The 115343-nt window shown below is 64.5% G+C and carries 98 protein-coding genes and 6 pseudogenes (1 of these 104 running past the window's edge); 55 read left to right on the top strand and 49 right to left on the bottom strand.

Annotated elements, in window-relative coordinates:
* From L6D75_RS15145 to L6D75_RS15135, 3 genes are all read right to left on the bottom strand, one after another.
* Nucleotides 1-951, bottom strand: partial view of a 5-oxoprolinase subunit C family protein gene (locus tag L6D75_RS15145; RefSeq protein ID WP_176516552.1) — the 5' portion only. It extends 21 nt beyond the left edge of the window; the window shows 951 of its 972 coding nt (coding positions 1-951); its start codon is at nt 949-951; the stop codon falls past the left edge of the window.
* Entirely contained in the window at nt 948-1835 is an 888-nt protein-coding gene (locus L6D75_RS15140; protein WP_176516554.1) for a 5-oxoprolinase subunit B family protein, read from the bottom strand. Before L6D75_RS15140 ends, L6D75_RS15145 begins: the two co-directional genes overlap by 4 nt.
* 68 nt (nt 1836-1903) lie before the next feature.
* On the bottom strand, nt 1904-2662 hold the full coding sequence (locus L6D75_RS15135) for a 5-oxoprolinase subunit PxpA (RefSeq protein WP_176516556.1): 759 nt from the start codon (nt 2660-2662) through the stop codon (nt 1904-1906).
* Nucleotides 2663-2782: 120 nt separating this feature from the next.
* Between L6D75_RS15135 and L6D75_RS15130 the strand changes: the two genes are divergently transcribed.
* On the top strand, nt 2783-3700 hold the full coding sequence (locus tag L6D75_RS15130) for a LysR family transcriptional regulator (RefSeq protein ID WP_176516558.1): 918 nt from the start codon (nt 2783-2785) through the stop codon (nt 3698-3700).
* Between the two features lie 64 nt (nt 3701-3764).
* Nucleotides 3765-4649 carry an aromatic amino acid DMT transporter YddG gene (gene yddG / locus L6D75_RS15125; RefSeq protein ID WP_176516560.1) on the top strand — a complete coding sequence of 295 codons (885 nt, stop codon included), beginning with the start codon at nt 3765-3767 and terminating at the stop codon, nt 4647-4649.
* A 217-nt stretch (nt 4650-4866) separates the two neighbouring features.
* Here yddG and L6D75_RS15120 read toward each other — a convergent pair whose 3' ends face one another.
* From L6D75_RS15120 to tssI (L6D75_RS15055), 14 genes and pseudogenes are all read right to left on the bottom strand, one after another.
* A complete protein-coding gene (locus L6D75_RS15120; protein ID WP_176517992.1) occupies nt 4867-5346 on the bottom strand; it encodes a YrhA family protein in 480 nt (159 codons plus the stop codon).
* A 144-nt stretch (nt 5347-5490) separates the two neighbouring features.
* A complete protein-coding gene (locus tag L6D75_RS15115) occupies nt 5491-5910 on the bottom strand; it encodes a hypothetical protein (RefSeq protein ID WP_176517993.1) in 420 nt (139 codons plus the stop codon).
* A 43-nt stretch (nt 5911-5953) separates the two neighbouring features.
* Nucleotides 5954-6418, bottom strand: a complete 465-nt coding sequence (locus tag L6D75_RS15110; protein WP_236193670.1) for an SMI1/KNR4 family protein — start codon at nt 6416-6418, stop codon at nt 5954-5956.
* Between the two features lie 14 nt (nt 6419-6432).
* On the bottom strand, nt 6433-7140 hold the full coding sequence (locus L6D75_RS15105) for an HNH/ENDO VII family nuclease (protein WP_236193675.1): 708 nt from the start codon (nt 7138-7140) through the stop codon (nt 6433-6435).
* A gap of 63 nt (nt 7141-7203) precedes the next feature.
* Nucleotides 7204-7503, bottom strand: a pseudogene (locus L6D75_RS15100) (PAAR domain-containing protein); the annotation flags it as partial.
* 146 nt (nt 7504-7649) lie between these two features.
* Nucleotides 7650-8240 carry a DcrB-related protein gene (locus tag L6D75_RS15095; protein ID WP_176517995.1) on the bottom strand — a complete coding sequence of 197 codons (591 nt, stop codon included), beginning with the start codon at nt 8238-8240 and terminating at the stop codon, nt 7650-7652.
* 175 nt (nt 8241-8415) lie between these two features.
* Nucleotides 8416-9952: pseudogene (tssI, locus tag L6D75_RS15090) on the bottom strand (type VI secretion system tip protein TssI/VgrG); the annotation flags it as partial.
* 972 nt (nt 9953-10924) lie between these two features.
* Nucleotides 10925-11404: a YrhA family protein gene (locus tag L6D75_RS15085; protein ID WP_176517992.1), complete on the bottom strand. Its 480-nt coding sequence runs from the start codon at nt 11402-11404 to the stop codon at nt 10925-10927.
* Between the two features lie 144 nt (nt 11405-11548).
* On the bottom strand, nt 11549-11968 hold the full coding sequence (locus L6D75_RS15080) for a hypothetical protein (protein WP_176517993.1): 420 nt from the start codon (nt 11966-11968) through the stop codon (nt 11549-11551).
* 43 nt (nt 11969-12011) lie between these two features.
* Complete coding sequence (locus L6D75_RS15075) at nt 12012-12476, bottom strand: SMI1/KNR4 family protein (RefSeq protein ID WP_236193670.1); 465 nt, start codon at nt 12474-12476, stop codon at nt 12012-12014.
* 14 nt (nt 12477-12490) lie between these two features.
* On the bottom strand, nt 12491-13198 hold the full coding sequence (locus tag L6D75_RS15070) for an HNH/ENDO VII family nuclease (protein ID WP_236193675.1): 708 nt from the start codon (nt 13196-13198) through the stop codon (nt 12491-12493).
* A gap of 63 nt (nt 13199-13261) precedes the next feature.
* Nucleotides 13262-13561 (bottom strand): annotated as a pseudogene (locus L6D75_RS15065) (PAAR domain-containing protein); the annotation flags it as partial.
* Between the two features lie 146 nt (nt 13562-13707).
* Nucleotides 13708-14298, bottom strand: coding sequence for a DcrB-related protein (locus L6D75_RS15060; protein WP_176517995.1), 591 nt, complete (start codon nt 14296-14298; stop codon nt 13708-13710).
* 175 nt (nt 14299-14473) lie between these two features.
* A pseudogene (tssI, locus tag L6D75_RS15055) lies at nt 14474-16010 on the bottom strand (type VI secretion system tip protein TssI/VgrG); the annotation flags it as partial.
* A gap of 869 nt (nt 16011-16879) precedes the next feature.
* On the opposite strand from tssI (L6D75_RS15055), the gene treS reads away from it, so the two are divergent.
* Both treS and L6D75_RS15045 read left to right on the top strand, forming a co-directional pair.
* Nucleotides 16880-18946 (top strand): maltose alpha-D-glucosyltransferase, encoded by a 2067-nt coding sequence (gene treS, locus L6D75_RS15050; protein WP_176513007.1) that lies wholly within the window; start codon nt 16880-16882, stop codon nt 18944-18946.
* A 161-nt stretch (nt 18947-19107) separates the two neighbouring features.
* Nucleotides 19108-19737: a riboflavin synthase subunit alpha gene (locus tag L6D75_RS15045; RefSeq protein WP_176513009.1), complete on the top strand. Its 630-nt coding sequence runs from the start codon at nt 19108-19110 to the stop codon at nt 19735-19737.
* 95 nt (nt 19738-19832) lie between these two features.
* Here the strand turns inward: L6D75_RS15045 and L6D75_RS15040 are convergent, their stop codons facing one another.
* The 6 genes from L6D75_RS15040 to L6D75_RS15015 all read right to left on the bottom strand — a co-directional run bounded on the left by L6D75_RS15040 (nt 19833) and on the right by L6D75_RS15015 (nt 27100).
* Nucleotides 19833-20537 carry an SDR family oxidoreductase gene (locus tag L6D75_RS15040; protein ID WP_176513011.1) on the bottom strand — a complete coding sequence of 235 codons (705 nt, stop codon included), beginning with the start codon at nt 20535-20537 and terminating at the stop codon, nt 19833-19835.
* An 84-nt stretch (nt 20538-20621) separates the two neighbouring features.
* On the bottom strand, nt 20622-21527 hold the full coding sequence (locus L6D75_RS15035; protein WP_176513013.1) for a LysR substrate-binding domain-containing protein: 906 nt from the start codon (nt 21525-21527) through the stop codon (nt 20622-20624).
* 33 nt (nt 21528-21560) lie between these two features.
* Complete coding sequence (gene proP / locus L6D75_RS15030) at nt 21561-23063, bottom strand: glycine betaine/L-proline transporter ProP (protein ID WP_176513015.1); 1503 nt, start codon at nt 23061-23063, stop codon at nt 21561-21563.
* 88 nt (nt 23064-23151) lie between these two features.
* Nucleotides 23152-24126 carry a porphobilinogen synthase gene (gene hemB, locus L6D75_RS15025; protein ID WP_176513017.1) on the bottom strand — a complete coding sequence of 325 codons (975 nt, stop codon included), beginning with the start codon at nt 24124-24126 and terminating at the stop codon, nt 23152-23154.
* Nucleotides 24127-24276: 150 nt separating this feature from the next.
* Nucleotides 24277-24798: a GNAT family N-acetyltransferase gene (locus L6D75_RS15020; RefSeq protein ID WP_176513019.1), complete on the bottom strand. Its 522-nt coding sequence runs from the start codon at nt 24796-24798 to the stop codon at nt 24277-24279.
* Between the two features lie 190 nt (nt 24799-24988).
* Entirely contained in the window at nt 24989-27100 is a 2112-nt protein-coding gene (locus L6D75_RS15015) for a TonB-dependent receptor (RefSeq protein ID WP_371871943.1), read from the bottom strand.
* 237 nt (nt 27101-27337) lie between these two features.
* Between L6D75_RS15015 and L6D75_RS15010 the strand changes: the two genes are divergently transcribed.
* The 5 genes from L6D75_RS15010 to L6D75_RS14990 all read left to right on the top strand — a co-directional run bounded on the left by L6D75_RS15010 (nt 27338) and on the right by L6D75_RS14990 (nt 32791).
* Nucleotides 27338-27853: a sigma-70 family RNA polymerase sigma factor gene (locus L6D75_RS15010; protein ID WP_176513023.1), complete on the top strand. Its 516-nt coding sequence runs from the start codon at nt 27338-27340 to the stop codon at nt 27851-27853.
* The gene (locus L6D75_RS15005) at nt 27854-28831 is read left to right on the top strand and encodes a FecR domain-containing protein (RefSeq protein ID WP_176513025.1); all 978 of its coding nucleotides are present in this window, start codon (nt 27854-27856) and stop codon (nt 28829-28831) included.
* Nucleotides 28832-28924: 93 nt separating this feature from the next.
* Nucleotides 28925-31345 (top strand): TonB-dependent receptor, encoded by a 2421-nt coding sequence (locus L6D75_RS15000; RefSeq protein WP_176513027.1) that lies wholly within the window; start codon nt 28925-28927, stop codon nt 31343-31345.
* A gap of 41 nt (nt 31346-31386) precedes the next feature.
* Entirely contained in the window at nt 31387-31959 is a 573-nt protein-coding gene (locus tag L6D75_RS14995; protein WP_176513029.1) for a helix-turn-helix domain-containing protein, read from the top strand.
* A 289-nt stretch (nt 31960-32248) separates the two neighbouring features.
* On the top strand, nt 32249-32791 hold the full coding sequence (locus L6D75_RS14990) for an NMCC_0638 family (lipo)protein (RefSeq protein WP_176513031.1): 543 nt from the start codon (nt 32249-32251) through the stop codon (nt 32789-32791).
* 137 nt (nt 32792-32928) lie between these two features.
* Here the strand turns inward: L6D75_RS14990 and L6D75_RS14985 are convergent, their stop codons facing one another.
* The 3 genes from L6D75_RS14985 to L6D75_RS14975 all read right to left on the bottom strand — a co-directional run bounded on the left by L6D75_RS14985 (nt 32929) and on the right by L6D75_RS14975 (nt 35364).
* Nucleotides 32929-33822 (bottom strand): PA4780 family RIO1-like protein kinase, encoded by an 894-nt coding sequence (locus L6D75_RS14985; protein ID WP_176513033.1) that lies wholly within the window; start codon nt 33820-33822, stop codon nt 32929-32931.
* An 88-nt stretch (nt 33823-33910) separates the two neighbouring features.
* A complete protein-coding gene (locus L6D75_RS14980; RefSeq protein ID WP_176513035.1) occupies nt 33911-34342 on the bottom strand; it encodes a multidrug/biocide efflux PACE transporter in 432 nt (143 codons plus the stop codon).
* A 92-nt stretch (nt 34343-34434) separates the two neighbouring features.
* Nucleotides 34435-35364 carry an alpha/beta hydrolase gene (locus L6D75_RS14975; protein WP_176513037.1) on the bottom strand — a complete coding sequence of 310 codons (930 nt, stop codon included), beginning with the start codon at nt 35362-35364 and terminating at the stop codon, nt 34435-34437.
* A gap of 173 nt (nt 35365-35537) precedes the next feature.
* On the opposite strand from L6D75_RS14975, the gene capB reads away from it, so the two are divergent.
* From capB to L6D75_RS14960, 3 genes are all read left to right on the top strand, one after another.
* Nucleotides 35538-37283: a caprolactamase subunit beta gene (gene capB, locus L6D75_RS14970; protein WP_176513039.1), complete on the top strand. Its 1746-nt coding sequence runs from the start codon at nt 35538-35540 to the stop codon at nt 37281-37283.
* Nucleotides 37284-37296: 13 nt separating this feature from the next.
* Nucleotides 37297-39381 (top strand): caprolactamase subunit alpha, encoded by a 2085-nt coding sequence (capA, locus tag L6D75_RS14965; RefSeq protein WP_176513041.1) that lies wholly within the window; start codon nt 37297-37299, stop codon nt 39379-39381.
* A gap of 132 nt (nt 39382-39513) precedes the next feature.
* A complete protein-coding gene (locus L6D75_RS14960; protein ID WP_176513042.1) occupies nt 39514-40470 on the top strand; it encodes an AraC family transcriptional regulator in 957 nt (318 codons plus the stop codon).
* Nucleotides 40471-40496: 26 nt separating this feature from the next.
* Here L6D75_RS14960 and L6D75_RS14955 read toward each other — a convergent pair whose 3' ends face one another.
* From L6D75_RS14955 to L6D75_RS14945, 3 genes are all read right to left on the bottom strand, one after another.
* Nucleotides 40497-40889: a YMGG-like glycine zipper-containing protein gene (locus L6D75_RS14955; protein ID WP_176513044.1), complete on the bottom strand. Its 393-nt coding sequence runs from the start codon at nt 40887-40889 to the stop codon at nt 40497-40499.
* Nucleotides 40890-41050: 161 nt separating this feature from the next.
* The gene (locus L6D75_RS14950; RefSeq protein ID WP_176513052.1) at nt 41051-42880 is read right to left on the bottom strand and encodes a diguanylate cyclase domain-containing protein; all 1830 of its coding nucleotides are present in this window, start codon (nt 42878-42880) and stop codon (nt 41051-41053) included.
* A 200-nt stretch (nt 42881-43080) separates the two neighbouring features.
* On the bottom strand, nt 43081-44130 hold the full coding sequence (locus L6D75_RS14945) for an AraC family transcriptional regulator (RefSeq protein ID WP_176513054.1): 1050 nt from the start codon (nt 44128-44130) through the stop codon (nt 43081-43083).
* Between the two features lie 137 nt (nt 44131-44267).
* On the opposite strand from L6D75_RS14945, the gene L6D75_RS14940 reads away from it, so the two are divergent.
* Genes L6D75_RS14940 through L6D75_RS14930 form a run of 3 tightly spaced genes read left to right on the top strand, consistent with a single transcriptional unit; the run spans nt 44268 to nt 48051 of the window.
* Complete coding sequence (locus L6D75_RS14940; protein ID WP_176513056.1) at nt 44268-44957, top strand: OmpW/AlkL family protein; 690 nt, start codon at nt 44268-44270, stop codon at nt 44955-44957.
* Nucleotides 44958-44986: 29 nt separating this feature from the next.
* The gene (locus tag L6D75_RS14935) at nt 44987-46612 is read left to right on the top strand and encodes a GMC family oxidoreductase (RefSeq protein WP_176513058.1); all 1626 of its coding nucleotides are present in this window, start codon (nt 44987-44989) and stop codon (nt 46610-46612) included.
* Complete coding sequence (locus tag L6D75_RS14930; RefSeq protein WP_176513060.1) at nt 46609-48051, top strand: coniferyl aldehyde dehydrogenase; 1443 nt, start codon at nt 46609-46611, stop codon at nt 48049-48051. The genes L6D75_RS14935 and L6D75_RS14930 overlap by 4 nt, the downstream gene beginning before the upstream one ends.
* Before the next feature lie 62 nt (nt 48052-48113).
* Here L6D75_RS14930 and L6D75_RS14925 read toward each other — a convergent pair whose 3' ends face one another.
* The gene (locus L6D75_RS14925; RefSeq protein WP_236193668.1) at nt 48114-49085 is read right to left on the bottom strand and encodes an IclR family transcriptional regulator; all 972 of its coding nucleotides are present in this window, start codon (nt 49083-49085) and stop codon (nt 48114-48116) included.
* Between the two features lie 29 nt (nt 49086-49114).
* Between L6D75_RS14925 and L6D75_RS14920 the strand changes: the two genes are divergently transcribed.
* The 6 genes from L6D75_RS14920 to L6D75_RS14895 all read left to right on the top strand — a co-directional run bounded on the left by L6D75_RS14920 (nt 49115) and on the right by L6D75_RS14895 (nt 55524).
* Nucleotides 49115-50269, top strand: coding sequence for an acyl-CoA dehydrogenase family protein (locus L6D75_RS14920; protein WP_176513062.1), 1155 nt, complete (start codon nt 49115-49117; stop codon nt 50267-50269).
* Nucleotides 50270-50310: 41 nt separating this feature from the next.
* Nucleotides 50311-52473 (top strand): acetate--CoA ligase family protein, encoded by a 2163-nt coding sequence (locus L6D75_RS14915; protein ID WP_176513064.1) that lies wholly within the window; start codon nt 50311-50313, stop codon nt 52471-52473.
* A gap of 84 nt (nt 52474-52557) precedes the next feature.
* The gene (locus L6D75_RS14910) at nt 52558-53874 is read left to right on the top strand and encodes an MFS transporter (protein ID WP_176513066.1); all 1317 of its coding nucleotides are present in this window, start codon (nt 52558-52560) and stop codon (nt 53872-53874) included.
* Between the two features lie 54 nt (nt 53875-53928).
* Complete coding sequence (locus tag L6D75_RS14905; RefSeq protein WP_176513068.1) at nt 53929-54282, top strand: YidH family protein; 354 nt, start codon at nt 53929-53931, stop codon at nt 54280-54282.
* Nucleotides 54282-54581: a DUF202 domain-containing protein gene (locus L6D75_RS14900; protein ID WP_176513069.1), complete on the top strand. Its 300-nt coding sequence runs from the start codon at nt 54282-54284 to the stop codon at nt 54579-54581. The genes L6D75_RS14905 and L6D75_RS14900 overlap by 1 nt, the downstream gene beginning before the upstream one ends.
* A gap of 88 nt (nt 54582-54669) precedes the next feature.
* Nucleotides 54670-55524 (top strand): LysR family transcriptional regulator, encoded by an 855-nt coding sequence (locus tag L6D75_RS14895; RefSeq protein ID WP_176513071.1) that lies wholly within the window; start codon nt 54670-54672, stop codon nt 55522-55524.
* A gap of 6 nt (nt 55525-55530) precedes the next feature.
* On the opposite strand, the gene L6D75_RS14890 is transcribed toward L6D75_RS14895, so the two are convergent.
* Together L6D75_RS14890 and L6D75_RS14885 are read right to left on the bottom strand one after the other, a co-directional pair.
* A complete protein-coding gene (locus L6D75_RS14890) occupies nt 55531-56427 on the bottom strand; it encodes a DUF2950 domain-containing protein (protein ID WP_176513073.1) in 897 nt (298 codons plus the stop codon).
* The gene (locus L6D75_RS14885) at nt 56424-57980 is read right to left on the bottom strand and encodes a DUF3300 domain-containing protein (RefSeq protein ID WP_236193664.1); all 1557 of its coding nucleotides are present in this window, start codon (nt 57978-57980) and stop codon (nt 56424-56426) included. The genes L6D75_RS14890 and L6D75_RS14885 overlap by 4 nt, the downstream gene beginning before the upstream one ends.
* Nucleotides 57981-58130: 150 nt before the next feature.
* Here L6D75_RS14885 and L6D75_RS14880 point away from each other — a divergent pair, with 150 nt between their 5' ends.
* Together L6D75_RS14880 and L6D75_RS14875 are read left to right on the top strand one after the other, a co-directional pair.
* A complete protein-coding gene (locus L6D75_RS14880) occupies nt 58131-58508 on the top strand; it encodes a VOC family protein (protein WP_176513206.1) in 378 nt (125 codons plus the stop codon).
* Between the two features lie 79 nt (nt 58509-58587).
* Nucleotides 58588-59307, top strand: coding sequence for a TorF family putative porin (locus tag L6D75_RS14875; RefSeq protein WP_176513208.1), 720 nt, complete (start codon nt 58588-58590; stop codon nt 59305-59307).
* Nucleotides 59308-59313: 6 nt separating this feature from the next.
* Here L6D75_RS14875 and L6D75_RS14870 read toward each other — a convergent pair whose 3' ends face one another.
* The gene (locus tag L6D75_RS14870; RefSeq protein WP_176513210.1) at nt 59314-60213 is read right to left on the bottom strand and encodes a LysR family transcriptional regulator; all 900 of its coding nucleotides are present in this window, start codon (nt 60211-60213) and stop codon (nt 59314-59316) included.
* A 191-nt stretch (nt 60214-60404) separates the two neighbouring features.
* Between L6D75_RS14870 and L6D75_RS14865 the strand changes: the two genes are divergently transcribed.
* From L6D75_RS14865 to dctM, 8 genes are all read left to right on the top strand, one after another.
* Nucleotides 60405-61244: an HTD2 family dehydratase gene (locus tag L6D75_RS14865; protein ID WP_176513212.1), complete on the top strand. Its 840-nt coding sequence runs from the start codon at nt 60405-60407 to the stop codon at nt 61242-61244.
* Between the two features lie 21 nt (nt 61245-61265).
* Entirely contained in the window at nt 61266-62429 is a 1164-nt protein-coding gene (locus tag L6D75_RS14860; protein ID WP_176513214.1) for an acyl-CoA dehydrogenase family protein, read from the top strand.
* A 10-nt stretch (nt 62430-62439) separates the two neighbouring features.
* Nucleotides 62440-63789: an MmgE/PrpD family protein gene (locus tag L6D75_RS14855; RefSeq protein WP_176513216.1), complete on the top strand. Its 1350-nt coding sequence runs from the start codon at nt 62440-62442 to the stop codon at nt 63787-63789.
* Nucleotides 63790-63798: 9 nt separating this feature from the next.
* Nucleotides 63799-64998: a CaiB/BaiF CoA transferase family protein gene (locus L6D75_RS14850; protein WP_176513218.1), complete on the top strand. Its 1200-nt coding sequence runs from the start codon at nt 63799-63801 to the stop codon at nt 64996-64998.
* Nucleotides 64995-65813 (top strand): HpcH/HpaI aldolase/citrate lyase family protein, encoded by an 819-nt coding sequence (locus L6D75_RS14845; protein ID WP_176513220.1) that lies wholly within the window; start codon nt 64995-64997, stop codon nt 65811-65813. The genes L6D75_RS14850 and L6D75_RS14845 overlap by 4 nt, the downstream gene beginning before the upstream one ends.
* Nucleotides 65814-66023: 210 nt before the next feature.
* A complete protein-coding gene (locus L6D75_RS14840; RefSeq protein ID WP_176513222.1) occupies nt 66024-67022 on the top strand; it encodes a TRAP transporter substrate-binding protein in 999 nt (332 codons plus the stop codon).
* A 69-nt stretch (nt 67023-67091) separates the two neighbouring features.
* Nucleotides 67092-67727, top strand: coding sequence for a TRAP transporter small permease (locus L6D75_RS14835; RefSeq protein ID WP_176513223.1), 636 nt, complete (start codon nt 67092-67094; stop codon nt 67725-67727).
* Entirely contained in the window at nt 67724-69007 is a 1284-nt protein-coding gene (gene dctM, locus L6D75_RS14830) for a C4-dicarboxylate TRAP transporter large permease protein DctM (RefSeq protein WP_176513224.1), read from the top strand. The genes L6D75_RS14835 and dctM overlap by 4 nt, the downstream gene beginning before the upstream one ends.
* Before the next feature lie 32 nt (nt 69008-69039).
* Here dctM and L6D75_RS14825 read toward each other — a convergent pair whose 3' ends face one another.
* Together L6D75_RS14825 and ggt are read right to left on the bottom strand one after the other, a co-directional pair.
* Nucleotides 69040-69921 carry a LysR substrate-binding domain-containing protein gene (locus L6D75_RS14825; protein WP_176513226.1) on the bottom strand — a complete coding sequence of 294 codons (882 nt, stop codon included), beginning with the start codon at nt 69919-69921 and terminating at the stop codon, nt 69040-69042.
* Nucleotides 69922-69965: 44 nt separating this feature from the next.
* Nucleotides 69966-71756: a gamma-glutamyltransferase gene (gene ggt / locus L6D75_RS14820; protein ID WP_176513228.1), complete on the bottom strand. Its 1791-nt coding sequence runs from the start codon at nt 71754-71756 to the stop codon at nt 69966-69968.
* Between the two features lie 116 nt (nt 71757-71872).
* Between ggt and L6D75_RS14815 the strand changes: the two genes are divergently transcribed.
* Nucleotides 71873-72508: an ankyrin repeat domain-containing protein gene (locus L6D75_RS14815; protein ID WP_176513230.1), complete on the top strand. Its 636-nt coding sequence runs from the start codon at nt 71873-71875 to the stop codon at nt 72506-72508.
* 128 nt (nt 72509-72636) lie between these two features.
* On the opposite strand, the gene pobA is transcribed toward L6D75_RS14815, so the two are convergent.
* Entirely contained in the window at nt 72637-73824 is a 1188-nt protein-coding gene (gene pobA, locus L6D75_RS14810) for a 4-hydroxybenzoate 3-monooxygenase (RefSeq protein WP_176517250.1), read from the bottom strand.
* A gap of 133 nt (nt 73825-73957) precedes the next feature.
* Here pobA and L6D75_RS14805 point away from each other — a divergent pair, with 133 nt between their 5' ends.
* The 3 genes from L6D75_RS14805 to L6D75_RS14795 all read left to right on the top strand — a co-directional run bounded on the left by L6D75_RS14805 (nt 73958) and on the right by L6D75_RS14795 (nt 76328).
* Nucleotides 73958-74836, top strand: coding sequence for a helix-turn-helix domain-containing protein (locus L6D75_RS14805; RefSeq protein ID WP_176517249.1), 879 nt, complete (start codon nt 73958-73960; stop codon nt 74834-74836).
* Nucleotides 74837-75009: 173 nt separating this feature from the next.
* The gene (locus L6D75_RS14800) at nt 75010-75408 is read left to right on the top strand and encodes a MerR family transcriptional regulator (RefSeq protein WP_176517248.1); all 399 of its coding nucleotides are present in this window, start codon (nt 75010-75012) and stop codon (nt 75406-75408) included.
* A 20-nt stretch (nt 75409-75428) separates the two neighbouring features.
* Complete coding sequence (locus L6D75_RS14795) at nt 75429-76328, top strand: hydroxymethylglutaryl-CoA lyase (RefSeq protein ID WP_176517247.1); 900 nt, start codon at nt 75429-75431, stop codon at nt 76326-76328.
* A 532-nt stretch (nt 76329-76860) separates the two neighbouring features.
* On the opposite strand, the gene L6D75_RS14790 is transcribed toward L6D75_RS14795, so the two are convergent.
* Nucleotides 76861-77379, bottom strand: a complete 519-nt coding sequence (locus L6D75_RS14790) for an MgtC/SapB family protein (RefSeq protein WP_176517246.1) — start codon at nt 77377-77379, stop codon at nt 76861-76863.
* A 137-nt stretch (nt 77380-77516) separates the two neighbouring features.
* On the opposite strand from L6D75_RS14790, the gene L6D75_RS14785 reads away from it, so the two are divergent.
* The 5 genes from L6D75_RS14785 to L6D75_RS14765 all read left to right on the top strand — a co-directional run bounded on the left by L6D75_RS14785 (nt 77517) and on the right by L6D75_RS14765 (nt 84579).
* A complete protein-coding gene (locus L6D75_RS14785; RefSeq protein ID WP_176517245.1) occupies nt 77517-77756 on the top strand; it encodes a DUF3203 family protein in 240 nt (79 codons plus the stop codon).
* Between the two features lie 122 nt (nt 77757-77878).
* Complete coding sequence (ccoG, locus tag L6D75_RS14780; protein ID WP_176517251.1) at nt 77879-79264, top strand: cytochrome c oxidase accessory protein CcoG; 1386 nt, start codon at nt 77879-77881, stop codon at nt 79262-79264.
* Between the two features lie 39 nt (nt 79265-79303).
* Nucleotides 79304-80713 carry a GntR family transcriptional regulator MpaR gene (mapR, locus tag L6D75_RS14775; protein WP_176517244.1) on the top strand — a complete coding sequence of 470 codons (1410 nt, stop codon included), beginning with the start codon at nt 79304-79306 and terminating at the stop codon, nt 80711-80713.
* Nucleotides 80714-80770: 57 nt separating this feature from the next.
* Nucleotides 80771-82423 (top strand): PAS domain-containing sensor histidine kinase, encoded by a 1653-nt coding sequence (locus tag L6D75_RS14770; protein WP_176517243.1) that lies wholly within the window; start codon nt 80771-80773, stop codon nt 82421-82423.
* Between the two features lie 71 nt (nt 82424-82494).
* A complete protein-coding gene (locus L6D75_RS14765; RefSeq protein ID WP_176517242.1) occupies nt 82495-84579 on the top strand; it encodes a PAS domain-containing protein in 2085 nt (694 codons plus the stop codon).
* Nucleotides 84580-84589: 10 nt separating this feature from the next.
* On the opposite strand, the gene L6D75_RS14760 is transcribed toward L6D75_RS14765, so the two are convergent.
* From L6D75_RS14760 to L6D75_RS14735, 6 genes are all read right to left on the bottom strand, one after another.
* Nucleotides 84590-85336 (bottom strand): SDR family oxidoreductase, encoded by a 747-nt coding sequence (locus L6D75_RS14760; RefSeq protein ID WP_176517241.1) that lies wholly within the window; start codon nt 85334-85336, stop codon nt 84590-84592.
* Between the two features lie 172 nt (nt 85337-85508).
* Nucleotides 85509-87044, bottom strand: coding sequence for a DHA2 family efflux MFS transporter permease subunit (locus L6D75_RS14755; RefSeq protein WP_176517314.1), 1536 nt, complete (start codon nt 87042-87044; stop codon nt 85509-85511).
* Nucleotides 87041-88234: an HlyD/EmrA/EmrK family protein gene (locus L6D75_RS14750; protein ID WP_176517315.1), complete on the bottom strand. Its 1194-nt coding sequence runs from the start codon at nt 88232-88234 to the stop codon at nt 87041-87043. The genes L6D75_RS14755 and L6D75_RS14750 overlap by 4 nt, the downstream gene beginning before the upstream one ends.
* A 32-nt stretch (nt 88235-88266) precedes the next feature.
* The gene (locus tag L6D75_RS14745) at nt 88267-88740 is read right to left on the bottom strand and encodes a MarR family winged helix-turn-helix transcriptional regulator (protein WP_176517316.1); all 474 of its coding nucleotides are present in this window, start codon (nt 88738-88740) and stop codon (nt 88267-88269) included.
* A 290-nt stretch (nt 88741-89030) separates the two neighbouring features.
* Entirely contained in the window at nt 89031-89804 is a 774-nt protein-coding gene (locus L6D75_RS14740) for a hypothetical protein (protein WP_176517317.1), read from the bottom strand.
* Nucleotides 89805-89821: 17 nt separating this feature from the next.
* Nucleotides 89822-91858 carry a lipase family protein gene (locus L6D75_RS14735; RefSeq protein WP_176517318.1) on the bottom strand — a complete coding sequence of 679 codons (2037 nt, stop codon included), beginning with the start codon at nt 91856-91858 and terminating at the stop codon, nt 89822-89824.
* On the opposite strand from L6D75_RS14735, the gene L6D75_RS14730 reads away from it, so the two are divergent.
* Nucleotides 91857-92069, top strand: coding sequence for a hypothetical protein (locus tag L6D75_RS14730; protein ID WP_176517319.1), 213 nt, complete (start codon nt 91857-91859; stop codon nt 92067-92069). The two genes, L6D75_RS14735 and L6D75_RS14730, sit on opposite strands and share 2 nt — an antisense overlap.
* A gap of 279 nt (nt 92070-92348) precedes the next feature.
* Here L6D75_RS14730 and L6D75_RS14725 read toward each other — a convergent pair whose 3' ends face one another.
* Both L6D75_RS14725 and L6D75_RS14720 read right to left on the bottom strand, forming a co-directional pair.
* Nucleotides 92349-92969, bottom strand: coding sequence for a response regulator transcription factor (locus L6D75_RS14725; protein WP_176517320.1), 621 nt, complete (start codon nt 92967-92969; stop codon nt 92349-92351).
* Nucleotides 92970-92981: 12 nt separating this feature from the next.
* Nucleotides 92982-94388: a sensor histidine kinase gene (locus L6D75_RS14720; RefSeq protein WP_176517321.1), complete on the bottom strand. Its 1407-nt coding sequence runs from the start codon at nt 94386-94388 to the stop codon at nt 92982-92984.
* A 193-nt stretch (nt 94389-94581) separates the two neighbouring features.
* Between L6D75_RS14720 and L6D75_RS14715 the strand changes: the two genes are divergently transcribed.
* The 3 genes from L6D75_RS14715 (at nt 94582) to L6D75_RS14705 (ending at nt 99299) form a co-directional block, all read left to right on the top strand.
* Nucleotides 94582-96204: an acyl-CoA synthetase gene (locus tag L6D75_RS14715; RefSeq protein ID WP_176517322.1), complete on the top strand. Its 1623-nt coding sequence runs from the start codon at nt 94582-94584 to the stop codon at nt 96202-96204.
* 96 nt (nt 96205-96300) lie between these two features.
* Nucleotides 96301-98070, top strand: a complete 1770-nt coding sequence (locus L6D75_RS14710; protein WP_176517323.1) for an acyl-CoA dehydrogenase C-terminal domain-containing protein — start codon at nt 96301-96303, stop codon at nt 98068-98070.
* A gap of 221 nt (nt 98071-98291) precedes the next feature.
* A complete protein-coding gene (locus tag L6D75_RS14705; RefSeq protein WP_176517324.1) occupies nt 98292-99299 on the top strand; it encodes a FecR family protein in 1008 nt (335 codons plus the stop codon).
* Nucleotides 99300-99303: 4 nt separating this feature from the next.
* Here the strand turns inward: L6D75_RS14705 and L6D75_RS14700 are convergent, their stop codons facing one another.
* Nucleotides 99304-100623, bottom strand: coding sequence for a Na+/H+ antiporter family protein (locus L6D75_RS14700; protein ID WP_176517325.1), 1320 nt, complete (start codon nt 100621-100623; stop codon nt 99304-99306).
* Nucleotides 100624-101114: 491 nt separating this feature from the next.
* Here L6D75_RS14700 and L6D75_RS27630 point away from each other — a divergent pair.
* The 3 genes and pseudogenes from L6D75_RS27630 to L6D75_RS14690 form a co-directional block, all read left to right on the top strand.
* A pseudogene (locus L6D75_RS27630) lies at nt 101115-102401 on the top strand (methyl-accepting chemotaxis protein); the annotation flags it as partial.
* 102 nt (nt 102402-102503) lie between these two features.
* Nucleotides 102504-103259, top strand: coding sequence for a methyl-accepting chemotaxis protein (locus L6D75_RS27625; protein WP_409521158.1), 756 nt, complete (start codon nt 102504-102506; stop codon nt 103257-103259).
* A 98-nt stretch (nt 103260-103357) separates the two neighbouring features.
* A complete protein-coding gene (locus L6D75_RS14690) occupies nt 103358-104374 on the top strand; it encodes an ABC transporter substrate-binding protein (protein ID WP_176516923.1) in 1017 nt (338 codons plus the stop codon).
* A gap of 12 nt (nt 104375-104386) precedes the next feature.
* On the opposite strand, the gene L6D75_RS14685 is transcribed toward L6D75_RS14690, so the two are convergent.
* On the bottom strand, nt 104387-105874 hold the full coding sequence (locus L6D75_RS14685) for an aldehyde dehydrogenase family protein (protein ID WP_176516921.1): 1488 nt from the start codon (nt 105872-105874) through the stop codon (nt 104387-104389).
* Between the two features lie 201 nt (nt 105875-106075).
* Between L6D75_RS14685 and L6D75_RS14680 the strand changes: the two genes are divergently transcribed.
* The 8 genes and pseudogenes from L6D75_RS14680 to sfnR all read left to right on the top strand — a co-directional run bounded on the left by L6D75_RS14680 (nt 106076) and on the right by sfnR (nt 112742).
* Nucleotides 106076-107227: an amine dehydrogenase large subunit gene (locus L6D75_RS14680; RefSeq protein ID WP_176516919.1), complete on the top strand. Its 1152-nt coding sequence runs from the start codon at nt 106076-106078 to the stop codon at nt 107225-107227.
* 15 nt (nt 107228-107242) lie between these two features.
* On the top strand, nt 107243-107779 hold the full coding sequence (locus tag L6D75_RS14675) for a MauE/DoxX family redox-associated membrane protein (protein ID WP_176516917.1): 537 nt from the start codon (nt 107243-107245) through the stop codon (nt 107777-107779).
* Between the two features lie 4 nt (nt 107780-107783).
* Nucleotides 107784-108419: a methylamine dehydrogenase accessory protein MauD gene (gene mauD, locus L6D75_RS14670; protein ID WP_176516915.1), complete on the top strand. Its 636-nt coding sequence runs from the start codon at nt 107784-107786 to the stop codon at nt 108417-108419.
* Nucleotides 108420-108433: 14 nt separating this feature from the next.
* Entirely contained in the window at nt 108434-108955 is a 522-nt protein-coding gene (locus tag L6D75_RS14665) for a methylamine dehydrogenase light chain (protein ID WP_176516913.1), read from the top strand.
* 4 nt (nt 108956-108959) lie between these two features.
* Nucleotides 108960-109478, top strand: a pseudogene (locus tag L6D75_RS14660) (cytochrome C).
* A 396-nt stretch (nt 109479-109874) separates the two neighbouring features.
* Nucleotides 109875-110435 (top strand): FMN reductase, encoded by a 561-nt coding sequence (msuE, locus tag L6D75_RS14655; protein WP_176516911.1) that lies wholly within the window; start codon nt 109875-109877, stop codon nt 110433-110435.
* A gap of 9 nt (nt 110436-110444) precedes the next feature.
* Nucleotides 110445-111632 carry an acyl-CoA dehydrogenase family protein gene (locus tag L6D75_RS14650; RefSeq protein WP_176516909.1) on the top strand — a complete coding sequence of 396 codons (1188 nt, stop codon included), beginning with the start codon at nt 110445-110447 and terminating at the stop codon, nt 111630-111632.
* A 9-nt stretch (nt 111633-111641) separates the two neighbouring features.
* Entirely contained in the window at nt 111642-112742 is a 1101-nt protein-coding gene (gene sfnR / locus L6D75_RS14645; protein WP_176516907.1) for a sigma54-dependent transcriptional activator SfnR, read from the top strand.
* 52 nt (nt 112743-112794) lie between these two features.
* Here sfnR and L6D75_RS14640 read toward each other — a convergent pair whose 3' ends face one another.
* Both L6D75_RS14640 and L6D75_RS14635 read right to left on the bottom strand, forming a co-directional pair.
* A complete protein-coding gene (locus tag L6D75_RS14640) occupies nt 112795-114177 on the bottom strand; it encodes an MFS transporter (RefSeq protein ID WP_176516905.1) in 1383 nt (460 codons plus the stop codon).
* On the bottom strand, nt 114174-115343 hold a 1170-nt coding region (locus L6D75_RS14635; RefSeq protein ID WP_236193661.1), incomplete at its 5' end, for an acyl-CoA dehydrogenase family protein. The genes L6D75_RS14640 and L6D75_RS14635, both read right to left, overlap by 4 nt.

Here is a 115343-nt window from a genome sequence, read left to right as displayed (position 1 = left end):
GCACCCCAGCTTCTTCTTGTACGACCGCCGCGCCTCCAGCGCTTCGTCCATGCTCACCGGCAAGAACCGCGCTTGCTGGTTGGGCTGCATCTGCCCCACCAGGTCCAGGTCGGCGCTGATCACCGTGCCGATCATGGCGTAGCCCCCACCCGACACCGCATCGCGGTGCAGGATGATCGGTTCGAGCCCTGCCGGCACCTGGATCGAGCCGATCGGGTAGCAGCTGTCGACGATGTTCGAAGGGTCCGAGCCCGCCCCGAACGGCTGCTCGCGGGGCTGGAAGCTCAACGCGCCCCCGCCCTTGTAGCGGTAGCCGATGCGGTCCGCCTCCGACCCCACGGTCCAGGCATCGGTGAAGAAGCTCTGCGCCGCGGCCTCGCTCAGGCGATGGAAATACAACCCCGGCACCACCCGCAACACCACCTCGCCACCCAGCGCCTGGCGCAGCGCCATGGGCAGGCTGGCCCCGGCGCGGGTCTTGCCGCTGGCCTGGCCAACCGGCAGCACGTCACCCGCCATCAGCTTGCGCCCCTGATGGCCGCCAAGGGCGCCCAGGGCGTAGGTCGAGCGACTGCCCAGCACTTCAGGCACATCGATGCCCCCGGCCACGGCCAGGTAAGCCCGCGCCCCTGCCGTGGGGAAGCCCAAACGCAGCACCTGCCCGGCCCGGACGGCAAAGGCGGTGTACGGGTGCTGCTCACGGCCATCGAGCAGCACCGGCATCTGTGCGCCACACACCGCCACCAGGGCATCGTGCTGGAACTCGAGCTCCGGCCCCACCAGCGCGCATTCGATGCCGGCAGCGCCCGCCGGGTTGCCGACCAGGTGGTTGGCCGCACGCAGCGCGTACTGGTCGAGCGCGCCCGAGGGTGGGATGCCCAGGTGATAGAAGCCTTCGCGGCCAAGGTCCTGCACCGAGGTGGCCAGGCCAGGTTTGAGTACCTTGATCATGCCAGCGCCTCCTGCAGCGTCTTGGGGTAACCGACGGGGTCGGCGAGAAATGCATCCAGGGAGAACTCCACCGGGCGGATGCGCAGGTCGAAGCGCCCGTCCTCGACGTCGGCCACGGCCTGGTCGTAGCTGCGCCGGTCGATGGGCTTGAACTGCACGATGTCGCCCGGGCGGAAGAACACCATGTGCTCCTTCAGGTAGGCCAGGCTCTGCTGCGGGTCGTAGATCGGCGCCGGGGTGACGCCGAACATCTGGTAGCCGCCGGCGCCACGCACCGAATAGATGCAGCCGAAACAGCCGCCATGGCCGAGGGTGAGCTTGGGCGTGTCGGTGCGCGGGCGCAGGTACTTGGGCACCTGCAACTGGCGCTGCTGCTCGACCATCTGGAACATGAACGGCAAGCCGGCGACGAAGCCGACCATCGACACGAACCACGGCGCCCCACTGTGCGCGGCAACGAACGCCTCGACGTCGGCCAGGCCGTTGATCCGCGCGGCGTATTCCAGGTCGGTGCTCTGCGGGTCCTGGTGGCGGTCACGAAAACGCATCAGGGTTTCATGGGTCCAGGGGTCGTTGTACAGCACCGGGATCTCGATGATGCGCGTGCTCAACGAGCGCTCCGCCACGGCCTCGGCCTCGGCGCCGCGCACCGCTTCGAGCAGCGCCTCGGGCGCGATGCGGTCGGGGTCGAAGCGGATCTGGAACGAGGCGTTGGCCAGGCACACGTCGAGCACGCCCTCCAGCGCCAGGCGCTCGACGGCGCGGGTCACCGCCAGCCCTTTGAAGAAGGCCTCCAGCGACATGCTCTCGCTGACCTCGGCGAACAGGTGCTCGTCGGCACCGAAGCTGTAGCGGATGGGGGTGGTGGCAAGCGGCTCGGCCATGTCTGCTCCTTTTCTTGGAATCTTTATCGGTAAGGCAGGCAAAAACAATGCGGTGCGGCAAATGGCGCTTAACGCGGGGCGCGCACCTGGATACCGGCGCCATCCAGGGCCGCGCGCGTGGCCTCGACCAGGCCCAGGGCGCCGGGCGTGTCGCTGTGCAGGCAGATGGAGTCGAACTCGATGGCCAGGTCCTGGCCTTCGACGGTGCGCACCACGCCTTCCTGGCAGGCGCGCAGCACGCGCTCGGCAACCCGCTGCGGCTCGTAGCCGCGCACGTTGCGGGTGAACACGATCGAGCCACTGAGGTCGTATTCGCGGTCGGCGTAGAACTCACGCACCACCGGCTGGCCAAGCGCCTGGGCGATCCGGCAGATCACCGAACCCGGCATGCAGTACAGCAGCAGCGTGGGCTCGATCACTTGCAGGTTTTCCACCAGCAGCCGCGCCGCCTCTTCATCACGGGCCAGGTGCATGTACAGCGCACCATGCGGCTTGATGTGCTGCAGGCTGACGCCCTGGGCGCGGGCGATTTCACGCAGCGCGCCGAGCTGGTAGAGCATGTCGTCGACCAGCTCCTGGGCCGGCGCGTTGATGTGCCGGCGGCCAAAGCCGACCAGGTCACGAAAGCCCGGGTGCGCCCCCACGGCTACGCCCAGCTCCTTGGCCCGCTCGACCGTGCGGCGCATGGTGCCAGGGTCGCCGGCGTGGAAGCCGGTGGCGACGTTGGCCGAGCTGATGAACGCCATCAGCTCGTTGTCGACGCCATCACCGATGGTCCACGGGCCGAAACCCTCACCCATGTCCGAATTGAAATCCACCGCCTGCATGCTGGTTCTCCTGGTGCTTGTGGCTGCATGCAGGCCACGTTAGATTCTCCCCACCCCCTTGGGAAGATCTATAAACAGATAGGGTGTCTTCTGAAAAACAGATACCCAGGAGCCGTCATCGTGTCACTGACCCTGCGCCAGGTTCGCTACTTCGTCGCCACCGCCGAGATTGGCCAGATCTCCCAGGCCGCGATCCACCTGAACATCTCCCAATCGGCGGTGACCACCGCGATCAAGGAGCTCGAAGCGATGCTCGGCGTGCTGCTGTTCCAGCGCTCGCCCCAGGGCATGAACCTGACCGATGCCGGCCGGCACTTTCTCAACCGCGCCTACGTGATCTTGCGCAGCGTCGACGATGCGCTGAACAGCCCCCTGCCCGACGTGCGCGCCAGCGGCCTGCTGCGCCTGGCGGCCAGCTACACGGTGATTGGCTACTTCCTGCCCCACCACCTGCAGCGCCTGGCGCACTGGCACCCGGATGTGTCGCTGGAGGTGCACGAACAGGAGCGCAGCGCCATCGAGCAAGGCCTGCTGGACGGGCGTTTCGACATGGCCGTGGTGCTCACCGCCAACCTCACCCACCCGGACATCGTCTCCGAAACCCTGTTCAACTCCGAGCGCCGCCTGTGGCTACCCGGCCATCACCCGCTGTGCGAGCGCTCGGCGGTGAGCCTTGCCGACGTGGCCTGCGAGCCGTACATCCTGCTCACGGTCGATGAAGCCGAGCAGAGCGCCATGCGCTACTGGGAGCAGGCCGGCCAGCGGCCCACGGTGCGGGTGCGCACCAGTTCGGTGGAGGCGGTGCGCAGCATGGTCGCCAACGGCAGCGGCGTGGCGATCCTTTCGGACCTGGTGCACCGGCCCTGGTCGCTGGAGGGCAAGCGCATCGAGACCGTGACCATCAGCGACCCGGTGACGCCGATGAGCGTGGGCCTGGCCTGGCACCGCGAACGCGCCTTCAGCCCGGCGATGCAGGCGCTGCGCAATTACTTCCATGATGCCTTCCTGGCGCCGCAGCAGCTTTCGGCGCGGCGCTGACCCCGTGACCCGTGGCAGCCGAGCCTTTAGACTTGGCGCTTTTTCACCCAAGAGAGCCCGCCCCATGCGCATCACCAGCCCTTCAGCCGCGACCGCCTGCGGCCTGGCGGCGATCCTGCTGTGGAGCACGGCCAGCGGCCTGATCCGCAGTGTCAGCGAACACTTCGGCCCCATCGGCGGCGCCGCGCTGATCTACACCCTCGGCGCCGCGCTGCTGCTGATGCTGCTCGGCCGCCCGCGCCTGCGCAACGCCTCGCGGCTGTACCTGGTCAGCGGCTCGGCGCTGTTCGTGGCCTACGAGATCTGCCTGTGCCTGGCACTGGGGTATGCCGTCAGCCGTACCCAGGCGATCCAGTTGGTGGTGGTCAATTACCTGTGGCCGAGCCTGACGGTGTTGCTGGCGATCTTCATGAACCGCCAGCCGGCGCGCTGGTTGATCGTGCCCGGCACCGCCATTGCCCTGCTGGGAATTCTCTGGGTGGTGAGCAGCGACGGGCTGTCGCTGGCCAGCATCGCCAGCAACATTGCGTCCAACCCCTTGAGCTACAGCCTGGCGGCGGCCTGTGCGGTGACCTTTGCCTTGTACTGCAACGTGACCCGGCGCTATGCCAATGGGCAGAGTCATGTGGCGCTGTTCTTTGTGCTGACGGCTGGGGTGCTGTGGGTGAAGTACCTGTTCAGCAGCGAGGCGCTGCCGGCTTTTTCGCTGGTGCACAGCCTGGAGCTGCTGGCGGCGGCGGTGGGTATGGCCGGGGGTTATGCGCTTTGGAACATCGGCATCTTGCGCGGCAACCTGACGTTGCTGGCGACGGCTTCGTATGCGGCGCCGGTGTTGTCATCGGCGTTTGCTGCGGCTTGGCTTGGGGCGCAGCTGGGGTTGCAGTTCTGGCAAGGGGCGGTGTTGGTGACGGTGGGGTCGTTGTTGTGTTGGCAGGCGACGCGGGGGTGAGGGGCTAGTCACGGCTTTTTTGCTGGCCGTGAGATCGAGCGCCGCCCGCGCGGCGCTTGATCTGAAGATATCCAAACACGCTTACCGTGCGATCCTAAAATGTTCGCTACTGTCGAGTCATTCATAGCGCCCCCTGAACCAGGGTAGATTTCCACATCAATCATCCCCACTCGACCCTCCTACTTTCACCCTCCCTCATTCCTATCTGTCGGTATTTTTAATTCTTCGACCAATGAACAATCAAATCAACCATATGCCCCAACAGACCTTCAAAAGTGTCAAATTCTTCATACACGTTATCAAAAGCGACTCTGTCGCGCACCTGATACTTACCTCGCACCAAGTCCAACACATACTCATCTAAGTCACTGCCTCCGAAAACCAAAAAATCATCCATGCAGCCCGATTCACGCCCAAGCCTATTCATTCCAAGAAAATCATGTCGCGCTAATTTTCCATCAGCTTTCGTGCGCGTGCGACTTGAATAAATAAAAACACCACACGCAACTAGGCCGTCGAAATTCTGGAGAAAATCCAAATACTCAGGAGGTAGCGCAGCGGCCATTTCGCCCCACACAGCATTGGTTAAATTTGCTATATCACTCATCGTTGCAGGCGGCCCCAGATATATTTCGCCTTCATTCAACCGAGCGCGCAAATCTGCAATTTTTGCGTAAGTTGCATTCTTAAAACCCATGCACTCAACACCCCCGACCCTATATCCTATCTTTGAGCCTTGCTTGAAGCCTCACTTGGCCCAGCGCTAGACAAGGGGAACAGTGTGAATCTCTAGCCATTTAATCTCTCACAACGTCATGCCTGCCTTGACCTCCAACTCAAGCTATGGATACAGCTCAACATCTGCATAATTCAGTCCGTAGCCTCGAAGAATAACCAGTGCTGTCTCAGACACAACGAGCCGACGATCCTGAGCTATGCCAAAGTCAGAGGAACCTACAACTCCATGTACCTTCAACCATAGGAAGTCAGGAAGCACGATCAATGGATGCATTATCTTGAATTCTTCAGTTTTCTTTACCGCTGCAACATCTAACGTGAAGCCTGTGAGTTGATGCTGCGTCAGCGCCCTAGCCAAACGCTGCGTAATCACAAAGCAGGGAAATGCCTCAAGCAATTCATCGCCCAACCATCCAGAAAACTCATATTCCAAGAAACTTACATAGGGTGGTGTAATTGCAGTGTCGATGACCGCCCCTTCACCCAATCCTCCAGCGACCTCAGGCTCTATAAAGTAGAACATTTAACACCACATATAGCTTGTTGCAGGAGCGATCCTGAAGCTTTCAACTTCCTTCCCCACCTCGCTCCAACCTCTCCTGTTCAAGCAGATACTGAAAAAAAAGTTCATAGCTATCCCACGCCTCAATAAAATTCGAAAAATCCACAACTTCCAACCCATCAATATCTAATGCATCACACCAAACAACCCCGGGACCCTGCGAGACATTTAGCAAAATCAAGCTCCCAGCAGGCTCCGCAAGTGCAACATATTTGCTATTTAACCCCACTGCACGACGTAATCTCAGCGTTTCGCTAACCACGTTAAATTCCTCATCACCGCTGGCAATAGAGAAATGGCTAATACCACCTAAAAGCCCACCACTATAAAACCTTGAAATTTCTTTAAAATCCGTGGGCAATGTCACATTCAGCTTCTTCTCAATTTCCAGCACCTCGCCAGGTGGGCAAGCTTCAACCCCATAGAACGACACATACTTTTCTTTCAGAATCGAATTTTCAACCATCATAACTCCCTCCTAACTCAATTATTCAACCGCCACTGCCAGTACTCGCGGCAATCGACGTCAAATTTTTTCCTGTCGATCTTAAGGTCAGGATGAGGTTTACTCCTTCCATACTGACTGTGCAAAACGTTCTGCCCATAACGCCCTACACCGTGATAACGAGTACTGGCCTCTACCAGCGGCCCAGGTGCTTTCTGCCCTAAGTGGTGAAGGGTTACGAAGCTTCCATCGGAAAGCTGTGGAGACAACCCTCTTTCAGCAGCTTCCCTGTTGGTCTTTCCAACGAACCGCTTATCCCCTCCCGATCGCACCTGCTGCCAATCTATATCTCTCCGCTGATAAACTTTATAAGTATAATCCGTACCTGCCGAGCGTGTCGCTCTCCATTCAACTGCCTGATTACTAAAATACTTCAGTTTGCGCTGATAGCTTCGCCCTTGCCCAGCATCCGCCTTTGACAAGACCTTTACGTTACTGAGATTAGAACCCAGCCCTTGAACCTTAAATTCATAGCGAGCTTCGAAGGCTTTCCCTCCCTTTGCCCCAATCCCCCCTCCAAGTAAGGTGCCTCCGAGGGCCATCAACTTCTGGCCATCAGATCCTTCACCATAAAGTTCTCCACCCGCCCAATGCCCCGCCATCCCTCCTACAATGCCGCCGGCCATACCTGCGACTACCAGTATTGGACTTGCCAGCACTAAGGCACTGGCAAGGCCGGTTGCCATCAAGGCGCGCTCTAGCACAACAGGCACTTCAGGTTCTATCTCATCCGTGGTCGCAGTTCCGCCGCCGATGCATACGTTTGCGGAACCCACGCAGATCTTCGCGTCGCATACGCTTCGGTCCCCCACGCGTGCAGCAGACTGACCGTTGATGTAAACCGAAGTACTTCCTTGAGCCACTCTCCCCATAGCGCCGGGATGATCATCACATTGAACAGTGTCCAAATGCGCCCTGGCCGCAGGACGGCCGTTTATATGGACGTTGTCCGATCCCGAAACAATCTGCCCGGTCTCCCTGCATGCAAATGACAGTCTGCCTATGAGCTGGCCAATGCCGGCACCTGTCGTAGCCCCCGCACCTACCATAGCTGCCAGCGCCGCCGCACCTATGCCGCCGGTTCCGACGATAGCGATACCGATAAGGGCTGCCCCCGCTCCGACCGCCAGCCCCGAGAGCAGGCCACCAAACGCACTAGAGTGCTCAATCGCATCCCCCTGCCTCGCTGCGGCACTCATGCCTCATTAGGCTTTTGTGGTGCCTCGTCTTGAACCGGGAGCGAGCGAAGCTCCAAGCTCTGAACCACAGCATCGAACGCACCCCGCTCTTCGGGCGTCATACCCTTCGGATGGTTACTGGTTCCCGTCAACTGAACGAGTAAAGGGCGATTGTGCTCATCGTGGTGCATAAACATGACCTGCACCTGATGAACTAGCTGGCCTTGTTGCCGCCACCGAAACTCGACGCAACGCGCATCAACTCCTGCCACCTGCGTCGGTGAAATAGGCTGTATCCACTGCACATGCGAAAGCGATTTTTTCAATTCACCCAGTAACTGCTGGGCGAGGGTTTCCAGATCATCTTCTGAATGCACAGGTGAGCGCCCGACCACTAATGAAAAAGGGCTCGGCCCTATGTCTGTCAGTGTAAAGACATGAAAAGTTTTATCTTTCAAATCCGAGGCCCGTACAAAACTGAATTCATTCGCCAAGAAACGCTGCGGCGCTGGTGGTTTCATCTCCTCTTGTGCGACGCGTTCGTTTTCGATGCGTTCCTGTTCCTCACGCCTTTCGAAAATCCGGTCGTAGATACTTTTGCGATACATAAAGACGGCTCCCTGCCCTTCACTCGGATTTATTGAGATTGATGATCGTGCTGCCATCCACATCCACCACCACGCCAGACAACTTGATGGTCCCGTCCTGGTTCATCACCAACTTGCTCTTCCCCACTTCGAGGGTGATGGACTGCGCGGCACTCAAGTTGATATGCCCCTGGTCGACAGTGACGAAGTAAGACCCTTCTTCCACCGCAATACTGGTTTCCAGCCTGATGGTTTGCGCCTGCTTGCCCGTTACTTTGATGGTGCGGTTGCCACCAACGATGAGCCTGTCGTCTGCCTCCACTTCCGTGTACAGGTCTCGTTCGGCGTGCAGGCTGACCTGTTCGGCGCCGGCCTTGTCTTCGAAGCGCAGAAAGTTGGCGGTACGGCCCGTGCCATTGATCGAGCGAGTGAGTATTCCGCTCTGGGTCTTGTTCGCCGGCAGTGGCCAGGGCGGCGGGTTGCCGATGTTGTAGACGCTGCCGATGACCAAAGGCCGGTCGGGGTTGCCCTCGAGGAACACCACCACCACTTCGTCACCCACCCGCGGTATCTGGATGCTGCCGAAGCCACCGCTGGCCCCGGCCTGTGCCACCCGCACCCAGCTGGAGCTGCCGGCGTTGTAATCACCCTGGCGGTCCCAGTGGAACTGCACCTTCACCCGCCCCAGTTCGTCGGTGAAGATTTCCTCGCCGGGCGGGCCGACGACGATGGCGGTCTGCGGGCCGTTGATGACCGGGCGGGCGGTGTTGGCCTGGGGGCGAAACGGGATCTTCTTGCGCACGCAGGTGAAGGTGTTGAAGTAGCTGGCCTGCTGCCCGGTGAGGTAGTTGTTGTGGCCTTCACAGGCCACGCTCAACAACAGGAATTCGCGCTCGTCCACCTGAGTGTCGGTATGGGCCGGGTGTTGCAGCAATTCGAAACTATGACCCGGGCGCATGGCGCGGCAGTTACTGGCGCCTTCAAACCATTTGGCGCGCACTTCCAGCGCCTCCAGGCGCGTGCGCAGCAAGGCCTCGCCGTCGTTGTAGGTGCCATGGGTGTATTGGCCAGGGTCGTACACCTCCAGGCATTGCACATCGCCTTGCTCGTTCACGCTGTTCATCATGACCGGCAGTAAGTTGCGCGGCTGGCGATAGTCGAAGGTCTGCAGGGCGAACTTGCCGGCCGCCAGCTGGCGATGGCCGCACCAGCGCGTGATGGCGTCGGCGGTTTCAGTCACCGAGTTTCGGTGACCGAATGTGCGGCTGCTCGGGCAGCTGCTCCGCCAAGCGCGAGGTGTCGCTGATAACCAGCACATGGCTCTGCGCGCTGTGCTCGAAGTGATAGAACATGCCCGCCTGCTCGAGCAGGCGGTGAATGAAGCTGAAGTCGCTTTCGCGGTATTGGGTGAGGTAGCTGTGACGCTTCTGCGGGCGGTACAGGCAGAAGCGGAAGCTGGCGTATTGCGGGTACAACGCAAATACCTCGCGCAGTACCTCCTCCACCGTGCAGTCCTGGAAGATACGCGTGTCGATGCGGTGCTCAAGCAGTGAAAGCCAAGGTTTGAGGGTTGCACTGTAGCGGTTCAGGGCACCATCGCTGCCCAGGCTGGCAAAGCGCGTGAGGTAGCCGTTGATGAACCGTGGCGCGGCATCGGCCAACTCGATCTCGATACTGACCTGCTGGCCGATCATCGACTTGAGCGGCAGCTGGGCATTGTCGCTGATCAGCATCAGCTCGTAGGCGAACGCCTGTGACATGCCGTCACTGCCGTTGAAGCGCTCCAGCAGCAACACCGCCGCCGGCTTTGCCGGGTGCAGGAACTTGAATAATCGACGGTGCTGGGGCGCCAGCCACTCGCCTGGGTCCATGCTCATCACGCTCTCCTTGGCACGCATTGGTTGCGAAGGAGGCGCAGGTTAGGGAGCGGGAAATGGGCTGACAATGAACGTGGTGTTTAGGGTGAAGGGTGGTTGCTGGGCATAGGCTACGGCTGAATTCACCATTTCCTACATGGCCTGCGATCGACGCGTGCCGGTACATGACCCGGCGTGGGGCTCGGTGCCGCTGCGGTGCGGGTTTCAGCCATGCACATGGCTATTCTGGCGTTGTGCTTTTATCGCGGATGACTCCGCGCTACCGGGCAGCGATGGAATTATCAGGCTACAAATTATCCTTTCCTGCCAAATGATTAGTTCAGTGTTGGTGTTGCCAGGGGCTAGTCACGGCTTTTTGGGTAGCCGTGAGATCGAGCGCCGCCCGCGCGGCGCATCGCGGATAAATCCGCTCCCACATTTGTTGCAACGTGCCACAGTCTGTCAGGCCATGGTTGTCCGCCTTTGGCGCCCGCCGAAAAATTCAGGCGAGCCCAGCGCCCCCCAAAAAAATCGCGTCGTACTCACAAGGCTGGCAACCATGGCCTATCAGGCATAGGCACGTTGCAACAAATGTGGGAGCGGATTTATCCGCGATGCGCCGCGCGGGCGGCGCTCGATCTCATGAACGACACACATCCAACGCCAAACCACCCTCCCCGCGCGGCGCTTGATCTGAAGATATCCAAACACGCTTACCGTGCGATCCTAAAATGTTCGCTACTGTCGAGTCATTCATAGCGCCCCCTGAACCAGGGTAGATTTCCACATCAATCATCCCCACTCGACCCTCCTACTTTCACCCTCCCTCATTCCTATCTGTCGGTATTTTTAATTCTTCGACCAATGAACAATCAAATCAACCATATGCCCCAACAGACCTTCAAAAGTGTCAAATTCTTCATACACGTTATCAAAAGCGACTCTGTCGCGCACCTGATACTTACCTCGCACCAAGTCCAACACATACTCATCTAAGTCACTGCCTCCGAAAACCAAAAAATCATCCATGCAGCCCGATTCACGCCCAAGCCTATTCATTCCAAGAAAATCATGTCGCGCTAATTTTCCATCAGCTTTCGTGCGCGTGCGACTTGAATAAATAAAAACACCACACGCAACTAGGCCGTCGAAATTCTGGAGAAAATCCAAATACTCAGGAGGTAGCGCAGCGGCCATTTCGCCCCACACAGCATTGGTTAAATTTGCTATATCACTCATCGTTGCAGGCGGCCCCAGATATATTTCGCCTTCATTCAACCGAGCGCGCAAATCTGCAATTTTTGCGTAAGTTGCATTCTTAAAACCCATGCACTCAACACCCCCGACCCTATATCCTATCTTTGAGCCTTGCTTGAAGCCTCACTTGGCCCAGCGCTAGACAAGGGGAACAGTGTGAATCTCTAGCCATTTAATCTCTCACAACGTCATGCCTGCCTTGACCTCCAACTCAAGCTATGGATACAGCTCAACATCTGCATAATTCAGTCCGTAGCCTCGAAGAATAACCAGTGCTGTCTCAGACACAACGAGCCGACGATCCTGAGCTATGCCAAAGTCAGAGGAACCTACAACTCCATGTACCTTCAACCATAGGAAGTCAGGAAGCACGATCAATGGATGCATTATCTTGAATTCTTCAGTTTTCTTTACCGCTGCAACATCTAACGTGAAGCCTGTGAGTTGATGCTGCGTCAGCGCCCTAGCCAAACGCTGCGTAATCACAAAGCAGGGAAATGCCTCAAGCAATTCATCGCCCAACCATCCAGAAAACTCATATTCCAAGAAACTTACATAGGGTGGTGTAATTGCAGTGTCGATGACCGCCCCTTCACCCAATCCTCCAGCGACCTCAGGCTCTATAAAGTAGAACATTTAACACCACATATAGCTTGTTGCAGGAGCGATCCTGAAGCTTTCAACTTCCTTCCCCACCTCGCTCCAACCTCTCCTGTTCAAGCAGATACTGAAAAAAAAGTTCATAGCTATCCCACGCCTCAATAAAATTCGAAAAATCCACAACTTCCAACCCATCAATATCTAATGCATCACACCAAACAACCCCGGGACCCTGCGAGACATTTAGCAAAATCAAGCTCCCAGCAGGCTCCGCAAGTGCAACATATTTGCTATTTAACCCCACTGCACGACGTAATCTCAGCGTTTCGCTAACCACGTTAAATTCCTCATCACCGCTGGCAATAGAGAAATGGCTAATACCACCTAAAAGCCCACCACTATAAAACCTTGAAATTTCTTTAAAATCCGTGGGCAATGTCACATTCAGCTTCTTCTCAATTTCCAGCACCTCGCCAGGTGGGCAAGCTTCAACCCCATAGAACGACACATACTTTTCTTTCAGAATCGAATTTTCAACCATCATAACTCCCTCCTAACTCAATTATTCAACCGCCACTGCCAGTACTCGCGGCAATCGACGTCAAATTTTTTCCTGTCGATCTTAAGGTCAGGATGAGGTTTACTCCTTCCATACTGACTGTGCAAAACGTTCTGCCCATAACGCCCTACACCGTGATAACGAGTACTGGCCTCTACCAGCGGCCCAGGTGCTTTCTGCCCTAAGTGGTGAAGGGTTACGAAGCTTCCATCGGAAAGCTGTGGAGACAACCCTCTTTCAGCAGCTTCCCTGTTGGTCTTTCCAACGAACCGCTTATCCCCTCCCGATCGCACCTGCTGCCAATCTATATCTCTCCGCTGATAAACTTTATAAGTATAATCCGTACCTGCCGAGCGTGTCGCTCTCCATTCAACTGCCTGATTACTAAAATACTTCAGTTTGCGCTGATAGCTTCGCCCTTGCCCAGCATCCGCCTTTGACAAGACCTTTACGTTACTGAGATTAGAACCCAGCCCTTGAACCTTAAATTCATAGCGAGCTTCGAAGGCTTTCCCTCCCTTTGCCCCAATCCCCCCTCCAAGTAAGGTGCCTCCGAGGGCCATCAACTTCTGGCCATCAGATCCTTCACCATAAAGTTCTCCACCCGCCCAATGCCCCGCCATCCCTCCTACAATGCCGCCGGCCATACCTGCGACTACCAGTATTGGACTTGCCAGCACTAAGGCACTGGCAAGGCCGGTTGCCATCAAGGCGCGCTCTAGCACAACAGGCACTTCAGGTTCTATCTCATCCGTGGTCGCAGTTCCGCCGCCGATGCATACGTTTGCGGAACCCACGCAGATCTTCGCGTCGCATACGCTTCGGTCCCCCACGCGTGCAGCAGACTGACCGTTGATGTAAACCGAAGTACTTCCTTGAGCCACTCTCCCCATAGCGCCGGGATGATCATCACATTGAACAGTGTCCAAATGCGCCCTGGCCGCAGGACGGCCGTTTATATGGACGTTGTCCGATCCCGAAACAATCTGCCCGGTCTCCCTGCATGCAAATGACAGTCTGCCTATGAGCTGGCCAATGCCGGCACCTGTCGTAGCCCCCGCACCTACCATAGCTGCCAGCGCCGCCGCACCTATGCCGCCGGTTCCGACGATAGCGATACCGATAAGGGCTGCCCCCGCTCCGACCGCCAGCCCCGAGAGCAGGCCACCAAACGCACTAGAGTGCTCAATCGCATCCCCCTGCCTCGCTGCGGCACTCATGCCTCATTAGGCTTTTGTGGTGCCTCGTCTTGAACCGGGAGCGAGCGAAGCTCCAAGCTCTGAACCACAGCATCGAACGCACCCCGCTCTTCGGGCGTCATACCCTTCGGATGGTTACTGGTTCCCGTCAACTGAACGAGTAAAGGGCGATTGTGCTCATCGTGGTGCATAAACATGACCTGCACCTGATGAACTAGCTGGCCTTGTTGCCGCCACCGAAACTCGACGCAACGCGCATCAACTCCTGCCACCTGCGTCGGTGAAATAGGCTGTATCCACTGCACATGCGAAAGCGATTTTTTCAATTCACCCAGTAACTGCTGGGCGAGGGTTTCCAGATCATCTTCTGAATGCACAGGTGAGCGCCCGACCACTAATGAAAAAGGGCTCGGCCCTATGTCTGTCAGTGTAAAGACATGAAAAGTTTTATCTTTCAAATCCGAGGCCCGTACAAAACTGAATTCATTCGCCAAGAAACGCTGCGGCGCTGGTGGTTTCATCTCCTCTTGTGCGACGCGTTCGTTTTCGATGCGTTCCTGTTCCTCACGCCTTTCGAAAATCCGGTCGTAGATACTTTTGCGATACATAAAGACGGCTCCCTGCCCTTCACTCGGATTTATTGAGATTGATGATCGTGCTGCCATCCACATCCACCACCACGCCAGACAACTTGATGGTCCCGTCCTGGTTCATCACCAACTTGCTCTTCCCCACTTCGAGGGTGATGGACTGCGCGGCACTCAAGTTGATATGCCCCTGGTCGACAGTGACGAAGTAAGACCCTTCTTCCACCGCAATACTGGTTTCCAGCCTGATGGTTTGCGCCTGCTTGCCCGTTACTTTGATGGTGCGGTTGCCACCAACGATGAGCCTGTCGTCTGCCTCCACTTCCGTGTACAGGTCTCGTTCGGCGTGCAGGCTGACCTGTTCGGCGCCGGCCTTGTCTTCGAAGCGCAGAAAGTTGGCGGTACGGCCCGTGCCATTGATCGAGCGAGTGAGTATTCCGCTCTGGGTCTTGTTCGCCGGCAGTGGCCAGGGCGGCGGGTTGCCGATGTTGTAGACGCTGCCGATGACCAAAGGCCGGTCGGGGTTGCCCTCGAGGAACACCACCACCACTTCGTCACCCACCCGCGGTATCTGGATGCTGCCGAAGCCACCGCTGGCCCCGGCCTGTGCCACCCGCACCCAGCTGGAGCTGCCGGCGTTGTAATCACCCTGGCGGTCCCAGTGGAACTGCACCTTCACCCGCCCCAGTTCGTCGGTGAAGATTTCCTCGCCGGGCGGGCCGACGACGATGGCGGTCTGCGGGCCGTTGATGACCGGGCGGGCGGTGTTGGCCTGGGGGCGAAACGGGATCTTCTTGCGCACGCAGGTGAAGGTGTTGAAGTAGCTGGCCTGCTGCCCGGTGAGGTAGTTGTTGTGGCCTTCACAGGCCACGCTCAACAACAGGAATTCGCGCTCGTCCACCTGAGTGTCGGTATGGGCCGGGTGTTGCAGCAATTCGAAACTATGACCCGGGCGCATGGCGCGGCAGTTACTGGCGCCTTCAAACCATTTGGCGCGCACTTCCAGCGCCTCCAGGCGCGTGCGCAGCAAGGCCTCGCCGTCGTTGTAGGTGCCATGGGTGTATTGGCCAGGGTCGTACACCTCCAGGCATTGCACATCGCCTTGCTCGTTCACGCTGTTCATCATGACCGGCAGTAAGTTGCGCGGCTGGCGATAGTCGAAGGTCTGCAGGGCGAACTTGCCGGCCGCCAGCTGGCGATGGCCGCACCAGCGCGTGATGGCGTCGGCGGTTTCAGTCACCGAGTTTCGGTGACCGAATGTGCGGCTGCTCGGGCAGCTGCTCCGCCAAGCGCGAGGTGTCGCTGATAACCAGCACATGGCTCTGCGCGCTGTGCTCGAAGTGATAGAACATGCCCGCCTGCTCGAGCAGGCGGTGAATGAAGCTGAAGTCGCTTTCGCGGTATTGGGTGAGGTAGCTGTGACGCTTCTGCGGGCGGTACAGGCAGAAGCGGAAGCTGGCGTATTGCGGGTACAACGCAAATACCTCGCGCAGTACCTCCTCCACCGTGCAGTCCTGGAAGATACGCGTGTCGATGCGGTGCTCAAGCAGTGAAAGCCAAGGTTTGAGGGTTGCACTGTAGCGGTTCAGGGCACCATCGCTGCCCAGGCTGGCAAAGCGCGTGAGGTAGCCGTTGATGAACCGTGGCGCGGCATCGGCCAACTCGATCTCGATACTGACCTGCTGGCCGATCATCGACTTGAGCGGCAGCTGGGCATTGTCGCTGATCAGCATCAGCTCGTAGGCGAACGCCTGTGACATGCCGTCACTGCCGTTGAAGCGCTCCAGCAGCAACACCGCCGCCGGCTTTGCCGGGTGCAGGAACTTGAATAATCGACGGTGCTGGGGCGCCAGCCACTCGCCTGGGTCCATGCTCATCACGCTCTCCTTGGCACGCATTGGTTGCGAAGGAGGCGCAGGTTAGGGAGCGGGAAATGGGCTGACAATGAACGTGGTGTTTAGGGTGAAGGGTGGTTGCTGGGCATAGGCTACGGCTGAATTCACCATTTCCTACATGGCCTGCGATCGACGCGTGCCGGTACATGACCCGGCGTGGGGCTCGGTGCCGCTGCGGTGCGGGTTTCAGCCATGCACATGGCTATTCTGGCGTTGTGCTTTTATCGCGGATGACTCCGCGCTACCGGGCAGCGATGGAATTATCAGGCTACAAATTATCCTTTCCTGCCAAATGATTAGTTCAGTGTTGGTGTTGCCAGGGGCTAGTCACGGCTTTTTGGGTAGCCGTGAGATCGAGCGCCGCCCGCGCGGCGCATCGCGGATAAATCCGCTCCCACATTTGTTGCAACGTGCCACAGTCTGTCAGGCCATGGTTGTCCGCCTTTGGCGCCCGCCGAAAAATTCAGGCGAGCCCAGCGCCCCCCAAAAAAATCGCGTCGTACTCACAAGGCTGGCAACCATGGCCTATCAGGCATAGGCACGTTGCAACAAATGTGGGAGCGGATTTATCCGCGATGCGCCGCGCGGGCGGCGCTCGATCTCATGAACGACACACATCCAACGCCAAACCACCTTCCCCAACCGAACATTCCGCGCAGCACACCGTCATAACTTGAGCACATGCCGACCCGCAGCGAGGACGCGAAATGACCCAGCCCGACCCGTCATACGTCAAATGGCTCGAAGACCGCTCCATGCTCAAGGCCTCGCAAGCGCGGGCGCGCTTGTATTCCGGCCAGTCACGCCTGTGGCAGAACCCCTACGCCGAGGCGCAGCCGCGCCGGGCCACGGAAATCGCCTCAGTGTGGCTGACCGTCTACCCCGACGCCATCATTGCGCCCGAAGGCGACTCGGTGCTCAGCGCGCTGGGCCACGAGGCGCTGTGGAAGCGCCTCTCGGACATGGGCGTGCAAGGCATCCACACCGGCCCCATCAAGCAGTCCGGCGGCGTGCGTGGGCGCGATTTCACCCCCAGCATCGACGGCAACTTCGACCGCATCAGCTTCGACATCGACCCGCTCTACGGCAGTGAACAGGAGCTGGTGCAGATGAGCCGCATGGCCGCGGCGCACAACGCCGTGACCATCGACGACCTGATCCCTTCGCACACCGGCAAGGGCGCGGACTTTCGCCTGGCCGAGCTGGGCCATGAGGCGTTCCCCGGGCTCTACCACATGGTCGAGATCCGCGAGGAGGACTGGCCGTTGCTGCCGGACGTGCCGCCCGGGCGCGATGCGCTCAACCTGCTGCCGGCCCAGTGCGACGAGCTCAAGGCGCGCCACTACATCGTCGGCCAGCTGCAGCGGGTGATCTTCTTCGAGCCGGGGGTCAAGGAAACCGACTGGAGCGTGACCGCGCCGATCACCGGGGTCGACGGCAAGACCCGGCGCTGGGTGTACCTGCACTACTTCAAGGAGGGCCAGCCCTCGCTCAACTGGCTGGACCCAAGCTTCGCCGCGCAACAGATGATCATCGGCGATGCCTTGCACGCGCTGGACTGCCTGGGCGCGCGCGGCCTGCGCCTGGACGCCAACGGCTTTCTCGGCGTGGAAACCCGCGCCAGCGGCACTGCCTGGTCGGAGAGCCACCCGCTGTCGATCGTCGGCAACCAGCTGATCGGCGGCATGATCCGCAAGGCCGGGGGCTTCAGCTTCCAGGAGCTGAACCTGACCCTGGACGACATCGCGCAGATGTCCAAGGGCGGCGCCGACCTGTCCTACGACTTCATTACCCGCCCGGCCTACCAGCATGCCTTGCTCACCGGCGACACCGAGTTCCTGCGCCTGATGCTCAAGGAGATGCAGGCCTTCGGCATCGACCCGGCGTCGTTGATCCACGCCCTGCAGAACCACGATGAGCTGACTGTCGAGCTGGTGCACTTCTGGACCCTGCATGCCCATGACATGTACCTGTTCAAGGGCCAGACCCTGCCCGGCAGCATCCTGCGCGAGCACATTCGCGAAGAGATCTACGAGCGCCTGTCCGGCGAGCATGCGCCGTACAACCTGCGCTTCGTCACCAATGGCATCTCCTGCACCACCGCCAGCCTGATCACCGCGGCGCTGGGCATTCGCGACCTGGACCGGCTTGGCGCGGCCGAGATCGAGCAGATCCAGAAGGTGCACCTGCTGCTGGTGATGTACAACGCCATGCAGCCTGGGGTGGTGGCGCTGTCGGGCTGGGACATGGTCGGCGCGCTGCCGTTGCCGGCCGAGTCGGTGGCCGAGCGCATGCTCGATGGCGATACCCGCTGGATCCACCGCGGCGGCTATGACCTGGCCGGGCTGGCGCCGCAGGCCGAGGTGTCGGTGCGCGGCATGCCACGGGCACGCGCGCTGTATGGCAGCCTCGACAGCCAGCTGGAAAACCCCGATTCGTTTGCCAGCAAGGTGAAGAAGCTGCTTGCCGTGCGCCAGGCCTATGGCATCGCCACCAGCCGCCAGGTGCTGGTGCCCGAGGTCAGCAGCCCGGGGTTGCTGGTGATGGTGCATGAGCTGCCGGCCGGGCGCGGGATACAGATCAGCGCGCTGAACTTCGGCCAGGCGGTGATTGCCGAGGAGCTGCAGCTGACCGGGTTCACGCCGGGGACGGTGGTGGACATGATCAACGAGACGGTCGAGGGCGACCTGACCGAGGATGGGCGGTTGATGATCAACCTGGACCCGTTCGAGGCGCTGTGTTTGCGGATCGTCAACAGCAGTGGGCATGTTTGAGCCTGCTGCGGCCCTATCGCCGGCAAGCCGGCTCCTACAGAAAACTGTGGGGTCCATGTGGGAGCCGGCTTGCCGGCGATGAGGCCGCAGCAGACAACTTGCATTTACCGCCCCAGGGGCATAGTTTCCCGGGCATTCCTTTCCCTGCCCAGGAGCCCCCCATGTACACCGGTATCGTCCAGGCCGTGCGCCCTCTTCTTGCGGTAACCACTCACCCGGGCCACAACGAGTTCACCGTCGAGCTCACCCCCGAGCTGCTCGACGAGCTGAAGATCGGCGCCAGCGTCAGCGTCGAAGGCACTTGCCTGTCGGTTACCGAAATCGCCGGCACCCAGGTCAAGTTCGACGCCATGACCGCCACCCTGGAGCGCACCAACCTGCGCTTCTTCAAGGCCGGCCAAGGCGTGAACATCGAGCGGTCGGCGAAGATGAACGCCGAAGTCGGCGGCCACCTGATGGCCGGCCACATCGCCACCACCGCCGAAATCGTCGAGCTGTCGATCGAAGAAACCGGCGCCTTCATCACCTTCCGCATGCCGCCGGAGTGGGCCAAGTACGTGTTCGCGCGGGGGTTTCTGGGGGTCAATGGCTGCAGCCTGACCGTCGCCGATGTGGACGACACGCTGGTGAAAATCAACCTGATCCCGGAAACCCTGCGCCAGACCACCTTCGCCCGCTACAAGGCCGGCGAGCTGATCAACATCGAGGTGGACCACCAGACCATGGTGCTGGTCGATGTGGTGGAGCGCACGCTGAAAAACACCCTGGCTCGGGAAAAGTTGTTGCCCTGAAGGGCCTCATCGCCGGCAAGCCGGCTCCCACAGGCACAGCACTGCCTGTAAATGTGGGAGCCGGCTTGCCGGCGATAGGGCCGGTGCGGCCAACATCACACGCTGCGGGTAATCCCGCCATCGACGCGGATGTTCTGCCCGGTGATGTACGCGCCGCCCTCGCTGGCCAGGAAGGCTACGGTGGCGGCGATTTCCTCCGCCTTGCCATAGCGCTTGAGCGGCACGCTGTCGCGCCGAGCGTCAGTGGCCGGCAGGCTGTCGATCCAGCCCGGCAGCACGTTGTTGATGCGGATGTTGTCGCCGGCATAGGTGTCGGCAAAGATCTTGCTGAACGACGCAAGCCCGGCGCGGAACACCGCCGAGGTGGGGAACATGTCGCTCGGCTCGAAGGCCCAGGCGGTGGAGATGTTGATCACCACCCCGCCCTGCTGGCGCTGCATGACCGGGGTCACCAGGCGGGTCGGGCGAATCACGTTGAGCAGGTAGGTTTCCATGCCCAGGTGCCAGTCCTCGTCGCTGATCTCCAGGATCGGCGCACGCGGGCCGTGGCCTGCGCTGTTGACCAGCACGTCGATGCGGCCCCATTGGCCGACCACCGCGTCCACCAGGCGCTGGATGTCGTCGGTGTTGCGGTTGCTGCCGGTCACGCCGATACCGCCCAGTTCCTTCGCCAGCGCCTCGCCCTTGCCGGACGAGGACAGGATGCCGACCTTGAAACCGTCTGCCGCCAGGCGCCGGGCGCATGCCGCGCCCATGCCGCTGCCACCGGCGATCACGATTGCCACTTTTTCAACTGCCATAAGGCCCCCTTGTCGAGTGCGTCTGCATGAATGATGGGGGTTAGCCTAGCAGCAGGCTCGCCCCAGCAGAGAGCCAGGCAAACTTCAATTAGTCGATAGAAATTCTACTGCCTGCTGCAGCAGCCAGCTGCGCACGGTGGCCAGCGCCGGCGGCTGATGGGCATTGCGTGGCCACACCAGGTAGAACGCCTGATCCAGGTGCAGCTCGTGGTCGAACGCCAGGGCCAGGCGCCCGGCGGCCAGCTCGCTCTGCACGAAGTAGTAGCTGGCCAGGGCCAGCCCCTGCCCGGCAATCGCCGCATCGATGGCCAGCGCCGTCTGGTTGAAGCGCACGTTCCGCGCTGCCGCCTGCAGTGGCTGGCGCAGCGCCTCGGCAATGAAGTCGGGCCAGAAGTTGTGGGCGTCGTGCAGCAAGGTGTAACGCTGCAACTGCGCAAGGTCCGTTGGCGCGCCTTGCGCCTGGAGCAATGCCGGGCTGCCCACCGCCACGATGCGCTGGGGCAGCAACAGCTCGGTCTGCAGCGCCGGGCCGAACGGCGGGCGGCCGTAGCGCACGGCCAGGTCCACGCCCTCGGGGCGAAGCTGCGAAAGGCGGTCGGTGGCCAGCACCTGCAGGTCGATGTGCGGATGCTGCGCGGTGAAGGATGACAAGCGCGGGATCAGCCATTTGGCGGCGAAGGTCGGGGTCACGCTGACGGTCAGTTGCGCACCGTCCGGGCGCAGCGCCTGGGTGGCGCTGGCGATCAGGGCGAAGGCGCTGCGGATGTCGGCGCTGTAGCGCTGGCCGGCCCCGGTCAGGCCCAGGCCCCTGGGCAGGCGGTCGAACAGCTTGAGCCCAAGGTTGGCCTCAAGCCCACGAATCTGCTGCGCCACCGCCGCCTGGGTCACCCCCAGTTCGTCGGCGGCCAGGCGAAAGTTGAGGTGGCGCGCCACCACCTCGAACACCCGCAGGGCATTGAGCGGTGGCAACGCCGAGAAGCCATCGGCCATGAAGTTTATCTACTGAGTGGAAACACCCACACCTTACTCGATCCGTGGGTGCTGCTGCACCAGCAGTTTACGCTTGGCCTCGAGCTCGGCGATCTGCTCGTCGATGTCCTCGATCTTCTGCTCGATGGTGTCGTGGTGCTCCTGCAGCAGTTCGCGCGCCTCTTCGATGTCCGAGGCCGCCGGGGCAGCGCCGCGCAGGGGCTTGTTGGCGGTTTCCTTCATGGTCAGCCCGGTGACCAGGCCGATGGCGGCGATCACCATCAGGTAGTAGGCCGGCATGTACAGGTCGCCCGTGCTTTCCACCAGCCAGGCGGCCAGGGTCGGGGTGAGGCCGGCGATCAGCACCGAGATGTTGAAGGCGCTGGCCAGGGCGCTGTAGCGGATATGGGTGGGGAACATCGCCGGCAAGGTCGAGGCCATCACGCCGATGAAGAAGTTCAGCAGCACGGCGATGATCAGCAAGCCGGCGAAGATCACCCCGAGCACGCCGCTGTTGATCAGCATGAAGGCCGGGATGGCCAGGGCGAACAAGCCGACGCTGCCGACGATGATGAATGGCCGGCGGCCCCACTTGTCGCTGAGCAGGCCGATCACCGGCTGCACGAAGAGCATGCCGACCATGATCGCGATGATGATCAGCACGCCGTGGTCTTCGCTGTAGTGCAGGTTGTGCGACAGGTAGCTGGGCATGTAGGTGAGCAGCATGTAGTAGGTGACGTTGGTGGCGATCACCACCCCGATGCAGGTCACCAGGCTGCGCCAGTGCTGGGTCGCCACCTCCTTGAACGACACCTTGGGCCCCGATGCCAGGCCCTCGCGGTCGCCTTGCTCGAGCTTGTCGACGTGCTGCTGGAAGGCCGGTGTTTCCTCCAGCGCATGGCGCAGGTACAGGCCGATGATGCCCAGTGGCAGGGCCAGGAAGAACGGCAGGCGCCAGCCCCATTCGAGGAATTTCTCCTCGCCGAGGGTGGCGGAAATCAGCACCACCACCCCGGCCCCGAGCACGAAGCCTGCGATCGAGCCGAAGTCCAGCCAGCTGCCGAGGAAGCCGCGCTTGCGGTCGGGTGCGTACTCGGCAACGAAGATCGAGGCGCCGGTGTACTCCCCGCCGACCGAGAAGCCCTGGGCCATTTTCGCCAGCAACAGCAGGATCGGCGCCCAGATGCCGATCGAGGCGTAGGACGGTATCAGGCCGATGGCGAAGGTGCTGAGCGACATGATCACGATGGTCGCGGCCAAGATCTTCTGCCGGCCGAAGCGGTCGCCCAGGGCGCCGAAGAACAACCCGCCCAACGGGCGGATCAGGAACGGCACCGAGAAGGTGGCTAGCGCTGCGATCATCTGCACGCTGGGGTCGGCGTTGGGGAAGAACACCTTGCCCAGGGCATAGGCGACAAAGCCATAGACGCCGAAGTCGAACCATTCCATGGCGTTGCCCAGCGCCGCGGCGGTGATCGCCTTGCGCATCTTGGCATCGTCAACGATGGTGATGTCTTTCAAGCCGATCGGCTTGACGGTTTTCTTGCGTGATTTCATCCCAGTGTCCCTGTGGCTGAGCCTCTCTGGCATCAGAACCGCAGGGACACTAAATAATTCCACGCTCAGCGATTTCTCGCGGCAAAGGTCAGATGCCCTCGCGCGCCAGGTCCATGGCGAAGTAGGTGAGGATCAGGTCGGCGCCGGCACGCTTGATCGCGCCCAGGCTCTCGCGCACCACACGGCCTTCGTCGATGGCACCGGCCAGGCCGCCGAACTTGATCATCGCGTACTCGCCGCTGACCTGGTACGCCGCCAGCGGCAGGCGCGAGGCGGCGCGGATGTCGGCGATCACGTCGAGGTAGGCGCCGGCCGGCTTGACCATCAGCACATCGGCCCCTTCCTGCTCGTCGAGCAGCGACTCGCGCACCGCTTCGCGGCGGTTCATCGGGTTCATCTGGTAGGCCTTGCGGTCACCCTTGAGGGTGGTGCCGCCGGCTTCACGGAACGGGCCGTAGAGCGAGGAGGCGAACTTGGTGGAATAGGCCATGATCGCGGTGTCGTGGAAGCCTGCGGCATCCAGCGCGCCACGGATGGCCTGGACCTGGCCGTCCATCGCCGCCGACGGGGCGATGAAGTCGGCACCGGCTGCCGCGGCCACCACGGCCTGCTTGCCAAGGTTGGCCAGGGTCGCGTCGTTGTCCACGCCATGGTCGTGCAGCACGCCGCAGTGGCCGTGGCTGGTGTATTCGCAGAAGCAGGTGTCGGACATCACCACCATCTCTGGCACGGTATCCTTGCAGATGCGCGCCATGCGCGCGACCAGGCCGTTTTCGTTCCAGGTGTCGCTGCCGGTGGCATCGAGGTGGTGGGAAACGCCGAAGGTCATCACCGACTTGATGCCGGCGCGGGCGTAGCGTTCGATTTCCTGGGCCAGCCGTTTTTCAGGGATGCGGTTGACCCCAGGCATGCTGGTGATCGGCACGAAGTCATCGATGCCTTCCTCGACGAAGATCGGCAGGATCAGGTCTTCGAGGCGGAATTCCGTCTCCTGGAAAATAGTGCGCAGCGATTCGTTCTGGCGCAGGCGGCGGGGGCGGACGGACGGGAAACGGTTGGACATGACAGCTCCAGGGAATATGGACGGCGTACACCATATGCCTGTTGGGCGCCAGTGAAAAGGGCGGATGAGGAGATTGTGTATTGCGCCAGGTGCAGTAGCGCATTTTTCCAGTGCCCCGCGAAGAGGCCCTTCAGGCCAACCGCGCCGCAGTCAGCCTTCGCTGGGCTCAAGCGGGGTGGGCAGGATCTTCTGGTAGAACGCCAGGTCCAGCCACTGGCCGAACTTGTATGCCGCCTCGCGGATAACGCCTGCCGGTTCGAAACCCAGGCCTTCATGCAGGGCAATGGAGGCCTGGTTGGCCACATCGATACCGCCGACCATCACATGCACCTCGCGCTGGGTCGCGATCTCGATCAGTTCGCCGAGCAGGCGCTTGCCCAGGCCCATGCCACGGCACGCGTGGTGCACGTAGACCGAGTGCTCGACGCTGTACTTGTTGGCCGGGCGGTCGCGGAACGGGCCGTAGCTGGCGAAGCCCAGCAAGGTGCCCTGCGCGTCTTCGAAACCGATCACCGGCAAGCCGTTGCGGCGCTTGGCAGCGAACCACTCGACCATCGACGCGGGTTCGCGCGGCTTGTAGTCGTACAAAGCCGTGGAGTTGAGGATGGCGTGGTTGAAGATGGCGAGAATGGCCTCGGCGTGGCGTTCTTCGCTGCAGTGGATGAGGCGCATGACGGATACTCAGGTCGATCACTATGAGATACGTTTTGTATCAGATAGTGAACGGACTGAGAAGTCCTGCGGGGCACAGCCTCTTTGTGGGAGCCGGCTTGCCGGCGATAGGGCCTGGCAGGCAGATGAGGTTGTCTGCACTGGCCTCATCGCCGGCAAGCCGGCTCCCACAATGATTTTTGGGGGGCTGTTAGAAATCGACCGTGGCCGAAAGCTGCAGGGTACGCGGGTAGCCTGGGGAGAAGGCGCCGTAGGAGGCCACGCCAGACCAGTACTCGCGGTCGAAGACGTTCTGCACGGTGGCCCGGAAGGTGGTCGGGCGGCCATCGATCTTCGTCGCGTAACGGGCGCCGGCATCGAACCGGGTCCAGGCGTCCAGCTGCTGGGTATTGGCCTGGTTGACGTACTGGCGGTCGGTGTAGATGGCACCGCCGGTCAAGGTGAACCCTTCGAGCCAGGGGGTATCCCATTCGGCCCACAGGTTGGCCTGCACGTCAGGCACGCCCACCGGCTTGTTGCCACGGTTGGCGGCGGTGGCCGATTTGGTCAGCTCGCCATCGAGCAGCGTCACCCCGCCCATCAGGCGCGTGCCGGGCGCCACTTCGCCGAACACGCTCCATTCGATGCCGCGGTTGCGCTGCTCGGCCTGCACCGAAAACACATTGCCCGCGCCGATTTCGCCACTGGGCTTTTCGATCTGGAACAGCGCCAGGGTGGTCATGAACGTGCCCAGCTCGTACTTCACGCCGACCTCGTGCTGCTTCGACTCGTAAGGGGCGAAGGTCTCACCGGCGTTGGCCGCAGTGCCGGGGGCGATATCGCCTTTGCTCAGGCCCTCGACGTAGTTGTAGTAGAGCGCCACGTTGTCCCAGGGCTTGACCACCACGCCGACCAGCGGGGTGGTCGCGCTGTCGTCGTACTTCGAGCTCACCGCACCTGTGGCGCTGTAGTTGCGCGATTCGATGTCCTGCCGGCGTACCCCGAGGGTCAGCTGGAAGCGGTCATCGAGCATCGACAAGGTGTCGGTCAGCGCCACGCCGGACAGCTGCGATTCGGAAACGCGCAGCACCTTGGGTGCGTTGATGTATTGCTTGGGCACCTCCACCGGGTGGTAGATGTTCGAGCGGATCTCGCTGCCGTTGTTGATCCCGCGCGACAGCTCATCCTGGTAGGTGGTCGCCATCACCGTGGTGGTGTGGCTGATCGGCCCGGTGTTGAACACCCCGCGCAGGCCGATGTCGGCCGTGGAGCGGTCGACGTTGAACTTGTAGTAGCCGGGAATGTTGCTGGTATCGCCTGCCTCGTTGAGGATTCTCGGCACCTGGTCGGACATGCGCTTGACGTCCGACTTGCCGCCGCCGGCATGGGCGAACAGGGTGAGCGAATCGCTCAGGTCGTACTCGCCGCCCAGCAGCGCCGACTGCTCCTTGGTGTCGGACCAGCCCCAATCCTGGGGCAGGTTGGTGCGGCCGTTCGGCGCTGACGGCACCTCCACGCCCGGGGCGATGGTGAAGGGCCGCGAGGCGCCTTCGAAGCTTTCCTTCTGGCTGATGAAGTCAAGGTTCAGGCGCAGCCGCTCGCCGCGGTAGTCCAGGGCGATGGCGCCGATGCCAAGGTCGCGGTGCTGGTCGTCGACGGCGGTGTCGCCGCCTTGCAGGTTGCCGTTGAAGCGCACGCCGAACTGGTTTTCGTCACCAAAGCGGCGGCTGACATCCAGGTGGCCACCGACCTGGGAATCCATGGCGTAGGAGGCGGTGAAGCGGGTCAGGTCTTCGTCCAGCGGGCGTTTGGGCACGATGTTGATCACCCCGCCTACCCCGCTGTTCGGCGAAATGCCGTACATCAGCGCACCGGGGCCTTTGAGCACCTCGACCCGCTCGGCGTACTCGGTGAACACCCGGTAGTTGGGCGCCACGCCGTACACGCCATCGAAGGCCAGCTCGCCAAGGTTGCCCTCGCCGACCGGGAAGCCGCGAATGAAGAACGAGTCGACGATACCGCCGGCCTGCCCGGTGGAGCGCACCGAGGGGTCGCGCTCCAGGGCATCGGCGACCGTCACCGTCTGCAGGTCGGCGAGGGTCTTGGCGGTGTAGCTGGTGACGCTGAAGGGGGTGTCCATCACGTCCTTGTTGCCCAGCATCCCGAGGCGCGCGCCACGGGCCACCTGGCCGCCGGGCAAGGCCTCGGGCAAGGTTGGGGCGAAGGCCGTGGCGTCGACGTTGGTGGTGTCGAGCACCAGCGCTTGCGGGCCCTCTGCGGCCCAGGCACTGGCACTGCCTGCGAGCAAGACGAAATTCAGCATGGACGTGCGCAGGGTGAGCGAAGCACTCCCGGCAAGGGGACGGCGGACAACTGGCATGGCGTGGGGGTCCTTTTCGGCAAGGGAAAATGCTAATCACTCCCATTGCCAGCCAGGCGCGGAAAAAGTATCACCCCGGCGCACAAATTTTATTCGCAGGGTCGCCACCCCCACCCTTGCCCGGCAAACGCGATACCTCTACCATTGCCAATAATTCTCAATTACAACAAAGCGGCAGCCATGCGCGAACCCCTCCCCGCCGACCCTCACGCCCACCTGCGCGCCATCGAAGCGCTGTACAGCGGCCACCATGGCTGGCTGTTCGAGACGCTGAAGAAAAAACTGGGCAATGCCATGGATGCCGCGGACCTCACCCACGACACCTTCACCCGCGTGCTCGCCTCGCGCGTCACCAGCATCGAGCAGCCACGGGCCTACCTCAGTTGCGTGGCCAAGGGCATCCTCGTCAACTGGTACCAGCGCAAGGCGCTGGAGCGCGCCTACCTGGAGGCGCTGAGCAGCTTGCCACCGCAGCAAGTGCCCTCCCCTGAGTTGCGCTACGTGGTGCTGGAAACCCTGCACCAGATCGACCACATGCTCGATGCGCTGCCGCCACTGGTCAAACGCGCCTTCCTGCTGTCGCAGATCGGCGGCCTGAAGTACCACGACATCGCCGAACAGCTGGGCGTCTCGCTGATCACGGTGAAGCGCTACATGAAGCAGGCGTTCGTGCAATGCCTGTTGCTGGTGGAGTGAATGGCCTTGCCAGGCAGCAGCGCCGTGCTCGACCCCAAGGCCCTGGAAGAAGCCGCCGAATGGCTGGTGCGCTGGAGCGAGGGCGAGCTCGATGCCTGCGCGCGGGCCGAATGGCAGCGCTGGCAGGCCAGCAGCCCCGAGCGCAGCGCCGCCTGGGCCCGCGCGCAGTTGCTGCAAAGCCGCATGGGCGGCCTGCCGCAGGCGCTGGCACTGAGCGTGCTCGACCGCCCGCGCAGCCCGCAGCGGCGCGCGGCGATCCTCAAGCTGGCGGCGCTGCTGGCCGTGTTGCCGGCCGGCTGGGGTGGCTGGCAGCTGAGCCGCCGGCAGGCTTGGACGGCCGACTACCACAGCGCGGTCGGCGAGCGCCGCGAGCTGACCCTGGCCGATGGCTCGCACGTCACCCTCAATACCGATAGCGCCATCGACGTGCTGTTCGATGCCAACCAGCGGCTGGTGCGCCTGCGCGCCGGCGAGATCCTGGTGCAGACCGCCGCCGACCCGGCAGCGCAGGCGCGGCCGTTTCTGGTGGCCAGCGCCCACGGCAGCATGCAGGCCCTGGGCACGCGCTTTACCGTGCGCGAGCTACAGCAGCGTACCCAGCTGGCGGTGCTCGACGGGGCGGTGAGCGTGGTGCTGGCAGGCAATCGCCAAGCCCCGCCACGGCTGGTCAAGGCCGGCCAGCGCACGGCCTTCTCGGCCCAGGCCTTCGGCCCTGTGGCTGCCACCGACGCGCATGTCAGCGCCTGGGCCCAAGGCATGCTGATGGCCGACAGGATGCGCCTGGCCGACTTCGCCGCGGAACTGGCGCGCTACCGCCGCGGCGTGGTCCGCTGCGCCCCGGCCATCGCCAACCTGCAGGTTTCCGGCGCCTACCCGATCAGCGACACCCCGCGCACGCTGAACATGCTGGCCAACACCTACGGCATCACGGTGGCCGCGCACCTGGGCGGGCTTTGGGTGACCCTGGCCCCCGGCTGAGAAAAAATTCGGCCCGGCGCTGATACTTTTTTCGCGCTCGGCTGGCATATGGGCAAAGCCCTTTCCCATCGTCACCCATGAGGCCCCGTATCCATGCTCCTCGCGCGCACCCTGCGTCCGGCCCCGCCACTCAAACCGGTGATCCGCAGTGCGTTGCTGAGCCTGGCGCTAGGGGCGCCGGCATGCCCGCAGGCCCTGGCCGAACCCGCAGCGCAGCTGAACAGCGTCGAGGCTCGCCGGTACAACATCGCGCCAGGCCCGCTGGGCGCCACCTTGTCGCGCTTTGCCGTGGACGCCGGCATTGCCCTGTCGTTCCAGCCGGCGCTGACCGAAGGGCTGGCAAGCCCCGGCCTGGTCGCTACCTGCACGGCCCAGCAAGCCGCGACGCGCCTGTTGGCCGGTAGCAACCTGCAGATGCTGCTGCGCGACGACGGCAGCTACACCCTGGCACTGCGCCAGGTCACCCTCTCCGACACCGCCGTCAACGGCCTGGCCCCCGCTGGCCTGGAAGACGGCCTGGCGCCCGCCTACCCGGGCGGCCAGGCGGCGCTCGGCGGGCGCCTTGGCCTGCTGGGCAACCGCGATGTGCTGGACACCCCGCTGAGCATCAGCAACTACACCGCCACGCTGATCCGCGACCAGCAGGCCACCACCGTCGCCGACCTGCTCGAGCGCGACGCCTCGGTGCGCGCCACCGGGCAGGCGGGCGGCATCGTCGATTCGTTCTTCATCCGTGGCTTCCCGGTTGGCGAGGGCAACCTGGGCGAGCTGGCCTTCGATGGCGTGTATGGCGTGGCGTCGAACTACCGGGTGTTCACCGACTACGCCGAGCGCATCGAGGTCATCAAGGGCCCGGGCACCCTGCTCTACGGCATGTCGCCCAACAGCACCGTGGGCGGCGTGATCAACGTGGTGCCCAAGCGTTCGCTGGCCGACGACCTGACCCGTTACACCGCAAGCCTTGCCCTCGACACGCAGCTGGGCAACCACCTGGACATCAGCCGCCGCTTCGGCGAGCAGCGGCGCTTTGGCGTGCGCTTCAACGGCAGCCTGCAGCAAGGCGACACGGCCATCGACGCGCAGTCGCGCAAGGTCGGCATCGGCGCGCTGTCGCTGGATTACCGCGGCGAGCGCCTGCGCACCAGCCTTGACCTGATCGACCAGCGCGAAACCCTGGATGCCGCCTCGCGACCGTTCCTGATTGCCCAGGGCGTGCCAATTCCGCCTGCCGCCAATGGCCGCACCAATGTCAGCCAGGCCTGGGGCACCTCGACCACCGATGACCGCTCGCGGCTGTTCAGCGGCGAGTACGATGCCAGCGATGCCTTGACCCTGTTTGCCCACGCAGGCGGCGGCAAGTCCCGGGTGAGCCGGCTGTCCGACCAGACCCCGACGCTGATCGACAGCGCCGGCAAAACCGCCTCCATCCCTGGCTATTACCGGTTCGATGTGCAGCGCTACACGCTCGATGGCGGCGCGCGCCTGCGCTTCGACACCGGGCCCCTGGCGCACAGCATGGCCTTGCAGGCCAGCCGCTACCGTGACGAGCTCAAGCGCGGCATCCTTTCCGGCGCGCCGATACTGTCCAACATCTACCACCCGGTCGAGCGCCCCAAGCCTGCCATCGCCCGCCCCGACCCCGCCAAGGTGTCCGCCAGCGAGCTCAGCAGCCTCGCCCTGGTCGACACCGTGTCGCTGTTCGAGCAGCGCCTGCAGGTCACCGCAGGTGTGCGCCAGCAGCGCATCGAGTCGCGCAACTACACCGCCAACGGCAGCGTCGCCAGCCGCTACGACCAACGCCGCAGCACCCCGCTGTTCGGGGTGCTGGTCAAGCCCCTGGACAACCTCTCGCTCTACTACAACTACCTCGAAGGCCTGAGCAAAGGCGACGTGGCGCCCAGCACCGCGAGCAACTCGGGCGAAGTGTTCGCGCCCTACGTTTCCCGCCAGCACGAAGTCGGCGTGAAGATCGACTACGGCACCGCCATGGCGACCCTGGCCCTGTTCCAGATCACCAAGCCCTCGGGCGAGCTGGCCGACGGCCGCTTCTCGGTGCAGGGCGAACAGCGCAACCGCGGCGCAGAACTGAACCTGCTGGGCGAAGTGGCGCCCGGCATCCGCCTGCTCGGCGGCGTGACCTTGCTCGATGCCCGCCTGCGCAAGACCCGGGTGGCGGCCAACCAGGGCAACAAGGCGGTGGGCGTGCCGAACCTGCAGGCCAACCTCTGGGCCGAATGGGATACGCCCTGGGTCGAAGACCTGACCTTGACCGGCGGGCTCATCCATACCGGCGAGCAGTACGTCGACCAGGGCAACACCCAGCAAGTCGAGCGCTGGACGCGCACCGATCTCGGCGCACGCTACAGCACCCGCATCGGCGAGCACCCGACCACCTTTCGCGCCACCGTGCAGAACCTGTTCGATAGCCAGTACTGGTCGGGTGTCGCCTCCTACGGCGCGTTCTCCCAAGGCGCGCCGCGCACGCTGTTGCTCAGCGCCAGCGTCGATTTCTGAGTAAGCTGTGGGCCATTGCGCATCCAGGCCCGTGAATACCCATGACCCCACTCGACCAAGCCATTGCCCAACGCCTCGCCCACCTGCGCGGCCAGCAGCGCCTCAGCCTGGCGCAACTGGCCGAACGCTCCGGAGTGAGCAAGGCGATGATTTCCAAGATCGAACGCCAGGGCAGCAGCCCCACCGCAGCGGTGCTGGGGCGGCTGGCGTCGGGGTTGGGGGTTTCCTTGAGCCAGTTGCTGGCCGAGGACAAGGGGGTGGGGGCATCGGCGTTGCGCCGCAGGGCCGAGCAGGACACCTGGCGAGATCCAGCCAGCGGCTATGTGCGTCGACAAGTGGCGGAACTGGACCCGGCCAGTGGCAGCGAACTGGTGGAAATCGACTTGCCGCCTGGGCAACGCATCGACTACCCCTGCTGGCACTCGCAACCTTATCGGCAGCGATTGTGGGTGGTGACGGGTACTCTAGGGGTGACCTATGGAGAGGACCAGCACGTGATGGAGGCCGGTGACCAGCTTGATTTCGCAGTGGACAGGCCAGTCAGCTATCAGGCTCAAGGGACACAGCCCTGCCGTTATCTGCTGAACATTTTGCACAGGTCGGCACCGGCGTGATCATCTCGAAAGAAGAGTGTCAGACTTCACTTCGCATCAACGCACTGTCACCAAAACGCTTTGATCCGGTTGCTGTCGTTCACATGGAATGAGGTTTCTCAGCCCACCAGCGCCGCAAGTGAATCAGAATTAAAACCCTTTATTGTAGTCCCTTTCCCAAATACATTTTTGCCGCTTCTTCCCCGTTGTAGCTGTAGTGGCAGCGCCCTAGTCTCGGCACGCCGTTGAACGCAGCTAATGACTTGGGCATCCGTGCCTGACGTCTTCATGGAATACAGGGAGGATTCAAGTGCATAAATTACTCGCCGCCTTATTGATTGCGCTTAGTGCGAACGTTTGCATTGCCGATACAGATGATGATCAGGCCGCCTCATTCGCCAAAGCTTACTTATCGCTTTGCATGAAACATCTTATGAACTTGGATGAACTGCGAGAAAAACTGAAACCGATCCCCAGCCTTCCTGCCGAAAAGGCGGTGCTGTTTCTTTTCGGCTATGCGGGTTACGCCTGGCCTGTACCAGACAAGTCCGCAACGATTGTCCTGGCATTACCTAGCGACAAGAATCTTTGCGCCGTCTACGTCCGCAGGGCAAATCCAGAAGCTTCCCTGAAATTGTTTACGCACCTGGTTGCCACGGCGCCTGCCCCATTAGTTTCCATACCTGTGAAAACCGAGCAAATACACTCGCCCGAAAGAGGGCTCATTCAAACTCACGCCTACCAATGGTCAATTCCTGGCGCGCCCCTGAAACTGTTGTTTACCCTCACAACCTCTGCATCTGGGTCCGCAGGCCTCCAGGTGCTTGGTTCGGCTGCAATCATCGGTCAATAAAGTCGAGCTTGGCGGTTATCAGCAGTGGCCTCATCGCCGGCAAGCCGGCTCCCACAGCAATCGTGCTCAACTTCCAGATGTTGCCGCGATTTCTGTAGGAGCGGATTCATCCGCGATGAGGCCGGTGCAGAAACCTGTCACTGCAACCAGGGCGGCGGCGGCTCCTCGCCCTTGATCGGCCCGTGTTCGGCCTCGGCCAGTGCCTCACGGCGGCGGGCCTCTTCGCGCTGCGCTGCCTCGATCTCGCGCATCACGCCGACCACGTCCGCGGCATGTTCATCGTCGGCAAACTCGCCGGTCAATGGACTGTCCGGGCGCAGCTCGCCGGCTTCGTACAGGGCCCACATCTCCTGGGCATAGCGGGTGCCCTTGAGCTCCGGGGCAAAGCGCCCGAAATAGTGGGCCATGTTCGCAACGTCGCGCTGCAGCATGCTGAACGCATGGTTGTTGCCCGCCGCATCCACCGCCTGCGGCAGGTCGATGATCACCGGGCCCTCAGGGCCGAGCAGCACGTTGAATTCGGACAGGTCGCCATGCACCAGCCCGGTACACAGCATCAGCACGATCTGGCGAATGACGAAGGCGTGGTGCTCGCGTGCCTCCTCTGCTTCCAGGTGCACGTCGTTCAGGCGCGGCGCGGCGTCGCCGTCGGCGTCGGTCACCAGCTCCATCAGCAGCACGCCATCCTGGAAGTCGAACGGCTTGGGCACCCGCACGCCGGCATTGGCCAGGCGGAACAGCGCCGCCACTTCAGCGTTCTGCCAGGCATCCTCGGCTTCCTTGCGCCCGTACTTGCTGCCCTTGGCCATGGCCCGGGCCTGGCGGCTGTTACGCACCTTGCGCCCTTCCTGGTACTCGGCGGCCTGGCGGAAGCTGCGCTTGTTGGCTTCCTTGTAGACCTTGGCGCAACGCACCTGGTTACCACAGCGCACAACATAAACGGCGGCTTCCTTACCGCTCATCAGGGGTCGCAGTACTTCGTCGACCAGGCCGTCTTCAATCAGCGGTTCGATTCGTTTTGGTGTCTTCATCAGGCTGCATTCGGGGTCCTGGCTGGGGTGGCGGACATCCTCTCACAGCCACGCAGTTCCTGCTTGCCTGTCTGATGCAAGACCCGGCTCACACCGCCAGCCGGCGCTGCACCAGGTAAAACCGCGCGCGGTCGAACGCCCAGTTGTACAGCACGGTGTACGGCAGGATGACCACGAAGAAGCCCAGTTCGACCATGAAGGCCTGCCACAGCGAGATGTCCAGCATCCACGCCGCCACCGGCAGGCACCACACCACCAGCCCGGCTTCGAAACCCAGGCCATGGGCGAAACGCATGCTGGCCTTCCAGTGGATGCGTTCGGTCTTCACCACGCGGTCGACCATGGCGTTGTAGAGCATGTTCCAGAGCATCGCGATCACCGACAAGGTGATGGCCAGGGCACCGGCGGTGGCCAGCGACTTGCCCATCACCCACGACAGCAGCGGCGCACAGAGCAGCACGGCGAACACTTCATAGCCAACGGCATGTACCAGGCGTTCGCTGAAAGAGGTCTTTTTCATTGCAGATTCCATCATGTGGTTACGTCGTGGCAGCCATTTTCTTTGATGGAACAGATACTAGCGACATAGCTAATATCGGTTTTATCAATACCTCAGATGAAAGACGCCTTGCGCAACCACTGTTCCAACGCGTTGGGCCAATCTGCCGTGGGCGTGTTGGCGCGCCCCATGCCGAAGCCATGCCCGCCGCTGGGCAGCAGCAGCCGCTCGACGGCAACGCCCTGGGCTTGGCAGGCCTGGGCCAGGATCAGGGCGTTTTGCGGGTTGGCAACCGGGTCGTCTGCGGCCTGCACCACGAACACCGGCGGGCACTGCGCGGTCACGTAGGTTTCGACCGACCAATCAACCGCGGCCTGGTGGCTGGGGTGCTCGCCGATCAGGCTACGGCGGGTCGAGGTGCGATCGTAGGGCGGCAGCAGCGTTATCACCGGGTAGGCCAATGCCACGATTGCCGCGTTGGCCGCGAGGCGGTCGCGGTCATCGATCGGCTCATAGGCGCGAAACCCGGCCCGGGTAGCGGCCATGCCCAGCAAGTGCCCACCGGCAGAAAACCCCAGCAGGCCGATGCGCCGGGTATCGATCCCCTCCTCGGCTGCCCTGGCGCGGATGAGCCGCAGCGCGCGCTGGGCGTCTTGCAAGGGCGCCATGGCCCCGGCGTTCCACCCCTCGCGCGGCAAGCGGTAGGTCAGCACGAAGGCCGTAACCCCGCGCGCGGCCAGCCAGCGCGCGGCAGGCAGCGCCTCCTGCCCGTTCTCGATGCGCTTGTAGCCGCCCCCCGCCGCGATCAGCACGGCGGCGCCGTTCGGCTGCGCAGGCCGAAACACTTGCAGCGAGGGCGTTGAAACCCGGCTGACCGCACCTTTTGCGCTGATGACGGCAGGCCCCTGCGGCCCGCCGCCGCCCGGCGCAGAACCAGGCCACAGTGCCATGTGCTCGGCCGGCGTGGCGAGCAACTGCCTGGGCAGCCAGAAGCTGCAGGCCAGCGCCGTGCCTGCGGTGAGCAATGAACGTCGGTTGAGCATGGATCGATCCCCGTAAAGGTCGTGGCGAGACTAGCCAATTCGAGCGCTGCGTGCGCGCAAACGCAACAACCGGTGCACCCAGCGACAAGTCAGCCTTGCCCTTCCCCCGTAGCCTGTCAGCAAGGTCGCCCACTGCGGCCTCACCCAAAACACAAGAACAATGTCGGTGACCTATGAACTCAGTTGACCCGATTACCCTGGCCGTCGTGCGGGGTGCGCTGGAGACGGCGCAGCGCGAGATGACCCTGACCCTCGAAAAGACCGGCCGCTCCAGCGTGTTCAACCTGGCGCACGATTACTCCAACTCGCTGTTCGACCACTTGCCGGAAATGATCCTCCAAGGCCAGGACATCCCGATCCACCTGGGCTCGCTGATACCGGCGATGAAATGCGTGGCCGGCTTCTTCGGCGACGACATCGCCGAAGGCGACGTGATCTACCACAACGACCCCGCCTACAAAGGCAGCCACATCCTCGACTGCTGCATGTACAAGCCGGTGTTCTACCAGGGCGAGCTGGTGTTCTGGACCGTGTGCAAGGGCCACCTGACCGATATCGGCGGCCCGGTACCGGCCGGCTACAACCCCGATGCCAAGGAGATCTATGCCGAGGGCCTGCGCATCCCGCCGGTCAAGCTGTGGGAACGGGGCAAGCGGCGTAAGGACGTGATCAACTTCATGCTCACCAACATGCGCGCCCGCCCCTACCAGGAAGGCGACCTCAACGCCCAGTACGGTGCCTGCAAGGTCGGCGAGCGGCACCTGCTGGAGCTGCTGGACAAGTACGGCGTGGCGCAGGTGCGGGCGTGCATCGCCGAGCTGAAGAACATGGCCGACCGGCACATGCGCGCCCTGCTGCGCGAGGTCCCCGACGGCCACTACAGCGGCACCGCGGTGCTCGAAGACTCGGGCCATGGGCTGGGCGAACTGGCGATCACCGCCCACGTGGAAATCCGCGGCGAAACGGCGCACGTGCGCATCGAAAGCCCGCCCCAGGTGCCCTACTTCATCAACTCCTACGAAGGCAACTCGGTCTCGGGCGTGTACCTGGGCCTGATGATGTTCGCCCAGGTCGCACCGCCCTACAACGAAGGCCTGTACCGCTGCGTGAGCGTGGATGTCGGCGCCAAGGGCACCTTGTGCAACGCCGCCGAACCTGCGCCCCACGTCAACTGCACCACCACGCCGATGGAAACCCTGGCCGATGCCGTGCGCACCGCCCTGGAGCAGGCCTCGCCGCAGCGGGTCACCGCCTCCTGGGGGCACACCAGCGGCATCAACATCGCCGGCCACGACCCACGCAACGGCAACAGCGAATACGTGACCATGGTGCTGGCCTCGATCATCTCCGGCGCCGGCGCCAACCAGGTGATGGACGGCTGGCATGCCTGCGGGCCGCTGTGCTGCTTCGGCGCCTTGATGAGCGGCGACATCGAGCTGCTCGAACACGCCTACCCGATCCTGATCCACCGCTACAGCCTGATGGCCGACAGCGGTGGCGCCGGCGAGTACCGCGGCGGCTCCGGCACCCGGCTGGAGATCGAGCCGCTGGAGCACGCCATGACCGTGGTCGGTTTCGGCGAAGGCCGCCAGCTGCCCACCGCAGGCGCCGCAGGCGCACGCAACGGCCTGCTGCAGCCCAAGCTCGGGCGGCTGATCCACCGCCATGCCGACGGCCAGGAAGACCACTACCTGCAGAACCCGATGCTGACCCTGCAACCGGGCGAGCGAATCATCAACATCAACCCGGGCGGCGGCGGGTATGGCGACCCGCTGCGCCGGCCGCTGGCAGCGGTGCTCGAAGACCTGCGCAACGGCCTGGTCTCGCCCCAGGGCGCGGCCCTGGACTACCGGGTGATCGTCGACGCCGACGGCCAACTCGACGAAACCGCCACCCACGCTGCCCGCGGCCAGCTCTGACCGGAGACTCAACATGCGCAACCAATATCGCCTGGGCATCGACGCCGGCGGCACCTTCACCGACTTCATCCTGGCCGACCGCGACGGCGGCGTGCAATTGTTCAAGGCCCCCTCCACCCCGCACGACGGCACCCTGGCGATCCGCGCCGGGCTTGCGCAGATCGCCGACGCCACTGGGCTCAGCCCGGCCCAGGTGATCGCCAACTGCGACTTGTGCATCAACGGCACCACCGTGGCCCTCAACGCGCTGATCGAGCGCACCGGGGTCAAGGTCGGCCTGCTGTGCACCGAAGGCCACGAGGACAGCCTGGAAATCCGCCTGGGCCACAAGGAAGAAGGCCACCGCTACGACGCCCATTACCCGCCGGCGTTCATGCTGGCGCCACGGCACCTGCGCCGGCCCATCGGCGGGCGCATCCTGGGCGATGGCCGCGAGCACAGCCCGCTGGACGAACAGGCCGTGCACCAGGCCATCGAGTACTTCCGCGCCGAGGGCGTCGAGGCAGTGGCCATTTCGTTCCTGTGGTCGGTGCGCAACCCCCGCCACGAACAGCGCGCCGCCGAGCTGGTGCGCGCCGCGCTGCCGGGGGTGTTCGTCTGTACCGGTGTCGAGGTGTTTCCGCAGATCCGCGAGTACACCCGCACCTCCACCACCGTGGTCAACGCCTACCTGAGCCCGGTGATGGCCCGCTACGTGGCGCGCATCGACGCGCTGTTCGAAGAGCTCGGCGCACACCAGCCGGTGCGCTACTTCCAGTCCAACGGCGGGCTGGCCCCCGGCCACCTGATGCGCGAACGGGCGGTCAACGCGATCAACTCAGGCCCGGCCTCGGCCCCCCAGGCCGGCCTGGCGGTGGGCAAGCCGTTCGGCATCGACAACGTCATCACCGTGGACATGGGCGGCACCTCGTTCGACATCACCCTGACCAACGCCGGGCGCACCAACTTCAGCAAGGACGTGGACTTCTTGCGCCAGCGCATCGGCGTGCCGATGATCCAGGTGGAAACCCTCGGCGCCGGCGGCGGCTCCATCGCCTCGCTGGACAGTCTGGGCATGCTCCAGGTCGGCCCGCGCAGCGCCGGCGCCACGCCGGGGCCGGTGTGCTATGGCAAGGGCGGCAGCGAGCCGACGGTGACCGATGCCAACCTGGTGCTGGGCTACCTGGCCGACGGCGCGCTGCTGGGCGGCAGCATCCGCCTGAACCGCCAGGCCGCGCTCGAGGCCATCCGCAGCAAGGTCGCCGAACCGCTGGGCATCAGCGTGGAGCGCGCCGCCTTGGGCATCATTACCCTGGTCAACCTGAACATGGTCAACGGCATTCGCCGCGTCTCCATCGAGCGCGGCCACGACCCGCGTGATTTCGCCCTGATCGGTGCCGGCGGCGCGGCAGGCATGCACGTGGTGCGCCTGGCCGAGGAAATCGGCATGCGCACCGTGCTGATCCCCAAGGTGGCCTCGGGCCTGTGCGCCTTTGGCCAGATCCTGTCCGATGTGCGCTACGACCAGCTCACCAGCCTGTCGATGCGCCTGGACGCGGCGCACGCCGACCTGGCGCTGCTCAACCGCACGCTGGCCGAGCTGCGCCAGCAGGGTATGGCCAACCTGCGCGAAGACGGCTTCGGCGACCAGGCCAGCAGTTGCCACTACACCCTGGAGATGCGCTACGCCGGGCAGATCCACGAGTGCAGCGTGGAGTGGCAGGAAGATGGGCTGGACAGCAACGGCCTTGGCGCGCTGATCGAGGCGTTCCACCAGCGCCACCAGACCCTGTACTCCTACAGCGAGCCAGGCAGCCCGGTAGAGCTGGTCAACCTGGAATGCTCGGTGATCGGCCACCTGCCGCGCCCGCCCCAACCGCTGCTGCAAGCCCCGGCCGAGGCCACCGTGGCCACCGCGCAGGGCCAGCGGCCGATGCGCTTCAGCGCCGATGGCCCGTGGCAGGCAACGCCAGTGTTCAACGGTAGCCACCTGCTGGCGGGGCAAACCGTGTGCGGCCCTTGCGTGATCGAAGAAGACACCACCAACATCGTCGTGCCGCCGGGCTGGCAGGCCTGCCTGGAACCCTCGGCGACCTACCGGCTGACACCTGTCGCCTGATACAGTGGTCGGCGCTTGTAGCCGCCCGGCAGCCTCGCGCTGCCGGGCGGCGTGCACAATAACAAGAGCTGCTTGAGTAGCTTCCCAGCAGTTCCTTTTTTCAATGCTGCCCTCTTTGAAAAAGGACCGACCATGCCGACCGAAATCTCCACCCACAGCTGGGCCTTGCCCGAGCGCCAGGCGCGCTGGGCCGAAGCCGTCAGCGACACCTACTTCCCCTTGAGCCTGGCGTTCGCCGCCGAGCAACCCTTCGATGGCCACCTGCAACGCTGGAGCACGCCCAGCACCGCCTGCAGCCTGTCGCGCCTGCGCTCGAGCCGGCTGGGCTATTCGCGCAGCAAGGCGCAGGTGGGCCAGGACCGCGAGGCGTTCTACCTGGTCACCGTGCCCAGCCGCAGCGAGGTGCACTTCGAGCAGGACGGCCACCAGCTCAGCTGCCGCCCCGGCGGCTTCATCGTCGAGCGCGGCGATGCCCCGTATCGCTTCCACTACGGCGCCGAAAACGACCTGTGGGTGCTCAAGCTTCCGGAAAGTGCCTTCAAGGGCCACCTGCGAGGGCACCGGCGCTATACCCGCCACTGTTTCGATGCCACCCAGGGGCTGGGGCAGATCTTCGTCGAGCAGCTGGACCTGTGTGCCCGGCATTTCGACGCCAACCCGCAGGTTGCCCGCCACCTGCTGCTGGAGCAGGCCATGGCCACCTTGCTGCTGGCGCTGCAGCAGGACGAGCGCGTGCTGGGCAGTGAAGGGTCCAACCTCAGCACCCTGCACCTGACCCGGGTGGAGCACTACGTGCTGCAGAACCTGGCTGACCCCGAGCTGTCGCCGCAAGCCATCGCCAGCGCCTGCGGGCTTTCCTTGCGCTACCTGCACAAGCTGTTCGCCAGCACCGCCTTTACCTTGGGTGAATGGGTGCGCCAGCAGCGCCTGGAGGCGGTGCACCGGCAACTGCGCGACCCGCAATGTCACCTGCCGATCGGCGAACTGGCGTTTCGTTGCGGCTTTGCCGACCAGGCGCAGTTCACCCGCGCGTTTCGCCAATACTTCGGCTGCACCGCCCGCGAGGTGCGCGCCGCCTGCAGGCACTGAAACCGCAGGGGTACGTTGCGCCCAAGTCAGTGCTTGTGCTTGTGCCGGCCATGGTGATGAGGGTCACCGGCCAGATTGTTGCCGATGGCACTGCCCGCGGCGCCGCCAAGGCCTGCCCCGATGGTTGCGCCCGTCGATCCGCCAACATTGCTACCTATGATTTGCCCCCCAGCCGCGCCAAGGCCACCGCCTATCGCAGCTTCGGTTTTCTTACCCTTTCCAGCCGATATCGCGCCTCCTGCAGCGCCCCCCAGGCCGGCTCCCAATGTCGCGCCCGTGGACCCACCCATGGCTTGACCGACCACGCTTCCCAAAGCGCCCCCAACACCACCTCCAACGGCAGTAGACGTTGTTTCTCCGGCCCAGGCACCTTGAGCGAACAGCACACTGACAGCCACAATGGAAATTATCTTTTGCATCGACAACAACCTCTGAAACTCAAAGACAATTAATCCTGAACAACCCGCCCAGTGAGAACAATAAAAAAACCTCCCCCTATAGACCCACGTCAACTTTAGTTGACACTGCCAACCGCCCATCAGAAGTTCAACAGCCGTCACCCAAGCATTTACAGAAGTGTTCAGTTTGCCAGGTGATACTCATTACGGTGTTGCTTGGCTTCATACATCGCCGCATCAGCCGTCTTGATCAATTCGGCGGGATCCGTGGAGTGATGAGGCGAACGAGCGATTCCAATGCTAGGTGTCACGTAGTCGATGGTCAGGTCACCCAGCCGCACAGGTTCACTCAGCACATCGAGCAGCCGCTTCGCCAGCCGTTCGGCATCCTCGACGTTGTCCCCCCGCACGAGCAAAGTGAATTCATCTCCCCCCAGGCGAAAGGCACGATCCGGCTTTCGTACGGCGTTTTCCAGACGTCGTGCCAGACACACCAGTAACGCGTCGCCCGCTTCATGGCCGAAGGTATCGTTGACCTGCTTGAAACGATCCAGGTCGATGAAAAAGAGCGTCAGCGGCTGAGGGTGCTGGCCTAGAAGCTCTTTGAGGTAGTGGTGGAACGCTTTGCGGTTGCCAAGCCCTGTCAGGGCATCGTTGTGCGCCATGGCGTACAGCTGATTCTGATATTCCACATGCGCACTGACGTCATGCAGAATGCCGCGGTATCCGCAGTGCTTCTTCTGACCATCGACGATAGGGGTGATGCGGGCCTGGTAATGGCCGACGCTGCCGTCAGCGCGCCGCAGGCGAGCCGACAGCGCCGGGCCCTTGTCTCGCTGCAGGGGATGCAACATCCTGGGCAGCACCTCATCATTTTCCATCAGGGTGGCAAACGCTGTCCCGGACAGCTTTTCGGCTGAATACCCAAGCTGCGAACAAAAAGCCGGATTCATCGACTGCAAGTGGCCAGCTTCATCGAGTTCGAAGTAGCCCTCCTGGATCTCTGCAAGAATCGCGGCATCGCGCGCTTCACTTTGCTCCAGGCGGTCCAAGGTCCGATTAGCCTCATGCGCCAGATCACCCAGCTCATCATGTCCGCGGTCGCGCAATCGAGCGTTGGGATTGTCCGGCCCGATGGATGCCAGTTCGGCATGCATTTTTCGAATACGGCGCAGCAGAAACCATTCCAGGCCGAGGTGAATCGCCCCCCAGGCCAAGACCAGGCTTGCGGCCAAAAACGCCATGAACAGGTTCAGCTGGGCAAGCCCCTCCTGGTAGAGGTGGCGGTCTCGAACCAGCCGCAGGCTGAGCGGTGCCCCGCCCAGGCTGTCGTGAAACACCAGGTCCACACGCTGGTGGCTGGCGTCTATCAATTGCCGCTTGGAAAGGCTCATCTGGCTGATGTCGGCATCGGTTGATGGGGCACGGGCGGCGTCAGCGGGTGCTGCCCAAACAAGCGCACCGCCTAGCTGCCTTTGCAGTTGACTCACGCGTTCGGCATCCAGGACTGTTCCACCCCACAGGTGCCCGGAGGGCGTGCCTACGCTGGCGAGAATCATCGGAACATCCAGCACAGTGATCAGTTCGGCATGCGAAGCTGGATTGGCAGCCGAACCCGGCAACTTCAGGCGCTCGACGATCCTCGCTTGCAAACTGTCGAGTGTCACGGGATGAAATGCCGACACCGCTGCGTCGCTTCGCTTGAGCAATGGCTGCAAGACCGTGAACGTGCCTGAGCTGGACTGGATCAGAAAATCAAAACCGCCTGTGCCGAATGGGAGCGCAGAACCGGCCTCTTGCATCAACGTACCGAGACTGCTCAGCCGGTCAACGTCGCGCTCGAACACTACGTCCATCATCGCCCGCAACCGGTCAGCTTCGACCATGAGCAACTGCTCGTCCTCTTGATCTAGCCGTTCGAGCAACAGGTAATGCCCCCACGCCCCCATCAAGATCATTACCAGAAGCACCGACGGCGCAAGGAGGCACAGGAGTTTCTTGCGCAGGCTCACGGTCGGCTCACAAGGGCTGAATGCATCTTGGCTTCCTCAACGTGTCGGGCGGTAGGGTGCGCTCGCCCGAATTGCGTGAGCCTGCGTATGCACAAGCGTGATTCTGCAGGCAAGCGTACTCAATGAAGCACACCGTTCGCTGGCGGCCCATGCGCATTTCATGACAGTGCCTTGTCACGGGCGTTTTCCCGGTATGGGGGTTAGCCCGCGCTGCGCATTGCCTTGCGCAACTCGCCCGGCGAGCGGCCGGTCCATTTGCGAAACGCTTTGCGGAAATTGGCCGCCTCGGAAAAACCGACCTGGGCGGCCACGTCGTCCATGGGCATATCGCTTTGCTGCAAAAACTCGATCGCCAACGCGCAACGGACTTCATCCAGCACACTTTGGTAGGTGCGCTGGTATTCTGCCAGCCGCCGGTGCAAGGTTCGCGTCGACATACCCAAGCTGCGCGCAACCACTTCCACTCCCGGAAAACGTCCGTTGCGGCTCAGGCAGGCCATGCGCACCGACTCGATCAGGTCGGACTCATCTGGCAGGTTGGCCACCAGCTGCTGACAAAAACCCATGCTCAACGCCGAGGTAATCGGGTTGGCGTTCGGGCAAGGCAACTGCAGCACGCTCGCGTCGAAACGCCACTCCATTACCGGGCTGTCGAACTGCACCGGGCAATTGAAGAACGCTTCATAGGATTGCCAATGCTCAGGCGCCGGGTACGGCAGCAACAGCCGCCGGGACGGGAAAGGCTTTTCCAGCACGCACTGAACCAAAGACTGGATGGAGGCGAACCAGAATTCGGTCGCCAGCGACATCAAGTCGCCCAGGGCGAAGAAGCCTTGGCCAATGAAGACGCCCTCGTCGCCTTCCACGCGGAACGATTTCTGGAAGATCGGGCCGAGCAGGCGGATGTGCCTGATGCCGAACTCGACTGCTTGGCCGAAATTCTCGCTGCTGACCAGGGCGTAGCCAAAAATCCCGAAGTCGCTCAGGCGCTGCCTGGCACCGGCCCGTAAACCACTGTCGGCGTGGCGCATCAAGCGCTGCATGTTGGCAAAAACCACCAGTTTCTGCCGATGAGAAATTCGGGTTGCCGGATCGAGCATCTGCTGCGCCGATAGCTCGGTACCTTCCAGCAATCCCAGGGCGTCGATGCCCTGAGCCTGCAATTCGGCCACCAGGGCCGGGAGCCCAAGCATGTTGTGTTGCGCAATATCCAGGGCAGTGCCATAGCGCCCTACGATCAGCTGGGTCATGCACAGGCCTCCATTTTCGGCATTGGCAGAAATTAACCCCCTCACTGGCACATTACAACCTCCCGCCGCACAGCCCCGCCGTTGCATCGTTGGCCTCCTTGATTCACCCAAGAAAAATAATAAGACCCGAGGCTGTCATGAGAAGACCCTTCGCCCCTGCCCTTGCCATGTGCTTGACGCTGCCTGCGCTGCCGGTTCTGGCCAGTGACGCACAGATGAACATCGTGCGTATCGGTTATGCCGATATTCAGTTCAACACCGACTCAGGCGATATGACCGGCATGCCGGGCATGACGCCTGAACATGTCCAGGCCACTGTGCGTGATACCGCAACCTTGGTGCTGGTCTACGAGCGCAAACTGGCTGGCCCGTGGTCGCTGGTGCTGCAAACCGGCGCACCGCCCGTCATCGACTTCGATGGTGCTGGCACGGCCCAACCGCTAGGCAAGGTCGGCAGCGCCCGCGCCTGGTTCCCTGCAGCGCTGATCGCCTACAACTTCGAGCTGTTTGGCCTGCAGCCCTATGTGGCACTGGGGGTCAACTACACCTGGTTCAGTGAAGAGAAGATGACCGCCGCCTACAACACAGCGTTCGGCGGGACCTCCAGTACCTCCAAACTGGACGACTCCTTCGGTGCCGTGGCCAAGGTCGGCCTGGAGATTGCGCTGGCAGACAACTGGAGCGCCGGATTCTCCTATTCGCGCTACTGGATCGATACCACTGCCACCATCAAGACCCAGACCCCGGGCCTGGGCGAGGTCAAGCGCAAGATCGATGTGGAAGCTGACCCTGATGTCTACTCGTTCACCGTTGGTTACCGCTTCTGAACCGGCCGCATCACGTACGGAGCCCTGATATGAGCACTGAAAAAATGAACGCTACGTTCGATTACATCGTGATTGGCGGTGGTTCGGCTGGTTGTGTGATCGCCAGCCGGTTGAGTGAGGACCCCGCCATCAGCGTCTGCCTGATCGAGGCCGGCGGCAGCGACAAAAGCGTGTTGATCCACGCGCCAGTGGGGGTGGTGGCGATGCTGCCGACACGTATCAACAACTGGGCCTTTCAGACCGAACCACAGCCCGGCCTGAACGGCCGTCGCGGCTACCAACCACGGGGCAAGACCCTCGGCGGATCCAGTTCGATCAATGCCATGCTCTACGTGCGCGGGCACCGTCAGGACTACGACCAATGGGCAGCGATGGGCAACCGGGGTTGGTCGTATGAAGAGGTGCTACCGTATTTCATCAAGTCCGAACAGAACCAGCGCCTGGATGACACCTATCATGGTCAGGACGGCCCCCTGAGCGTGGCTGAGGTGAGTTGCCCGAGCGCCCTGAACGCCGCGTTCATCCAGGCTGCCGGAATCAATGGCATCCCGCGAACGCCGGACTACAACGGCGCGAATCAGGAAGGCGCGTTCATGTATCAGGTCACTCAGCGCAATGGCGAGCGCTGCAGTGCCGCCAAGGCGTTTCTTACGCCCAACTTGCAACGCCCTAACCTCACGGTCATGACCGGTGCTAGCGTCGAGCGCGTGTTGCTGGAGTCTGCACGGGCCACAGGCGTGCAACTGCGCCAGGGCAACGCGCGTATCGTGCTCATGGCACGCCACGAGGTGGTGCTCAGCGCCGGCAGCTTCGGTTCGCCGCAACTGCTGATGCTCTCGGGCATCGGCCCGCGCGAGGAGCTGCGCAAACATGGCATCGCCCTTACCCACGAACTGCCGGGGGTAGGCGAAAACCTGCAAGACCACATCGACTACGTGTTCACCTACCGTAGCACTGACAAAGCCAACACCTTCGGCTGCTCGCCCACCTTCAGCTGGAAGATGCTCAAGGCCATGGCGCAGTGGAAGCGTGAGCGCAAGGGCCTGGTGACCTCGCCGTTCGCCGAATCCGGTGCGTTCTTCAAAAGCCGACCCGAGCTGACTGTTCCCGACCTGCAGCTGATTTTTGTGCCAGCCATCGTCGACAACCATGCCCGCAATCTGCGTGTGGGCCACGGTTTCAGCTGCCACCTGACCCTGCTGCGCCCGAAAAGCCGTGGTACGGTCCGGCTGGCCAGTGCCGACCCGATGGCCGCGCCGCTGATCGACCCGCGCTTTTTCAGCGACCCACAGGACCTAGAGGTGCTCATGCGTGGTGCCGACATGCAGCGCGCCATCCTCGATGCCACGCCTTTGGCGCCCTATCGTGGCAAGCCTTTGTATCCCCTGCTGCAACACGATCGCAAGGCCGTGGAGCAGGACATCCGCAATCGCGCCGACACCCAGTACCACCCGGTAGGCACCTGCAAAATGGGCCACGACCCTCTGGCGGTGGTGGACGATCAACTGCGCGTGCATGGTATCGCCGGCCTGCGCGTGGCGGATGCCTCGATCATGCCGACGCTGATCGGCGGCAATACCAACGCACCCAGCATCATGATCGGTGAAAAAGCTGCCGACCTGCTGTTGCACAGCCGCCGGGAGAGTCAGCGATGAACGATCTGACACACCTGAGCGACATGGCCGAGATCGAACGCATGCAACGGCTACTGCAGCGCCAGCGCGCGGCTTTCAATGCCCAACCCGATGTTGCGCTGAAGACACGTCTGGACCACCTCAAGCGCCTGGTCGGCGCCATCCGGCGTTACCAGCAACCTATCGTCGCGGCCCTGGAAGCCGACTTCGGTGGCCGTGCCGCATTCGAGACCCTGCAGGTCGAGGTGCTCGGGCCGGTGCTGCATGCCCGTCACGCCATCGCCCACCTGCGCCGGTGGATGAAGCCCAAGCGACGCAAGACCGAACTGCTGTTCCTGGGCAACCGTGCCTGGGTCCAATACCAGCCAAAGGGGGTGGTAGGCATCGTCGGCACCTGGAACTTCCCTTTGTACCTGACCCTGGGGCCGCTGATCACCGCCCTGGCCGCCGGCAACCGGGCAATGATAAAGGTCTCGGAGTTCGCGCCGCATAGCCGCAAGGTGCTGCAGGCCATGCTCGCCGAGGTGTTCGACGAGGATCACGTGGCGGTGTTCGGCGGCGAGTTGGCCGCCGCCCAGGCGTTCACCGGGATGGCACTGGATCATCTGGTGTTCACCGGTGCGCCGCAGGTCGGCCATCACGTTATGCGCGCCGCCGCCGAGCATCTGGTGCCGGTGACCCTGGAACTGGGTGGCAAGTCGCCGGCGTTAGTCGGTGAAAGCGCCGATATGGCCGATGCGGCCTTGCGCATCGCACATGGCAAGGGTTTCAACGCCGGCCAGGTATGCGTCGCACCGGACTATGTGCTGGTCCCCGCGGGCAAGGCGCAACTGTTCGCCGAAGCCGTAAGGCAGGCGTTCGAGGGGCTGTATCCGGACCCCGCAGGGAGTGCCGACTACACCAGCATCATCAGCGAACGCCATGCCCAGCGCTTGCAGTCGTTGCTGGCCGATGCGCGGGCCAAGGGCGCGACGGTGCTCGGTTGTGGCAGCTCGAGCGACTCGCCAAGGCGCCTGCCCCTGCAGGTGATCACCGGGGTGAGCGAAGACATGCGGGTGGCGCAGGAAGAGCTGTTCGGGCCGCTGTTGCCCATCATCGAATACCGCGACCTGGACCAGGCCATTGCCTACATCCAGGCCCGCCCCAGGCCCCTGGCGCTCTACCCTTTCGGGCTGGACACAGCACACGTCGAGCGCCTGCTCAAGCACACCCACAGCGGCGGCGTGACCCTGGACGACTGGGCCTGGCATGTGTTCCAGCACGACCTGCCGTTTGGTGGCGTGGGCAACTCCGGGATGGGCTCCTACCATGGCGAGGAAGGCTTTCGCGCATTGTCCCATGGCAAGTCGGTGTTCAAGCGCCAGCGCTGGTTCCCGACCCAACTGTTTCATCCGCCCTATGGCCGCTGGGTCCAGCGCCTGGCAATGAGGTTCTATCTTGGCAAGGGCGGGCAAGACTAGGCGGGCACAGGGAGGGTTGGCGCTTCAGGGCGAGGCGCTAGCAACCTGCCCAGAGGCTGTGATCAGAAAATCCCCAGCATCCCTTCGATGCTGCGCACCATCGATACCAGGCGCGGGCCTATGTCGTTTTCCAGTTGCCCTTCGTTGAGCAGAAACGCCGACACGCCACAGTTGAACACCAGGATCTCGCCATCGGCCATCGGCCGCATCGGTACTGCAACCGCGTGGATCTCTCGGCGCAGGTCACCGTAGGAGACCGAAAACCCCCGCCCCTGGACGTCTTGAATGCTTTGTTCGATGCGCCCCTGGAACGCCACCCAGTCCTCTGGCGTTCGCACCTTGATTTCGTTCAGCAACGCCGTTCGTTCTTCGCGCGAGGCAGCCGCCAGGAATGCTCGCCCCATCGCCGTGCGCGCCACCGGGTAGCTCAGGCCGACATCCGGCGGGTGGCTCATGGGGGCTGAGCTGCGGCTGCTTTCCAGGTACACCACATTGAGCCGGTCGCGCATACCCAGCGACACCGAGCCACGGATATGGTCCGCCAGCTCCTTCATGAACGGCCGCGCGATCTGCCGGATGTTGAGGCTCGCCAGCAACGGGTAGCCAAGGGAAAGCACCGCCGACCCCAACTGGTATTTGTTGTTCAGGCGATTGATGCGCAGATAGCCCAGGCGCACCAGCGTGTAGGTGAACCGCGAGATCGTGGCTTTGGGCATGCCGGTGCGCGCTGACAGCTCGGCATTGCCCAGCTGAGTATCGCGCGCGCTGAAGCAATGCAGCAGCTCCAGCCCCCGGGCCAGGGTAGCGGCAAACTGCCGATCATCGGCGAACTCCTCCGCCAGGTAATGCCTGGCCGGCGAATGCCAGTCTTGCGATCCGCCTTGTGGCGACCTGTCACGCGTTGCCATTTTTCCACCTCCAAACTGGCGACTCGAAGCAAGCGTGGCATTGATGTTCCAACTATTCAAACCATGTTCTGCAGAGCCGAACAGTGCTTGCCTGCCGATCGGATAAACCGCCTTATGCTCGTGCATACCTCATAAAAACAACACAGGAGGCAACCATGATCAGGGACCAGCAGGCGCTTGACGTCTTCTTGGCCGGCATTCGCCAGTTCGTGAACGACAAGGCGATACCTCTGGAGGCGCAGGTCGAGCAGCACGACGAAGTACCGCCCGCCCTCGTCCAGCACATGCGCGACAACGGTTTCTTCGGCTGGAGCATTCCCGAACCCTTTGGCGGCGCCGGCCTGACCACCGAGGAGCTGGTACTGGCTGCATTCGAGCTGTCGCAATGCTCGGTTGCATTTCGAGCCCGCGTAGGCACCAACACTGGCATCGGTTCGGAAGGCATCGTGGTCGATGGCACCGACGCGCAAAAGAGGCTTTACCTGCCGCGCCTGGCGAGCGGTGAATGGACTGGTTGCCTGGCCGTCACCGAGCCCGAGGCAGGCTCCGACGCCACCCACGTGCTCACCAGCGCACGCCGGGACGGCGACAGCTACATCCTCAACGGTGAAAAGTGCTACATCACCAACGCGCCGATCGCCGACGTCTTCACCGTCACCGCCCGAACCGCGCCAGGCAGCCAGGGGGCCAACGGTGTTTCGACCTTCATCGTCGAACGGACCACCCCAGGCCTCAGCACTGGCACCCCCTATCGCAAGATGGGCCAGGCAGGCTCGCCCGTCAGTGCGGTGTACTTCGACAACTGCCGGGTGCCTGCCGCAAACCTGCTGGGCGGTGTGGAAGGCAGGGGCTTCAAGACCGTGATGAAGACCCTCAACAAGCAACGTATCCACCTCGCCGCGCTGTCGACCGGCCCGGCCATGCGCATGCTGCGCATGGCCATCGAGCACACCAGCGGCCGCGTGCAATTTGGCCAGCCGGTGGCCAACATGCAACTGGTCCAGGCCATGATCGCGGACTGCCAGACCGAGATCTTCGCGGCCCGCTCGATGATCCTGGAAACGGCGCGCAAGCGCGACCGCGGCGAGGACGTGGTGCTCGAAGCGTCCATGTGCAAGTACTACGCCACGGAAATGTGCGGGCGGGTTGCCGACCGCTGCGTACAGATGTTCGGCGGCGCCGGATACATCGCCGACCATGCCGCGATCGAGCGCTGGTACCGGGACGTCAGGTTGTTCCGCCTCTATGAAGGCACCAGCCAGATCCATCAATTGAACATTGCCAGGCAGGTACTGGCTGCCCACCGCTGAGTCGGGTACGCACCTCCCTCTCTTTGATACAGGAACGCCCCATGTCCCGTTTCGAGCACTTCTTCAACCCGCGTACCCTTGCCGTGATAGGCGCCTCCCAAGACCTGGCTTCGATCAGCGGGCAACCCATCGCCCACCTGCTGGCAAAAGGCTTTACCGGGCAGATTCTACCGGTCAACCCCCGCTATACCGAGGTCGCAGGTATTGCCTGCTACCCAGATGTCGCAGCCCTGCCCGAAACGCCCGATGTGGCAGTGATCGCCGTCGCTGCCCAACGGGTCGCTGGCGTACTCGACGAGTTGGGCAAAAAGCGCTGTGGCCATGCCGTGATCCTCTCTTCCGGCTTTGCCGAGGCGGGTGAAGACGGTGCCCGGGCCCAGCGGGAAATCACGGCCATTGCCCAGCGCTTCGGCATGCAGGTGACAGGCCCTAACTGCCAGGGCTACATGAACATCAGCGACGGCATCCATGTCGGCTTTGGTGCCCCGTATGGCCTCACCTATCGCAAAGGCCACCTGAGCCTCACATCCCAGAGCGGCGCTTTCGGCAATTCCATCCTGATGCTGGCAAGCCAGGAAGGCATCGGTTTTCGTCACTACGTGTCCACCGGCAACGAGTCGGTCACTACCTCTCTGGACTTCATGGACGCGATGATCGACGACCCTGACACCCACGTCATCGCAGGCTACGTCGAAGGCTTCCAGGATGCGCAGCGCTTGTTGCCGATTGCCCGTCGGGCACTGATGGCCGGCAAACCGCTACTGATATGGAAGGTCGGCACCTCTGAAGCGGGCGCCAGGGCCGCCGCATCCCACACCGCCAACCTGGGAGGGGCGATGGCACTGTACCGGGCCGCTTTCCGCCAGAGCGGCATCATCGAGGTCAAGGATGTGGGCGACCTGGCCGATTGCGGCAAAGCCTTGCTTTCAAGACGCCTGCCCAAAGGCAACCGCCTGGCCATCGTCACCATTTCCGGTGGTGCAGGTATCGCCATGGCCGATGGTGCTGCCGATGGCCACCTGGCAATGCCAGCCCTGTCAGCGCATACGGTGGCAGCCCTGAAGGCGGTGCTGCCCTCCTTCGCCGCCATTGCCAATCCACTCGATGTCACGGCCAGCCTGCTCAACGATGCCAAGCTGCTGCGGGTCACCCTGGAAACCTTGGCTGACGATCCCCAGGTCGACATGATCGGCCTCGCCCTGGCCGCCGCCAGCGGCAAGCTCGCAGTTGAGCTGGCCGAGGAGATCGTGCGCATCAGCACAACCCGCGACATCCCCATCCTGGTTGCGTGGAACGCCGACCCTGCCACGGTCAAGCAGGCCTATGACATTCTCGACACCGCCGGCATCCCGCGCTATCAGTCACCGGTACGCTGCGCGCGCGGTGCCAGCGCGCTGTGGGCATTCACCCAGGCGCGCAAACAGATCGCCGTCGAACTGAAGGAGCCTGCGCAGGTACTCCACAGCGCCGAAGCACGGGCCGCGCTGCAGGGGCGCCATAGCGACCTGACCGAGTTCGAGGCCAAGAAAATACTGGCCGCGTACGGCATCGGCGTTACCCGCGAAGGCCTTGCCCGCGACCCTGCCGAGGCGGTACGCATTGCCTCGGCATTGCACGGCCCGGTGGTGCTGAAAGTGCAATCGCCCGACATCCCGCACAAGACAGAGGCAGGCGCAGTGCAGGTCGGGATTCAGGGTGATGCTCAGGTCGCATCGTCCTACAACCAGATCATTGCCAATGTCGCCGCCCACGATGCCAAGGCAAACGTGGACGGTGTACTGATCCAGGAAATGGTCAGCGACGGTATCGAGATGATACTGGGCATCAACAACGACCCACTGTTCGGCCCGGCGGTGATGGTCGGCTTCGGCGGCATCTTCGCCGAGGTATGGAAAGACGTCAGCTTCCGCCTTGCGCCCATTACCCGCTCGCAAGCGTATTCGATGGTCCGCGAGTTGCGCGCCTTTGCCATCCTCGATGGCGCACGCGGCCGCCCCAAGGCCGACCTGGAAGCATTGGTCGATACCCTGATGCGCCTCTCGGCACTGGCCATCGACCTGAAGGATTCGATACAGGAGCTGGATATCAACCCGCTGTTCGTGATGAGCGCTGGCAAGGGTGTGAAAGCCGGTGATGCACTGATCAAGCCGCTGCCGTCTGCACATCGGCCTTCTGCAACACCGGAGCAGGTGCTCGCCGGCTGATGAAAACGACCGCCCTTTGCCCCGTAGGCCGCGTGTGGCGGCCGTCATTTGTCATGACTTCATAGTGCAGTCAACGAGGGTCCCATGAATATTCTTCACCAGACCGACACGCTCCCAGCGACGTTCGATACCCAGGAAGTCGAACGTACCTACCGCAAGATTGCCTTTCGCTTGATGCCGTTTCTGATCATCTGCTACATCGTTTCATACCTGGACCGCGCCAACATCAGTTACGCCAAGCTCCAGTTCATGAGCGACCTGGGGTTTTCCGAAGCGGCCTACGGGCTGGGTGCCGGCTTGTTCTTTCTCGGCTACGTGCTGTTCGAAGTGCCCAGTAACCTGTGGATGCAACGCATCGGTGCCCGTCGCACGCTGCTGCGCATCATGATCCTCTGGGGCCTTATCTCCAGTGCCATGATGTTCGTCAACACGCCCATGCAGTTCTACCTGATGCGTTTTGTTCTCGGTGCCGCCGAAGCAGGTTTCTTCCCCGGCGTCATCCTCTACCTGACCTATTGGTTCCCCGCTGCACGCCGTGGGCGTGTGACCGGCTACTTCATGATGGGCGCGGCCACCGCGGGCATCATTGGTGGCCCGGTGTCCACCTGGATCATGGTGCACATGGCCGGGCTGCACGGCCTGCATGGCTGGCAGTGGTTGTTCCTGCTCGAAGGCTTGCCAGCGGTCGCGCTTGGGGTGATCGCGTTCTACTACCTGTGCGACCGCCCCGAGGAGGCCCGCTGGCTCAGCAACCGGGAAAAATCGATCTTGCAGGGCGACCTGGCGGCCGAACAGAACGGCCAGCGCGGCGGCTCGAAGCATGGCCTGCACGAGGCACTGTCGAACCCCAAGCTCTATGTCGGGGTGCTGGGCTACTTCTGTGTGCTGGTTTCCTTCAACGCCATCGGATTCTGGGCGCCGACCATCATCCGTGACATCGGTGTAAGCGACTTGCTGCAGGTAGGGCTGTTGTCCAGCGCCGTGTTCCTTGCCGGCGCGGTCGGCACCTATGTCGTCGGACACAGCTCGGACCTGCGGATGGAACGGCGTTGGCACCTGGCAGTTTGTAGCCTGATCATCGCCGTCTGTTTTGCCCTGCTACCCCTGGCAGCCCACGACATCACCGCGGCCATTGCCCTGCTCTCGCTGGCGGCAGCGGCGTCCTATGGATGCTTCGTGGTGTTCTGGACCATTCCGCAGACCTTCCTTACCTCCACCAGCAAAGCCAGTGGTATTGCCCTGATCACCAGCCTGGGCGGTATCGGCGCATTCGTCAGCCCGACCCTGGTTGGCTGGATGAAGGCCAGCTCCGGCAGCATCTACCCAGGCTTGACCCTCTTGGGCCTGATCACCCTGCTGGGTGCGCTGCTGATCCTGGTTGCGCTGCCCGCACGCAACTGATCCCCATCAACTTGCCGTGGCCTCAGGTCACGGCCAACTGCACAGGAGCTTGCCATGGGTGAACCGCAATGGCGGCGCGAAGGTGAAGAACCGGATTACCGTTTTTCCCTCGCCAACGAACGCACTTTCCTGGCCTGGATTCGCACTGCGCTTGGCCTGCTCGCCGGTGGCGTACTGCTCGACCAGTTCGCCAGCACGCTGGGCCCCGCCAGGGTGGTGAAGGGGCTGGCCGTGGCTTTAGGCCTTCTCGCCGCCGCGCTCTGCGCGCTGGCCTACCGGCGCTGGCGCGGCAACGAGATTGCCATGCGCCACGCACGTCGATTGCCTGTCACGCCGGCCATCGCACTGTTGGCCAGCATGACGGTGGGGATAGCATTGACCACCGCGCTGATCGTGTTGGTGGGCTGATGAATTCGTCACGCGATCCTGGGTTGCAGGCTGAACGCACTGCCTTGTCCTGGAGCAGGACGGGGTGGGCAATGCTGGCCAACGCGTTGTTGGCACTGCGCGCGGGATGGCACGCTCAGCCCGTGCCTGACAGCTTGCCGGGCTGTACCTTGCTCGTCGCAGCAGTGGCCATGGGGCTGTACGGTTGCCGGCGTCGAGAGCAACTGTCGAGCGCCAGAACATGCACAGCGGTGCCGGCATTGGCTGTCTGGTCAGTGTCCATTGCCACCTTGATCGCTTGCATCGTTTCGCTTGCATGAGTCACCGCAGCCGTTTGCCGATGGCTTCACATTTGCTTTGGCAGAACCGATACTCCAGGCCTTGCCCCTATCGGTCTTGCCCATACCCATGCGCTACTCGCCTGAAGCCCTGGTCGCCTTCGTCGAAGCCGCCGCCCTCGGTTCGTTCTCCGCAGCGGCGCGCAAGCTGCGCAAGAGCCAGTCGACCATCAGCATCGCCATCGCCAACTTCGAGGCCGACGTGGGTTGCCCGCTGTTCGACCGCGCCGGCCGCCACCCCACCCTCAATGCCGCCGGGCGCCAGGTGCTGGGCCACGTCGAGGCGATCCTCGACGCCAGCGCGCGCCTCGATGCCCTGGCCGTGCGCCTGGCCGGCCAGGTCGAGCCGCTGCTGTCGGTGGTGATGTCGGACAGCTACAGCGTGGCTTCGCAAGGCGCGGCGATGAGCCTGTTCGCCGAACGGTACCCCCACACCGAACTGCGCTGGGGCCCCTCCGAAGACGCCGATGTGGTCGAACTGGTCCAGCAGGGCCTGGCACAGATCGGCATCCTCGCCGCCCAGCAGCACTACCCCGCCGACGTGCAGGTGGCGCGCTTGCCCGAGCAGGCCGAATTCAGGCTCTACGTGAGCTGCGATCACCCTTTGGCGAAACGCCCGATGCTGCAGCCACAGGAGCTGCAAAGCGAGCGCCAGCTGTACATGAAGACCTACGCGCCGAGCCTGCACCATGGCCGTGGCCAGGCCTGGTCGGCGCCGGATTACCTGACGCTGCTGGAATTCGCGGTGCGCGGCTTTGGCTGGGCAGAGCTGCCCACCGCGCTGGTGGCGCGCTTTGGCACGGGCCTGGTGGAGTTGCCGGTGGCGGGCTACCCACGGCGGGTGGCCATGGACGCGGCCTGGTCGCGGCAACGTGCGCTGGGGCCCGCCGGGCAGTGGCTGCTGGGGCAGTTGCTGGGCCGCTAGCGCGGCTCAATCACTGGCGTCTTCGGTCACCTCTTTCCAGCTGTCATCCGGGTCGAAGCGCTTCATGGCCTTGGCCAGCTTGTCGCTCTGCGGGCCCAGGTCTTTCTCGAAGACCTGGCCGTCATGGCTGATCATGAAACTCATCACCCCGGTGTCGTTGTACTTGGCCGGCCAGGCGATCAGGGCGAAACCCCGGCTCATCTGGTCGCCGATCAGGTAGCTGTAGGCGCCGCCGGGGGCCGAGGGGCCTTGGCCATCGAGGATGCGGAAGTGGTAGCCGTACCAGTCGTCACCGACCCGGTCCTGGCCGAACAGCGGCCCCAGCGGGCTCACCTCACCATCGGCTTCGTCTTCCCAGTACAGGCCATCGTGCTTGCCGGGGGTGCTGAAGATGTGCTGCGCGTACTCCAGCGCACCGTTGCCGTTGCGGTCCTTGGCGGCGTAGTCCATCTGCGCATCGTGGTAGGCCAGCACCGATTGCAGGGCGCCCAGCTCGTTGCGGCCGATGCGCCGGGCGCGGATCTCGGCACTGCCGGCCTTGAGGTCGAAGTGCCAGCCGTTGGCCGCCTTGGCCAGCGGGATGGGCAGGGTCCAATGTTCGCTGCCCACTGCCAGGATGGCCTTGGTATCGCCCTGGTTCTGGATCTGGTGCTGCTCGTGGTACTGCTTGAGGAAGGCATCCACGTCGCTGCGCTGCACCCCTTCGCGGGGGATGTAGGTGCGCCAGTCTTCACCGAACAACTGGGCCAGGCGCGCCTCGTCGGCGTGCTCCGTGCCCAGCGCGGCGACCAGCGATTCCACCGCCTTTTCCGGTGTCGGGAAGGCTTCCTGGGTCGCGGCCCAGCACGGCCAGGCCACCGCCATGGCCAACAACACGGGGGCAAGCATGCTCATGCGTTTCATCGACGGCCTCCTCCGCCACCACCGCGGCGCACAGGCGCGCTGGGCCGGGAAATGGTGTGCCCCGAGGCGCGCGCGTTGTTCGGCCGTTGGGCGAGCTGCTGGCTGACACGGCCGCGGTTGGCCTGGGCGCTGGTGCGCGAAGGCGAACGGACCCCATCGAAGGCATTGTTGCGCGCCCTGCCGGCGGCATTGTTGGGCCGGATATCACGCTGCTGGCGTGCCTGGCCTTCACCTTGGCGGCGCTGGTTGAGCTGCGGGTTCTGGTTTCTCGCCTGCAGGTTGTCGCGGCTGGGGCGGGGGTCCTGGCGGCGGTCTGCCACGCGCGGCTGCTCGGCCCGCGCCTCGCGCGCCCGGTCGCGCGCTTCGAGGTTGCTGGTGGCGGGCCGTTCGATGCCGGCCCGGTCCAGCGAGGCACGGGCGCGGTCACGGGCATCCTGGTTGGCGTTGGCCGGCCGCTCGATACCGGCCCGGTCCATCGAGCCACGGGCGCGGTCACGGGCCTCGGCGCGCTGGGCATCGTCGCCCCGGAAGGCCGCGCGCTGGCTGGCACCGTCGAGCTGGCGGCCGAATTGCTCGCGGCTGCGGCTGTCGCGGTAGGGCACGCCGTCGCGGTGCACGGCGTTGTGCTGCCACTTGCCCTGGTTGTTGCCGATGCGGTTGTTGGCATTGATGTTGTTGTAGCGGTTCACGTTCACGTCGATATCGTGGTCATCCCAGTCGCAGTCGCCCCACAGCGAATTGACGATGGCAACGCCGGTGCCGAAGGCCAGCCCCGCCATCAGCGCGGTGCCGGCGGTGTACAAGGGCGATGGCGGGTAGTAGGCCGGCGGCGACGCGGGGTAGGCCCAGGTGCCGTAGGTGGTGGTCGGGTTGTAGCTGGGCACGTACACCACCTGGGGGTTGGCGGGCTCGATGATGATGTTCGACGTGCTGCTGGCCGGGGCACTGGCCGAGCCTGCGCTGGCGGCGGGCGCGGCGACCTTGACCGTGACGTTCTGGTACTGGTTGCTCTGCAGGTTGCCGGCTGCCTTGGCTTGTTGGCGCAGGTTCTGCACCGCGGCCATCACCTCGTCAGGCTGCGCCAGAAACGCATCGCCCATGCGCTGCACCCAGACCGGGTCCTGGCCGAGCAGCGCCAGCACCTGGGGGAACGCCACCAAGGCTTGCACGCTCGGGTCCCAGGGCTGTTGGGCCACCTGCTTGACCGCGTCGTCACCCTGGGCCTTGGGGTTGGCCTTGGACCAGGCCACCGCCTCGGTCACCTCGCCGGGATAGGTGCTGGCCATCAGCACCTGGGCCAGCAGCGCATCGGGGTAGAGGGCAATCGGCGCCATCATCTGGGCAAGTTGCGCCTGGTCGAACACGGCCTGCTTGGGCGCTGGCACATCGGCGGCCGGGGGTGGTGGGGCTGGCGGCGCCGCCACTGGCTCAGCGGCAACGGGCGCCGCAGGTGCGGGGGCTGCGGGGGTTGCAGGGTTTCGCGCCAGCAAGTAGGCGCCAACGCCTCCCAGGCAAAGCACAGCCGTCACGACGTAGAGCAATGGCCTGCGCATCACAGTTCCCCTTGGGGTCAAACCGCGTGGAATGTAAGGGTAGCAAAGGCTGGGCGTTCCACACGCGGGCTTGTCGAAAGCGTGGCCCAGTGCACTATGATGGCCCGGGCCGGACTGCGCGACGTCAGTCCCCACGCCTTGAGGTAGCCCATGATCGATCACCTGGACCATCTGGTACTCACCACCTGCGACGTCGATGCCTGCACCGACTTCTACACCCGCGTGCTCGGCATGCAACTGCAAACGTTCGGCGCCGGCCGCCTGGCGCTGCTGTATGGCAACCAGAAGATCAACATCCACGTGCGCGGCAAGGAGTTCGAGCCCAAGGCCCACCTGCCGGTGCCGGGCGCCCTGGACCTGTGCTTCATCGCCCGGGTTAGCCTTGAGCAGGTGATCGAGCACCTGCAGCAGGCGCAGTGGCCGATCATCGAGGGGCCGGTGCAGCGTACCGGGGCGACCGGGCCGATTCTTTCGGTGTACGTGCGCGACCCGGACCTCAACCTGATCGAAATCGCCCAGCCGCTCTGAAACAGGCCCCAAGGTTTTCGTCGCCGGCCTGGGCAGGTATCCTTTGCCGCTCAAGTGCAAGCTTCCCAGGACGGTGGCCATGACCCGGCCCCTGCTGATACTGAGTGCGGCCCTGCTGTTCAGCCCGGCGCTGCTGGCGCAGCAGATCCAGCGCCAGCTCGGCGACTTCGACTTCACCCTCGGCACCACCCCTTCGCGCAGCATGGCCCAGGGGCTGATCTCGCCGACCGCGCTCGGCGCCTTCCACGGCGGCCTCGACCTCAGCCACCCCAGCGGCTGGTACATCGGCCAGTACGCCCCGAGCATGGGCGTGACGCCCGACTCCACCCTGCGCCTGGACAACTACCTGGGCTACAAGCACCACTTCGACAGCACCCTGGGCTACGAGGTGGGGCTGATCCACTACAGCCAGCCGAACATCGCCAACGCCGACAGCTATGCCCTGTACGGCGGCATTTCGGTGCTCGGCAGCCGCTTCGGCGGGGCCCTGCGCGACAACCCGGGCAACCGCACCGGCACCCTGTTCGCCGACCTTGGCCGGCTGCCGCTGTTCAACGTCGACCTCACCGTAAAACTCGCCCACCATCGCCTGGGCACGCCGTTCACCATCGGCGACGGCAGCCAGGTGAACGGGTTTTCCGACTGGTCGCTGGAGCTCTCGCGCCCCTGGCTCGGGCTGGACCTCAACCTGATCTACAGCAACTCCGACTTGAGTGGCGGTGGCTGCGAGGCCTACGCGGGCATGAACAGCTACTGCGAGAGCGTGGTCACGCTCAAGGCCCAGCGCACGTTCTTCTAGCGCCTGTCAGGCCTGCACCGAGCCATCGGGCATCAGGGTCGCGATCAGCGCCCGCACCGTGCCCGGCAGCGCGTCCAGCTCGCGCACCAGGATGCTGCGCTCACGCACCGCCCACGGCTCGTCGAGGCTGATGGTGACCAGGTTCATGGTCTGGCTGTGCCGCAGCGCCGCCGATTCGGGCAGGATGCCGACGCCCACCCCCGCCTCCACCAGCCGACAAATCGCCTCGAAGCTGGACAGCTGGATACGCAGCGAAAGGTTCAGCCCCATGCGCTCGACGTGGTCGCGCAAAAAGCTCAGCAAAGTGCTGCCGTCGTGCAGGCCGATGTGCTGGAACGCCAGCGTCTGCTTGAGCGTCACCTGCGTGCGCGAGGCCAGCTCATGGCCCACCGGCACGATCAGCACCAGGCGGTCGGTGCTGAAGTGCATCACCTGCAGGCCGCTGGCCTCCACGGGCCCGGCGATGATGCCCATGTCGCTACTGCCATCGAGCACGCCGCGCACGATGTCGCGCGACAGGCGCTCCTGCAGGTCCACCGTCACCCCGGGGCGCTTGGCGAGAAAGCCGGCCAGCACTTCGGGGAGAAACTCGGTGACCGCCGTGGTGTTGGCGAAGATGCGGATATGCCCGGCCGAATCGGTGCCGAACTGGGTGAACTCGGCTTTCAGGTAGTCCACCTGGCGCATGATCAGGCGGGCGTGGGTCAACAGCTTGTGCCCCGCCGGGGTCAGCTCCACGCCACGGCTGTCGCGGTACAGCAGGCGCGTGTCGAGCTGCGCCTCCAGCGCCTTGATCCGCGCGCTGGCGGCGGCCGGCGAGAGGAACGCCCGGCGTGCGCCCTGGGTCAGGCTCGGCGATTCGCCGATGTGGATGAAAAGCCGCAGGTCTGCCAGGTCGAAATGCATGTGAGGCTCCGCTGGTGGTCACAGGCCTCATCCCGGCACCTGTGGGAGCCGGCTTGCCGGCGATGAGGCCAGTACAGGCAAAAACATGGCGTTCAGCATACATGAACGCTGCCTTACACAAATGCAAATTCACAGAATGCCAGGCGCCTCGCATGATCGGTCCATAACAACAAATGCAGAGGCCCATGGTTATGACTGCTTCCCCCCCGCCCATCGACTACAGCGCCTGGATCGGCCGCACGCAAGAGGCCGTCGATGAGCTCAGCCGCAACCTGATCAAGCGCATCGCCGCCACCTTCGGCGAAACCGCGCCCGCCGTCGGCCAAGCGCTGCCCGCGCTGTGGATGTGGTGCTTCTTCCAGGAGCCGGTGGCCGAGGCGCAACTGGGCGGCGACGGCCACCCGGCCCGTGGCGGCTTCCTGCCCCCGGCAGACAACCGCAACCGCATGTGGGCCGGCGGGCGGGTCGAGTTCATCGCCCCGCTCAAGGTCGGCGCCGAGGCCCATCGCCTGTCGACCATCGTGCACATCGAGGAAAAGCACGGCCGCACCGGCGCGCTGCTGTTCGTCACCGTGCGCCACGACTACTCGCAGCACGGCCAGCTCTGCGTGCGCGAGGAGCAGGACATCGTCTACCGCGAGCCCAACCCGCCCAAGCTGACCAGCGCCGCCGCCGAGGCGCCCGGCGACTGGCACGAAACCGTCGTGCCCACCCCGACCCTGCTGTTCCGCTACTCCGCCGTGACCTTCAACGGCCACCGCATCCACTACGACCACCCCTATGTCACCGACACCGAAGGCTACCCCGGCCTGGTGGTGCACGGCCCGATGATCGCCACCTTGAACCTGCGCGCGTTCATCCGCGCCAACCCCGGCAAGCAGGTGCGCCACTTCGCCTACCGCGGCGTGCGCCCGCTGACCGTGCCCACGCCCTTCGCGGTGGCCGGGCGCATCAGCGCGCCTGGCCAGGCCCAGCTGTGGGCCGGCAATGCCGATGGCGTGGCGCAGAGCGCCGACGTGCTTTTCGACTGATACCCGACAGAGAACACCCGCATGCATACGTACGACAGCGATGACCTCACTGCCATCCGCGAAGGCGTGCGCGCCTTGTGCGCCGAATTCGACGCCAGTTACTGGCGCAAGATCGATGAAGAAAAAAGCTTCCCGGAGGCCTTCGTCAAAGCCATGACCGACGCCGGCTGGCTGTCGGCGATGATCCCCGAGCAATATGGCGGCTCCGGCCTGGGCCTGGCCGAGGCCTCGGTGATTCTCGAAGAAGTGAACGCCTGCGGCGGCAACTCCGGCACCGTGCACGGGCAGATGTACAACATGTTCACCCTGCTGCGCCATGGCAGCGAGGAGCAGAAGCGCCAGTACCTGCCCAAGCTGGCCAGCGGCGAGCTGCGCCTGCAGTCGATGGGCGTGACCGAGCCCACCACCGGCACCGACACCACCAAGATCAAGACCACCGCCGTGCGCCAGGGCGATGAGTACGTGATCAACGGCCAGAAGGTGTGGATCTCGCGCATCCAGCACTCCGACCTGATGATCCTGCTGGCGCGCACCACGCCGCTGGCCGAGGTGAAGAAGAAGTCCGAAGGCATGTCGATCTTCCTGGTCGACCTGCGCGAAGCCATCGGCAACGGCCTCACCGTGCAGCCGATCGCCAACATGGTCAACCACGAGACCAACGAGCTGTTCTTCGACAACCTCAAGATCCCGGCCAGCAGCCTGATCGGCGAAGAAGGCAAAGGCTTCAGGTACATCCTCGACGGCCTCAACGCCGAGCGCACGTTGATCGCCGCCGAATGCATCGGCGACGGCCGCTGGTTCATCGAAAAATCCGCGCAGTACGCCCGTGACCGCGTGGTGTTCGGCCGCCCGATCGGGCAGAACCAGGGCGTGCAGTTTCCCATTGCCGAGGCCCATATCGAAATCGAGGCGGCCGACCTGATGCGCTGGCGCGCCTGCGCCGAGTACGACAGCGGGCAAAACGCCGGGGCCAGCGCCAACATGGCCAAGTACCTGGCCGCCAAGGCCTCCTGGGAAGCCGCCAACGCCTGCCTGCAGACCCACGGCGGCTTTGGCTTCGCCTGCGAATACGACGTCGAGCGCAAGTTCCGCGAAACCCGCCTGTACCAGGTGGCGCCGATCTCCACCAACCTGATCCTGTCCTACGTGGCCGAGCACCTGCTCGAACTGCCGCGCAGCTTCTGAGGGCCTGAACATGCAGCATACCCACGCGCTCGCAGGCTTCCTTGCCGACCTGCGCTACGCCCAGATCCCCGGCCACGTGCTGGACCGCACCGAAGACCTGTTTCTCGACTGGCTGGGCTCGGCCCTGGCCAGCCAGGGTGCGCACCCGATTCCGCTGTTCGAGTGCTATGCCCAGCGCATGGGCCCGGCCCAGGGCCGTGCGCGGGTGTTGACCAGCGGGGGCACCTCTTCGCCCTACTTCGCCGCCCTGGTCAACGGCGCCGCCTCGCACCTGGTGGAGCAGGACGACCTGCACAACAGCTCCGTGCTGCACCCCGCCACCGTGGTGTTCTCCGCCGTGCTGGCAGCCGCCCAGGACCTGGGCAAGTCCGGCCAGGACCTGCTGCTGGCGGCGGTGGCCGGCTATGAGGCGGGCATCCGCATCGGTGAATTCCTCGGCCGCTCGCACTACCGCACCTTCCACACCACCGCCACGGTCGGCACCCTGGCCGCGGCGGTCGGTGTGGGCAAGCTGCTGGGCTTCGATCAGGAGCAGTTCATCAACCTGCTCGGCAGCGCCGGCACCCAGGCGGCCGGCCTGTGGGAATTCTTGCGCGACGCGGCCGACTCCAAGCAGCTGCACACCGCCAAGGCCGCCGCCGACGGCCTGCTGGCCGCGTACCTGACCGCCGATGGCCTGAGCGGGGCGCGCAATATCCTCGAAGGCGAGCAAGGCCTGGCCGCCGGCATGTCCAGCGATGCCGACCCGGCGCGCCTGAGCGACCGCCTGGGCACGCGCTGGGCGCTGGTGGAAACCTCGTTCAAGTTCCACGCCTCGTGCCGCCACACCCACCCCGCCGCCGATGCGCTGTTGCAGTTGATGGCGGGTGAAGGCCTGGGCCATGGCGATATCGCCAAGGTGGTCACCCGCGTGCACCAGGGCGCGATCGATGTGCTGGGCCGGGTGACCACGCCCACCACCGTGCACCAGGCCAAGTTCTCCATGGGCACCGTGCTCGGGTTGATCGCCGTGCACGGCAGCGCGCAGCTGCTGGAGTTTCGCGACCTGGCCTTGAACGATGCGCAGGTGGCGGCGTTTCGCGACAAGGTGCAGATGCAGTTGGACCCTGAAGTGGACGCCGCCTACCCGGCCCGCTGGCTGGGCCGGGTCGAGGTCACCTGCAGCGATGGCCGCAGCTTCCACGCGGCCATCGACGAGCCCAAGGGCGACCCCGGCAATACCCTGTCGCGCCCGGAGCTGGAAGCCAAGTTCCAGCGCCTGCTGGCCTTCTCCGGCGCGCGCAGCCCGGCCCAGGGCCAGGCATTGATCGAGCGCGTGTGGCAATTGCGCGATGCCCGCTCCCTGGCCGACCTGCACTGAGGTGACCCCATGACTCAAGCATCACCCCGCCCGCTCGACGGCATCACCGTCATCAGCCTGGAACACGCCATCGCCGCGCCGTTCTGCACCCGCCAGCTGGCCGACCTCGGCGCCCGCGTGATCAAGGTCGAACGCCCCGGCAGCGGCGACTTCGCCCGTGGCTACGACCAGCGTGTCGACGGCCTGGCCTCGCATTTCGTGTGGACCAACCGCTCCAAGGAAAGCCTCACCCTCGACCTCAAGCAGGAGGCCGCCGGCGGCATCCTCGACGCGCTGCTGGCCAAGGCCGACGTGCTGGTGCAAAACCTTGCGCCGGGTGCGGCGGCGCGCATGGGGCTGTCGTTCGAAGCGCTGCATGCGCGCTTTCCGCAGCTGATCGTGTGCGACATCTCCGGCTACGGCGAGGGCGGCCCGTATGAAAAGAAAAAGGCCTACGACCTGCTGATCCAGAGCGAAGGCGGCTTTCTCTCGGTGACCGGCGGCCCGGGCGAAAACGAAATGGCCAAGGCCGGCTGCTCGATCGCCGACATCGCGGCGGGCATGTATGCCTACACCGGCGTGCTGTCGGCGCTGATGCTGCGCGGCAAGACCGGCGTCGGCAGCCGCATCGACGTGTCGATGCTGGAAAGCCTGGTGGAGTGGATGGGCTACCCCATGTACTACGCCTACGACGGCGCGCCACCGCCGCCGCGCGCTGGCGCTGCGCACTCGACCATCTACCCCTACGGGCCGTTCCCCACCGGCGATGGCGGCACGATCATGCTCGGCCTGCAGAACGAGCGGGAATGGGCGGTGTTCTGCGAGAAGGTGCTCCTCGACCCGGCACTGGCCAGCGATGAGCGCTTCAGCGCCAACTTCAAGCGTTCGGAAAACCGCGACGTGCTGCGCCAGATCATCATCGATGGCTTTGCCAGCCTGCCTTTGGGCGAGGTGGTCGCGCGCCTGGAGCAGGCGCAGATCGCCAATGCCCGGGTCAACGACATGCACGGGGTGTGGCAGCACCCGCAACTGCAGGCCCGCGATGGCTGGCGCGAAGTGGACAGCCCGGCCGGCAAGCTGCCGGCGCTGCTGCCACCGGGGCGCAATGGCGCCTTCACCCCGCGGATGGACGCCGTGCCGGCGCTGGGGCAGCACACCCAGGGCATCCTCGCCGAGCTGGGTTTCAGCGCGGGCGAGCAGGCCGACCTGGCTGCGGGCGGTGTGGTATGAGCCGGGTGCGTTCGGCGCTGTTCGTGCCCGGCAGCCGGCCCGTGCGGTTTGCCAAGGCGCTGGCGGCGGGGGCCGATGCGGTCATCGTCGACTTCGAGGATGCGGTGGAAGAGCCGCTGAAGCAGCAGGCCCGCGAGCACCTGGCGGCATTCCTTGAAGCTACGCCGCAAGCGGCCGTCTGGGTGCGGGTCAACGCCCCGCAGCATGTGCAGCACCGTGCTGACCTGGCGTTCTGCGCGCAGCACCCAGGTGTGGCCGGGCTGTTGCTGCCCAAGGTCGAGAACGCGGCACAAGTGGCCGTGGCGCGCCATGCCGGCAAGCCGGTGTGGCCGATCATCGAGAGCGCCAAGGGGCTGCTGGCGTTGCAGCAGATTGCCCAGGCCGAAGGTGTCGAGCGCTTGTCGTTCGGCAGCCTGGACCTGGCGCTGGACCTGGACCTGAACACCGAAAGCGCGGCGGCCCGGCAGTTTCTCGACCAGGCGCGCATGGCAGTGCAGTTGCATTCGCGGGGGGCGGGGTTACTGGCGCCGCTGGATGGGGTGTACCCGGCGATCGACGATGCCCAAGGCTTGCAGCAAGCGATGCGCCATGCCTACGACATGGGCTATGGCGGGGCGCTGTGCATTCACCCAAGGCAGGTGGCGGTGATCCATGCGGCGCTGGCGCCGAGTGCCGATGAGCTGGTTTGGGCGCGCAAGGTGCTGGCTGCCAGCGAGGCGGCCCATGGCGCCGGGGCGTTCCAGCTGGAGGGGCAGATGGTGGATGCGCCGGTGGTGTTGCGCGCCCAGCGGTTGCTGGCCCGGCAACGGGGTTGAAGCTGCCGGCCCCATCGCTGGCAAGCCAGCTCCCACAAAAACTGCGGGCCTGCGGTGTACCTGTGGGAGCCGGTTTGCCGGCGATAGGGCCGGTGCTGGTGTTAACCCCAGCCGAACGCCGCCTTACACAAATGCTGATTCTCCACACACAAGCCATTGGTCCATCTTTACCCTCAACCCTCCTACAACAATAAATCAGAGGTGACATCGATGTTGAAGCTGACCCAGGCGCTGTTCTGCGCCGCTGCTGTGTCCATGGCGAGCCTGGCCCAGGCCGCCGACCCGATCATCATCAAGTTCGCCCACGTGGTGGCCGACAGCACCCCCAAAGGCCAGGGCGCGCTGATGTTCCAGAAGTTGGTCGCCGCCGACCCGCAACTCAAGGACAAGGTAAAAGTCGAGGTCTACCCCAACTCGTCGCTGTTCGGCGACGGCAAGGAAATGGAAGCCCTGCTGCTGGGCGATGTGCAGATGCTGGCGCCGTCGCTGGCCAAGTTCGAGCACTACAACAAGCAGGTGCAGATCTTCGACCTGCCGTTCCTGTTCGATGACCTGGCTGCCGTCGACCGCTTCCAGCAAGGCCCGCACGGCAAGGCGCTGCTGACTTCGATGGAAGACAAGGGCATCCGTGGCCTGGCCTACTGGCACAACGGCCTCAAGCAGTTGTCGGCGAACAAGAAGGTGATCCTGCCCAAGGACGCCCGTGGCCTGAAGTTCCGCGTGCAGGCCTCCAGCGTGCTCGAGGAGCAGTTCAAGGCCATCCGCGCCAACCCGCGCAAGATGAGCTTCGCCGAGGTCTACCAGGGCCTGCAGACTGGCACCGTCAACGGCACCGAGAACACCTGGTCGAACTACGAAAGCCAGAAGGTCAACGAGGTGCAGCCGTACTTCACCGAGACCAACCATGGCCTGATCGACTACATGGTGATCACCAACGCCAAGTTCTGGAACAGCCTGCCCGAGGATGTGCGCGGCGAGCTGCAGGCGATCATCGACGAGGTCACCGTCGAGGTGAACAAGCAGGCCGAAGCGCTCAACCAGACCTCGCGGCAGAAGATCCTCGACGCCAAGACCAGCGAGATCGACCCGCTCACCGCCGAGCAGCGCCAGCAGTGGCGTGAATCGATGCGCCCGGTGTGGGACAAGTTCTCCGGGCAGATCGGCGCCGACCTGATCAAGGCCGCCGACGACGCCAACAAGCCGTCCTGACCCCTGCTGCGCCCTGCCCTGGCCACCCGCCCCCGGGTGGCCTGCCCTCTCTCTGTCTGGAGAAACCCTATGCAATCGCTCAGGCGCATCTGGGAGCATTTCGAGGAAGGCATGATCGCCTTCCTGCTGGCCGCCATGACCCTGGTGACCTTCCTCTACGTGGCGCTGAACAATCTCTACACCCTGTTCTACACCCTCAGTGACCACTGGTCCTTCGCCAGCGACCTGCTGCTGGGCATCGGCGACCACCTGATGGGCTACGCCCAGGAAATGACCTGGAGCATCGCCCTGACCAAGGCGCTGTTCGGCTGGCTGATCTTCTTCGGCATCGCCTATGGCGTGCGCACGGCCGGGCACCTGGGCGTCGACGTGCTGGTGCGGCGCACCCGCAAGCCGGTGCAGCGGGTGCTGGCGATGCTCGCCTGCGCCTGCTGCCTGGCCTATGCCGGGTTGTTCCTGGTGGCGAGCATCAAGTGGGTGAGCGCGGTGCTGGTGGCCGGCATCGGCGCCGAAGACCTCGACCGCTACGGCATCAAGGTCGGCCATATCGCGCTGATCGTGCCGCTGGGTTTCGCCCTGGTGATCGTGCGCTACCTGGAGATCTTCTACCGCCTGTTCACCCATCGCCAATACGGCCTGGGCCTGGCCGACGAGGCCGCCGAAGCCAGCAAGCTGGCCAACCCGGGTGAGGAGCACCACCAATGACGGTCATCTGCCTGTTCCTGCTGTTGTTCGTGTTCATGTTCCTGGGCGTGCCGATCGCGATTTCGCTGGGCTTGTCGGGGGCGCTGTCGATCTTGATGTTCAGCCAGGACTCGCTGAGCTCGCTGGCGATCAAGCTGTTCGAAACTTCCGATAGCTACACCTTCCTGGCCATCCCGTTCTTCCTGCTGTCGGGCGCGTTCATGACCACCGGCGGCGTGGCCCAGCGCCTGATCGACTTCGCCAACGCCTGCGTCGGCCACATCCGTGGCGGCCTGGCGATTGCCGCGGTGCTGGCGTGCATGCTGTTCGCCGCGCTGTCGGGCTCGTCCCCGGCCACGGTAGCGGCGGTGGGTTCGATCGCGGTGGCCGGCATGGTGCGCTCCGGTTACCCACGCGAGTTCGGCGCCGGCATCATCTGCAACGCCGGCACCCTGGGCATCCTGATTCCGCCATCGATCGTCATGGTAGTGTATTCGGCCGCCACCGAAACCTCGGTGGGCAAGCTGTTCATGGCCGGCGTGGTGCCCGGCATCCTGCTGGGCGTGGCGCTGATGGTGACGATCTACATCGTGGCGCGGATCAAGAAGCTGCCGGCGCAGCCGCGGGTCAGTTTCGCCCAGTGGCTGAGCACCGCGCGGCGCGCGTTCTGGGGGCTGTTGCTGCTGGTGATCATCCTTGGCGGGATCTACAGCGGCATGTTCACCCCCACGGAAGCGGCGGCCGTGGCGGCGGTGTATTCGGCGTTCATCGCCTTGTTCGTGTACAAGGACATGCGCCTGCGCGACTGCCCCAAGGTGCTGCTGGAGTCGGGGCGGCTGACCATCATGCTGCTGTTCATCATCGCCAACGCCATGCTCTTCGCCCACGTGCTGACCACCGAGCAGATCCCCCAGCAGATCACCCAGTGGGTGCTGTCCGAGGGGCTGACGCCGATCGGCTTCCTGATCATGGTCAACGTGGTGCTGCTGGTGGCCGGCAGCTTCATGGAGCCGTCGGCGATCATCCTGATCCTGGCGCCGATCTTCTTCCCGATCGCGATGAAGCTGGGCATCGACCCGATTCACCTGGGCATCGTGATGGTGGTGAACATGGAGATCGGCCTGGTGCACCCGCCGGTGGGGCTGAACCTGTTCGTGACCTCGGCGGTGACCGGGCTGACGCTTGGGCAGACCATTCGCGCGGCGCTGCCGTGGCTGTCGATCCTGCTGCTGTTCCTGGTGCTGGTGACCTACGTGCCGTTCATTTCGCTGGCGCTGCCGCAGTGGTTGGGGATGCCTTGAGGGCTGTGGTAGCCCCATCGCCGGCACAGCCATCAGAGCTCCCCGCCCGCCAGCAACTCGGTCATCACCTCGGCCAACGCCTTGACCATCACATCCGCCGTCGGCCGGTGGACGATGACGATTTCGTAGCTGTCCACCTCCGGCAACCCCTGGGCAGCCCCCAGCACCCGATGCTCGCCACTGGCCGCGCGCGGCGGCAGCAGGCTGATGCCCATGCCATCGGCCACCGCCGCCTGGATGCCGCTGAGGCTGGAGCTGGTGAAGCTGATGCGCCAACGCCGGCCCATGCCTTCGATGGCACTGATCATGTCCTCGCGGTACAGCCCCCGCGGCGGGAAGGTCACCAGCGGGATCGGGTCGAGTTCGAAGGCCGGAATACGCGCACTGTCGATCCACTGCAAACGCTCCGGCCAGCACGCCACGCCCTCGCGGGTATTGCGCCGCTGCTTGAGCAGCACCAGGTCCAGCTCGCCGTTGTCGTAGGCCTGGCTGAGGTCGCGGCACAGGCCGCTGGTGACCTCCAGCTTGACCTGGGGGTGCTGGCGGTTGAACGCCGACAGTGCGTTGGTGGTGCGCCCGCCAACGAAATCCTCGGGTACGCCCAGACGCACGGTGACGCCGACCATGGCCCCGGCCAGGGCTTCGAGCATCTGGTCGTTCAGCGCCAGCATGTGCCGGGCGTAGCCGAGCAAGGTCTGCCCGGCGTCGGTGGGCAGCACGTCGCGGTTGCCGCGCACCAGCAGGCGGTGGCCGACCATGTCCTCCAGGCGGCGCACCTTCTGGCTGATGGTCGACTGGGTCGAATGCAGGCGCGTGGCGGCGGTGGTGAAGCTGCCGCAATCGGCCACCACGACGATGGCGCGCAGCAGGTCGAGGTCGAACAGGGCTCTATTCGACTTCACGCTGATGGACATCTTGGTATTCAACTTTCAAATGGCAAGGCTGACTTCTACCACGCCTAGTCGCCCAGCGCCACGCCCTCACGCCGCGGGTCGGCGCCGCCCGACCAGCCGCCGGCGCTGCGCTGGATGATCTGCATGCCGCTGGTCATGGTCAGTGGCGTGACCTCATGCCCCCATGCCGCCAACTGTCGGATCAAGGCCGGGCTGGCCAGCTCCTTCTCCACTTCGGTGCCGCCATTGCGGCTGCCGAAATTGGGCAGGTTGGCGGCCTGCTGCGGGTCGAGCTTCCAGTCCAGCAGGCCGACCAGGGCCTTGTTCACGTAGCCGATGATCTGCGAGCCGCCGGGGGAGCCGAGGCTGGCCACCAGTTCGCCGGAATCGCGGGCGAACACCAGGGTCGGCGCCATCGCCGACAGCGGCCGCTTGCCGGGCTCGACGCGGTTGGCCACGGGCCTGCCGTTCTCCTGGGCGATGAAGGAAAAGTCGGTGAGCTGGTTGTTCAGCAAAAAGCCCTTGACCATCAGGTGCGAGCCGAATGCCGCTTCCACCGAGGTGGTCATGGCCAGGGCCTGGCCGCTGTCGTCCACGGCCGACAGGTGCGAGGTGGAGATGCGCAGCGGCGAGCGGTCCGGGGCCATCGCCAGGTTGGCGCCTTGCGGTGTGCCCGGGCGGGCGCGCTTCATGCTGTACTCGCCGACCAGCGTGGCGCGCCCGGCCAGGTACGCCGAGTCGATCAGCGCCTTGAGCGGCACCGGCACATAGTCGCTGTCGGCCAGGTATTGGGCACGGTCGGCGAAGGCCAGGCGTTCGGCCTCGGCCACCAGGTGCACCGCCAGCGGCGTGGGTTCCAGGCCGGCGGCCGAGGCCACCTGGCGCGGCGCTTGATGGGCCAGGTCGCGTTGCGCTGAAGCACGCTGCACGGCTTCGAGGATGCCCAAGGTCTGCAGCACGCCGACCCCACCCGAGGACGGCGGCGGCATGCCGCAGATCTGCCAGGCCTTGTAGGGGCCGCATACCGGGTCGCGGACCTTGGCCTGGTACTGGCGCAGATCGTCCAGCGACAACTGCCCGGCGTTGGCATGGCCACGCACCTGGGCCACCATCGCCTCGGCGATCTCGCCGTGGTAGAAGGCATCCACGCCCTGCTCTGCCAGCTGCTCGAAGGTGCGCGCAAGCTCGGGGTTGCGCAGTACGGTACCCACCGCCAGCGGCTTGCCTTGGCTGTCCAGGAAGTAACGCGCCATGGCCGGCGAATCGGCAATGAACGGGTCTTCGCTGACCAGCGCATGCAGGCGCTCGGACAGCGCGAAACCGTTGCGCGCAAGCTCGATGGCCGGCTTGAACAGCTCGCGCCAGGGCAATTTGCCGTGCTGTGCGTGGGCCATTTCCAGGGCCCGCAGCACGCCCGGCACGCCCACCGAACGGCCGCCGATCTGGGCAGCGCGAAATGGCATCGGCGTGCCGTCGGGTTGCAGGAACAGCGCTTCGGTGACCGCTGCCGGCGCCGTTTCGCGGCCATCGTAGGCCTGCACCTGCTGGCCGTCCCAGTACAGGATGAAGCCACCGCCGCCGATGCCACTCGATTGCGGCTCGACCAGGGTCAGCACCATCTGCATGGCGATCGCCGCATCGATGGCACTGCCGCCGGCGCGCAGCATCGCCCGCCCCGCCTCGCTGGCCAGCGGGTTGGCCGCCGCCGCCATGTGCCGGCTGGCGTGCACCGGCTCAAGGCCGCTGCGGTAGCCGGACTGGGCTTCCGGCGGCGCCGGCAGCGCTTGGTCGGCCAGGGCGCCGTGGCTGGTGGCGGCCAGGCACAAGGCGGCGAGCAGTGGCGTCGGAAAATTCATGGGTAGGCTTCCTGCTTTAACTATTCAGCAGGGCACTGTGGGTCATGCACATTCTTAACTTCAACCCCTGCCGTGCATTTTCTAGGATTGCGGCAGACATTACAGGAGCCTGCGAAATGCGTTTGCCACTTACCGCGCTAGCCTTTGCCTTGTTCACCAGCCTTGCCTTCGCCGAGACGCCCGCCATGCACAACGCCGCCGCGCACAACGACACCCCCACCCTGCAGCGCCTGCTCGAGCAAGGCGCCGATGTGAACCTGCGCGACGACCAGGGCCGCACCGCGCTGCTGGTCGCCACCCACGCCAACCAGGTGGCGGCGGCCAAGGCGCTGATCGAGGCCGGTGCCGATGTGAACGCCAAGGACAACATCGACGACAGCCCCTACCTGTATGCCGGTGCCCGGGGCTTGAACGACATCCTGCGCCTGACCCTGGCCCATGGCGCCGACCTCAAGAGCACCAACCGCTACGGCGGCACGGCGCTGATCCCCGCCGCCGAGCGCGGGCACGTGGAGACCGTGCAGCTGCTGATCGATGCTGGGGTCGACGTTGACCACCTCAACCGCCTGCACTGGACCGCGCTGCTGGAGGCGGTGATCCTCGGCGATGGCGGCCCGCGCCATGTGGAGATCGTGCGGCGGCTGTTGGCGGCGGGTGCGGACCGGCAGATTGCCGACAAGGACGGGGTGACCGCCCTGGAACATGCGCGCCAGCGCGGGTACCGGGAGATGGTGGCGTTGCTGGCCCAATAATCCGGCGCTGCCCCTGTGGGAGCCGGCTTGCCGGCGATAGGGCCCGAGCAGGCAACCAAGGCTGCATTCGTCTGCCCCAGTCAATCGCCGGCAAGCCGGCTCCCACGGGATAGCGGCAGCCTTATGGCTCAAGCCACTTCTTCGAACGGCAAGCCCACATAGTTCTCGGCAATGTTCACCAACCCCGCCTGCGACGACAGGAAGTACTCCCGGTCGGCCTCCTGCATCTTCTGGTCCCAGGCATCCTTGTGCTCGCCAAAGTCATGCAGCAACTGGGTCATGAACCAGCTGAAGCGCTCGCCCTTCCACACCCGGCGCAGCGCCAGCGGCGAGTACTGCTGCAGCAGGTCGGTGCGCCCTTCGCGGTACACCTTGAGCAGGATGCGGTACAGGTAGTTCACGTCCGAGGCCGCCAGGTTCAGGCCCTTGGCACCGGTGGGCGGCACGATGTGCGCGGCGTCGCCGAGCAGGAACAGGTGGCCGTACTGCATCGGCTCGACCACCAGGCTGCGCAGCGGCGCGATGCTCTTTTCCAGGGCCGGGCCGGTCACCAGGCGCGCCGCCACCTCTTGCGGCAGGCGGGCCTTGAGCTCGTTCCAGAAACGCGCATCCGACCAGTCTTCGACGCGCTCCTCCAGCGGCACCTGCAGGTAGTAGCGGCTGCGCGTCAGCGAGCGCTGGCTGCACAGCACGAAACCCCGTTCGTGGTGGGCGTAGATCAGCTCAGGGTTGACCGGCGGGGTGTCGGCCAGCATGCCCAGCCAGCCGAATGGATACACGCGCTCGTAGTGCTTGAGCACGCCTTCGGGGATGCTCTGCCGGGACACGCCGTGGAAGCCATCGCAGCCGGCAATGTAGTCGCAGTCCAGGCGCTGCGGCTGGCCATCGTGTTCGAAGGTCACGTAGGGCTGCTCGCCCTTGAGTTCATGCAGTTGAACATTGCTGGCCGAGTAGAAGATGGGCGCGGCGCTGGCCGCACGGGCCTGCATCAGGTCGCGGGTGACTTCGGTCTGGCCATAGACCATCACCGTCTTGCCACCGGTCAGGCCCTTGAGGTCCAGGCGCTGGCGGCGGCCGCCGACCAGCAGTTCTACGCCATCATGCACCAGCCCTTCGCGGTCCATGCGCTGCGCGACACCGGCCTCGCGCAGCAGGTCGACGGTGCCCTGCTCGAGCACGCCGGCGCGGATACGGCCCAGCACATAGTCCGGTGCCTGGCGTTCGAGGATCACGTTGGCGATGCCGGCCTTGTGCAGCAGCTGGCCAAGCAGCAGGCCAGAGGGGCCCGCGCCGATGATTGCAACCTGAGTCTTCATTGTTGTTGTCTCTTGTTGTTAGGCGTTTTGTACTTGCATTTTTAAGGGCTAAAGCAGCCAAATAGGTGTGCTATTCCATAAGAAAACTGCACTTTTACAAAATTGGTTCGATTAACGAACAGGCCATTCGCCCATGCCATCCACCCTTTCCGGCGTCCCGTTGTTCCAGCTGTATGGTGAAAACCAGGCCTGGCCCGGCACCGACCTGCTGCATTGCGAGTCGATCCCGGCGCGCAGCCGCCTGCACCATTGGGAGATCAAGGCGCACCAGCACGCCGAGCTGTTTCAGCTGCTTTATGTGCAACGCGGCCGGGCCGAAGTTGAGATCGAGGGCGTGCGCAGCGTCATTGCCGAGGCGGCGATCCAGGTGGTGCCGCCGTTGACGGTGCATGGTTTTCGCTTCAGCGCCGATATCCAGGGGCACGTGCTGACCTTCGGCACGGCCCTGGTGGCGGCCCTGGAACAACGCCTGGGCACGCCGCTGGGCGTGCTGGCCAAGGCGGCGTGCTACCCGCTGGGCCAGGACCGCGGGCGCCTGCGCAACCTGATCGACACCCTGCAGCAGGAGTACCAGGGCCACGCCCCCGGGCGCGCGGCCTTGCTCGAAGCCCTGGTGACGGCGCTGATGGTGTGGATCAGCCGCTGCCAGCAACAGGGCCAGGCGCCGCGCAACCGCGACGAGCGTGACCGGCAGTTGCTGGGGCAGTACCTGCGCCTGGTCGAGGCGCATTACCGCGAGCACCTGTCGGTGGAGGACTTTGCCGCGCGCCTGAACATTCCGAGCCTGCAACTCAACCAGCTGTGCCGGGCGTTGTGCGCGCAGACGGCGCTGCAGGTGGTGCACCAGCGGCTGCTGCTGGAGGCGCGGCGCAACCTTGTGTACACGCGCATGAGCATCGGGCAGCTGTCCGATAGCCTGGGGTTCAGTGACCCGACGTACTTTGCGCGGTTCTTCAAGCGCCTGAGTGGGCAGACCCCCAATGGCTATCGGCGTTCGGTGCAGCCTGAGTGAATGGCTTTGCCTGTTCTGGCCCTATCGCCGGCAAGCCGGCTCCCACAGGTACAGCGCAGCACTTGTGGGAGCCGGCTTGCCGGCGATAGGGCCAGCAAAACCGACACAGCCCTGCTTGACGTATACGTCAACCTGCCCTCAGGATACCGCCATACCCCACGCCGAGCCCGAGCATGAGCAGCCAGACCTACAGCATCTCCGACCTGTCCCGCGAGCTGGACATCACCACCCGCGCCATTCGCTTCTACGAGGAACAGGGCCTGCTCAGCCCCGAGCGCCGCGGCCTGGAGCGCATCTATTCGCCCCGCGACAAGGTCAGCCTGAAGCTGATCCTGCGCGGCAAGCGCATCGGTTTCTCGCTGGCCGAATGCCGCGAACTGATCGAGCTGTACGACCCCAGCAGCGGCAACCTCAAGCAGCTCAACAGCATGCTGGCGAAAATCGCCGAGCGCCGCGCCCAGCTGGAGCAGCAGATGCTCGACATCCACCAGATGCAACTGGAACTGGACACCGCCCAGGAGCGCTGCGAGCAGGCCCTGGCCGCCACCTTGAACAATAACGACAACCGTTGACCCGCCACAGGAACCCCGCCATGTCCTTGCCCGAAAAAGTCCGCCTGGTCGAAGTCGGCCCCCGCGACGGCCTGCAGAACGAAGCCCAACCCATCAGCGTCGCCGACAAGGTGCGCCTGGTCGACGACCTCAGCGCTGCCGGGCTGGGCTACATCGAGGTGGGCAGTTTCGTGTCGCCCAAGTGGGTGCCGCAGATGGCAGGTTCGGCCGAGGTGTTCGCCGCCATCAGCCAGCGCCCCGGCGTTACCTATGCCGCCTTGGCCCCGAACCTGCGCGGTTTCGAAGACGCCCTGGCGGCGGGCGTGAAGGAAGTGGCGGTGTTCGCGGCGGCCTCCGAGGCGTTTTCCCAGCGCAACATCAACTGCTCGATCAGCGAGAGCCTGAACCGTTTCGAACCGATCATGGCGGCGGCGCGCAGCCACGGCGTGCGCGTGCGCGGTTACGTCTCCTGCGTGCTCGGCTGCCCTTATGAAGGCAAGGTCAGCGCCGAACAGGTGGCCCCGGTGGCCAAGGCGCTGCACGACATGGGCTGCTACGAAGTGTCGCTGGGCGACACCATCGGCACCGGCACCGCAGGCGATACCCGCCGCCTGTTCGAGGTGGTCTCGGCGCTTGTGCCGCGCGCGCAGCTGGCCGGGCACTTCCACGACACCTACGGCCAGGCCCTGGCCAATGTGTACGCCAGCCTGCTCGAAGGCATCAGCGTGTTCGACAGCTCCGTGGCAGGTTTGGGCGGCTGCCCGTATGCCAAGGGCGCCACCGGCAACATTGCCACGGAGGATGTGCTGTACCTGCTGCAGGGGCTGGGTATCGAAACCGGTATCGACCTCGACGCACTGATCGCGGCCGGGCAGCGCATCAGCCAGGTGCTGGGCCGGGCCAACGGCTCGCGGGTGGCGCGGGCACGCAGCGCCCAGTGATTCACACGGTTGTCACAAGAGTGTGGGTGCAGTGTTACCGCTGCCGCCCACTCCAGCAAAAAATCGGGTAACAGGGAAACAATTCGACAGAATTTCAGGCCACCGGTTTTTCGCCATTTTGCTCAAGCCCTTGATTTTAAAGGCTTTTGAAAAGTTGGCACGGCACCTGCTATATCTTTCGTACAACAACAACAAAAAACGTGACACCCAATAAAAACAACAGGTAACGGCTCTGACATAACAAGAACAACACGGCAGAGGCGTAGCAAGCAGATTTTTTTGGAGTCGACAGGCTTTTCAGGGGCTCGCCCCGCGATCTGACACAGAACAACAAAACTACCTCCAGGTAGCGGCAGTCAGGATCGGATCAGCATGATGACAGCAGGTCAGCGCTCAAAAAAATACGTTTGCTCTTGACCCCGCATGGGGGTCGCCCGCAACACAAGGCAGGCTTACAAAAACAACAAAAGGCCGGTCTTCAATAATAATAAAAGAGCAGGCAACAACGCTTTGAGGGGAGCTTCGGCTCCCCTCAGTGCTTCCTGCCCTCCTCCTCCCTGCGCTTGTCCTCCTCTTGTGCCTCCAGCTTGTCCACCAGCAACGGCATCGTCGCCAGCACCAGCAGCGCCAGCAAGGTGCTGATCAGTGCCGTGGCCTCGCGCCCCATGCCGGCTGCCGTACCAATGGCGGCGGTCATCCACAGCCCGGCGGCCGTGGTCAGGCCTTTGACGTGGCTGGTGTCCTGGCCATTGCCTTTCAAGATGGTGCCCGCCCCAAGAAAACCGATACCGGCGACGATGCCCTGGATCACCCGGCTCAGTGCCTGCTCGTCAGCACCGGCCATGCTCGGCGCCAGCACGAACAGCGCCGCGCCCATCGACACCAGCATGTGCGTGCGCACACCGGCCGACTTGCCCTTGCTCTCGCGTTCAAAACCCAGCACCGCGCCCAGGATCGCCGCCATCGACAGGCGCAAGAGGATGCGGGTGATTTCGGCTTCGTCGGTGATGTCGGCGAATTCCGCTTGCAGCGTTTGCCAGATGACGTCCATCGCCTTTCTCTCGATCCACTGTGGGCTTCACAGGGTTGACCTGCCGCAGGGCAACAAAGTGCCCGCCTGGCGGATCGATGCAGCAACCTGCCAACGCCCGCAGTCCCACCTGTAACCGCACCCCGGAGGACCGCCCCATGCCCGTCGAAATCGAACAAAGCACCCAGCGCTGCACCCTCATCGGCCAGGACCTGCGCATCGAAGGCCAGGGCCCGGACATCGAAATCGTCACCGATGAGCAGCTGCACATGTCCGTGGCACTGCTGGCCGGTAACCGCGTGCCGATCACCGAAGCCGAGGCCGATGCGCTCACCGTGGCCGGTGCGGTGGATAGCCGCAGGCATCTGAAGGCCAGCGTTCCAGGCTCCGTGATTTAAGGGTTCAGCGGCCATCGCTGGCCATCTGATACGGTTTTAAACGCGCAACCTGAGCCTGTGCTGAAAACAGCTTGGGGGCCATAGTGCTCTGGCCTGATAGAGGCCTGATGAGCACCGTAGCCATGTACGAGAAAATCGACGTCATCCAGATCGCTGGCAAGCGCCCGAGCGTCAGCGGCATCCATACCCGCAGCTTCACCGGCCTGTATCGCAACCTGCGCATCGGCTTTGCCGGGGCGCTGTTCGTGCTGTTCTTCGGCACCGCCTGGCTCGACTGGAACGGCCGCCAGGCCGTGCTGTGGGACTTGGCCAGCAGCAAGTTCCACATCTTTGCCAGCACCTTCTGGCCGCAGGATTTCATCCTCCTGTCGGCGCTGCTGATCATCGCCGCCTTCGGCCTGTTCGCCATCACCGTCTACGCCGGCCGCGTGTGGTGCGGCTACAGCTGCCCGCAAAGCGTGTGGACCTGGCTGTTCATGTGGTGCGAAAAGGTCACCGAAGGCGACCGCAACCAGCGCATCAAGCTCGCCGCCGCGCCCTGGAGCCTGGGCAAGCTGGCCCGGCGCACGCTCAAGCACGGCCTGTGGCTGGCCATCGGCGTGCTCACCGGGCTGACCTTCGTCGGCTACTTCACCCCGATCCGCCCCCTGGCCCAGGAGCTGTTCACCCTGCAGCTGGGTGGCGTGGCGCTGTTCTGGGTGCTGTTCTTCACCGCCGCCACCTACATCAACGCCGGCTGGCTGCGCGAAGCGGTGTGCCTGCACATGTGCCCCTATGCGCGCTTTCAGAGCGTGATGTTCGACAAGGACACCCTGGCCGTGGCCTACGACCCGCGCCGCGGCGAAACCCGCGGCGCGCGCAAGAAAGGCAGCGATGCCCGCGCCCAGGGCCTGGGCGACTGCATCGACTGCACCCTGTGCGTGCAGGTCTGCCCCACCGGCATCGACATCCGCGACGGCCTGCAGATGGCCTGCATCGGCTGCGCGGCCTGCATCGATGCCTGCGACAACGTCATGGCCAAGATGGGCTATGCCAGTGGCCTGATCGGCTACAAGTCCGAGCACAGCCTGCAAGGCGGCACCACCCACTGGTTGCGCCCGCGCCTGCTGGGCTATGCCGCGGCGCTGCTGGTGATGATCGCGGCGCTGGTGCTGGCCTTGCAGCTGCGCCCGATGGTGTCGCTGGACGTGATCAAGGACCGCGGCCTGTTCCGCGAAAATGCCCAGGGCCAGATCGAGAACATCTACCTGCTCAAAGTCATCAACAAGACCGAACAGCCCCAGCGCTACCACCTGCGCCTGCTGGATGCCGAAGGCTTTGCCCTGCAAGGGCGCACCGAGCTGATCGTGCCCGCCGGCGAGATGGCCGAGCTGCCGGTATCGGTGGCCCTGCTGGCCGACCGCCCGAGCAGCAGCTCGCAGGAGCTGGCCTTCGAAATCCAGGACAGCGACCAACCCGAGGTGCGCAGCGTGGCCCACAGCCGCTTCGTGGCGCCGATCAACCGCTGATCCCTTACACTCAACGTTCACCTTGCCTGCCGAGCCCCCATGAAACGCTACGAACGCTTCGCCGACGACATTGCCGAACTGATCCGCTCCGGGGTGCTCGGCCCCGGCCAGCGCGTGCCTTCGGTGCGCTATGCCAGCCAGACCCACGGCGTCAGCCCCTCGACGGTGTTCCAGGCCTACTACCTGCTCGAGCGCCGCGGGCTGATCCGCGCGCGGCCGCGTTCGGGCTACTTCGTCAACGCCCACGCCCCGCTGCCGTTCAGCGAACCCCAGGCGCTGGAGCCACAGAGCGAATCGACCGACGTGGATGTCAGCGCGCTGGTGTTCTCCATCCTCGAATCGATCAAGGACCCAAGCACCGTGCCCTTCGGCTCGGCCTTCCCCAGCCCCGAGCTGTTCCCGCTGCAGCGCCTGTCGCGCTCGCTGGCCAGTGCCAGCCGGGCCATGGACCCGCGCATGGTGGTCACCGACCTGTCGCCCGGCAACCCGCAACTGCGCCGGCAGATCGCCCTGCGCTACATGGTCGGCGGGCTGATGCTGCCGATGGAAGAACTGCTGATCACCAACGGCGCGCTGGAAGCCTTGAACCTGTGCCTGCAGGCGGTGACCGAGCCGGGCGACCTGGTGGCCATCGAGGCGCCGGCCTTCTATGCCTGCCTGCAGGTGCTCGAACGGCTCAAGCTCAAGGCGGTGGAAATCCCCGTGCAGCCGCGCGAAGGCATGGACCTGGCGGTGCTGGCCCAGACCCTGGACAAGCACCCGGTCAAGGCCGTGTGGTGCATGACCAACTTCCAGAACCCGGTGGGCGCGAGCATGCCCGAGGCGAAGAAGCAGGCGCTGGTCGAACTGCTGCGCCGCCACCAGGTGCCGCTGATCGAAGACGATGTGTATGCCGAGCTGTACTACGCGCAGCAGGCGCCCAAGCCGGCCAAGGCCTTCGACACCCAGGGCCTGGTGATGCACTGCGGCTCGTTCGCCAAGAGCCTGGCGCCGGGCTACCGCATCGGCTGGGTGGCGGCCGGGCGCTTTGCGCAGAAGATCGAGCGGCTCAAGCTGATGACCTCGCTGTGCGCCTCGATGCCAGCCCAGGCGGCCATCGCCGACTACCTGCAGCACGGCGGCTACGACCGCCACCTGCGCAAGCTGCGCTACGCCCTGGAAGGCCAGCAGGCCAACATGCTCGCCGCCATCGCCCGGCACTTTCCGGCGCAGACCCGGGTCAGTCAGCCGGCCGGCGGGTACTTCCTGTGGCTGGAGCTGCCCGAGCAGATGGATGCCCTGAAGCTGTTTCACATGGCCCTGGCCCAAGGCATCAGCATCGCCCCGGGGCCGATCTTCTCGCCCACCCGGCGCTTTGGCAATTGCATCCGCCTGAACTACGGCAGCCCCTGGAATGCCACGGCCGAAAGCGCGATGGAAACCTTGGGGCGCATCATTCGCTCCTTCTGAAGGCAAACAGCCAGCCCAGCGGCTATATTCGAACGACCCGCAAACCGGAGCGTTCCCATGCCGCAGGATCAGCCCGCCCTCAGCATCGAGCAGCTTCAGGCGAAGGTTGCCGAGCTTGAAGCGCAATGCGCGCAACGCATCGACCAGGCCCAGGCCAACAACAAGCTGCTGGGCGAACTGGTCGATCACAGCGTGGCCAATGTGTTCGCCGCCGACCGCAGCCTGCGCCTGCTGGCCATCAACCGCACCGCGCAGGAAACCTTCAAGCGCTACCGCGGCTTCGCGCCCAAGGTGGGCGACCACATCCCGCAGTTTCTGGCCGGGCAAGCGGACATCACCCACCAACTCGAACCGGTATGGCCAAGGGTGCTGGCCGGCGAAGCGTTCGTCGATGTCATCAGCTTGGGCCCGGCCGACCTGCACCGCCACTACGAGGTGCGCTACACCCCGCTGCGCGATGCGCAAGGGCAGATCCAGGGCGGCTACCTGTTCGCCTATGACATCACCGAGCGGGTGGTCGAGCAGAAGCGCCTGCGGGAAACCGAAGAGGCCTTGCGCCAATCGCAGAAAATGGAAGCGGTCGGGCAACTGACCGGTGGCATCGCCCACGACTTCAACAACCTTTTGGGCGGCATTCTCGCCGCCCTGGAAATGGCCGAGCAGCGGCAAAGCGAACATCGCCTGGCCGACAGCCAGCGCCTGCTCAGCACCGCGCGGCACAACACCGAGCGCGCCGCTACGCTGGTCCAGCGCCTGCTGGCTTTCGCCCGCCAGCAGAAGCTGGTGCCCCAGGCCGTGGACGTGCAACTGCTGGTAGAAGGCATGCGCGACCTGATCAACAGCTCGCTCGCCTCGCACATCAGCTTCAGCGACGAAACCCTGCCCGGCCAATGGCTGGTGCGCATCGACCCGCCACAGCTGGAAAACGCCTTGCTCAACCTCTGCCTGAATGCCCGCGACGCCATGCTCTTGGGCGGCTCGCTGCGCATCGGCTGCGAAAACGCCCCGCTCGACGAGGAGCAGGCGCGAGCCCTGGAGCTTGCACCCGGCCAGTACCTGCGGATCACCGTCAGCGACAATGGCGCGGGCATGACCGCGCAGGTGGCGCAACGTGCGCTCGAGCCGTTTTTCACCACCAAGCCACTGGGCCAAGGGTCCGGGCTGGGGCTGTCGATCGTGTACGGCTTCGTTCGCCAGTCCGGCGGCCAGCTGCGCATCACCAGCACACCGGGGCAAGGCACCCGGGTCGCCCTGTACCTGCCCAGGGATTACGACGCCCTGGTCGCGGCGGCGGAGCGCCCGATAGTGGCCCCCACCCGCGAGCCAAGCCGGCATCGGGTGATGCTGGTGGAAGACCAGGACACCCTGCGCCTGCTGATCGGCGAAGTGCTCGAGGACAGCGGCCACGAAGTGCACGTGTTCGCCGACGGCCAAACTGCGCTCAATGCCCTGCACGGGGGGCTGCAACCTGACCTGCTGATTACCGACATCGGCCTGCCCGGCGGCGTCGATGGCCATCAGCTGGCCGCCACCTGCCTGAGCTCGCCTGGCGAAGTGGCAGTGCTGTTCATCACCGGCTACAGCGAATGGAAGGGCAAGAACAAGACCTGGCCCAACGGCCGCACCGACTTGCTCTACAAGCCATTCGCCCTGTCCGTGCTCAAGCAGCACGTCGACCGCCTGCTGGGAAACCTGCGCAACACCCGGTAAGCCGCTATGCACCTGGCACAGGGCAGGCTAAAGTCATTGCCAGTCAGTTCAGTTTTCTGTCGGAAGTCGGCATGCCATCGCGCGATCCACTCGCCCTGCAACAGCAAATCGAAGCACTCCAGCAGCGCAACGCGCAACTGGAGGCCCGCCTGGTACAGCGCCAGGACCAGGACCAGAACATCTACCGCTTTCTGTTCGACACCATGGACGAAGGCTTCTGCATCATCGAGTTCTTCGATGGCCCCCACGGCCCGCTCAGCGATTACGTGCACGTGCTGGCCAACGCCGCGTACGCCAAGCACGCCGGCATTCCCAACGTGGTCGGCAAGAAGCTGCGCGAAATGGTGGCCGACGAGGCCGATCTCTGGGTGCAACGCTACGGGGGGGTGCTGCGCACCGGCCAGCCATTGCAGTTCGAGCAGGAGCTGGTGGCCACCGGCCACGTACTGTCGGTGACCACGTTTCGCGTCGAGCCGCCCGAGCGGCGCCAGGTGGCGGTGCTGTTCAAGGATGTGACCGCGCGGCGCATGGCCGAACAGGCCTTGCAACAGCTCAACGAAGAGCTCGAACAACGGGTCAGCGCGGCGCTGGCCGAGCGCCGCCTGTTCGCCGAGCTGGTCGAGCAGTCGGTGGTCAACGTCCATGTGATCGACAATGGCATGCGCTGGCTGGCGGTCAACCGCCAGGCCAAGCAGGACTTTCACACGCTCTACGGCCACACGCCGGAAGTGGGCGAGTACATGCCAAGCCTGATGGACAACGCCCCAACCGATTCCCAGCAGGCCCTGGCCTTCTGGCGCCGCGCACTGGGCGGCGAGCGCTTCATCGAGATCGCCGCCTTCGGCCCGGAGCACGACCGACGCCATTACGAACTGCGCTTCAATGCCCTGCGCGACCAGGACGGCAGCGTGCAAGGCGCCTACCTGTTCGCCTACGAGATCAGTGATCGGGTCAAGGAACAGCAGCGCCTGGCCAAGGCCGAGCAAGCGCTGCGCCAGGCGCAGAAGATGGAAGCCGTCGGCCAGCTCAGCGGCGGTATCGCCCACGACTTCAACAACCTGCTGGGCAGCATCCTCAATGCCCAGGAGCTGATGCAGCAACGCCTGCAGCAAGAGCGCCACGACGAACTGGCGCCGTTGCTGGCGCTGTCCAATAGCTCCGCGCAACGGGCCTCCTCGCTGGTGCACCGGCTGCTGGCCTTCTCCCGCCAGCAGACCTTGCAACCCACTGCCACCCAGGTCACGGCACTGGTCACCGGCATGGAAGAGCTGCTGCGCCGCACCATTGGCCCGGCCATCAGCCTGCACAGCCACTTCGACAGTGCCTTGTGGCCGACCTTCATCGACCCGCCGCAGCTGGAGAGCGCGCTGCTCAACCTGTGCATCAATGCCCGCGATGCGCTGCCGGCGGGCGGTGTGATCGACATCCTCGGCGAAAACATCAGCCTTGAAGGCGAGCAGGCGCGGCTGCTGGAACTGCCCGCCGGCGACTACCTGCGCCTGAGCGTGGTGGACAATGGCCGAGGCATGAGCGCAGACATCGCCGCGCGGGCGCTGGACCCGTTCTTCTCGACCAAGCCCATGGGCCAGGGCACCGGCCTGGGGCTGTCGATGACCTACGGCTTCGTGCGCCAGTCAGGTGGCCAACTGCGCCTGCTGTCGACGCCAGGCAGCGGTACCCGCGTAGAGCTGTACCTGCCGCGCCATCATCAGCACGCACAACCGCCGGCCCCTGCGTCAGCGGCTGGGCTGCAACAGGCGCGCCGCGAGCCATGTGCGGGTGGGCAACGCATTGTGCTGGTGGAGGACCAGGCCGCGCTGCGCATGATCGTTGGCGATGTGCTGGAAGAGCTGGGTTATCAGGTCGAGGCCTTCGAGAACGGCCCGGCCGCGCTGGCCCACCTGCAGGATGCCGAGCGCCCGGACCTGCTGCTCAGCGACATCGGCCTGCCCGGTGGGCTCAATGGCCGCCAGTTGGCCGAACGTTGCCGGCAGCAGCACCCCGACCTCAAGGTGCTGTTCATCACCGGCTACGATGAAAGTGCCGCGCTCAACGACGGGCAATTGCTGCAAGGTACCAGCGTGCTGACCAAGCCCTTCGAACTGCAGGCCCTGGCCGAGCGCGTGCAGCAGTTGCTGGACGGCCAGTTGCCCTGAGCCGCCTGGGTCAGCGCCCGCCGCCCAGGTCGAGGAAGCTGCCGGTGGAATAGGACGCCTTCTCCGACAGCAGCCAGAGAATCGCCTCGGCCACTTCTTCGGGCTGGCCACCGCGGCCCATGGGCAAGCCGGCTTCGAGCTTGCTCACCCGGTCGGCGTCACCGGACAGCGCGTGGAAGCCGGTGTGGATGTAGCCCGGGCGCACACCGTTGACCCGCACGCCCTCGCCTGCGACTTCCTTGGCCAGGCCCAGGGTGAAGGTGTCCAGCGCACCCTTGGAGGCGGCGTAGTCGACATATTCGTTGGGCGAGCCCAGGCGGGCGGCGACCGACGACACATTGACGATCGCCCCGCCCTGGCCGCCATGCCGGCGTGACATGCGCAGCAAGGCGTGCTTGGCGCACAGCATCGGGCCGACGACGTTGGTCTTCATCACCTTGAGCAGGCGAAACTCCGACATGTCCTCGACGCGGCTCTGCTGGCCGATGGTGCCGGCGTTGTTGACCAGCGCGGTGACCGGGCCGAGTTCGTGATCGACGCGGTGGAACAGCTGGATCACCTCGTCCTCGACACTGGCATCGGCACGCACGCAGATGGCCTCGGCGCCCAGTGCACGCACCTGGGCCAGCAGCTGTTCGGCGGCCTGGTCGTCGGCGTGGTAGTTGATGCAGATGCGGTAGCCCTGCTGGGCGGCCTGCAACGCGGTGGCGGCGCCGATGCCACGGCTGGCGCCGGTGATGACGATCACTTTCTCCATGAAACTGCCAATCGTGTAGGAAAGGAGCCTCGACAATAGGGGAAAAGTTATTTCATGGGAATAGATTGGGTTGGGGCTGGTGGGGCTTGGCTTGAGGGGTGGGGTGAGGCAGAAATCGAGCGCCGCCCGCGCGGCGCGCGATCTCAACATCACCCCGCTCCCAAGGCGAACCTCAATGCCCCGCCGACGCCGGGCCCGCCTTGGCGGTAAAGGGTGGCTTGGCCAGCCACACCAGCAGGATCAACCCCGCGAACACCCAGGTCATCAAGGTGAAGTAATCCACCGTCGACATCATGTAGGCCTGCCCGTTGAGTATCTGCTCGAGCTGCGCGTAACTCTGCGGGCTGGCCCCGCCCATGTGCTCCAGCGTGTGCCGCGTGGCCGGCTCGAATTCGCTGATGTGCTCGCTCAGGTAGGCATGGTGCTGGTCGGCGCGACGGATCCAGATCCACGTCGTCAGCGACGCGGCAAAGCTGCCGCCCAGGGTGCGCAGGAAGGTTGCCAGCCCCGAGCCGTCGGCAATCTGCTGCGGCGGCAGGTCCGACAGCAGGATGCTCAAGGTCGGCATGAAGAACAGCGCCACGCCAATGCCCATGAACAACTGCACCAGGGCAATGTGCTGGAAGTCCACCTCGCTGGTGAAGCCGGCGCGCATGTAGCAGCTGCCGCCAATCGCCAGGAACGCCAGCCCCGCCAGCACCCGCAAGTCGAAGCGGTGCGCGTACTTGCCCACGAACGGCGACATGATCACCGGCAACAGCCCGATCGGTGCCACGGCCAGCCCCGCCCAGGTGGCGGTGTAGCCCATCTGCGTCTGCAGCCACTGCGGCAGGATCAGGTTGATGCCGAAGAACCCCGCGTAGCCCCCCACCAGCACCATCGTGCCGATGCGGAAATTGCGGTGCACGAACAACCGCAGGTTGACCACCGGGTGCCGGTCGGTGAGCTCCCAGATGATGAAGATGGCCAGGAACACCACCGAAATCAGGCTGCCGACGATGATGAACGACGACTCGAACCAGTCCAGGTCGTTGCCCTTGTCGAGCACCACCTGCAAGGCACCGACACCGACGATCAGGGTCAGCAGGCCGATGTAGTCCATCGGCTGGCGGCTGGTGACCACCGGCCGCGTGCGCATCTGCTGGCGCACCACGGCGGCGGCGAACAGGCCGATGGGCACGTTGATGAAGAAGATCCACGGCCAGCTGTAGCTGTCGGTGATCCAGCCGCCGAGGATGGGCCCGGCGATCGGCGCCACCACCGTGACCATCGCCAGCAACGCCAGGGCCATGCCGCGCTTGGCCGGCGGGTAGACGGCAATCAGCAGGGTCTGGGTCATCGGGTACAGCGGCCCGGCCACCACCCCCTGCAGCACGCGAAAGCCCACCAGCTCCGGCATCGACTGGGCGATGCCGCAGAGGAAGGACGCCAGCACGAACAGCAGCGTGGCCCAGATGAACAGCTTCACCTCGCCAAAACGGCGGCTGAGCCAGCCGGTCAGCGGCAAGGCGATGGCGTTGCTCACCGCGAACGAGGTGATGACCCAGGTGCCCTGCTCGTAGCTCACCCCCAGGTTGCCGGAAATGGTCGGCAACGCCACGTTGGCGATGGTGGTGTCGAGCACCTGCATGAAGGTCGCCAGCGACAGGCCGATGGTGGTCAGCAACAGGCTCGGCGGGGTGAACTGGGCCGGGGCGTTGTCGCTCATCGCTGGGCCGTCTTGCCGGTGGCGCTGTTTTCGTGGATCAGCCGGGCGATCAACTGGTCGGCCTCGCCCAGCTGGCGGTCATACACCTGGGTGCTGTAGCTGGCCTGCTGCGGCGGTTGCTGGGCCAGGGTCGGGCCGCTCTGGTCGTGCAGGTCGACCTCGACCACGGTGGACAGGCCGATGCGCAGCGGGTGGTCCTTGAGCTGGTCGGGGCTCAGGTGGATACGCACGGGCACGCGCTGGACGATCTTGATCCAGTTGCCGGTGGCGTTCTGTGCCGGCAACAGGGCGAACGCGCTGCCGGTACCGGCGCCCAGGCTGTCGACCGTGCCGCTGTACTTGACCTCGCCGCCATACAGGTCGGCGGTGACGTCCACCGGCTGGCCGATGCGCATGTTGCGCAGCTGGGTTTCCTTGAAGTTGGCGTCGATCCACACCTCGTCCAGCGGGATCACCGCCATGGTCGCGGTACCCGGCTGCAGGCGCTGGCCAAGCTGCACGGTGCGCTTGGCCACGTAGCCTGTGACCGGCGCCACCAGGGTGGTGCGGGCGTGGTCGAGGTAGGCCTGGCGCAAGTCGGCCGCCGCCGCCATGACCTCGGGGTGCGAAGACACCACGGTGTCGTCGACCAGTGCGCTGCTGGTGTTCAGTTGCTGGCGGGCGCTGTTGACGGCGGCCTGGGCCACGGTCAGGTCATCGCGCGAATGGGAGATTTCCTCGGCAGCGATTGCGCCGCTGTCGGCCAGCACCTTGCGCCGGTTGTAGTTCTGCTGGGCCTTCTGCAGCTCGGCCTGGCGGGTTTCCAGCTGGGCCTTGAGCGAATCGACGTTGCTGTACAGGCCACGTACCTGGCGCACGGTGCGCGCAAGCTTGGCTTCGGCCGACTGCAGGGCGACTTCGCTGTCGGAGGGGTCGAACTGCAGCAGCACCTGGCCTGCATGCACCAGGTCACCGTCGTCGGCGCCGATGCTGGTGACGGTGCCGGTCACCAGCGGGGTGATTTCCACCACGTTGCCGTTGACGTAGGCGTCGTCGGTGCTCTCGTGCCAGCGCCCGACCAGGCTGTACCAGGCCCAGGTGCCTGCGCCGCCGAGCAGCACCAGCAGCAGCAGGCCGAGCAGCCAGACCTTGCGCTTGCGCGAAGGCTGCGGTGCTTCGGGGGGAGTGGAGGTGTCTGCGGGAGTGGCCATGGGGAGTACCTAGTGAATATGCGTAACAGGGTTCAACGGTCGCCGAAGCGGCGTGTCGTCAGGGGGTCGCCGGCACCGAGCAGGACCTTGGCCAGCAAGCCTTCGAGGGCCTTGAGTTCGTCAGGCTGCAGCACGCCGACCAGTTCGTTCATCGCCGCCGCGCCGATCTCCGGCAAGCGGTCGGCCAGGCGCTGGCCGTCGGCGGTCAGTGCCAGGCGCACCTGGCGGCGGTCATCGGCGCAGCGGTTGCGCAGGATCAGGCCCTTGTGCTCGAGGCGGTCGAGCATGCGGGTCATCGAACCGCTGTCCAGGCCCAGGTAGCGGCACAGCTCGGCCGGGGTGTCCACCTGGTACTGGGTGACGATGATCAACACCTTGAACTGCGCGGCGGTGACGCCCTCTGATTCGAGGTGCCAATCGAGAATGCGGTCCTTGAGGATCGCCGCCCGGCCCAGCAGCATGCCGATGGCGCAGGTCTGGAAGTTTTCCGGGGTGAAATGGGACATCGGCGGTGGGCTCGGGCAATTGTTTAAAAATATTACTGCCTAGGCAGTGAATGTCAAAGCCTTGATTAGTGGGCTAACTAAAATTTCATGGAAGGAGCGTAGTTTCCCCCAGCGCTGTAGCCGTTTAGGCGGTGGCTCTGGCCTGCGAGGGTGACCGGTGTCCCCGCCGTCTGGTTGATGGCGCTCGGCAATCGCGCGGTTCACTGGATCAGATAGCGGTTGTGTCAGTAGTTTCGATTGTGCCTAAACCTCGCAACCTGGTACGGGAGCCGCGATAGGAGGCCTTGGGTTCATTTTTCTGCCTCGGCAGCAAGGCGAATGGCCTGCAACTTGCGAAAGCTCGGCCTGAATTGAAGTTCTGGGGATCTGCTGCCGTCGGGATAGAAGAAAATTGTTCGGTTACCCTCCTGCTTTTCCCTCGGTCCCTTAGAACTCACCACAAAAGCAGAATGGAGAACGGGTTCAAAATACACACGCCGAGCCTGCAATGCCTGATATTTCACATAGATCGAACCCTCCCCTGCCAAATAGACTCTTTTTTTATAACCCCCTATAAACCCCTCATGCAGCCAAGGATAATAATCCTGCCGCAGCATCAGATCCCCTTCCACTTTTCTGTCTGCGCCGCCTCGTCCCGAATCATTTGTATCGAATATAACGACGACCCCGCCCCCTCCTCCGAAATACACACCATCGCCAAATATTTTTGGATCTTTGTACTTGACGCCAAAGGTGGCGTTGCTCAAGCGCCACTTACACGCCCCACCGCCGTCCACCGCCAACGTTGCCGTATATAAATCACTCATCCCCTGACGCGTCGAATGAATATCCATGCGTTGATAGCCATCGCGCTGATAAGGCACGCCACTCGCGGTATAGTCAGTGAAGGTGCACAGCGTCGAGCGGTACATAACCTGCATGTCATCTGCGATGAGTTCATCAGGCACCTTGATCGTCACCGTAACCTGCTCACCATTGAGTACCGGAACAAGAGCTGGATCAAGAGCGCACCCATTAACACTGACGAACACAGCCAACAGACATACATTATTTTTCTTTAGCATCTGAGCACACCTTTAGATTATGAGTGAATTCTCTCATAATAAACTGTTGAATCCGTTACACCATCGAACCTTTGCAATGCATCCTCGCCGCCTTCAGCTTTGCGCGTCACCTGTAAGGCGAGATCTAGACGACTATGCATATCGAGAAATCTGCGATTGCGTGAATATTCATCCGCAGGAATTCTCCCACTATTTTCAATCATCTGTTGCTCGAACTTTTGTCGCTGAAGCTGACGCGCCTGTATTCGTTGCGGGTTGATAGATTCCAACAACTGGTTGTGAAGATAAGGTTGATACTCAGACATGAAGTGCTTGGTGATACTTATCCGCCAACCCATCCTAGGGTTGCTATAAGGCTGGAAAAACCTGTCCCTGCCGTCCTTATCCAACGAATTGACCAAACGCTTCTGGGCTTCCTCTGCCTGCAAACTATCCGTTTCATCCAGGCTAGGCACTAGATAAAGCTTGGCTTTTTCTGGAAGCCGGTGGGAAATGGTTGTGTGGTAGGGCGCGCCCAACCCTTCTTTGTTGCGATAGGCTGGGTACTGCGACCCCCTACGCTGGACATGCTGCTCAGCCAAAAAAAACAAAGCAATTTCACCGTGATGACTAAAAGGGTCACCGTGTTTGACCACCGCGCTGATGGACAACTTCATTACCGACCAGGCAAACCCCAGGGTAGTCCCCAACGGCCCATACAATTTATACAAATTGCTATCTAGATCAGCTGCCGGGGGCACGCGCGGGACAAAATCAGAGTCGTTGACGTGTCGAAAATGAATGAGTCCACTTAAACTCTGAGCAGCCTTGAGTGTAAAAGTGCGCGGCATTCCATACGTATGAAGCAGAGGGTTGACGTCTTTCAGCGATGCTGCGTGGATCAGCGCCAAGGCGCCACCTAAGCTATGCCCACATATAAAAACTTGCTTATCCCTGGAACTTTCAGAAATTATTTCCCCCAAGTCCACTGGGTAAATTTTTCTTGCCAGTTCAAATCCATTCCTAAACCCTAGGTGTACGCGGCCTAGCTCCGTCAATTCGGGGCAAGGTACACTAGGCTCGCAACTTGCTGCGCCCTGCGGTTGAACTGGCCGAAAGGAAAGGTCGGTTATTAAATCGTCCACCCCATCTGTTTCAGTGCCTCGCCAAGCCACCAAAACCTGAGCTGCACTAATCGCGTAAAACAGCTGAGTATTACCTTCCGGTGGCACCCCTCTGGTAGTATCCAACAACTCAGCGACGGCGTAGCGCTCCTCGAAGGGAACGTCTGTGACCAAGCATGGCCAAGCTTGGCCGTTGTCCAAAACCCGCGGTGTGCGTGACAGATCTGTACATTGTCGCTCAAAAAAATCCTTGACTGAGCCCCTGTCTAAACCGGGCGATTTACTGTAAGACAAGATACTCATCAAGCCTAAGTTGTAAGCATTCGCCAAGCTGTAGTCACGCTGATGGTGAAGCACAAGAGACCATGCGCGTAAAGGACATATCTCCAGCACATGACGGCGGTTCAAGTCCTCGTAAACGACACTAAAACCTTCATAATCCGGATCCGGGAAATGGTAGACCGGTAGCGAATTTGCATCTGTCAGCGGTGGGTCGAAGATGGGGAGTTGATCGCACAATTGCCCGATGCGCAGGTAATGGTAGGCATGACCTGCGGCAAGCGCCTGGCGCTCGATCGGCGAAAAGCCTGGGCGCTGAGGGCCATGCAGAGGTGTGGGGTCGCCTAAGCCAGGGTGCGCGGGCTCAGGCCTTTTCGAACGCAGACGACGTGTCGCCAGTTGCTTGGCTAACGGATCGGCTGCCAACTTCAGGCTGATGCGAATCGGGTGCAACCCCTCCAGGCGAATTACGCCGTGGACATCACTCAACCCAGTGTATACCGGTACGCAGGCGGCGCGAGTAGCATCGCTTTCGGCGCGATAGGGCATATGCGCCAGCGGCTCACCGCGTTCATCTAGTAACTGAAACTCGAGCCAGTGCGTTTTTTGCTTTCCACAAATAACTACCTTGCTCGAGCCGAGCGTATCCGTGCGATGGAGGAATTCGTTCATGAACTTGTCACCTATTCAAAGGATTTATTGCCTTAAAGGCATCGAAGGATCACGTGTGGGTATTCCAGCACTTGGTCGAACAAAAAGTACTGGCCCTTGGCTCGCCGCGACTGAGAAAGAAGTGCTCGAAGATTTTCGAGCACTGTTTGTTTCTGTTAGTTGCGGTACTACCGGCCACGATCGCGCAGTGGCTGGCGAGACTGGAAAGTGAGCTGTCAGCAAGACCTGCGGGTGCAGGCTGAAGGCAACATTGGCCTCCCACGACCCGTTTGTGCTGGTTATGATCAAAGAAACCCCGCACCAAGGTTTGAAACTCCACTGCAGTGAAGTTTCGAACCTTGGCGCACATTTCCCATGCAGACCATCCTTCTCCATGAAAATAGATGTGTCTTACGGCGAGTGGGAATTTTGCCTACATAAAACTCCCAATTCGGCCCGGCCTTTTCGTGGGAGCAAGCCCGCTCACACAGAATCCGTGGCGCATCAACGATTAACGCCTCAGCGCCTCCACCGCGCCGCAGGCGATGGCCATGCCTACCAACTCCGCCAAGCTCTCGGCCTGCAACCGCTTCATCACCCGCCCCCGGTACAGATCCACGGTCTTCACGCTGACCCCCAAGCGCTCGGCAATCTCCCGGTTGTTCAACCCCTGCGCCAGCGGCACGAACACATCCCGCTCGCGCGGCGTCAGCCCGTCGATCCGCGCCTGCACCTGCGCCAGCGCCTGGTCGCCCTTGCGCGCCTGCCCTGCCCGCTCCAGCGCCGCCTGCACGCTGTCGAGCAGCAACTGGTCGTTGTACGGCTTTTCAATGAAATCGCAGGCCCCGGCCTTGAACGCCCGCACCACGATCGGCACATCGGCGTGGCCGCTGACGAAAATCACCGGGATCGCCAAGCCGCGCTCGCGCATCGCCTGCTGCACCGCCAAGCCGCCCAGCCCCGGCATGCGCACATCCAGCAGCACACAGGCCGGCCCGTCGTCGGCACAGGCTTCGAGAAACGCCTGGCCACTGCCGAACGCCAAGGCCTCAAGCCCCACCGACTCCAGCAGCCACACCGTCGAATCGCGCATGCCCTGGTCGTCATCGACCACATAAACCTTCGCTTGCACCCTGCCTTCTCCTTATCCCCTGCTCACTGCCAGCCGGCAGCACAGCACCAGCCCACCGGTTTCACCTGCACGCGCCCACAAGCTGCCGCCAAAGCCCTCGATCAGGCTGCGGCTCATGCTCAACCCCAGCCCAAGCCCCTCGGCCTTGCTGGTATGGAACGGCGTGAAGATCGCCTCCAGGCGCTCCGGCGCCACGCCCGGCCCCTGGTCGGCCACCTCCACCAGCACCCCGTCGCCATCGCGCACGGCGCCGAGCAGGATACGCGACGGCTGTTCGCCCTGCTGCTCGCGGTTGGCGTCGATGGCGTTGCGCAGCAGGTTGAGCAGCACTTGCTCGAGCAACACCCGGTCGGCGAACACCGCAGGCATCTGCCCGGCGATGCGCAGCTCGACACTCACTTGCTCGCGCGCCGCCTCCCAGGCGCACAGGCGCATGGCTTCGGCCACCACCTCGGCCAGGTCGACCGCCTCCAGGCGCCGCGGCCCCTTGCGCAAAAAGGCCCGCAGGCGGCGGATCACCTCGGCGGCGTGGGTGGCCTGCTCGGTGATGCGCTGCAAACCCTGGGCGACCCGTTCGCGCGCCTGCGGATCGCGCTCCAGCCCTTGCAGGTAGCGCTGGCTGGCATTGGCGTAGTTGACCACCGCCGCCAGCGGCTGGTTGATCTCGTGGGCGATGCCCGACGCCAATTCGCCCAAGGTCGCCAGGCGGGCGCTGTGGGCGAGGTTTTCCTGGGCTTCGATGCGCAGGGTGATGTCGCGCGACACGGCAACCACCTCCACCACCGCGCCGGTGTAGGTTTCGCGGATCGCCCGGCTGGCGATCTCGAACCAGCGGTAGCCACCGCTGGCATGGCGTACCCGGCAGGTCATGGTGTGGTAGCCATCCTGATCCAGTGCGGCGGCGGCCTGGCGCAGGGCCTGGCGGCGCTCACGCGGGTGCAGCAAGGCCAGCACCGGCGTGCCGCGCAGCTGCTCGGGCCACAGGCCGAGCAGGCGGTAGGCGGCCGGTGACGCATCGAGAAAGCGGCCATCGGGGCTGTGCCGGGAGATCAGGTCGGTGGTGTTCTCGATGATCAGCCGATACAGGCGCCGGGCGCGGTTGGCTTCACGGGCGGCCTGGCGCTCGTCGCTGGCCTCGCGGCAGCGGGCCAGCACCTGCTGGCCCTGGTCATCGGGGATGAACGTCCACAGCACGATGCGCTCGCCCACCTGGGTTTCCACCTCGGCAATCGCGCGGTGCTGGCGCAGGCAGGCGCGCACCAGTGCCGGGCAATTGCTGGGCAGCCAGTCGGCCAGCGGCGGGCCGCCCTGGATCAGCGCCTGCAAGGCGGGGTTGAGCGCCAGCGCGCGGGCATCGGCGGCCAGCAACAGGCTCGGTTGTGGGTCCTTGGCAAGCAAGGCAGTGGGGGTGGTTTCCACGGCAAAGGCTCTTGTTATAGTAGTTTTACTATATTGCTATAGTCGATATTCCATCTACCATAGCGGCTCGCGTAAAACTGCGACAGGGGCATGCGGCCAATCGGCGCGCTGCCCGCACCCTGAACAGAGCTAACAATCAGCCATCGGGGGCCACATGCACAGGCTGCGTGTGCCTCCTACACAGGACTTTTGCATGTCGATCTTCTCCCAGGGCCTGATGCCCGCCGCCGTCAACCATGTCGCCCTGACCCCGCTGAGCTTCATCGAGCGCACCGCTGCCGTGTACGGCAACTACCCGGCAGTGATCCACGGCGCCATCCGCCGCGACTGGCGCCAGACCTACCAGCGCTGCCGGCGCCTGGCCAGTGCCCTGGCCGGGCGGGGCATCGGCCGCGGCGACACGGTGGCGGTGATGCTGCCCAACACCCCGGCGATGCTCGAGGCGCACTTCGGCGTGCCGATGATCGGCGCCGTGCTCAATACCCTCAACGTGCGCCTGGACGCCGAAGCCATCGCCTTCATGCTGCAGCATGGCGAGGCCAAGGTGCTGATCACCGACCGGGAGTTCCACGCGGTCATCGAAGCGGCCCTGGGCCTGCTCGAACACCCGCCGTTGGTGGTCGACGTGGATGACCCTGAATATGGCGAAGGCCGCGCCGTCAGCGACCTGGACTATGAAGCCCTGCTCGCCGAGGGCGACCCGGAGTTTGCCTGGGAATGGCCCGACGACGAGTGGCAGGCGATCTCCCTCAACTACACCTCCGGCACCACCGGCAACCCCAAGGGCGTGGTCTACCATCACCGCGGCGCCTACCTCAATGCCATCGGCAACCAGATGACCTGGGCCATGGGCCACCGCCCGGTGTACCTGTGGACCCTGCCGATGTTCCACTGCAACGGCTGGTGCTACCCCTGGACCATCACCGCGCTGGCCGGCACCCACGTGTTCCTGCGCCGGGTCGACCCACAGAAGATCCTCACCCTGATCCGCGAGCACCGGGTCACCCACCTGTGCGGTGCGCCCATCGTGCTCAACGCCCTGGTGAACATGCCCGAGGCGGCCAAGGCGGCCATCGAGCACCCGGTACAGGCCATGGTCGCCGGCGCCGCGCCGCCGGCGAAGGTGATCGGCGCCGTTGAAGAAATGGGCATCCACGTCACCCACACCTACGGCCTGACCGAGGTCTACGGCCCGGTCACGGTCTGCGCCTGGCACGATGAATGGCAGGACCTGCCGCTGGAGGACCGGGCGCGGATCAAGTCGCGCCAGGGCGTGCGCTACCCGACCCTCGACGGCCTGATGGTGGCCGACCCGCAAACCCTCGAACCGGTGGCGCGCGACGGCAACACCCTGGGCGAGATCTTCATGCGTGGCAACACGGTGATGAAGGGCTACCTGAAAAACCCCGAAGCCACCGCCGAGGCCTTCCGTGGCGGCTGGTTCCACACCGGTGACCTGGCGGTGTGGCATGCCGACGGCTATGTCGAGATCAAGGACCGGCTCAAGGACATCATCATTTCCGGCGGCGAGAACATCTCCACCATCGAGGTCGAGGACGCCCTCTACAAGCACCGCGCCGTGCTGGAAGCCGCAGTGGTCGCACGCGCCGATGAAAAGTGGGGCGAAACCCCCTGCGCCTTCGTCGCGCTCAAGCCGGGGCACGAGGATACCCGCGAGAGCGACATCATCGGCTGGTGCCGCGAACACCTGGCCGGGTTCAAGGTGCCCAAGACCGTGGTGTTCGGCGAACTGCCCAAGACCTCGACCGGCAAGATCCAGAAGTACGTGCTGCGCGACCGCGCCAAAGCCCTCTGAATCCGTAGCGCCCCCATCGCCGGCACCTGTGGGAGCCGGCTTGCCGGCGATGAGGCCCGCCCACACACCCCACCTCCTTTGCCCGAGCAACCTGCCATGACCGACTACACCGCCCCCCTGCGCGACATGCGCTTCATTCTCCACGAGGTATTCCAGGGCCCTGCCCTGTGGGCCCGCCTGCCCGCCCTGGCCGAGCGCGTCGATGGCGAAACCGCCGACGCCATCCTCGAGGAGGCCGCCAAGGTCACCGCCAACCTGATCGCCCCGCTCAGCCGCAACGGCGACGAACAAGGCGTGCACTTCGACGCAGGCAACGTCACCACCCCCGACGGTTTCCGCGAAGCCTGGCGCACCTACCGCGAAGGCGGCTGGGTCGGCCTGGGCGGCAACCCCGAGTACGGCGGCATGGGCATGCCGAAAATGCTCGGCGTGCTGTTCGAAGAAATGCTCTACGCCGCCGACTGCAGCTTCAGCCTGTACTCGGCGCTGAGCGCCGGCAGCTGCCTGGCCATCGACGCCCACGCCAGCGACGCGCTCAAGGCCACCTACCTGCCGCCCCTGTACGAAGGCCGCTGGGCCGGCACCATGTGCCTGACCGAACCCCACGCCGGCACCGACCTGGGCCTGATCCGCACCCGCGCCGAGCCCCAGGCCGACGGCAGCTACCGCATCAGCGGCAGCAAGATCTTCATCACCGGCGGCGAGCAGGACCTGACCGAGAACATCGTCCACCTGGTGCTGGCCAAGCTGCCCGATGCCCCGGCCGGCGCCAAAGGCATCTCGCTGTTCCTGGTGCCCAAATACCCGGTAGCCGCCGATGGCAGCCTGGGGCCGCGCAACGCCGCGCACTGCGGCTCGATCGAACACAAGATGGGCATCAAGGCCTCGGCCACCTGCGTGATGAACTTCGACGGTGCCAGCGGCTACCTGGTGGGCGAGCCGAACAAAGGCCTGGCGGCGATGTTCACCATGATGAACTACGAACGCCTGTCCATCGGCATCCAGGGTATCGGTTGCGCCGAGGCCTCGTACCAGAGCGCCGCCCGCTATGCCAACGAACGCCTGCAGAGCCGCGCCGCAGCCGGCCCACAGGCGCAGGACAAGGCCGCCGACCCGATCATTCATCACGGTGACGTGCGGCGCATGCTGCTGACCATGCGCACCCTCACCGAAGGCGGCCGCGCCTTCGCCGCCTACGTCGGCCAGCAGCTGGACCTGGCGCGCTACGCCGAGGACGCGGGCGAGCGCGAACATGCCCAGCGCCAGGTGGCCCTGCTCACCCCGGTGGCCAAGGCGTTCTTCACCGACAACGGCCTGGAAAGCTGCGTGCTCGGCCAGCAAGTGTTCGGCGGCCATGGCTACATCCGCGAATGGGGCCAGGAGCAGCGGGTGCGCGATGTGCGCATCGCGCAGATCTACGAAGGCACCAACGGCATCCAGGCCCTCGACCTGCTGGGGCGCAAGGTGCTCGCCGACGGCGGCCAGGCCCTGGCAGGCTTTGCCGCCGAAGTGCGCGCCTTCTGCGTGGCTGCGCCGCTGCACCGCGATGCCTTGCAGGCCAGCCTGGTGCGCCTAGTGGCCACCAGCGAGTGGTTGAGCGCGCAGGTGAAGGCGGACCCCAACCTGGTCAGCAGCGTGGCGGTGGAGTACCTGCACCTGTTCGGCCTGACCGCCTACGCCTACATGTGGGCGCGCATGGCGGCGGTGGCCCAGGCCAGGCACGATGAAGAGCCGGCGTTCTATGGTGCCAAGCTTGCGGCGGCGCAGTTCTACTTCCAGCGTGTGCTGCCGCGTGGGCTGGCGTTGGAGGCGAGCATTCGTGCCGGCAGCGCCAGCCTTTATCGCATGGCGCCCGAGCAGTTCTGACTGCACTGGCCCTATCGCCGGCAAGCCGGCTCCCACAGCTGCTGCGCAGCGCTGTACCTGTGGGAGCCGGCTTGCCGGCGATAGGGCCGCGAAAGGTTCTCAAACGCGGCAATTGCATTGCACAACCGACGAAAAAACTACATAACTGATAGTCATTCGCCATTACCTCGGTTCTCGGGACCCCCTGTGCAGGGGTAGAATGCGCAAAACCCGGAGCCGCAATGAACCACGACCGCCTCAATCCCAGCCCAGACGATGCCATTACCGACGCCGCCGCGCACTGGTGCATGCGCCTGCACGCCGACGATTGCACGCCGGGCGAGCGCGAGGCCTTCGCCCGCTGGCTGGCCGCCGACCCGCGCCACGCCGAGGAATACCAGGCGATGCTGGAGATCTGGGACACCGCCGACCTGCTGCCGCGCAGCGCCACGGTGATCGACTTCAACCCGCCAGCGGCGCCGGCTGCCCGGCGCCGCAACTGGCGCCCGCTGGCATCGGCCGCGGCGCTTGCCCTGCTGGCGTTGCCGCTGGCCGCCTGGGTGGGCTGGGAACAGGGCTGGGTGCCCAACCGCTACCAGCACTTCAGCGCCAGTGACAGCACCCAGGCCGTGGAGCTGAGCGACGGCAGCACGGTCGAGCTCAACCTCAACAGCGAGCTGACCTTCCTCAACTACAAGGACCGCCGCCAGGTCACGCTCAAGCGCGGCGAGGCGTTTTTCAAGGTGCGACATGACAGCGCACACCCCTTCATCGTGCACGCAGGCCACGGCCAGACGCGCGTGACCGGCACCCAGTTCAACGTGTGGAAGTACCAGGACCAGGTCAAGGTCACCCTGGTGCAAGGCTCGGTGCTGGTCAGCAGCAATGGCAGCACCGGCGGCTACCGCCTGGGCCCTGGCATGCAGGCCAGCTACCGCACCGGCGATTTCGAGCCGCAACTGGCCCAGAGCGACGACTACGGCCACAGCCTGGCCTGGCGCAGCGGCCAGCTGGTGCTCGACAACCTGAGCCTGGAGCAGGCCCTGCCGATCATCAACCGCTACCTCGAGGCGCCGCTGCTGCTGGCCGACGAGAGCACCGGGCACATTCGCATCAGCGGCATCTACAGCACCCGCGAAGTCGGGCGCCTGGTGGACAACCTGCCCAAGGTGCTGCCGGTCTACCTGACCCGCAGCAAGGACGGCAGCACCGTCCTCAACCGCATCTCGCCCCCGCCGCGCAAGGGCTGAGCCCTTACAGGGTCATCGCCGCCAACCAGCCAAAGGCCAGCAGTGGCAGGTTGTAATGCAGGAAGGTTGGCACCACGGTGTCCCAGATGTGGTGGTGCTGGCCATCCACGTTCAGCCCCGAGGTCGGCCCCAGGGTCGAGTCCGATGCCGGCGAGCCCGCATCGCCCAGGGCACCGGCAGTGCCGACGATGCACACGGTGGCCAGCGGGTCGAAGCCCAGTTGCACGCACAACGGCACGAAGATCGCCGCCAGGATCGGCACCGTCGAGAACGACGAGCCGATGCCCATGGTCACCAGCAGCCCCACCAGCAGCATCAGCAAGGCGCCAATGCCTTTGCTGTGGTTGATCCACTGCGCCGAAGCCTCGACCAGGCTCTTGACCTCGCCGGTGGCCTTCATCACGTCGGCGAAACCCGAGGCGGCGATCATGATGAAGCCGATCATGGCCATCATCTTCATGCCCTCGGTGAACAGGTCGTCGGTGTCTTTCCAGCGCACGATGCCCGACAGCGAGAAGATCAGAAAACCCACCATGGCGCCGATGATCATCGAGTCCAGCCACAGCTGCACGACAAACGCCGAGGCAATCGCCAGCCCCGCTACCAGCAGGGTCAGCGGGTTGTACTGCACGCTCACCTGCTCCACCTGCTCGATGCGCGCCAGGTCATAGTCGCGCTTCTTGCGGTAGCTGATGAACACCGCGATCAACAGGCCGGCCAGCATGCCCGCCGCCGGGATGGCCATGGCATGGGTGACGTTGACCCCGCTCACATCGACCCCGGCGCGGGCGACGTTGGCCAGCAGGATCTGGTTGAGGAAGATGTTGCCAAAGCCCACCGGCAGGAACATGTACGGCGTGATCAAGCCAAAGGTGATGACGCAGGCGATCAGCCGGCGGTCGATGCGCAGGCGGGTCAGCACGTACAGCAGCGGCGGCACCAGCAGCGGGATGAAGGCGATGTGGATGGGCAGGATGTTCTGCGAGCACACCGCCACCACCAGCATCAGGCCGATCAGCAGCCACTTGACCTGGCCGCCGTTGGCATGGCCCTGGCGGTCGATCATGCTCAGGGCGCGGTCGGCCAGGGCATGGGCCAGGCCCGACTTGGCGATGGCCACGGCAAAGGCGCCGAGCAAGGCATACGACAACGCCACCGTGGCGCCCCCGCCCAGCCCGCCATTGAAGGCCTTGAGCGTGCCCTCGATCCCCAGCCCGCCCACCAGGCCGCCGACCAGCGCACCGATGATCAGGGCGATCACCACGTGCACCCGGGACAGGCTGAGTATCAGCATGATGCCGACAGCGGCAATCACAGCATTCATCGTTTGGTTTACCTCATGGCTGCAGACAAAAACCGCGCACTCTGAAGCAGTGGGGGGCGGATGTCAAAAGCGCCATGCTACGGCGCATTACACCGGCGCGGCCAATTTAAATTGAATGTTTGAATAAAGAAAAATTTGGGGGAACCGATATAGGGGGATGCGGGGTGCTTGGTTTGCGTTGGTTGGTGGTTTTGAGATCGAGCGCCGCCCGCGCGGCGCATCGCGGATGAATCCGCTCCTACATCTGTTGCAACGTGCCACGGTCTGTCAGGCCATGGTTGTCCGCCTTTGGTGCCCGCCGAGAAACCGCGTCGTGCCACCAAGGCTGGCAACCATGGCCTATCAGGCATAGGCACGTTGCAACAAATGTAGGAGCGGATTTATCCGCGATGCGCCGCGCGGGCGGCGCTCGATCTCAAATCCCCTAAAAACCCCAAGCCAGGCCCCTAAAATCCCACCCAGCCCTTACTGCCAGAAAAGGGATCGCCCCAATGCCTTTGCGACAACTTTCCATCCAGTGGAAGATCACCCTGCTCGCCGGCCTGTGCCTGGCCAGCATCGTCACCCTGCTCGTCGGCCTTTCCCTCTACCGCATGGACCACAGCTCGGACCTGGTCAAGGCCAGCAGCATGCAGATGCTTGGCGAAGCGGCGCAGGCGCGCATCGAGTCGCAAGGTGAAGTGCAGGCCCTGAACATCCGTCGCCAGTTCATGGACGCCTACCAGTACGGCGCAGGCTTCGCCCGCCAGGTGCTGTTCCTGCGCGAGCAGGCCGACAAACGTTTCCTCGACGCCTTCGACCTGCGCGAGGACATGACCCGCCAGGTGCGCGCCGCGCTGCAGGCCAACCCCGACCTGCTCGGCCTGTCGCTGGTGTTCGAACCCAATGCCCTGGACAGCAAGGACAGCCTGTTCGCCGGCAAGCCCGAGCTTGGCAGCAACGAAACCGGCCGCTTCGCCCTGTACTGGTCGCAACCGCGCGCCGGCCAGCTCACCGCCATGGCACTGCCCGAACACGACATGGCCAACACCGAGATCGGCCCCAGCGGCCAGCCGGCCAACACCTGGTGGGTGTGCCCGCGCAGCAGCGGCAAGGTCTGCGTGGTGGAGCCCTACTTCTATGACATCGACGGCCAGCGCGTGCTGATGACCAGCATCGTCTTCCCGCTGGCGGTCGACGGCAAGGTGATCGCCACCCTGTCCATCGACATCAACCTCAACAGCCTGCAGGCCCTGAGCCAGGACGCCAGCCGCAGCCTCTACCAGGGCCAGACCACGGTCGGCATCCTCAGCCCGGTGGGCCTGCTGGCCGGCTACAGCGCCGACGCCAGCAAGCTGGCCCAGCGCTTCGACCAGGTCGATCCGCGCAAGGGCGCGGACCTGGTGCGTGCTTTGGCCGACGGCAAGCTCACCGTTCACCATGACCAGCAGCGCCTGAAGGTGCTGGCTGCCTTCCAGCCGATCCCGGATGCGCAACCCTGGGGCGTGTTGCTGGATGTGCCGGAAAGCGCCCTGACCGGCCCTGCCGAAACCCTGAAAAAGGAGCTGGACGCGCTGAACACCAGCGGCACCCTGCTGGAGCTGGGCCTGGGCCTGGCGGCCGCGATCGCCGGCCTGCTGCTGGTGTGGCTGATGGCGCGCGGCGTGACGCGGCCGATCCTCGGCGTTGCCAGCATGCTCAAGGACATCGCCAGCGGCGAAGGCGACCTGACCCGCCGCCTGACCTACGACAAGCGCGACGAGCTGGGCGAGCTGGCCGGCTGGTTCAACCGCTTCCTGGACAAGCTGCAGCCGACCATCGCCGAGGTCAAACGCTCGGTGCAGGCGGCCCGCGGCACTGCCGACCAGAGCTCGGCGATCGCCAGCGAAACCAGCGCCGGCATGGAGCAGCAGTACCGCCAGGTCGACCAGGTGGCCACCGCCTCCCACGAAATGAGTGCCACCGCCCAGGACGTCGCCCGCAGCGCCGCCCAGGCCGCGCAGGCTGCCCGCGAGGCCGACCAGGCCACCCGCGAAGGCCTGACGGTGATCGACCACACCACCCAGCGCATCGACGCCCTGGCCGCCGACATGAGCCAGGCCATGGCCGAAGTCGAGGGCTTGGCGCACAACAGCGAGAAGATCGGCTCGGTGCTGGAGGTGATCCGCTCGATCGCCGAGCAGACCAACCTGCTGGCCCTCAACGCCGCCATCGAAGCGGCCCGCGCCGGTGAAGCCGGCCGTGGCTTTGCCGTGGTCGCCGATGAAGTGCGCAACCTGGCGCAACGTACCCAGGAGTCGGTGGAAGAAACCCGCCAGGTGATCGAGGCCCTGCAGGCCGGCACCCGGGAAGTGGTCGGCGCCATGGACAACAGCCACCGCCAGGCCCAGGGCGGCGTGCAGCAGGTTGGCCAGGCGGTCACGGCGCTGCAGCGCATCGGCCAGGCGGTCAGCGTGATCACCGACATGAACCTGCAGATCGCCTCGGCCGCCGAGGAGCAGAGCGCGGTGGCCGAGGAAATCAACAGCAACGTGGCGACCATCCGCGATGTCACCGAGTCGCTGTCGGGCCAGGCCAACGAATCGGCGCGGGTCAGCCAGTCGCTGAACAGCCTGGCCAACCAGCAACAGGCGCTGATGGACCAGTTCCGCGTCTAACCCCTCTAGCGCAGAGGCCGCTGCTGCCACCCCGGCAGGCGGCCTCGAGCCTTCGTCTACACTTGCCCGCACCTGGTATGACAACCCGTGAGGTGCAGATGAAGAAAATTCCAACGCTGCTGGCCGGCCTGCTGCTCACCGTGGGCCTGGCCAGCACCGACAGCGCCGCCTCGGCCGAGCAGCGCGCGCCGATCCACTTTGGCGCCATCAACTGGGAAAGCGGCGCGCTGACCACCGAGATACTGCGCCTGATCGTCGAGCGTGGTTACGGCTACCCCACCGACACCCTGCCCGGCAGCACCGTGAGCATGGAAGTGGCGCTGGCACGCAATGACCTGCAGGTGGTCGCCGAAGAATGGGCCGGGCGCAGCCCCGCCTGGGTCAAGGCCGAAGCGGCCGGCCAGGTGTTCGCCCTGGGCGACACGGTGAAGAACGCCGAAGAAGGCTGGTGGGTACCGGCCTACGTGATCAAGGGCGATGCGGCGCGCGGCATCGCGCCGGCCGCCCCCGAGCTGCGCAGCGTCGAAGACCTCAAGCGCTACCCCGAGGTGTTCGCCGACCCCGAAGCCCCCGGCAAGGGCCGCTTCCTCAACAGCCCCAGCGGCTGGACCTCGGAAATCGTCAACACCCAGAAACTCAAGGCCTACGGGCTCGATGGCCTGTACAACAACTTTCGCAGCGGCACCGGCGCGGCGCTGGACGCCGAAGTCGATTCGTCCATCCGCCGCGGCAAACCCGTGCTGTTCTACTACTGGAGCCCCACTCCGCTGATCGGCCGCCACGACCTGGTGCGGCTGCAGGAGCCGCCGTTCAATGCCGACAACTGGGCCACCCTGCTCGACCCCAGCAACCCCCACCCACAAGGCAGCCAGTCGTTGCCGGCGAAGCTGTCGATCGGTGTGTCCAAGGCGTTTCGCGAGGGCCACCCGGAGCTGGTGGCGGTGTTCGAGAAGGTCGACTTGCCGATCGGCCTGCTGAACAAGACCCTGGCGCAGATGAGCGAAAAACGCCTGGCACCGGAAAAGGCCGCGCAAGCGTTCATGCGCGACCACCCTGAGGTGTGGAAGCCCTGGTTGCCGGCCGACATCGCCGCCAAGGTGGCCAGCAACCTGTGACCGCGCGGGCCTTCAGTAGCGGATCATCACCGACTTCAACTCGGTGTAGTCGTCGATGAACGCGCTGCCGAACTCGCGCCCCACCCCGGAGGCCTTGCTGCCGCCGAACGGCACCGCCGGGTCGAGGAAGGTGTGCATGTTGACCCACACCGTGCCGGCCTCGATCTGCGGGATCAGCCGCAGCGCCTTGGACAGGTCGTTGGTCCACAAACTGGCAGTGAGGCCGTAGGGGCTGTCGTTCATCAACGCCACCAGCTGCGCCTCGTCATCGAACGGCAGCACGCAGACGATCGGGCCGAAGGTTTCCTCATGCAGCAGCGGGTCGTGGGCGTCGTTGGCCAGCACCACCGTCGGTTCGACGAAGTAACCCGGCCGGTCGAGCGCCTTGGCGCCGCACACCACGGTGTTGTTGGCCCGGGCACGCTCGAAGAAGCCGAGAATCTTCTGCAGGTGCGCGGCGTTGGCCAGGGGCCCAAACTGGGCTTCGGGGTCCAGCGCCGAGCCGATCTTCAACTGCCCCAGCGCCGCGCCCAGCTTGCGGGTGACTTCATCGACCTTGCTGCGGTGCACGTACAAGCGCTCGGGCGATGCGCACACCTGGCCCTGGTGCACATAGGCGGTCTGCACGATGCCGGCCACCGCAGCGTCAACATCCACATCGGCCAGCAAGGCGGCTGCGTTCTTGCCGCCCAGCTCCAGGGTGGCGCGGGTCAGGTTGGCCGCCATCGCCGCCTTGCCCACGGCAATGCCGGTGGGCACTGAGCCGGTGAAGGCGACCTTGGCCACGTTGGGGTGCTCGATCAGCCGCTGGCCCACGGCGCCGCGGCCGTTGACCACGTTCAAGGCGCCGGCCGGCACCCCGGCTTCGATCGCCAGCTCAGCGATGCGCAGCAGCGTCAGCGGCGTGAACTCGCTGGGCTTGATCACGATGGTGCAGCCGGTGACCAGCGCCGAGGCGATCTTCCAGATGCCGATCATCACCGAGAAATTCCACGGCACGATGCCGGCCACCACACCCACCGGCTCGCGCAGGGTGAAGGCGGTGTAGCGCTCGCCGGCGAACGAGGGGATCGACGGGGTCATGGTCTGCCCGGTGATCTTGCTCGCCCAGCCAGCGAAGTAGCGCAGGAAGACTACACTCTGAGCGATTTCCAAGCCCCGCGAGAGGTTGATCGACTTGCCCGAGCACAGGGTTTCGAGCTGCGCCAGTTCTTCGCCATGGGCCTCGATCAGGTCGGCCAGGCGGTTGAGCACCACCCCCTTCTGATACGGCGACACCTCGGCCCAGGCGCCCTTGAAAGCCTGCCGGGCGCTGGCCACGGCACGCGCCACTTCGGCTTCGCTGGCCTCGGCGACCCGGCTGATGACCGCCGCGCTGGAGGGGTCATGCACCTCGATCGATGGCCCCGCCTCGCCCGCCAGGTACTGGCCCTCGATGAAGTGGCCATGGGGCCTGACGAGGAATTCGACCACGGCAGGTAACAGCTGGATATCGCTCATGACATGACTCCTGGGTTGGCAGCGCAAAAAGTGTGCAGGCCGATCTTCCGGTGCCCGGCCACTTGCCTGCCAGCCCTGCCCGGCGTTTTGTCAGGGAGCCACAAGAGAATGTCACGCTGGCCAAAGCAGCGCCTCGAGGCAGGCGGCACACTGCGATGACTGCGATTTCTGCATAACCCATAACAACATCGGAGATAGCCAATGCGTCGCGTCGACAGGCTCAGCATCTCGGCGGCCCTGGCCTTGGCCCTGGCCGCGAGCACCAGCGCGGTGCGGGCCGAGCTGCCCGCCGAAGAGATCGGTAGCAACACCCTGCCGTTCCCCCCGGACCCTCACCGCGTCTACATCCTGGATGTGGACTTCAAGAACCCCATCGCCGGCAAGGTGGTGGTGGTCGACCCCAAGGCCAAGCGCATGCTGGGCATGACCACCAACGCCTTCGTCGCCCCCACCGCGCTCAGCCCCGACAACCGCACCCTGTACTCGGCCAACCTGTTCTATTCGCGTGGCACCTACGGCGAGCGCACCGACGTGCTGGTGGCCTGGGACACCCAGACCCTGCGCCCGCAATGGGAAGTGGTGCTGCCGGCCAAGCGCGCCAGCACCCTGACCGAGAAGTACGCCATGGGCATCAGCGCCGACAGCAAGCTGGCCTATGTCTTCAACCTCACCCCGTCAACCTCGGTGACCGTGGTCGACACCCAGGCGCGCAAGGTCGCCAGCGAAGTGGCCATCAGCGGCTGCGTGCTCAACTACCCGGTGGGCAAGCGCAGCTTCGCCTCGCTGTGCGGTGACGGCCAGCTGCTGCTGGTGACCCTGGACGACCAGGGCCAGGAAGTGTCGCGCACGCAAACCCCATTCTTCGACCCGAACAAGGTGCGCCTGAACGAACGCGCCATCGCCAGCGGCGACACCTACTACTTCACCACCACCCGTGGCGAGGTGTACCCGGTGAGCTTCGAAGGCGGCAAGACCAAGCCGCTGCCGACCTGGTCGCTGGTCACTGACCAGGAGCGCAGCCAAGGCTGGGCGCCCGGCGGCTGGCAGGCGCTGGCCGTGGCCCCGGGCCTGAACCGCCTGTATGCGCTGATGCACGACCAGCACAGCGACGGCAAATGGGAAGACCCGAGCACCACCATCTGGTCGTTCGACCTCAAGACCGGCAAGAAGCTCGCCACCCTGGAGTCGCCAAAACCGGTGTGGAGCCTGCAGGCCAGCCACGACAAGGCGCCGATCCTGGTGGCCACCGACCTGGAAGGCGGCGTGCAGTTCTTCGACCTGGCCAGCAACCAGCACAGCGGCGCGATGGACCAGGTTGCCGCCACTCCCGTGCTCACCCTGGCCCCTTGGTAAACAGGAGAACCGACCATGCTCGACCCTGTCCTGGTGATTGCCGCCAGTACCGCACTGGCCGCCCTGCTGGCCAGCGCGGCCAGCCACAAGTGGCGTGACTGGCGCGCCTTCAACGCCATCGTGCGCGCCTACCAGGTGCTGCCCAATGCGCTGGTGCCCGGCGCCACGGCCAGCCTGGCGCTGGCCGAACTGGCCCTGGCGCTGGCCTTGCTGCTGCCTGCCACGCGCAGCCTGGCGGCGCTTGGCGTGGTGCTGCTGATGGCGCTGTACGCCAGCGCCATCGGCCTCAACCTGTGGCGCGGGCGCCGCGACATCGACTGCGGCTGCTCCGGCCCCGGCGCCGCGCAACCGCTGCGCCCGGTGCTGCTGCTGCGCAACCTGGCGATTGCCCTGCTCGCGGGCCTTGCGGCCTGGCCCATGGCCGACCGCGCCCTGGGCGCGCTGGATATCTTCGTGGTGATCGCGGCCGGTGCCGTGGCGCTGCTGATTCATGTAGCGGTGGATGGCCTGTTGGCCAACCAGCCGCGTCTTGCCAAATTGACTGGGAGATAACCCCATGCAACTGCTCATCGCATCGAACATCCTGCTCTGGCTGCTGCTGATCGCCGTGGCCTTCACGGTCATGGCCCTGGTGCGCCAGATTGGCGTGCTGCACGGGCGCATCGCCCCGGCAGGCGCCTTGATGGTGGACAAGGGCGTCACCGTCAACGACCCGGCCCCACAAGTGACCGCCGCCGACCGCCACGGCCGCCCGGTGAACATCGGCTACCGCACCGAGCGCTCGCAGCTGCTGTTCTTCCTCGCCCCCGGCTGCCCGGTGTGCAAGTCGCTGCTGCCGGCGGTGAAGTCGATCGCCAGGGACAACAGCGGCGAGCTGGACGTGATCTACGTCAGCGACGGCGATTTCGCCGAGCAGCAGGCGCTGATCGAGGCCAACGGCCTGCAGCAGGCCACTTATGTGGTCGGCCCGGAAATTGGCATGACCTACCAGATCGGCAAGCTGCCTTATGCCGTGCTCATCGACCCGGCCGGCACCTTGCGCGCCAAGGGCCTGGTCAACTCCCGCGAACACCTCGACAGCCTGTTCGAAACCGTGCACCTGGGCAGTGCCAGCCTGCAGCACTACCTGCACGGCGAGCACCAGCACGACCACGGCCATGACCACGCCCACCCCCACAGCGCGCAGCACTGATCGCGGAGCACACCATGAGTTTTCTCGACAAACTGTTTGAACGCTCCAGCCGCCACGTCGCCCACACCACCTCGCGGCGCAAGGTGCTGGCCCGCCTTGGCTCGCTGATCGTGGCCGGCGCCGCGCTGCCGGTGCTGCTGCCGATCGACCGCACCGCCAAGGCACTGGCCGCCGATGAGCCGAAGATGGGCGACCCGGGCGACCCGACCAGTTGCGACTACTGGCGCAACTGCTCGATCGACGGCTTCCTCTGCTCGTGCTGCGGCGGCTCGATCACCTCGTGCCCACCGGGCACCGACGCCTCGCTGGTGACCTGGATCGGCACCTGCCGCAACCCGGCCGATGGCAAGAACTACATCATTTCGTACAACGACTGCTGCGGCAAACACGCCTGCGGCCAGTGCGCCTGCTCGCGCAACGACGACGAACAGCCGCTGTACCGGCCGTTCAACAACAACGACATCAACTGGTGCCTGGGGGCCGAGTCGAAGATCTACAACTGCACCGTCACCATCATCCGCGGCGTGGCGGTGTAGCGCCATGAAGGGTGTGACGGCGCTCCTGCTGCTGTGCCTGCTGGCGCCGCTGGCCCAGGCCAGGACCTTGCCCAACCCCAACCAGCGCCCGGCGCCGGGCAACGAGGTGCCCCCGGTACCGATCGCCCAGGCCGGGTACTCGACGCCAGTGAACTACCAGCTGCAGTGCGCCGGTTGCCACCGCGACCATGGCGAGGGCTCGGCGGCCAACGACACACCGCGCATGCAGGGCTTTGTCGGCAACTTCCTGCGCGTGCCCGGGGGCCGGGAGTTTCTGGTGCGGGTGCCGGGGATCTCCCAGTCGGCGCTCAACGATCAGCAGATTGCCGATTTGCTCAACTGGCTGCTGGCCGAGGGTGGCATGGCGGGCGCCAGCACCCCCGAGCAATGGCAGCCTTAAAGCGGTGAGGAAGTGCAGCGGGTGCGCCATACCAGCATGCTCAACCTGCCCCACGTGCGGGCCGGGTTGATCGAAGCGATGCAGGCCAAGGGGATCGTCATCGGCGACGGGCTTGGCCACTGAATCACGCAAGCGTTGTGCCTTCAGCCCGCTCGGTCAGCGGGCTTTTTTTTTGCCTTCGAGGGCCCTATCGCTGGCAAGCCAGCTCCCACAGGGGCACTCCACCTGTGGGAGCTGGCTTGCCAGCGATAGGGCCCTCGATAAAAACTCAATGATCTAAGAATATGAATTCTTATTCTTTTTTATTTACTCTGAACTCCTCTATAACTTTCCCAACTGTACAGCCGCCAACACCCGGCCAACTGTCTGCAGCGCAACACCGAATCAACAACCAACGCCCACAAGGCAACACCGGTAGCCGCCACCAATGGCACGCAACCTGTTGATTCATAACAAAATTCAAACCCGGCACGACGATTGCTCAAGCAAAGTCCCGCTTATAACAACCGGAGACCTGCCATGAGCGCCCCCCTCAACGTCGTTGCCCTGTCCGGCGGCACTACCCGCCCTTCGCGTACCCTGGCCCTGACCGAGGCCATCCTCGCCGAACTCGGCCAGCACCTGAACATCAAGCCGCACCTGATCGAGCTGGGCGACATCGCCCGCCCCCTGGGCGCCGCGCTGTGGCGCAGCGAACTGCCCGAGCAGGTGGAGCAGCAGCTGCGCCTGGTGGAAAAGGCCGACCTGCTGGTGGTCGCCTCACCGGTCTACCGCGGCAGCTTCCCCGGCCACTTCAAGCACCTGTTCGACCTGATCGGCCAGGACGCCCTGGTCGACACCCCGGTGCTGCTGGCCGCCACCGGCGGCAGCGAACGCCATGCGCTGGTGCTCGACCACCAGCTGCGCCCGCTGTTCAGCTTCCTGCAGGCCCTGACCCTGCCGATCGGCGTGTACGCAAGCCAGGCGGAGCTGGCCGACTATCAGGTGTCCAGTGACGCCTTGAACGCCCGCATCCGCCTCGCCGCCGAGCGCGCCGTGCCGCTGTTCGGCGCCCACCATGCGCTGCGCAAGAGCGCCTGAGGAGCGGCCATGAATGCACCGGTAACCCCCGCCCAGCGCCCCGCCCTGGTGATTGCCCGCGAACTGGCCGGGCAGTTCGCCCAGAGCGCCGTCGAGCGTGACGAGCGCGGCGGCACGCCCAAGGCCGAGCGCGATGCGCTGCGCGCCAGCGGCCTGCTGTCGCTGGCCATCCCCCAGGCCTTCGGCGGCCAGGGCGCCAGCTGGCAGCAAACCTTCGAGGTGGTGCGCGAGTTCGCCCGCGTCGACAGCTCCCTGGCCCACGTGTTCGGCTTTCATCACCTGATGCTGGCCACCGTGCGCCTGTTTTCGCGCCCCGAACAGTGGCAGCCGTGGTTCGAACAGACCGCGCGCAAGCACTGGTTCTGGGGCAACGCACTCAACCCGCTGGACACCCGCACGGTGGTCAAGCACTTCGATGGCTGGTGCGAGTTCTCCGGCAAGAAGAGCTTCTGCTCCGGCGCCAGCGACTCGGAAATGCTGATTGCTTCGGCCGTGGACGAACGCGCCGGCGGCAAGCTGCTGATTGCCGCGATCCCCACCGGCCGCACCGGCATCACCCTGCACAACGACTGGAACAACATCGGCCAGCGCCAGACCGACAGTGGCAGCGCCACCTTCGAGCGGGTGCGGGTCGAGCTGGGCGAGCTGCTGCTCGACCCCGGCCCACTGAGCACGCCATTCGCCGCCCTGCGGCCACTGATCGCCCAGCTGCATTTCGCCAACCTGTTCCTCGGCATCGCCGAGGGCGCCTTCGACGAGGCGCGCCACTACACCCTCAAGGAAAGCCGGCCGTGGTTCCGCTCAGGCGCCACCAGCAGCGCCGACGACCCCTACGTGCTGCGCCACTACGGCGAGTTCTGGGTGGGCCTGGAAAGCATGCGCCTGCTGATCGAACGGGCCGCCGCGCAACTGGACCGGGCCTGGGCCAAGGAACATGCGCTCAGCGCCGAAGAGCGCGGCGACCTGGCCCTGGCCATCGGCACCGCCAAGGTCGCGGCCACGCGCCACGGCCTGGACATCTGCAACCGCCTGTTCGAAGTCACCGGCGCGCGCGCCACCCATGCTTCGCTGCGCTTCGACCGCCATTGGCGCAACCTGAGAACGCAAACCCTGCACGACCCCGTGGACTACCGCATCCACGAGCTCGGCGAGTGGGCCCTCAGCGACAAGCGCCCTGCCCCATCCTTCTATTCCTAAGGATCGCCCATGCAACTGCTGACCCTCCCCCCGTCCCCGCAACTGGCTACCTCGATCAGGGCGACCGCACAGGTCTTCGAAGACCCTAAATCGCAGGCGCTGCTCGCCCACCTGCAACAGGTCGCCCCCAGCGAGGCCAGCGTCCTGATCATCGGCGAAACCGGCACGGGCAAGGAGCTGGTCGCACGCCACAGCCACAACCTCAGCGGCCGGCGCAACGGCCCGTTCGTGGCGGTCAACTGCGGCGCGTTCTCCGAGTCGCTGGTGGAGGCCGAGCTATTTGGCCATGAAAAAGGCGCCTTCACCGGCGCCCTGGCGGCCAAGGCCGGCTGGTTCGAGGAAGCCAACGGCGGCACGCTGTTTCTCGACGAGATCGGTGATCTGCCGCTGCCGATCCAGGTCAAGCTGCTGCGCGTGCTGCAGGAGCGCGAGGTGGTGCGCCTCGGCTCGCGCAAGAGCATCCCGATCAATGTGCGGGTGCTGGCGGCGACCAACGTGCAGCTGGAGAAGGCCATCAATGCCGGGCATTTTCGTGAGGACCTGTACTACCGGCTGAACGTGGTGACCCTGCAGCTGCACCCGCTGCGCGATCGGCCGGGCGATATCCTGCCGCTGGCCCGGCACTTCATCCGCAGCTACAGCGAGCGGCTGAACTACGGCCCGGTGGAGCTGAGCCCCAAGGCCCAGGCCAAGCTGGTCGAGTACAGCTGGCCGGGCAACATTCGCGAGCTGGAGAACGTGATCCACCACAGCCTGCTGACCTGCGGCGACGGCTTGGTACAGGCGCAGGATCTGCGCTTGTCCAACCTGCGCCTGGAGCGCCAGGAGGAAGAGCCGACGAGCAATGGCGTGGACGACCTGCTGTTGCAGGCGTTCAGCCGCTTGTACGAGGAGCAGCCGGGGGATTTGTACGAGAAGGTCGAGAATGCGTTGCTGCGTTCGGCGTATCACTTCTGCCATTACAACCAGGTGCATACCGCGCAGTTGCTGGGCTTGTCGCGCAACGTCACCCGCACCCGGCTGATTGCGATTGGCGAGTTGGTGGTGAACAAGCGGCGGGTGCAGGAAGAGCAGGTGCTCGATGCTCGGGTGGTGCGGTTGTCGATCTGAGCTTTGCAGCGCCTGCATCGGCCTCTTCGCGGGGCAAGCCCCGCGGATACCATCAGCTCGCCAACCGGCGGAACACCCCCGCCGACAACCCACACAGCGCAGCGCACACCAGCATCACCGTGGCGATGTCCGCCACCGACGTTTCGCTGCGCCCCTCCAGCCCGGCCAGTACACCCAGCAGCACGCCAGCCAGGCTGACCGACAAGGCCATGGTCAACTGCACCGACATCGCCGACAACGAACTGGCCGCCGCAGAGCGCTCGCCCGGCACATCCTGATAGCTGGCCGCACCCAGGGTGGAAAACTGCAGCGAGCGCACCAGCCCCGCCGCGAACAGCACCAGCGCCATCAGCCACACCGCCGTGTCCCGATCGAAAGCGGCGCACAACGCGATGCCCGCGCCACTGAGCACGGCATTGGCGCTCAGTACCCGCCGGTAGCCATAGCGGCGCACCAGCGGCACGGCCAGCAACTTCATCAGCAACGCACCGACACCACCGCTGACCACCAGCCAACCGGCCGCCAGCGGGCTCATGCCCAGGCAGTTCTGCAACAGCAGCACGATCAGAAAGGGCTGCGCCGCCGAGCCCAGGCGAAACAGCCCGCCCCCCGCCTGGGCCACGCCGAAGCTGCGCAGGCGCAGCAACGACAAGTCGACCAAGGGGTTGGGGTGCTGGCGCGCATGCAGCAGGTAGCCCAAGGCACACAGCACGCCACCGCCGACCAGCGCCAGCGCCCAGGCCTTGGGCAACTGGCCAAGCCCCAGCGACTCCAGGCCGAACACCAGCATGGCCAACGCCCCGCCGCTGAGCAGCAGCCCGCGTACGTCCAGGCGCGGCACCGGGCGTGCCGGGTAGTCCGGCACATGGCGCACGATCAGCCAGCAGCCGACCAGGCAGATCGGCAGGTTGACCAGAAAAATCCAGTGCCACGACAGCACCGTCACCAGCAAACCGCCCAGCAGCGGCCCGAGCAGCGGCCCCACCAGCGCCGGCAAGGCCAGCCAGGACATGGCCTGCAGCAACTGCTCGCGGCTCGACCAACGCAGGATGATCACCTGCCCCACCGGCGTCATCAGCGCCCCGGCCGCGCCCTGCAGCATGCGCCCCAGGCACAGCTGCCACAGCGTGTCGGCCAGCGCGCAGGCCAGCGAGGCAGCGGTGAACAGGCCCATCGCCACAAGCATCACCTGGCGCGGGCGAAAGCGCTCGGCGGCCCAGCCGCTGACCGGCACGCACAGCGCCAGGGCCAGCATGTACAGCGACACCACCAGGTTCATGCGCAGGCCCGGCTCGCCAAAGTCGGCGGCCATCTGCGGCAAGGCGGTCATCACCGCCGTGCTGTCGAGCAGCTCCATGAACAGCGCGGCGCCGATGATCACCGGCACCTTGGGGCTTTGCAGATGGCCGGCGAGCAACGCCGGCTGGGCGGTCAAAACAGCCCCGACACAGGCGGCTGGGTGCCCTTGAGCTGCCAGGCGCCGACCACCGCCGCCTTCCACTGGCGCGGGTTGTGGTTGGCCACGGTGCGGGCGTTGCGCCAGTGGCGGTCGAGGTTGTGCTGGCGCCCGGTGGTGGAAGCGCCGCCCACGTCGAACAGCGTCTCGGCCGCCTTGAGCGCCAGCTCCGCAACCAGGTACTGGGCTTGCGCCACCTCGATGGCGGCCTGCTCCACGGCCGCCTCGTCCAGGTTCGCCGCCCAGGCCTTGTCGATGCTCGCGGCAGCCTTGAGCACCAGGGCTTGCGCGCCGTAGGCACGGGCAGCGATATCGCCCACCGACAGCTCCACGTAAGGGTCGTCCACCGAGCGGCTGGCGCTGCTGTGCTTGATCGGCCGGGCGTGTTCGCGGGCAAAGCGCACGGCGTCGTTCAGCGCGTTGCGGGCAATGCCGGCCAGCACCGTGCCGAGGAACAGCTGCAGGAAGGGCGTGACGAGGGTGCGCTTGCCCTCCTCCACGGTGCGCGTGCGAATGTCGCCGGCCTCGACCCGCACATTGCGCAGGTGCGTGGTGCCGCTGGCGGTCAGGCGCTGGCCCATGGCGTCGAAGTCGTCGACCAGCTCCAGGCCTTCGCGGTCGCGCGGCAGGATGAACGACACCGGCTGCTCGTGCTCGTCCAGGGCCACGGCGCTGACGTAGTCGGCGAACAGCGCGCCGGTGCTGTAGAACTTGCTGCCGTTGGCGCGAAAGTGCTCGCCCTCGCGCACCAGGCGCGCGGCGATGGCGCCGTTGGCGCCGCCCAGCTCCCAGCCGGCATTGCCGATCACCGCGCCGTCCAGGTAGCGGGCGAACCAGCGCTCGCGTTCCTGCTCGGCGCCTTCGGCCCTGGACACCAGCAGGCCTTCGACGAAGGCGAAACCGGGGCGCAGGGCCTGGGCGACGTTGGAGTCGACTGACGCGACGTGCAGCAGCAGGTCGATCACGTCCGCGACGCTGCCACCGGGGCCGCCGTACTGGGTGGGGATGCGCACGGTGTAGAGGCCGGCGGCGGCGAGCTGGGCGATGGCCTGGTGGGGGAGCTGGCGGTCACGCTCGCGCTGGGCGGCGCCTTCGCCGATGGCGGGGAGCAGGGCCAGGATGCGGGCTTTGAGTGCTGCGATGCT

It is taken from the genome of Pseudomonas faucium (assembly GCF_021602585.1).
GTDB lineage: Bacteria > Pseudomonadota > Gammaproteobacteria > Pseudomonadales > Pseudomonadaceae > Aquipseudomonas > Aquipseudomonas faucium.
Note: the sequence above shows the minus strand (reverse complement) of the source record. Positions and strands in the feature narration are given on the sequence as shown.

Coding starts and splice junctions, on each gene's coding strand:
- L6D75_RS15015 (WP_371871943.1), bottom strand. CDS start 27,100: ATGCTGAATTTCGTCTTGCTCGCAGGCAGTGCCAGTGCCTGGGCCGCA.
- L6D75_RS15115 (WP_176517993.1), bottom strand. CDS start 5,910: ATGTTCTACTTTATAGAGCCTGAGGTCGCTGGAGGATTGGGTGAAGGG.
- L6D75_RS14975 (WP_176513037.1), bottom strand. CDS start 35,364: ATGCTCAACCGACGTTCATTGCTCACCGCAGGCACGGCGCTGGCCTGC.
- L6D75_RS14920 (WP_176513062.1), top strand. CDS start 49,115: ATGATCAGGGACCAGCAGGCGCTTGACGTCTTCTTGGCCGGCATTCGC.
- capA (WP_176513041.1), top strand. CDS start 37,297: ATGCGCAACCAATATCGCCTGGGCATCGACGCCGGCGGCACCTTCACC.
- L6D75_RS14985 (WP_176513033.1), bottom strand. CDS start 33,822: ATGAAGACACCAAAACGAATCGAACCGCTGATTGAAGACGGCCTGGTC.
- L6D75_RS14945 (WP_176513054.1), bottom strand. CDS start 44,130: ATGACCCAGCTGATCGTAGGGCGCTATGGCACTGCCCTGGATATTGCG.
- L6D75_RS15060 (WP_176517995.1), bottom strand. CDS start 14,298: ATGTATCGCAAAAGTATCTACGACCGGATTTTCGAAAGGCGTGAGGAA.
- L6D75_RS14855 (WP_176513216.1), top strand. CDS start 62,440: ATGCAGCATACCCACGCGCTCGCAGGCTTCCTTGCCGACCTGCGCTAC.
- yddG (WP_176516560.1), top strand. CDS start 3,765: ATGCGCATCACCAGCCCTTCAGCCGCGACCGCCTGCGGCCTGGCGGCG.
- ggt (WP_176513228.1), bottom strand. CDS start 71,756: ATGAATTTTCCGACGCCACTGCTCGCCGCCTTGTGCCTGGCCGCCACC.
- L6D75_RS15040 (WP_176513011.1), bottom strand. CDS start 20,537: ATGGCAGTTGAAAAAGTGGCAATCGTGATCGCCGGTGGCAGCGGCATG.
- L6D75_RS14825 (WP_176513226.1), bottom strand. CDS start 69,921: ATGTCCATCAGCGTGAAGTCGAATAGAGCCCTGTTCGACCTCGACCTG.
- L6D75_RS14700 (WP_176517325.1), bottom strand. CDS start 100,623: ATGAATGCTGTGATTGCCGCTGTCGGCATCATGCTGATACTCAGCCTG.
- L6D75_RS14800 (WP_176517248.1), top strand. CDS start 75,010: ATGAGCAGCCAGACCTACAGCATCTCCGACCTGTCCCGCGAGCTGGAC.
- L6D75_RS14925 (WP_236193668.1), bottom strand. CDS start 49,085: ATGCACGAGCATAAGGCGGTTTATCCGATCGGCAGGCAAGCACTGTTC.
- L6D75_RS14940 (WP_176513056.1), top strand. CDS start 44,268: ATGAGAAGACCCTTCGCCCCTGCCCTTGCCATGTGCTTGACGCTGCCT.
- L6D75_RS15135 (WP_176516556.1), bottom strand. CDS start 2,662: ATGCAGGCGGTGGATTTCAATTCGGACATGGGTGAGGGTTTCGGCCCG.
- L6D75_RS14860 (WP_176513214.1), top strand. CDS start 61,266: ATGCATACGTACGACAGCGATGACCTCACTGCCATCCGCGAAGGCGTG.
- L6D75_RS15140 (WP_176516554.1), bottom strand. CDS start 1,835: ATGGCCGAGCCGCTTGCCACCACCCCCATCCGCTACAGCTTCGGTGCC.
- L6D75_RS15095 (WP_176517995.1), bottom strand. CDS start 8,240: ATGTATCGCAAAAGTATCTACGACCGGATTTTCGAAAGGCGTGAGGAA.
- L6D75_RS14690 (WP_176516923.1), top strand. CDS start 103,358: ATGAAGAAAATTCCAACGCTGCTGGCCGGCCTGCTGCTCACCGTGGGC.
- L6D75_RS14790 (WP_176517246.1), bottom strand. CDS start 77,379: ATGGACGTCATCTGGCAAACGCTGCAAGCGGAATTCGCCGACATCACC.
- L6D75_RS15070 (WP_236193675.1), bottom strand. CDS start 13,198: ATGGCAACCGGCCTTGCCAGTGCCTTAGTGCTGGCAAGTCCAATACTG.
- L6D75_RS15005 (WP_176513025.1), top strand. CDS start 27,854: ATGGCCTTGCCAGGCAGCAGCGCCGTGCTCGACCCCAAGGCCCTGGAA.
- L6D75_RS14900 (WP_176513069.1), top strand. CDS start 54,282: ATGAATTCGTCACGCGATCCTGGGTTGCAGGCTGAACGCACTGCCTTG.
- L6D75_RS14910 (WP_176513066.1), top strand. CDS start 52,558: ATGAATATTCTTCACCAGACCGACACGCTCCCAGCGACGTTCGATACC.
- L6D75_RS14795 (WP_176517247.1), top strand. CDS start 75,429: ATGTCCTTGCCCGAAAAAGTCCGCCTGGTCGAAGTCGGCCCCCGCGAC.
- L6D75_RS14905 (WP_176513068.1), top strand. CDS start 53,929: ATGGGTGAACCGCAATGGCGGCGCGAAGGTGAAGAACCGGATTACCGT.
- L6D75_RS14995 (WP_176513029.1), top strand. CDS start 31,387: ATGACCCCACTCGACCAAGCCATTGCCCAACGCCTCGCCCACCTGCGC.
- L6D75_RS14840 (WP_176513222.1), top strand. CDS start 66,024: ATGTTGAAGCTGACCCAGGCGCTGTTCTGCGCCGCTGCTGTGTCCATG.
- L6D75_RS14895 (WP_176513071.1), top strand. CDS start 54,670: ATGCGCTACTCGCCTGAAGCCCTGGTCGCCTTCGTCGAAGCCGCCGCC.
- L6D75_RS14960 (WP_176513042.1), top strand. CDS start 39,514: ATGCCGACCGAAATCTCCACCCACAGCTGGGCCTTGCCCGAGCGCCAG.
- L6D75_RS14770 (WP_176517243.1), top strand. CDS start 80,771: ATGCCGCAGGATCAGCCCGCCCTCAGCATCGAGCAGCTTCAGGCGAAG.
- L6D75_RS15105 (WP_236193675.1), bottom strand. CDS start 7,140: ATGGCAACCGGCCTTGCCAGTGCCTTAGTGCTGGCAAGTCCAATACTG.
- L6D75_RS14890 (WP_176513073.1), bottom strand. CDS start 56,427: ATGAAACGCATGAGCATGCTTGCCCCCGTGTTGTTGGCCATGGCGGTG.
- L6D75_RS14845 (WP_176513220.1), top strand. CDS start 64,995: ATGAGCCGGGTGCGTTCGGCGCTGTTCGTGCCCGGCAGCCGGCCCGTG.
- L6D75_RS14680 (WP_176516919.1), top strand. CDS start 106,076: ATGCGTCGCGTCGACAGGCTCAGCATCTCGGCGGCCCTGGCCTTGGCC.
- ccoG (WP_176517251.1), top strand. CDS start 77,879: ATGTACGAGAAAATCGACGTCATCCAGATCGCTGGCAAGCGCCCGAGC.
- sfnR (WP_176516907.1), top strand. CDS start 111,642: ATGCAACTGCTGACCCTCCCCCCGTCCCCGCAACTGGCTACCTCGATC.
- mapR (WP_176517244.1), top strand. CDS start 79,304: ATGAAACGCTACGAACGCTTCGCCGACGACATTGCCGAACTGATCCGC.
- L6D75_RS14760 (WP_176517241.1), bottom strand. CDS start 85,336: ATGGAGAAAGTGATCGTCATCACCGGCGCCAGCCGTGGCATCGGCGCC.
- L6D75_RS14730 (WP_176517319.1), top strand. CDS start 91,857: ATGAACTTGTCACCTATTCAAAGGATTTATTGCCTTAAAGGCATCGAA.
- capB (WP_176513039.1), top strand. CDS start 35,538: ATGAACTCAGTTGACCCGATTACCCTGGCCGTCGTGCGGGGTGCGCTG.
- L6D75_RS14885 (WP_236193664.1), bottom strand. CDS start 57,980: ATGCGCAGGCCATTGCTCTACGTCGTGACGGCTGTGCTTTGCCTGGGA.
- hemB (WP_176513017.1), bottom strand. CDS start 24,126: ATGTCCAACCGTTTCCCGTCCGTCCGCCCCCGCCGCCTGCGCCAGAAC.
- L6D75_RS14805 (WP_176517249.1), top strand. CDS start 73,958: ATGCCATCCACCCTTTCCGGCGTCCCGTTGTTCCAGCTGTATGGTGAA.
- L6D75_RS14815 (WP_176513230.1), top strand. CDS start 71,873: ATGCGTTTGCCACTTACCGCGCTAGCCTTTGCCTTGTTCACCAGCCTT.
- L6D75_RS14875 (WP_176513208.1), top strand. CDS start 58,588: ATGACCCGGCCCCTGCTGATACTGAGTGCGGCCCTGCTGTTCAGCCCG.
- L6D75_RS15080 (WP_176517993.1), bottom strand. CDS start 11,968: ATGTTCTACTTTATAGAGCCTGAGGTCGCTGGAGGATTGGGTGAAGGG.
- L6D75_RS14665 (WP_176516913.1), top strand. CDS start 108,434: ATGAGTTTTCTCGACAAACTGTTTGAACGCTCCAGCCGCCACGTCGCC.
- L6D75_RS14850 (WP_176513218.1), top strand. CDS start 63,799: ATGACTCAAGCATCACCCCGCCCGCTCGACGGCATCACCGTCATCAGC.
- L6D75_RS15075 (WP_236193670.1), bottom strand. CDS start 12,476: ATGATGGTTGAAAATTCGATTCTGAAAGAAAAGTATGTGTCGTTCTAT.
- L6D75_RS14765 (WP_176517242.1), top strand. CDS start 82,495: ATGCCATCGCGCGATCCACTCGCCCTGCAACAGCAAATCGAAGCACTC.
- L6D75_RS14755 (WP_176517314.1), bottom strand. CDS start 87,044: ATGAGCGACAACGCCCCGGCCCAGTTCACCCCGCCGAGCCTGTTGCTG.
- pobA (WP_176517250.1), bottom strand. CDS start 73,824: ATGAAGACTCAGGTTGCAATCATCGGCGCGGGCCCCTCTGGCCTGCTG.
- L6D75_RS15020 (WP_176513019.1), bottom strand. CDS start 24,798: ATGCGCCTCATCCACTGCAGCGAAGAACGCCACGCCGAGGCCATTCTC.
- L6D75_RS14745 (WP_176517316.1), bottom strand. CDS start 88,740: ATGTCCCATTTCACCCCGGAAAACTTCCAGACCTGCGCCATCGGCATG.
- L6D75_RS14735 (WP_176517318.1), bottom strand. CDS start 91,858: ATGAACGAATTCCTCCATCGCACGGATACGCTCGGCTCGAGCAAGGTA.
- L6D75_RS14685 (WP_176516921.1), bottom strand. CDS start 105,874: ATGAGCGATATCCAGCTGTTACCTGCCGTGGTCGAATTCCTCGTCAGG.
- dctM (WP_176513224.1), top strand. CDS start 67,724: ATGACGGTCATCTGCCTGTTCCTGCTGTTGTTCGTGTTCATGTTCCTG.
- L6D75_RS15120 (WP_176517992.1), bottom strand. CDS start 5,346: ATGGGTTTTAAGAATGCAACTTACGCAAAAATTGCAGATTTGCGCGCT.
- L6D75_RS15035 (WP_176513013.1), bottom strand. CDS start 21,527: ATGGCCGATGGCTTCTCGGCGTTGCCACCGCTCAATGCCCTGCGGGTG.
- L6D75_RS15010 (WP_176513023.1), top strand. CDS start 27,338: ATGCGCGAACCCCTCCCCGCCGACCCTCACGCCCACCTGCGCGCCATC.
- L6D75_RS27625 (WP_409521158.1), top strand. CDS start 102,504: ATGGAGCAGCAGTACCGCCAGGTCGACCAGGTGGCCACCGCCTCCCAC.
- L6D75_RS14835 (WP_176513223.1), top strand. CDS start 67,092: ATGCAATCGCTCAGGCGCATCTGGGAGCATTTCGAGGAAGGCATGATC.
- L6D75_RS14865 (WP_176513212.1), top strand. CDS start 60,405: ATGACTGCTTCCCCCCCGCCCATCGACTACAGCGCCTGGATCGGCCGC.
- L6D75_RS15085 (WP_176517992.1), bottom strand. CDS start 11,404: ATGGGTTTTAAGAATGCAACTTACGCAAAAATTGCAGATTTGCGCGCT.
- L6D75_RS14750 (WP_176517315.1), bottom strand. CDS start 88,234: ATGGCCACTCCCGCAGACACCTCCACTCCCCCCGAAGCACCGCAGCCT.
- L6D75_RS14915 (WP_176513064.1), top strand. CDS start 50,311: ATGTCCCGTTTCGAGCACTTCTTCAACCCGCGTACCCTTGCCGTGATA.
- L6D75_RS14715 (WP_176517322.1), top strand. CDS start 94,582: ATGTCGATCTTCTCCCAGGGCCTGATGCCCGCCGCCGTCAACCATGTC.
- L6D75_RS15110 (WP_236193670.1), bottom strand. CDS start 6,418: ATGATGGTTGAAAATTCGATTCTGAAAGAAAAGTATGTGTCGTTCTAT.
- L6D75_RS14785 (WP_176517245.1), top strand. CDS start 77,517: ATGCCCGTCGAAATCGAACAAAGCACCCAGCGCTGCACCCTCATCGGC.
- L6D75_RS14705 (WP_176517324.1), top strand. CDS start 98,292: ATGAACCACGACCGCCTCAATCCCAGCCCAGACGATGCCATTACCGAC.
- L6D75_RS14930 (WP_176513060.1), top strand. CDS start 46,609: ATGAACGATCTGACACACCTGAGCGACATGGCCGAGATCGAACGCATG.
- treS (WP_176513007.1), top strand. CDS start 16,880: ATGACCCAGCCCGACCCGTCATACGTCAAATGGCTCGAAGACCGCTCC.
- L6D75_RS14980 (WP_176513035.1), bottom strand. CDS start 34,342: ATGAAAAAGACCTCTTTCAGCGAACGCCTGGTACATGCCGTTGGCTAT.
- L6D75_RS14710 (WP_176517323.1), top strand. CDS start 96,301: ATGACCGACTACACCGCCCCCCTGCGCGACATGCGCTTCATTCTCCAC.
- L6D75_RS14650 (WP_176516909.1), top strand. CDS start 110,445: ATGAATGCACCGGTAACCCCCGCCCAGCGCCCCGCCCTGGTGATTGCC.
- L6D75_RS14935 (WP_176513058.1), top strand. CDS start 44,987: ATGAGCACTGAAAAAATGAACGCTACGTTCGATTACATCGTGATTGGC.
- L6D75_RS15045 (WP_176513009.1), top strand. CDS start 19,108: ATGTACACCGGTATCGTCCAGGCCGTGCGCCCTCTTCTTGCGGTAACC.
- L6D75_RS14675 (WP_176516917.1), top strand. CDS start 107,243: ATGCTCGACCCTGTCCTGGTGATTGCCGCCAGTACCGCACTGGCCGCC.
- L6D75_RS15000 (WP_176513027.1), top strand. CDS start 28,925: ATGCTCCTCGCGCGCACCCTGCGTCCGGCCCCGCCACTCAAACCGGTG.
- proP (WP_176513015.1), bottom strand. CDS start 23,063: ATGAAATCACGCAAGAAAACCGTCAAGCCGATCGGCTTGAAAGACATC.
- mauD (WP_176516915.1), top strand. CDS start 107,784: ATGCAACTGCTCATCGCATCGAACATCCTGCTCTGGCTGCTGCTGATC.
- L6D75_RS14880 (WP_176513206.1), top strand. CDS start 58,131: ATGATCGATCACCTGGACCATCTGGTACTCACCACCTGCGACGTCGAT.
- L6D75_RS14870 (WP_176513210.1), bottom strand. CDS start 60,213: ATGCATTTCGACCTGGCAGACCTGCGGCTTTTCATCCACATCGGCGAA.
- L6D75_RS14740 (WP_176517317.1), bottom strand. CDS start 89,804: ATGCTAAAGAAAAATAATGTATGTCTGTTGGCTGTGTTCGTCAGTGTT.
- msuE (WP_176516911.1), top strand. CDS start 109,875: ATGAGCGCCCCCCTCAACGTCGTTGCCCTGTCCGGCGGCACTACCCGC.
- L6D75_RS14955 (WP_176513044.1), bottom strand. CDS start 40,889: ATGCAAAAGATAATTTCCATTGTGGCTGTCAGTGTGCTGTTCGCTCAA.